The sequence below is a fragment of the Salmonella sp. SG203 genome (genome assembly GCF_013350575.1).
Taxonomy (GTDB): Bacteria; Pseudomonadota; Gammaproteobacteria; order Enterobacterales; family Enterobacteriaceae; genus Salmonella; species Salmonella enterica.
In genome coordinates this window covers 56,085-171,427 of sequence record NZ_SNMT01000001.1, presented here as the reverse complement: position 1 = coordinate 171,427, position 115,343 = coordinate 56,085, and the positions used below count along the sequence as shown (strand labels likewise).

The 115,343-nt window shown below is 50.8% G+C and carries 112 protein-coding genes, 1 other RNA gene, 1 pseudogene and 1 other annotated feature (2 of these 115 cut by a window edge); of the genes and pseudogenes, 47 read left to right on the top strand and 67 right to left on the bottom strand.

The features are described from left to right. From ssaI to spiC, 16 genes are all read right to left on the bottom strand, one after another. Positions 1-117: the beginning of a SctI family type III secretion system inner rod subunit SsaI gene (gene ssaI / locus HV477_RS00890; protein ID WP_001574409.1), read on the bottom strand. It extends 132 nt beyond the left edge of the window; the window shows 117 of its 249 coding nt (coding positions 1-117); the start codon lies at positions 115-117; the stop codon falls past the left edge of the window. An 11-nt stretch (positions 118-128) separates the two neighbouring features. Further along, a complete protein-coding gene (locus tag HV477_RS00885; RefSeq protein WP_000444713.1) occupies positions 129-419 on the bottom strand; it encodes an EscG/YscG/SsaH family type III secretion system needle protein co-chaperone in 291 nt (96 codons plus the stop codon). After that, positions 397-612: a type III secretion system needle filament protein SsaG gene (gene ssaG, locus HV477_RS00880; RefSeq protein ID WP_000350226.1), complete on the bottom strand. Its 216-nt coding sequence runs from the start codon at positions 610-612 to the stop codon at positions 397-399. The genes HV477_RS00885 and ssaG overlap by 23 nt, the downstream gene beginning before the upstream one ends. A 93-nt stretch (positions 613-705) precedes the next feature. Next, positions 706-1,395, bottom strand: coding sequence for a pathogenicity island 2 effector protein SseG (sseG, locus tag HV477_RS00875; protein ID WP_000805846.1), 690 nt, complete (start codon positions 1,393-1,395; stop codon positions 706-708). Further along, positions 1,392-2,174, bottom strand: coding sequence for a type III secretion systems effector SseF (gene sseF / locus HV477_RS00870; protein WP_079898973.1), 783 nt, complete (start codon positions 2,172-2,174; stop codon positions 1,392-1,394). Before sseF ends, sseG begins: the two co-directional genes overlap by 4 nt. A gap of 15 nt (positions 2,175-2,189) precedes the next feature. Beyond that, entirely contained in the window at positions 2,190-2,624 is a 435-nt protein-coding gene (gene sscB, locus HV477_RS00865; RefSeq protein ID WP_000979963.1) for a SycD/LcrH family type III secretion system chaperone SscB, read from the bottom strand. Positions 2,625-2,675: 51 nt separating this feature from the next. Continuing rightward, positions 2,676-3,092, bottom strand: a complete 417-nt coding sequence (gene sseE / locus HV477_RS00860) for an LcrR family type III secretion system chaperone SseE (RefSeq protein WP_023209473.1) — start codon at positions 3,090-3,092, stop codon at positions 2,676-2,678. Positions 3,093-3,094: 2 nt separating this feature from the next. Then, positions 3,095-3,682, bottom strand: coding sequence for an SPI-2 type III secretion system translocon protein SseD (gene sseD, locus HV477_RS00855; protein ID WP_000388317.1), 588 nt, complete (start codon positions 3,680-3,682; stop codon positions 3,095-3,097). A 15-nt stretch (positions 3,683-3,697) separates the two neighbouring features. Further along, entirely contained in the window at positions 3,698-5,152 is a 1,455-nt protein-coding gene (locus HV477_RS00850; protein ID WP_023209474.1) for a type III secretion system translocon protein, read from the bottom strand. Positions 5,153-5,154: 2 nt separating this feature from the next. Further along, positions 5,155-5,628, bottom strand: coding sequence for a SycD/LcrH family type III secretion system chaperone SscA (gene sscA / locus HV477_RS00845; RefSeq protein WP_000711024.1), 474 nt, complete (start codon positions 5,626-5,628; stop codon positions 5,155-5,157). Continuing rightward, positions 5,625-6,215, bottom strand: coding sequence for an SPI-2 type III secretion system translocon protein SseB (sseB, locus tag HV477_RS00840; RefSeq protein ID WP_000094427.1), 591 nt, complete (start codon positions 6,213-6,215; stop codon positions 5,625-5,627). The genes sscA and sseB overlap by 4 nt, the downstream gene beginning before the upstream one ends. A 6-nt stretch (positions 6,216-6,221) precedes the next feature. Beyond that, positions 6,222-6,548, bottom strand: coding sequence for an SPI-2 type III secretion system chaperone SseA (sseA, locus tag HV477_RS00835; protein ID WP_000972855.1), 327 nt, complete (start codon positions 6,546-6,548; stop codon positions 6,222-6,224). A gap of 263 nt (positions 6,549-6,811) precedes the next feature. Continuing rightward, positions 6,812-7,054 carry a YscE family type III secretion system co-chaperone SsaE gene (gene ssaE / locus HV477_RS00830; RefSeq protein WP_000210201.1) on the bottom strand — a complete coding sequence of 81 codons (243 nt, stop codon included), beginning with the start codon at positions 7,052-7,054 and terminating at the stop codon, positions 6,812-6,814. 7 nt (positions 7,055-7,061) lie between these two features. Then, a complete protein-coding gene (gene ssaD, locus HV477_RS00825) occupies positions 7,062-8,273 on the bottom strand; it encodes a SctD family type III secretion system inner membrane ring subunit SsaD (protein ID WP_000323791.1) in 1,212 nt (403 codons plus the stop codon). Further along, the gene (spiA, locus tag HV477_RS00820) at positions 8,254-9,747 is read right to left on the bottom strand and encodes an SPI-2 type III secretion system protein SpiA (protein ID WP_045900145.1); all 1,494 of its coding nucleotides are present in this window, start codon (positions 9,745-9,747) and stop codon (positions 8,254-8,256) included. Before spiA ends, ssaD begins: the two co-directional genes overlap by 20 nt. A 1-nt stretch (position 9,748) precedes the next feature. Then, complete coding sequence (spiC, locus tag HV477_RS00815; protein ID WP_079898971.1) at positions 9,749-10,150, bottom strand: SPI-2 type III secretion system protein SpiC; 402 nt, start codon at positions 10,148-10,150, stop codon at positions 9,749-9,751. A gap of 400 nt (positions 10,151-10,550) precedes the next feature. On the opposite strand from spiC, the gene HV477_RS00810 reads away from it, so the two are divergent. The 4 genes from HV477_RS00810 (at position 10,551) to mlrB (ending at position 16,020) form a co-directional block, all read left to right on the top strand. Beyond that, complete coding sequence (locus HV477_RS00810; RefSeq protein ID WP_079898970.1) at positions 10,551-13,313, top strand: two component system sensor kinase; 2,763 nt, start codon at positions 10,551-10,553, stop codon at positions 13,311-13,313. Positions 13,314-13,343: 30 nt separating this feature from the next. Then, positions 13,344-13,982: a two component system response regulator gene (locus HV477_RS00805; RefSeq protein ID WP_000666335.1), complete on the top strand. Its 639-nt coding sequence runs from the start codon at positions 13,344-13,346 to the stop codon at positions 13,980-13,982. A gap of 178 nt (positions 13,983-14,160) precedes the next feature. Beyond that, positions 14,161-14,889: a MerR family transcriptional regulator gene (locus tag HV477_RS00800; protein WP_000122321.1), complete on the top strand. Its 729-nt coding sequence runs from the start codon at positions 14,161-14,163 to the stop codon at positions 14,887-14,889. Between the two features lie 171 nt (positions 14,890-15,060). After that, the gene (gene mlrB, locus HV477_RS00795; RefSeq protein ID WP_175064916.1) at positions 15,061-16,020 is read left to right on the top strand and encodes a transcriptional regulator MlrB; all 960 of its coding nucleotides are present in this window, start codon (positions 15,061-15,063) and stop codon (positions 16,018-16,020) included. Between the two features lie 121 nt (positions 16,021-16,141). Here the strand turns inward: mlrB and fumD are convergent, their stop codons facing one another. The 3 genes from fumD to ttrS form a co-directional block, all read right to left on the bottom strand. Beyond that, positions 16,142-16,354 (bottom strand): fumarate hydratase FumD, encoded by a 213-nt coding sequence (gene fumD, locus HV477_RS00790; protein ID WP_000165779.1) that lies wholly within the window; start codon positions 16,352-16,354, stop codon positions 16,142-16,144. A gap of 97 nt (positions 16,355-16,451) precedes the next feature. Further along, entirely contained in the window at positions 16,452-17,072 is a 621-nt protein-coding gene (gene ttrR, locus HV477_RS00785) for a tetrathionate respiration response regulator TtrR (protein ID WP_000190927.1), read from the bottom strand. Continuing rightward, on the bottom strand, positions 17,047-18,825 hold the full coding sequence (gene ttrS, locus HV477_RS00780; protein ID WP_079898968.1) for a tetrathionate respiration histidine kinase TtrS: 1,779 nt from the start codon (positions 18,823-18,825) through the stop codon (positions 17,047-17,049). The genes ttrR and ttrS overlap by 26 nt, the downstream gene beginning before the upstream one ends. 181 nt (positions 18,826-19,006) lie before the next feature. Between ttrS and ttrB the strand changes: the two genes are divergently transcribed. The 10 genes from ttrB (at position 19,007) to HV477_RS00730 (ending at position 31,117) form a co-directional block, all read left to right on the top strand. Further along, complete coding sequence (ttrB, locus tag HV477_RS00775; RefSeq protein ID WP_001523928.1) at positions 19,007-19,741, top strand: tetrathionate reductase subunit TtrB; 735 nt, start codon at positions 19,007-19,009, stop codon at positions 19,739-19,741. After that, a complete protein-coding gene (gene ttrC / locus HV477_RS00770; RefSeq protein WP_023238411.1) occupies positions 19,742-20,764 on the top strand; it encodes a tetrathionate reductase subunit TtrC in 1,023 nt (340 codons plus the stop codon). It begins immediately after the preceding gene. Then, a complete protein-coding gene (gene ttrA / locus HV477_RS00765; protein ID WP_020839383.1) occupies positions 20,757-23,819 on the top strand; it encodes a tetrathionate reductase subunit TtrA in 3,063 nt (1,020 codons plus the stop codon). Before ttrC ends, ttrA begins: the two co-directional genes overlap by 8 nt. 322 nt (positions 23,820-24,141) lie before the next feature. Beyond that, on the top strand, positions 24,142-25,368 hold the full coding sequence (locus HV477_RS00760) for a PfkB family carbohydrate kinase (RefSeq protein ID WP_000471815.1): 1,227 nt from the start codon (positions 24,142-24,144) through the stop codon (positions 25,366-25,368). An 11-nt stretch (positions 25,369-25,379) separates the two neighbouring features. Then, a complete protein-coding gene (locus tag HV477_RS00755; RefSeq protein ID WP_000697187.1) occupies positions 25,380-26,117 on the top strand; it encodes a glutamine amidotransferase in 738 nt (245 codons plus the stop codon). Between the two features lie 58 nt (positions 26,118-26,175). Beyond that, a complete protein-coding gene (locus HV477_RS00750; RefSeq protein ID WP_079898967.1) occupies positions 26,176-27,069 on the top strand; it encodes a proline iminopeptidase-family hydrolase in 894 nt (297 codons plus the stop codon). A 21-nt stretch (positions 27,070-27,090) separates the two neighbouring features. After that, on the top strand, positions 27,091-28,434 hold the full coding sequence (locus HV477_RS00745; RefSeq protein ID WP_000756080.1) for an APC family permease: 1,344 nt from the start codon (positions 27,091-27,093) through the stop codon (positions 28,432-28,434). Between the two features lie 401 nt (positions 28,435-28,835). Next, entirely contained in the window at positions 28,836-30,248 is a 1,413-nt protein-coding gene (gene pykF, locus HV477_RS00740; protein WP_000751447.1) for a pyruvate kinase PykF, read from the top strand. 310 nt (positions 30,249-30,558) lie between these two features. Continuing rightward, complete coding sequence (lpp, locus tag HV477_RS00735; protein ID WP_001082307.1) at positions 30,559-30,795, top strand: murein lipoprotein Lpp; 237 nt, start codon at positions 30,559-30,561, stop codon at positions 30,793-30,795. An 82-nt stretch (positions 30,796-30,877) separates the two neighbouring features. After that, entirely contained in the window at positions 30,878-31,117 is a 240-nt protein-coding gene (locus tag HV477_RS00730) for a major outer membrane lipoprotein (RefSeq protein ID WP_001082332.1), read from the top strand. Between the two features lie 66 nt (positions 31,118-31,183). Here the strand turns inward: HV477_RS00730 and HV477_RS00725 are convergent, their stop codons facing one another. The 7 genes from HV477_RS00725 to sufA all read right to left on the bottom strand — a co-directional run bounded on the left by HV477_RS00725 (position 31,184) and on the right by sufA (position 37,859). Then, positions 31,184-32,185 (bottom strand): L,D-transpeptidase family protein, encoded by a 1,002-nt coding sequence (locus HV477_RS00725; protein ID WP_175064915.1) that lies wholly within the window; start codon positions 32,183-32,185, stop codon positions 31,184-31,186. A gap of 154 nt (positions 32,186-32,339) precedes the next feature. Then, positions 32,340-32,756, bottom strand: coding sequence for a cysteine desulfuration protein SufE (sufE, locus tag HV477_RS00720; RefSeq protein ID WP_079898966.1), 417 nt, complete (start codon positions 32,754-32,756; stop codon positions 32,340-32,342). A 12-nt stretch (positions 32,757-32,768) separates the two neighbouring features. After that, positions 32,769-33,989: a cysteine desulfurase SufS gene (gene sufS / locus HV477_RS00715; RefSeq protein WP_000143859.1), complete on the bottom strand. Its 1,221-nt coding sequence runs from the start codon at positions 33,987-33,989 to the stop codon at positions 32,769-32,771. Continuing rightward, positions 33,986-35,257: a Fe-S cluster assembly protein SufD gene (gene sufD, locus HV477_RS00710; RefSeq protein WP_000907922.1), complete on the bottom strand. Its 1,272-nt coding sequence runs from the start codon at positions 35,255-35,257 to the stop codon at positions 33,986-33,988. Before sufD ends, sufS begins: the two co-directional genes overlap by 4 nt. Continuing rightward, positions 35,232-35,978: a Fe-S cluster assembly ATPase SufC gene (gene sufC / locus HV477_RS00705; protein ID WP_079898965.1), complete on the bottom strand. Its 747-nt coding sequence runs from the start codon at positions 35,976-35,978 to the stop codon at positions 35,232-35,234. The genes sufD and sufC overlap by 26 nt, the downstream gene beginning before the upstream one ends. Before the next feature lie 16 nt (positions 35,979-35,994). After that, positions 35,995-37,482, bottom strand: coding sequence for a Fe-S cluster assembly protein SufB (gene sufB, locus HV477_RS00700; protein WP_000089383.1), 1,488 nt, complete (start codon positions 37,480-37,482; stop codon positions 35,995-35,997). 8 nt (positions 37,483-37,490) lie between these two features. Then, positions 37,491-37,859: a Fe-S cluster assembly scaffold SufA gene (sufA, locus tag HV477_RS00695; protein WP_079898964.1), complete on the bottom strand. Its 369-nt coding sequence runs from the start codon at positions 37,857-37,859 to the stop codon at positions 37,491-37,493. Positions 37,860-38,285: 426 nt separating this feature from the next. Between sufA and HV477_RS00690 the strand changes: the two genes are divergently transcribed. Further along, a complete protein-coding gene (locus HV477_RS00690) occupies positions 38,286-39,632 on the top strand; it encodes an L-cystine transporter (RefSeq protein WP_079898963.1) in 1,347 nt (448 codons plus the stop codon). Positions 39,633-39,919: 287 nt separating this feature from the next. On the opposite strand, the gene HV477_RS00685 is transcribed toward HV477_RS00690, so the two are convergent. The 3 genes from HV477_RS00685 to HV477_RS00675 form a co-directional block, all read right to left on the bottom strand. Then, positions 39,920-40,108, bottom strand: coding sequence for a YdiH family protein (locus HV477_RS00685; RefSeq protein WP_001537749.1), 189 nt, complete (start codon positions 40,106-40,108; stop codon positions 39,920-39,922). A 98-nt stretch (positions 40,109-40,206) separates the two neighbouring features. Further along, positions 40,207-40,617, bottom strand: coding sequence for a 1,4-dihydroxy-2-naphthoyl-CoA hydrolase (gene menI / locus HV477_RS00680; protein WP_000637930.1), 411 nt, complete (start codon positions 40,615-40,617; stop codon positions 40,207-40,209). Beyond that, complete coding sequence (locus tag HV477_RS00675; RefSeq protein WP_023226942.1) at positions 40,614-43,670, bottom strand: FAD-binding and (Fe-S)-binding domain-containing protein; 3,057 nt, start codon at positions 43,668-43,670, stop codon at positions 40,614-40,616. Before HV477_RS00675 ends, menI begins: the two co-directional genes overlap by 4 nt. A 264-nt stretch (positions 43,671-43,934) precedes the next feature. On the opposite strand from HV477_RS00675, the gene ydiK reads away from it, so the two are divergent. From ydiK to HV477_RS00630, 9 genes are all read left to right on the top strand, one after another. After that, positions 43,935-45,053: an AI-2E family transporter YdiK gene (gene ydiK, locus HV477_RS00670; RefSeq protein WP_000248615.1), complete on the top strand. Its 1,119-nt coding sequence runs from the start codon at positions 43,935-43,937 to the stop codon at positions 45,051-45,053. Positions 45,054-45,235: 182 nt separating this feature from the next. Further along, positions 45,236-45,343: antisense sRNA RprA (gene rprA / locus HV477_RS00665), an RNA gene on the top strand. Positions 45,344-45,509: 166 nt separating this feature from the next. Continuing rightward, on the top strand, positions 45,510-45,869 hold the full coding sequence (locus tag HV477_RS00660) for a YdiL family protein (RefSeq protein WP_023893958.1): 360 nt from the start codon (positions 45,510-45,512) through the stop codon (positions 45,867-45,869). A 140-nt stretch (positions 45,870-46,009) separates the two neighbouring features. Beyond that, positions 46,010-47,221 carry an MFS transporter gene (locus HV477_RS00655; protein WP_175064914.1) on the top strand — a complete coding sequence of 404 codons (1,212 nt, stop codon included), beginning with the start codon at positions 46,010-46,012 and terminating at the stop codon, positions 47,219-47,221. Between the two features lie 363 nt (positions 47,222-47,584). Next, on the top strand, positions 47,585-48,820 hold the full coding sequence (locus HV477_RS00650; RefSeq protein WP_000081211.1) for an MFS transporter: 1,236 nt from the start codon (positions 47,585-47,587) through the stop codon (positions 48,818-48,820). 66 nt (positions 48,821-48,886) lie between these two features. Continuing rightward, positions 48,887-49,753 carry a quinate/shikimate dehydrogenase gene (ydiB, locus tag HV477_RS00645; protein WP_000383488.1) on the top strand — a complete coding sequence of 289 codons (867 nt, stop codon included), beginning with the start codon at positions 48,887-48,889 and terminating at the stop codon, positions 49,751-49,753. A 44-nt stretch (positions 49,754-49,797) separates the two neighbouring features. Next, positions 49,798-50,556: a type I 3-dehydroquinate dehydratase gene (aroD, locus tag HV477_RS00640; RefSeq protein WP_000860224.1), complete on the top strand. Its 759-nt coding sequence runs from the start codon at positions 49,798-49,800 to the stop codon at positions 50,554-50,556. 154 nt (positions 50,557-50,710) lie between these two features. Then, positions 50,711-52,306 (top strand): acyl CoA:acetate/3-ketoacid CoA transferase, encoded by a 1,596-nt coding sequence (locus HV477_RS00635; protein ID WP_000700599.1) that lies wholly within the window; start codon positions 50,711-50,713, stop codon positions 52,304-52,306. Between the two features lie 13 nt (positions 52,307-52,319). Next, entirely contained in the window at positions 52,320-53,471 is a 1,152-nt protein-coding gene (locus tag HV477_RS00630) for an acyl-CoA dehydrogenase (RefSeq protein WP_079898962.1), read from the top strand. Between the two features lie 75 nt (positions 53,472-53,546). Here HV477_RS00630 and HV477_RS00625 read toward each other — a convergent pair whose 3' ends face one another. Beyond that, a complete protein-coding gene (locus tag HV477_RS00625) occupies positions 53,547-54,437 on the bottom strand; it encodes an AraC family transcriptional regulator (protein WP_000284832.1) in 891 nt (296 codons plus the stop codon). A gap of 462 nt (positions 54,438-54,899) precedes the next feature. Here HV477_RS00625 and HV477_RS00620 point away from each other — a divergent pair, with 462 nt between their 5' ends. The 5 genes from HV477_RS00620 (at position 54,900) to fadK (ending at position 59,984) form a co-directional block, all read left to right on the top strand. Continuing rightward, entirely contained in the window at positions 54,900-55,664 is a 765-nt protein-coding gene (locus HV477_RS00620) for an electron transfer flavoprotein (protein ID WP_000692096.1), read from the top strand. Positions 55,665-55,685: 21 nt separating this feature from the next. Beyond that, entirely contained in the window at positions 55,686-56,621 is a 936-nt protein-coding gene (locus tag HV477_RS00615; protein ID WP_001015885.1) for an electron transfer flavoprotein subunit alpha, read from the top strand. 56 nt (positions 56,622-56,677) lie between these two features. Beyond that, complete coding sequence (locus HV477_RS00610) at positions 56,678-57,964, top strand: FAD-dependent oxidoreductase (protein WP_001278555.1); 1,287 nt, start codon at positions 56,678-56,680, stop codon at positions 57,962-57,964. After that, entirely contained in the window at positions 57,961-58,254 is a 294-nt protein-coding gene (locus tag HV477_RS00605; RefSeq protein WP_000093362.1) for a ferredoxin family protein, read from the top strand. The genes HV477_RS00610 and HV477_RS00605 overlap by 4 nt, the downstream gene beginning before the upstream one ends. An 89-nt stretch (positions 58,255-58,343) precedes the next feature. Next, positions 58,344-59,984 (top strand): medium-chain fatty-acid--CoA ligase, encoded by a 1,641-nt coding sequence (gene fadK, locus HV477_RS00600; protein ID WP_001579592.1) that lies wholly within the window; start codon positions 58,344-58,346, stop codon positions 59,982-59,984. A 41-nt stretch (positions 59,985-60,025) separates the two neighbouring features. Here fadK and ppsA read toward each other — a convergent pair whose 3' ends face one another. Next, the gene (gene ppsA, locus HV477_RS00595) at positions 60,026-62,404 is read right to left on the bottom strand and encodes a phosphoenolpyruvate synthase (protein WP_023137758.1); all 2,379 of its coding nucleotides are present in this window, start codon (positions 62,402-62,404) and stop codon (positions 60,026-60,028) included. A gap of 336 nt (positions 62,405-62,740) precedes the next feature. Here ppsA and ppsR point away from each other — a divergent pair, with 336 nt between their 5' ends. From ppsR to hemP, 3 genes are all read left to right on the top strand, one after another. After that, on the top strand, positions 62,741-63,574 hold the full coding sequence (gene ppsR / locus HV477_RS00590; RefSeq protein WP_000370992.1) for a posphoenolpyruvate synthetase regulatory kinase/phosphorylase PpsR: 834 nt from the start codon (positions 62,741-62,743) through the stop codon (positions 63,572-63,574). Positions 63,575-63,729: 155 nt separating this feature from the next. Next, positions 63,730-64,776, top strand: coding sequence for a 3-deoxy-7-phosphoheptulonate synthase AroH (aroH, locus tag HV477_RS00585; protein ID WP_001082196.1), 1,047 nt, complete (start codon positions 63,730-63,732; stop codon positions 64,774-64,776). 156 nt (positions 64,777-64,932) lie between these two features. Next, positions 64,933-65,124, top strand: a complete 192-nt coding sequence (hemP, locus tag HV477_RS00580; RefSeq protein ID WP_000089115.1) for a hemin uptake protein HemP — start codon at positions 64,933-64,935, stop codon at positions 65,122-65,124. A 35-nt stretch (positions 65,125-65,159) separates the two neighbouring features. Here the strand turns inward: hemP and selO are convergent, their stop codons facing one another. The 16 genes and pseudogenes from selO to HV477_RS00500 form a co-directional block, all read right to left on the bottom strand. Next, the gene (gene selO / locus HV477_RS00575; RefSeq protein ID WP_079898961.1) at positions 65,160-66,602 is read right to left on the bottom strand and encodes a protein adenylyltransferase SelO; all 1,443 of its coding nucleotides are present in this window, start codon (positions 66,600-66,602) and stop codon (positions 65,160-65,162) included. Between the two features lie 61 nt (positions 66,603-66,663). Further along, entirely contained in the window at positions 66,664-67,377 is a 714-nt protein-coding gene (gene ydiV / locus HV477_RS00570; RefSeq protein WP_000562005.1) for an anti-FlhDC factor YdiV, read from the bottom strand. 313 nt (positions 67,378-67,690) lie between these two features. Further along, positions 67,691-68,155, bottom strand: a complete 465-nt coding sequence (locus HV477_RS00565; protein ID WP_001213256.1) for a C40 family peptidase — start codon at positions 68,153-68,155, stop codon at positions 67,691-67,693. Between the two features lie 76 nt (positions 68,156-68,231). Next, positions 68,232-68,981: a vitamin B12 ABC transporter ATP-binding protein BtuD gene (gene btuD, locus HV477_RS00560; protein ID WP_000080607.1), complete on the bottom strand. Its 750-nt coding sequence runs from the start codon at positions 68,979-68,981 to the stop codon at positions 68,232-68,234. Next, positions 68,981-69,532: a glutathione peroxidase gene (locus HV477_RS00555; protein ID WP_001181565.1), complete on the bottom strand. Its 552-nt coding sequence runs from the start codon at positions 69,530-69,532 to the stop codon at positions 68,981-68,983. The genes btuD and HV477_RS00555 overlap by 1 nt, the downstream gene beginning before the upstream one ends. 91 nt (positions 69,533-69,623) lie before the next feature. Beyond that, positions 69,624-70,604, bottom strand: a complete 981-nt coding sequence (gene btuC, locus HV477_RS00550; protein WP_000954984.1) for a vitamin B12 ABC transporter permease BtuC — start codon at positions 70,602-70,604, stop codon at positions 69,624-69,626. 202 nt (positions 70,605-70,806) lie between these two features. Continuing rightward, positions 70,807-71,106: an integration host factor subunit alpha gene (gene ihfA, locus HV477_RS00545; protein ID WP_001229266.1), complete on the bottom strand. Its 300-nt coding sequence runs from the start codon at positions 71,104-71,106 to the stop codon at positions 70,807-70,809. Positions 71,107-71,110: 4 nt separating this feature from the next. Next, entirely contained in the window at positions 71,111-73,498 is a 2,388-nt protein-coding gene (gene pheT / locus HV477_RS00540; protein WP_000672402.1) for a phenylalanine--tRNA ligase subunit beta, read from the bottom strand. Between the two features lie 15 nt (positions 73,499-73,513). Next, entirely contained in the window at positions 73,514-74,497 is a 984-nt protein-coding gene (pheS, locus tag HV477_RS00535) for a phenylalanine--tRNA ligase subunit alpha (protein WP_000018570.1), read from the bottom strand. Positions 74,498-74,559: 62 nt separating this feature from the next. Continuing rightward, positions 74,560-74,683: a sequence feature (Phe leader region), on the bottom strand. Then, the gene (pheM, locus tag HV477_RS00530; RefSeq protein ID WP_001386830.1) at positions 74,634-74,678 is read right to left on the bottom strand and encodes a pheST operon leader peptide PheM; all 45 of its coding nucleotides are present in this window, start codon (positions 74,676-74,678) and stop codon (positions 74,634-74,636) included. It overlaps the preceding feature by 45 nt. A gap of 115 nt (positions 74,684-74,798) precedes the next feature. Beyond that, positions 74,799-75,155, bottom strand: coding sequence for a 50S ribosomal protein L20 (gene rplT / locus HV477_RS00525; RefSeq protein ID WP_000124850.1), 357 nt, complete (start codon positions 75,153-75,155; stop codon positions 74,799-74,801). Between the two features lie 50 nt (positions 75,156-75,205). Continuing rightward, a complete protein-coding gene (gene rpmI, locus HV477_RS00520) occupies positions 75,206-75,403 on the bottom strand; it encodes a 50S ribosomal protein L35 (RefSeq protein WP_001124225.1) in 198 nt (65 codons plus the stop codon). Positions 75,404-75,498: 95 nt separating this feature from the next. Next, positions 75,499-76,041 carry a translation initiation factor IF-3 gene (gene infC, locus HV477_RS00515; protein WP_001574431.1) on the bottom strand — a complete coding sequence of 181 codons (543 nt, stop codon included), beginning with the start codon at positions 76,039-76,041 and terminating at the stop codon, positions 75,499-75,501. A 3-nt stretch (positions 76,042-76,044) separates the two neighbouring features. Then, positions 76,045-77,973: a threonine--tRNA ligase gene (thrS, locus tag HV477_RS00510; protein ID WP_001144215.1), complete on the bottom strand. Its 1,929-nt coding sequence runs from the start codon at positions 77,971-77,973 to the stop codon at positions 76,045-76,047. A 259-nt stretch (positions 77,974-78,232) separates the two neighbouring features. Beyond that, positions 78,233-79,087, bottom strand: coding sequence for a DNA/RNA non-specific endonuclease (locus HV477_RS00505; protein ID WP_001044085.1), 855 nt, complete (start codon positions 79,085-79,087; stop codon positions 78,233-78,235). 20 nt (positions 79,088-79,107) lie between these two features. Further along, positions 79,108-79,397: pseudogene (locus HV477_RS00500) on the bottom strand (hypothetical protein). A gap of 142 nt (positions 79,398-79,539) precedes the next feature. On the opposite strand from HV477_RS00500, the gene HV477_RS00495 reads away from it, so the two are divergent. Then, on the top strand, positions 79,540-80,499 hold the full coding sequence (locus HV477_RS00495; RefSeq protein ID WP_001046438.1) for a lipid A deacylase LpxR family protein: 960 nt from the start codon (positions 79,540-79,542) through the stop codon (positions 80,497-80,499). A gap of 48 nt (positions 80,500-80,547) precedes the next feature. Here the strand turns inward: HV477_RS00495 and HV477_RS00490 are convergent, their stop codons facing one another. Continuing rightward, positions 80,548-81,306, bottom strand: coding sequence for a YdiY family protein (locus tag HV477_RS00490; RefSeq protein ID WP_079808291.1), 759 nt, complete (start codon positions 81,304-81,306; stop codon positions 80,548-80,550). Positions 81,307-81,594: 288 nt separating this feature from the next. Between HV477_RS00490 and pfkB the strand changes: the two genes are divergently transcribed. The 3 genes from pfkB (at position 81,595) to HV477_RS00475 (ending at position 83,881) form a co-directional block, all read left to right on the top strand. After that, complete coding sequence (gene pfkB / locus HV477_RS00485; protein WP_000251707.1) at positions 81,595-82,527, top strand: 6-phosphofructokinase II; 933 nt, start codon at positions 81,595-81,597, stop codon at positions 82,525-82,527. A 96-nt stretch (positions 82,528-82,623) separates the two neighbouring features. After that, entirely contained in the window at positions 82,624-82,914 is a 291-nt protein-coding gene (gene ghoS / locus HV477_RS00480; RefSeq protein ID WP_000146133.1) for a type V toxin-antitoxin system endoribonuclease antitoxin GhoS, read from the top strand. Between the two features lie 106 nt (positions 82,915-83,020). Continuing rightward, the gene (locus HV477_RS00475) at positions 83,021-83,881 is read left to right on the top strand and encodes a fructosamine kinase family protein (protein WP_000267686.1); all 861 of its coding nucleotides are present in this window, start codon (positions 83,021-83,023) and stop codon (positions 83,879-83,881) included. A 42-nt stretch (positions 83,882-83,923) separates the two neighbouring features. Here the strand turns inward: HV477_RS00475 and HV477_RS00470 are convergent, their stop codons facing one another. After that, positions 83,924-84,460 (bottom strand): YniB family protein, encoded by a 537-nt coding sequence (locus HV477_RS00470; RefSeq protein ID WP_000222158.1) that lies wholly within the window; start codon positions 84,458-84,460, stop codon positions 83,924-83,926. Between the two features lie 148 nt (positions 84,461-84,608). Here HV477_RS00470 and hxpB point away from each other — a divergent pair, with 148 nt between their 5' ends. The 3 genes from hxpB (at position 84,609) to tcyP (ending at position 87,542) form a co-directional block, all read left to right on the top strand. Then, positions 84,609-85,277, top strand: a complete 669-nt coding sequence (gene hxpB / locus HV477_RS00465) for a hexitol phosphatase HxpB (protein WP_000106854.1) — start codon at positions 84,609-84,611, stop codon at positions 85,275-85,277. A gap of 137 nt (positions 85,278-85,414) precedes the next feature. After that, a complete protein-coding gene (locus HV477_RS00460; protein WP_023971210.1) occupies positions 85,415-86,014 on the top strand; it encodes a metal-dependent hydrolase in 600 nt (199 codons plus the stop codon). 136 nt (positions 86,015-86,150) lie between these two features. Next, on the top strand, positions 86,151-87,542 hold the full coding sequence (tcyP, locus tag HV477_RS00455; protein WP_001010662.1) for a cystine/sulfocysteine:cation symporter: 1,392 nt from the start codon (positions 86,151-86,153) through the stop codon (positions 87,540-87,542). A gap of 101 nt (positions 87,543-87,643) precedes the next feature. Here tcyP and cedA read toward each other — a convergent pair whose 3' ends face one another. After that, a complete protein-coding gene (gene cedA / locus HV477_RS00450; RefSeq protein ID WP_000977510.1) occupies positions 87,644-87,886 on the bottom strand; it encodes a cell division activator CedA in 243 nt (80 codons plus the stop codon). Between the two features lie 364 nt (positions 87,887-88,250). Here cedA and katE point away from each other — a divergent pair, with 364 nt between their 5' ends. After that, complete coding sequence (katE, locus tag HV477_RS00445) at positions 88,251-90,503, top strand: catalase HPII (protein WP_079898960.1); 2,253 nt, start codon at positions 88,251-88,253, stop codon at positions 90,501-90,503. Between the two features lie 43 nt (positions 90,504-90,546). On the opposite strand, the gene chbG is transcribed toward katE, so the two are convergent. From chbG to osmE, 7 genes are all read right to left on the bottom strand, one after another. Beyond that, positions 90,547-91,305: a chitin disaccharide deacetylase gene (gene chbG / locus HV477_RS00440; RefSeq protein ID WP_079898959.1), complete on the bottom strand. Its 759-nt coding sequence runs from the start codon at positions 91,303-91,305 to the stop codon at positions 90,547-90,549. A gap of 12 nt (positions 91,306-91,317) precedes the next feature. Continuing rightward, positions 91,318-92,673 carry a 6-phospho-beta-glucosidase gene (locus tag HV477_RS00435; RefSeq protein WP_000078778.1) on the bottom strand — a complete coding sequence of 452 codons (1,356 nt, stop codon included), beginning with the start codon at positions 92,671-92,673 and terminating at the stop codon, positions 91,318-91,320. 124 nt (positions 92,674-92,797) lie between these two features. Continuing rightward, complete coding sequence (gene chbR / locus HV477_RS00430) at positions 92,798-93,640, bottom strand: transcriptional regulator ChbR (RefSeq protein ID WP_000983393.1); 843 nt, start codon at positions 93,638-93,640, stop codon at positions 92,798-92,800. Between the two features lie 10 nt (positions 93,641-93,650). Next, positions 93,651-93,998: a PTS N,N'-diacetylchitobiose transporter subunit IIA gene (gene chbA / locus HV477_RS00425; protein ID WP_000459883.1), complete on the bottom strand. Its 348-nt coding sequence runs from the start codon at positions 93,996-93,998 to the stop codon at positions 93,651-93,653. A 50-nt stretch (positions 93,999-94,048) separates the two neighbouring features. Next, a complete protein-coding gene (gene chbC, locus HV477_RS00420; RefSeq protein ID WP_000073063.1) occupies positions 94,049-95,407 on the bottom strand; it encodes a PTS N,N'-diacetylchitobiose transporter subunit IIC in 1,359 nt (452 codons plus the stop codon). 82 nt (positions 95,408-95,489) lie between these two features. Then, entirely contained in the window at positions 95,490-95,810 is a 321-nt protein-coding gene (gene chbB / locus HV477_RS00415) for a PTS N,N'-diacetylchitobiose transporter subunit IIB (protein ID WP_000412161.1), read from the bottom strand. A 300-nt stretch (positions 95,811-96,110) separates the two neighbouring features. Continuing rightward, complete coding sequence (gene osmE, locus HV477_RS00410; RefSeq protein WP_001039301.1) at positions 96,111-96,452, bottom strand: osmotically-inducible lipoprotein OsmE; 342 nt, start codon at positions 96,450-96,452, stop codon at positions 96,111-96,113. A gap of 218 nt (positions 96,453-96,670) precedes the next feature. On the opposite strand from osmE, the gene nadE reads away from it, so the two are divergent. Together nadE and cho are read left to right on the top strand one after the other, a co-directional pair. Further along, positions 96,671-97,498, top strand: a complete 828-nt coding sequence (nadE, locus tag HV477_RS00405) for an ammonia-dependent NAD(+) synthetase (RefSeq protein WP_000174982.1) — start codon at positions 96,671-96,673, stop codon at positions 97,496-97,498. A gap of 120 nt (positions 97,499-97,618) precedes the next feature. Further along, the gene (gene cho / locus HV477_RS00400) at positions 97,619-98,500 is read left to right on the top strand and encodes an excinuclease Cho (protein WP_001518228.1); all 882 of its coding nucleotides are present in this window, start codon (positions 97,619-97,621) and stop codon (positions 98,498-98,500) included. 74 nt (positions 98,501-98,574) lie between these two features. On the opposite strand, the gene spy is transcribed toward cho, so the two are convergent. The 6 genes from spy to HV477_RS00370 form a co-directional block, all read right to left on the bottom strand. Continuing rightward, positions 98,575-99,060 (bottom strand): ATP-independent periplasmic protein-refolding chaperone Spy, encoded by a 486-nt coding sequence (gene spy / locus HV477_RS00395; protein WP_001228998.1) that lies wholly within the window; start codon positions 99,058-99,060, stop codon positions 98,575-98,577. Positions 99,061-99,395: 335 nt separating this feature from the next. Then, a complete protein-coding gene (astE, locus tag HV477_RS00390) occupies positions 99,396-100,364 on the bottom strand; it encodes a succinylglutamate desuccinylase (protein ID WP_079898958.1) in 969 nt (322 codons plus the stop codon). Next, positions 100,357-101,700 carry an N-succinylarginine dihydrolase gene (astB, locus tag HV477_RS00385; protein WP_079898957.1) on the bottom strand — a complete coding sequence of 448 codons (1,344 nt, stop codon included), beginning with the start codon at positions 101,698-101,700 and terminating at the stop codon, positions 100,357-100,359. Before astB ends, astE begins: the two co-directional genes overlap by 8 nt. After that, complete coding sequence (gene astD, locus HV477_RS00380; protein ID WP_079898956.1) at positions 101,697-103,175, bottom strand: succinylglutamate-semialdehyde dehydrogenase; 1,479 nt, start codon at positions 103,173-103,175, stop codon at positions 101,697-101,699. Before astD ends, astB begins: the two co-directional genes overlap by 4 nt. Continuing rightward, positions 103,172-104,206 (bottom strand): arginine N-succinyltransferase, encoded by a 1,035-nt coding sequence (gene astA, locus HV477_RS00375; protein WP_001263889.1) that lies wholly within the window; start codon positions 104,204-104,206, stop codon positions 103,172-103,174. The genes astD and astA overlap by 4 nt, the downstream gene beginning before the upstream one ends. Then, positions 104,197-105,423 carry an aspartate aminotransferase family protein gene (locus tag HV477_RS00370; RefSeq protein WP_079898955.1) on the bottom strand — a complete coding sequence of 409 codons (1,227 nt, stop codon included), beginning with the start codon at positions 105,421-105,423 and terminating at the stop codon, positions 104,197-104,199. The genes astA and HV477_RS00370 overlap by 10 nt, the downstream gene beginning before the upstream one ends. A 445-nt stretch (positions 105,424-105,868) precedes the next feature. On the opposite strand from HV477_RS00370, the gene xthA reads away from it, so the two are divergent. Together xthA and HV477_RS00360 are read left to right on the top strand one after the other, a co-directional pair. Beyond that, the gene (xthA, locus tag HV477_RS00365; protein WP_000673954.1) at positions 105,869-106,675 is read left to right on the top strand and encodes an exodeoxyribonuclease III; all 807 of its coding nucleotides are present in this window, start codon (positions 105,869-105,871) and stop codon (positions 106,673-106,675) included. A gap of 72 nt (positions 106,676-106,747) precedes the next feature. Then, positions 106,748-107,164 (top strand): pyrimidine (deoxy)nucleoside triphosphate diphosphatase, encoded by a 417-nt coding sequence (locus HV477_RS00360; protein ID WP_000592135.1) that lies wholly within the window; start codon positions 106,748-106,750, stop codon positions 107,162-107,164. Here the strand turns inward: HV477_RS00360 and HV477_RS00355 are convergent. Further along, positions 107,124-107,399, bottom strand: a complete 276-nt coding sequence (locus tag HV477_RS00355) for a YnjH family protein (protein ID WP_001254682.1) — start codon at positions 107,397-107,399, stop codon at positions 107,124-107,126. The genes HV477_RS00360 and HV477_RS00355 overlap by 41 nt on opposite strands. 238 nt (positions 107,400-107,637) lie before the next feature. Between HV477_RS00355 and gdhA the strand changes: the two genes are divergently transcribed. After that, complete coding sequence (gene gdhA, locus HV477_RS00350) at positions 107,638-108,981, top strand: NADP-specific glutamate dehydrogenase (protein ID WP_000372865.1); 1,344 nt, start codon at positions 107,638-107,640, stop codon at positions 108,979-108,981. Between the two features lie 29 nt (positions 108,982-109,010). Here the strand turns inward: gdhA and topB are convergent, their stop codons facing one another. The 3 genes from topB to HV477_RS00335 form a co-directional block, all read right to left on the bottom strand. Further along, entirely contained in the window at positions 109,011-110,960 is a 1,950-nt protein-coding gene (topB, locus tag HV477_RS00345) for a DNA topoisomerase III (protein WP_001235863.1), read from the bottom strand. 4 nt (positions 110,961-110,964) lie between these two features. Next, positions 110,965-112,008, bottom strand: coding sequence for a selenide, water dikinase SelD (gene selD / locus HV477_RS00340; protein ID WP_001294899.1), 1,044 nt, complete (start codon positions 112,006-112,008; stop codon positions 110,965-110,967). Positions 112,009-112,125: 117 nt separating this feature from the next. Next, positions 112,126-112,677: an NAD(P)H nitroreductase gene (locus HV477_RS00335; RefSeq protein ID WP_000339313.1), complete on the bottom strand. Its 552-nt coding sequence runs from the start codon at positions 112,675-112,677 to the stop codon at positions 112,126-112,128. Positions 112,678-112,850: 173 nt separating this feature from the next. Between HV477_RS00335 and sppA the strand changes: the two genes are divergently transcribed. Together sppA and ansA are read left to right on the top strand one after the other, a co-directional pair. Further along, positions 112,851-114,707: a signal peptide peptidase SppA gene (gene sppA / locus HV477_RS00330; RefSeq protein ID WP_001259884.1), complete on the top strand. Its 1,857-nt coding sequence runs from the start codon at positions 112,851-112,853 to the stop codon at positions 114,705-114,707. A 95-nt stretch (positions 114,708-114,802) separates the two neighbouring features. Further along, positions 114,803-115,343, top strand: partial view of an asparaginase gene (gene ansA / locus HV477_RS00325; RefSeq protein ID WP_001170134.1) — the 5' portion only. 476 nt of this gene lie beyond the right edge of the window; 541 of the gene's 1,017 nt are visible here — the first part of the coding sequence; the start codon lies at positions 114,803-114,805; its stop codon lies off the right edge, out of view.

Genomic DNA, 115,343 nt, shown 5'->3' with positions numbered 1-115,343 from the left:
GGCGTTACTGGTGGATGCTTCATCTTTCAGCAATTGTTCAAAAAAATTAATTTGCTCCTGGCTCGGTTCTGCAGAGGACTTTACATAAGATTGAGTGCTTACAGGCACTACGCTCATATCAGAAATATTCAATTTTCAAACCCCTCATTTGGTGCAGGAAATAACAGACGCAGCGCCATAGCCTCTGGCAAATCTATATCCGATAAAATTTTCGCGGCTTTTAGCGGCTCATTTAAACCCGCCAACAATAATGCCAGACATACCAACTGTAATTTTTTATCCGGAACAATAACCGTTAGCGCTGGTAACATCGCATGTACCTGGGAAATCAGGCTATGGTTAACGCCCGCAAACATGATTTCCAGCAGCAACCGTCGAACATCGTCGCTAATAACTTCAGATTTTAGCAATGATTCCACTAAGCATATCCTTGATCATTTTGATCAGTGAACTTTCGTAATTAATAAATGTAGAATACTGCTGTAAGGCAAATTGCGCTTTAATCATCGATTCTGGGTTGAGCAAATCATTACCATTCATTTTGTCATTAATGGCCTGGCCTGCCTGGTGCGCCATGTGGGAGAGCATATCCACTAATTGTGCAATATCCATAATGCTTTTCCTTAAAATAAATACATCGTAAGGATACTGGCAACATAGCAAAATTTAGAAAGCAATGAACATCCGGTATATACCTGAAAACGATTACTCCGGCGCACGTTGTTCTGGCGTTACCTGAGCCAGCAAACGATATAATGGGCTGCTGACCTGCATACCGGTCATTGCCATCCCATCCATACCGAAGCGAGTAAAACTCATTAGTCCATAGGTAATATCATTAAGACGCTCTAATAAATGAGGCTGTAGTCCCAAACTACCACTCCAGTATGAATGCGTCATTACCGTCGCGGTTAAGGCTAATCTACCGCCCAGGGAGACGGCTTTAGCAATCGCCATACTTTTGCGTTGATTGGCGAAACAATTAGCAATATAAAAAACGGCATTGCCTATACTGTCGTGAGCCATAGGCAAATGATGTTTATGATGGTAGATAAGACAGGCGACATCCGCGATGGCAATAGCAAGGCCAATCCCTGCCAGGGCTACGAGCGGCGCGCCTCCACCACTTAGCACAGTTAATGCTATTCCAGCGGAACAGCATAAAATCTGTCCGCCCAAAATGACCGTTTGCCAACTAAAAATTTCTTTTGGAAAACACTCTATCACTCGTTTCGCAAGTCCGGCCAATAACCGCTCTTTTCCTTGTTGAGGACCTATTCTACCACTCTCCATATTGGTTTCCGGATGTGGCAATGAGGGACATGGAGGTGATTCCTCAGGCGCGTTAACAGGACGTTGCCCTCCTACCTGAGCATTTGGGCTAACAGGTTTCATGGTTCTCCCCGAGATGTATGACCAGAACTGTCCATTAATGCAGGTGTAGTAGCAGATTGGCAGAGCGATGCCATTTGTTCCGCCAATAACGCACTGGGATCGGCATAAAGTTCATCAACAGAATTTTCCTGATCGTCGCCAGAGGGGCGGGCAAGGCAATAATCCAGTACCGCACCTATCGCCGTCAGGCTAACGGAGGTAATTACACTCCCCATGTCCAAAGAGGCCGCTATATTTTCAGCGGCGGGCAGTGGAAACTGTAGTTGTATAACCAACGAAGAAATAGCGATTCCTGAACGTATTAATAAAGAAAGACAATTAGCAAGGGTGTTAGCGCAGTTAAGACTTGCCCCACATTTTAAGGCCAGCGCACTGACCACAAGAGCAACGCTATCACTGGCGGTTTGTAATGGCTCCTTTTGCTGACATATCGATTGATAATTATGATACGCACAGCAAGCATCCCCAATAGCAATCACGAGCGCCGCCCCCGCAAGAATAGCAATGGGTAATCCTGCCCCGCCAGAAATTACCGCTGCAGCAACCGATAACCCAAACACGACTGTCGCACCCAGCGCACGAATAGTGTATTGCATAAAATGTATAGCATAATCCCTCTGCTGCCTTATTTGTTCAGGCGTAAGCAGCACAGGGGCTGCGGGGGTGCCAGGCGCTGGAATTTCAGGGGGAGGAAACGATACCTCCTTCGCTTGTATATCGGAAGGAGGACTATTACCATCGACTATATTACTTGCCGCTGACGGAATATGAATTTTCATATTTCGTTCTGTTATTTAAGCAATAAGAGTATCAACCATTATTTGCGCATTCTGGCGAATCTCACTCCATGAGGCATCCGCATAACTCATCTTGATTGCGGTTTGAAAAGCCTCTCTCGCCAACCCGGGTTCCCCCATCATTTTGAGACAGACACCCGTTTGGTAAACCGGCTCTGGATGGCTGGCATCCAGCATCAAGGCATGTCCATAGAAATTAATGGCCGTCGTGTATTCTTTAAGCATCATCCAGGTGCCAGCTAATGCAATATGGGCACGCCAACTCCATGGCTGGGCCATCACCAGCCAACTAAAATCGATTACGGCGCGCGAATAATCCCCCTCCTGCCATGAGGCGTAACCACTGGCATAAACGGTTTCCGGATCAACGGATAATAGCTGTTTCAGAATGTCTTCGGGTATTTTATTTTTCTGATCTTCTTTCATCATCATACCTATTGATTGTTATTTTCACGTGATAATGATTTACGTCAGGAAGGTCATTTAAAAACGTCGCTGGATAAGATGCTCGGCGGATAAAACTGTCCAGTTATCGCCATCAAGCTGTGTAAAGGTCGCTCCCATTACTGTCAGGATGCGCAATAATTTCCTGCGTAGCATGGCTTTTTTTTCATCCAGAACGTCGGTGATTATCAACATCTTTAAACATGTTAACTGCGGGTGATGCACAAATATCCCGCGTAAAAGTCCCAGTAAGCGAAACAATTGCTGTGGTCGAGGTTGCCCGGGCGTCAGGCGCCTGAACTCACAAATAATCATTTCTTTTGCCTCAATACGATAGATCACCAGGTAAGGCGATAATATAAACTGTTGCCCAAGTAATATGGCGGTCTCCCCTAAATATGCAGGCTCAGTAAACACCTGATGCCGACGCAACCATTGCTCTATTTCTTGCACCATATTTACCTCGTTAATGCCCGGAGTATTTCAGCAAGAACCGCGACCAGTGACGACCCCACCCCCATGATTTGCTGCATAATTTCAGTTGCTTTCTCCATAATTTCCGTCAGGGATTTATTATAAGATTGGGCCCCATTTTGTTGCAGGTCGGCAATCGCTTTATCCTGATCACTTTGACGTTGCGCTACACCGGCCCCCAGGCCCATGACGCCCCCAGCTGTGTGGCCTACGGCTTGACCCGCTATAAGACCGGTTTCCCCGCCTACAGCTCCTAATCCTATCGTCAGCACGCCCGACAATATTGCGCCACCCGCAGTAATCATTGATGCTCTAAACGCTTCATCAATTGTTTTCATTTGCGTCTGTAAAACATTGACTTGCAGTTCCCAGCCCAGCCGTTGTTTTACTACGTTATAGCTGCGCATGATATCGCGCAACTTTTTGGCAAGCTCCATTAGCTTCGTCCAGATATCATCAAATAACAGAAGCATTGATTCAGTACCCATTCCCTCCCCGGAGGGAGCTTGACTGGAAGAAGGCGTTAACAAGGAAGGCGCTGGTAATACCAGTGCTACGTTACTCGCTTCCATATTTTTATCCTCAGATTAAGCGCGACAGCCAGCTATTCTCGACTGAACGCTACTATAGTGATCAATGGTATCTAATACATCTCTAAGCGCGGCACCGCTACTCTTATAAAGCTCCTCTAAGCGTTTTTGTTCTATCTTTTTTTGGTCTTCCGTTTGTTGCATTATGAAATCCAGAAACCGTTGCTGAGTTATTAATTGCTCTATTTTCTTTTCGAGCTTCGCTTTATCTGCGTTAACCATGCCAGTATTCATCTGACTGGCGCCCTCGGTTGCACATCTGATAGCCTGTAAGCCTTTAAATGAACAATCACTCAGTAAGGCATACAGGATTTTTTTGAACATATTCCAGAGAACTTTATTACGAAAATTTTTTAACAGAAACTTTCCCCCTTCTTGCGCACATTTTTCCAGGGCTTCTTTTGCCGCTTCTTTTGCCATGGCTTTCACCCCCTCTTTCGTAAAACTTTTTCCCGCATTTTTTGTCATATTATTTTCTACCTTACGAGAAAACTCAGCAGACTCCTCTTCCATCTCGCCCGGCGAAACCATTTCACGTTCAATCGTCTCAAATTGTTTGGAAAAATTTTCGCTCACCTCTTCGCCAAACTTTTCAGCCAACTCCTCTATTTCTCCTTCCCCTGCACCAACCATACGCTCAACCATTTCTTCGCCTAAGCCGGAGTCAAGCACTTTTGCAGCTGCGCCAGATAAACCTCTCGTCGCCATAAAAGCCCGGCCAATCTGGAAAACATCCAGTGCCAGCGCGACGGCTTCACAACCAAATTGAATCTTACTTGTCACGTCAATAATTGCCTGACAGGTATCGTGGTCAGCACCGCACATCATTGCCGTTTCGGCTCCGGCTTTAACCATTCCTGCACAACCTGCGGCTATATAAGCTACGCCGCTAGCCATTTCTGCGGGATTACCGGACAGAAAACCCTCCACAACTTTTAAGGCGCCAATCACGGTTTCAAATATGCCGGTAATCCAGTCAAAAATAGCGCCAAAAATGCCCGCTTTACGCGCTTTATCCTCCTGCTCTATCGCTTTCTGGATCTGCTCCTGATACTCCTTTACCTGCTTATCACGTAATGCATTTTGCACCTCAGTTGCCCGCTCAAGCTGTTGGCATAACGATTGAGCGTTATTACCAAAGACGCTGAGTATTAATGTCGTCATCAACATTGATAAAACCGCGGGATTGGTCTGCAAAAAGTCAGGCAATGATGGACGCTTATGATTTCCGGGTACGGCATCAAGCAGTTGCTTCAACGCATTGCTTGCCTCCTGAAGACTAATTTTCCCTGATAACAGGCACGCGGCGTTGCCATCGCCAAAAGTAGAATTCACACGATGCTGGCGCTTTCCCAGCGAACCCGAGGAAACGCAACTGACATTGCTTAAGTGATGGTGTGTTAAGGCGGTTACTCCTGCGGCGCTGTCGCTATTACTGTGAATTCGATTCATTTTTAGCTCCTGTCAGAAAGTTGCTGTAATATCTTTTCTGCACGCTGTCGGAGAATTTGATGTTCACTGACCTCGCCGCAAATACGCACCACGGCCTTTAACGCTTTGATTGCATAACAGACGTTATCACACGCGAGATAGCATTCCGCTGCGGCCCATGGCGCCTGCGGCGCATCAATCTTAATTTGTGCCGCGCGTCCATAAGCGTATATCGCTTCCCCCCAATGTTTTTGAGCCTGGCAGCATTCCCCTAACCTAAACCAGTAGTCAAATGACCAGGCATCATATATCGTCAACAATTGAAAAAGTCGCGCTGCGCCGGCGAACTCTTTTACCTCCATAAGCTGCATGGCATAGCGATACAGAGTATTAAGCGGCTGTGTAACATCGTCATCCAACAACATACGCAGCGAGCCGCCACGCCGGAAAAACCGCATCGTGTCATGTGCCTGTTGTAGGGTCGGGTCTTTTTTCATGAGTACGTTTTCTGCGCTATCATACTGGAAATTTCCCCCCACTTACTGATAAGCCCTGTCAGTTGGGTAAGGACAGCGTTAAGCTCCTGAGACATTTTTTGAATTGTTATCTGCCCCTGACTCATAAGATCGGTATTCCGGTTGGCGTCATTATCCAAAGCCGCTTTGATCGCCTGTAGGCCACCTTTATCCAGCTTCCCATGATCGCCATATTTAGCCATATATTCATCAATGGTCAGACCATCGATGAGAATACCGTGATCGCGCATGTATTTAATTACGTCATCAGGCACCTCCTCTTTGGTTTTAGCATCTCCCTTGGCTGCTTTAGCAATCACCTCATCCATCTCATTTGACTTTTCCTGGGTATTTCTGGCACGTTCAGCGTTCTTCTGGACTTCAATAAATTTATCGTTTGCAATAGCCTGAATAACCATAAGGAGAATAAGCAAAACACCATACCCTTCGGCAAACGGATTTTGCTGGGATAAGTCATCCTGACCCCCGGTATCAGTGTTGCTAACGCCGAAGCTATTTTTAAACACAATAGGGTTTTGACTTCCCCATAAGATGTTTCCTGAAGACATTATGCTTTACCTTTTTGTTTTTCCTGACGGTATCTCCACCGGGGCTTGAGCATTAAGTTGTTTCAGTCGTACTTCAAGTTGTTTAAACAAACTTACTATTTTCTTTAAATCCTTCTCGGCCTCCTGGTTAACCCCGGCAACGCCTTGTGGAAATAGGTTATGAAGAATACTCTCTGTCTCTCTGCTCTTTTTGGGGCTCTCTGCCCTTTCAGCAAGCTGTTGACTCACCTTAGCCCGGATTTGGTGAAATTTTTTAAGACAGTGATTTAGCTGCATGTAACTTTGCTCTAAATCACGATATTCACTAAACGCAGCCTTTTTCTTTATCATCATTCCCCTCCATATACACGATAGATAATTAACGTGCTAACTAAGAGCCTATCCCATTAGGGCTATTTTACTTGCCATTTTGAACCTGGGCAGTGCTCGCCAAAACGCGTTAGCGTTTTGAACGCCGCTAGCGGCGGCCCGAAGGGCGAGCGTAGCGAGTCAAACCTCACGTACTACGTGTACGCTGCGGTTTTTGCGCGCTATCCGTGTCCAAACTGGCTGCGCCAATTAACGCCTGGTGGGATAGGCTCTAAGATATTTTTACTTTACTCTTGCTCACTCACTACAAGTGCGCTGTTATGGTAACGATAATAAATAATGTTGATGATATTTTCGGCCTGCTCGATCGCTTCAAGCAATAAGGTGTTTTGCTGATATTGCTGCGGATCCTTTAACTTACCGTTGTTCTCTTCTAACTGTTTCCGGGCAGCCCTTAATTGTAAAATTATGCCTTTGGCCTCTTCACGCGAATGAAGCAGCAAATCTTCTAACCGGGTCAAAGTTGTCATTTTCCACTCACTTAAAATCTAATGGATAGTTAATCAAAGTATCATAATGTTTAATCGTTACCACATCGGCACTCAGATGGACAATTTCTCCCCCATTGGGTAACAATGCCCCTACACGTAAACGCTCTTTATTCGTCAGTAATAAGTAATTACCATGGCGACTCTGTACAAAGCCAGCCACTGGCGCAGGCAGATACTTGCTTTCATCATGGGAAGGCGCAATATCCTGATAAATTAAAGAAAGAGCGGGATCCTTTTTCTTTAATGCTGCTAACGTTTCTTGCAAAATGCGTTGATGAGATTCATCCAGTACACCACTGATAACAAAAGAGCGCCGCATTGGCGTAACATTGACAAGCCCCACTAAACCGTTCTCTATTATCGCAGAAATAATATCATCCCCCTGAGACTGATGAGAGTGACTAATCTGCCAGTGCAATAACCCGGGAATATCTGCAAGTAATGGTTGAACCTTACGCCATTGCTGATCCATTTGTATATCATCATGAATTAACACGCTCCCCGGCCCTTCGCTGGATACTTCAGCATGCGGGTAACCCATTTTTATCAAAACATCCTGCACTTCTCGTACCAATAAGTCATCACAGATTACACCATCCCGATACATGACCCCCCATGATTCGAGAGTCGCTCTCACCTTTTGCATCTGTTCGCTTGACGAGCAATAACCGGACAACTGCAGGCTGCCATCTTCTTTCCATTGCGCCCGCACATAATGAATATTGCTTTTGTCTAATAAAAACTTAACCCGCAAAGGTAAGTCATTTACCGTTTCAGGCTGACCACTAATACTTAACAGGACCCCCATTCCACCGATAAAAATCAAGAATACGCCAGCCAACCACCAGTAGCCTGATCTGGAAACGGGTATTTGATAATCAGCAAGTTCACAATCCTGTTTACCAAACGCGATAGCCACTCCCGCAACCTGCAAAACCCCACTGGATGGTAGCGGCTTATTTGGATTAAATCTGCGGCCATTAACTCTAACTCTGGCTTTCCCGGCATCAACAAATAAATTATCTGCCTGTTCTCTCAGAATAATTTTTTCATTTATAGTAAGCGGAATACAAATATCGCATCCTTTCTCCCCCAGTGACAGGTTACCTTCATTCAGCCATACTTCCCGGCCTTGTAAAACGTGACCTAAAAAACGTATTTTCCAGGAGCTCTTTGGATTAACCATGAGATATGCCATTATTTACTACTGAGGCTTTAATCAAAAAAAGCCTGATTACACTATGTACTTGAGTCGTATCATTGCGAAACAAATGACCTACGACAGGGATATCTCCCAATAAAGGGATTTTGTTTTGCGAGTGGATTTGTTTACCTTGTTTAAACCCTCCCAGCAATAGACTTTGTCCGGCCAATAATGTGGCTTGCGAAGCAATTTCAGAATTTTGCACTTCGGGGAGCGGATCTGTTTCGCTTTGCGTATCACTTTGTTGTCCATCCTGAATATTAAGATTAAGCATTATTTTTTGCGTGCCATTGTCATTTAACAAGCGAGGTGTAACGCGCAACAAAGAACCCGTAGTGATGGATTCAAGTTTAGCCACTTTTTCTCCCTGCAGTTTGGTATAGAAAGTAATATTTTTATCCAGCACAGCCTGGATATTATTTAAAGTCACCACAGATGGCTGGGAAAGTACATAAGCCTGAGAGCTTTTTTCCAGGGCATTCAAACGCACCATAAAGTTTGAGGTATCGCTGATTACCGTTGAAAAACCGCTAGCACCACCGTCATTCAAACCTGTATTGAACGCAATTTTCTTGCCACCCAGCGACACTGCCGTTCCCCAGTCGATGCCTAACTGGTTAATATCTCCAGCATTAACATCGATAATTTTCACCGAAATCTCTATCATCTGCTGGCGTTGATCTAATTCTGTGATGAGTTTCCGATACCCGGCCATATTGGCCGCATAATCACGAACGATCACTGCATTCTGGCGTGGGTCGGCAGCAAACATGGGCAATGCCTGTGTAGCGGGTGAACCATTGGTCGTCGATGACGCCGGTACGCTGGTTTTACTCATCTCACGCAATACACTCACGACCCCTGGAACCACGACGGACTGATCGCGATATTGGTATTGGGTATCCATCGCAGTGGCATACTTAAGCGTGTATATACTTACACTCACCGCACTGTCTTTTCGTTTGATTAACGCATTATCCAGCACTGAAGCTAATTGACTAATACGAGTCAGACAGCTGGGAACACCACTCACCTCCACAGCTCTGGTACCGGTAATTTCTTTAACCTCGCATCCCGGTGATGAAAGGATATTCTGGCTGCGTAAGTAATGAATGAACCGTCCAGTAGATAAAATATTGAAAGTGATAACCTGATGTTTTAATAACGATGCAGGATATACATATAACATGCTGCCATCAAACCAGGTTAGCAAATCATATTGTGCTGCCAGGTTATTCAAAATATCGACCGGTGGTCCAGGCGGAATTTTTCCACTAAATGTAGCTGTTATCAATGGGCTAATAGTAATAGCCGTATCATAGTTCTCTGAGAGCAGATGTAAAACCTCTGCTAATGGCATTTGTCTGGCATAAAGGGTGAAGTCATTACCTTTCCATGATAACTCATCACTCTTTGCTGTATTGAGTATAAATAGTAAAATTAAGATTAAATGTTTATTTACTACCATTTTATACCCCACCCGAATAAAGTTTATGGTGACTGCGTATTACATTTTTTAAAATGCAAGTTAAAGCCAGGTGTTTTTCTATCTCAATAGCAATAAGCTCAGAGCTACTACTTGTGGTATAATAACCGTTTAACCATCCCCCATCCGCTGTGAGCTGTATAGCATAATCATGGACGTCCGGGTGTGCTGCAAGCAGTAGTGTCACATAGGCAAGACAAGGCTTAGGTAAGCTTTCCAGGTCATTTAAGAACAAAGAAATAGAAAATGCTTCTGAGAAAATTTCTCCTCTGGCAGGATGCCCATCAATAGTCATTATCCAGGATCGGCTATTACCTTCGGCCCTGATATCCTGAATTAATGGAATGCCTTTTAAAACTGCCAGCATGAATCCCTCCTCAGACATAAATGGGAGTTTCTATCAAATTCGCTCACAACCACATCCGTAAAAAGCCTGATTCACATTTATTTCGACTATACTCTTCTTGTACAATATCAGGATGCTGTCTACATATACCTTGTCACAGGCGATTCTATCATTCGGATTTTCCGATAAATTCACAATTACATTTTCAACATTGACATAAAAACTTACAATTTGAAAAATTATTTATTAAATAAACTGTTACGATGTTTTTACATCGCCATCTTATTAAAAAGTAATTGTAGTCATCGACTGGGTTATATATGAAGAAATTTATCTTCCTAATGATAACACCATCGATTAATCTTCTGATGAAACTATATGTACTGCGATAGTGATCAAGTGCCAAAGATTTTGCAACAGGCAACTGGAGGGAAGCATTATGAATTTGCTCAATCTCAAGAATACGCTGCAAACATCTTTAGTAATCAGGCTAACTTTTTTATTTTTATTAACAACAATAATTATTTGGCTGCTATCTGTGCTTACCGCAGCTTATATATCAATGGTTCAGAAACGGCAGCATATAATAGAGGATTTATCCGTTCTATCCGAGATGAATATTGTACTAAGCAATCAACGGTTTGAAGAGGCTGAACGTGACGCTAAGAATTTAATGTATCAATGCTCATTAGCGACTGAGATTCATCATAACGATATTTTCCATGAGGTGAGCCGGCATCTATCTGTCGGTCCTTCAAATTGCACGCCGACGCTAAACGGAGAGAAGCACCGTCTCTTTCTGCAGTCCTCTGATATCGATGAAAAAAGCTTTCGTCGCGATAGTTTTATTCTTAATCATAAAAATGAGATTTCGTTATTATCTACTGATAACCCTTCAGATTATTCAACTCTACAGCCTTTAACGCGAAAAAGCTTTCCTTTATACCCAACCCATGCCGGGTTTTACTGGAGTGAACCAGAATACATAAACGGCAAAGGATGGCACGCTTCCGTTGCGGTTGCCGATCAGCAAGGCGTATTTTTTGGGGTGACGGTTAAACTTCCCGATCTCATTACTAAGAGCCACCTGCCATTAGATGATAGTATTCGAGTATGGCTGGATCAAAACAACCACTTATTGCCGTTTTCATACATCCCGCAAAAAATACGTACACAGTTAGAAAATGTAACGCTGCATGATGGATGGCAGCAAATTCCCGGATTTCTGATATTACGCACAACCTTGCATGGCCCCGGATGGAGTCTGGTTACGCTGTACCCATACGGTAATCTACATAATCGCATCTTAAAAATTATCCTTCAACAAATCCCCTTTACATTAACAGCATTGGTGTTGATGACGTCGGCTTTTTGCTGGTTACTACATCGCTCACTGGCCAAACCGTTATGGCGTTTTGTCGATGTCATTAATAAAACCGCAACTGCACCGCTGAGCACACGTTTACCAGCACAACGACTGGATGAATTAGATAGTATTGCCGGTGCTTTTAACCAACTGCTTGATACTCTACAAGTCCAATACGACAATCTGGAAAACAAAGTCGCAGAGCGCACCCAGGCGCTAAATGAAGCAAAAAAACGCGCTGAGCGAGCTAACAAACGTAAAAGCATTCATCTTACGGTAATAAGTCATGAGTTACGTACTCCGATGAATGGCGTACTCGGTGCGATTGAATTATTACAAACCACCCCTTTAAACATAGAGCAGCAAGGATTAGCTGATACCGCCAGAAATTGTACACTGTCTTTGTTAGCTATTATTAATAATCTGCTGGATTTTTCACGCATCGAGTCTGGTCATTTCACATTACATATGGAAGAAACAGCGTTACTGCCGTTACTGGACCAGGCAATGCAAACCATCCAGGGGCCAGCGCAAAGCAAAAAACTGTCATTACGTACTTTTGTCGGTCAACATGTCCCTCTCTATTTTCATACCGACAGTATCCGTTTACGGCAAATTTTGGTTAATTTACTCGGGAATGCGGTAAAATTTACCGAAACCGGAGGGATACGTCTGACGGTCAAGCGTCATGAGGAACAATTAATATTTCTGGTTAGCGATAGCGGTAAAGGGATTGAAATACAGCAGCAGTCTCAAATCTTTACTGCTTTTTATCAAGCAGACACAAATTCGCAAGGTACAGGAATTGGACTGACTATTGCGTCAAGCCTGGCTAAAATGATGGGCGGTAATCTGACACTAAAAAGTGTCCCCGGGGTTGGAACCTGTGTCTCGCTAGTATTACCCTTACAAGAATACCAGCCGCCTCAACCAATTAAAGGGACACTATCAGCGCCGTTCTGCCTGCATCGGCAACTGGCTTGCTGGGGAATACGCGGCGAACCACCCCACCAGCAAAATGCGCTTCTCAACGCAGAGCTTTTGTATTTCCCCGGAAAACTCTACGACCTGGCGCAACAGTTAATATTGCGTACACCAAATATGCCAGTAATAAATAATTTGTTACCCCCCTGGCAGTTGCAGATTCTTTTGGTTGATGATGCCGATATTAATCGGGATATCATCGGCAAAATGCTTGTCAGCCTGGGCCAACACGTCACTATTGCCGCCAGTAGTAACGAGGCTCTGACTTTATCACAACAGCAGCGATTCGATTTAGTACTGATTGACATTAGAATGCCAGAAATAGATGGTATTGAATGTGTACAATTATGGCACGATGAGCCGAATAATTTAGATCCTGACTGCATGTTTGTGGCGCTATCCGCTAGCGTAGCGGCAGAAGATATTCATCGTTGTAAAAAAAATGGGATTCATCATTACATTACCAAACCAGTGACATTGGCTACCTTAGCTCGCTATATCAGTATTGCCGCAGAATACCAACTTTTACGAAATATAGAGCTACAGGAGCAGGATCCGAGTCGCTGCTCAGCGCTACTGGCGACAGATGATGTGGTCATTAATAGCAAGATTTTCCAATCACTGGACCTCTTGCTGGCTGATATTGAAAATGCCGTATCGGCTGGAAAAAAAATTGATCAGTTAATTCACACATTAAAAGGCTGTTTAGGTCAAATAGGGCAGACTGAATTGGTATGCTATGTCATAGACATTGAGAATCGCGTAAAAATGGGGAAAATCATCGCGCTGGAGGAACTAACCGACTTACGCCAGAAAATACGTATGATCTTCAAAAACTACACCATTACTTAATATTATCTTAATTTTCGCGAGGGCAGCAAAATGAAAGAATATAAGATCTTATTAGTAGACGATCATGAAATCATCATTAACGGCATTATGAATGCCTTATTACCCTGGCCTCATTTTAAAATTGTAGAGCATGTTAAAAATGGTCTTGAGGTTTATAATGCCTGTTGCGCATACGAGCCTGACATACTTATCCTTGATCTTAGCTTACCTGGCATCAATGGCCTGGATATCATTCCTCAATTACATCAGCGTTGGCCAGCAATGAATATTCTGGTTTACACAGCATACCAACAAGAGTATATGACCATTAAAACTTTAGCCGCAGGTGCTAATGGCTATGTTTTAAAAAGCAGTAGTCAGCAAGTTCTGTTAGCGGCATTGCAAACAGTAGCAGTAAACAAGCGTTACATTGACCCAACGTTGAATCGGGAAGCTATCCTGGCTGAATTAAACGCTGACACGACCAATCATCAACTGCTTACTTTGCGCGAGCGTCAGGTTCTTAAACTTATTGACGAGGGGTATACCAATCATGGGATCAGCGAAAAGCTACATATCAGTATAAAAACCGTCGAAACACACCGGATGAATATGATGAGAAAGCTACAGGTTCATAAAGTGACAGAGTTACTTAACTGTGCCCGAAGAATGAGGTTAATAGAGTATTAACCAGGGGCGTCCGATGATATTAAGCATTGGTCATATTTTGATGAGCCTTACGCCACGCAGTATTGCTCATCATCGACAAAATCCATACGGATGCCCTGGTATGCCGCACCATTTATCACTACCTTAGTCTTCATTTGATCATGATATAGTAGAATCCCCTTATTTAACGGGCTTTACCATGTCGTATTCTATAGGCGAATTTGCCAGACTATGCGGTATCAATGCCGCCACGCTAAGGGCATGGCAGCGACGCTATGGTTTATTGAAACCGCAGCGTACTGATGGCGGGCATCGCTTATACAGCGATGACGATATTCGACAAGCGCTTAGCATTCTCGACTGGGTGAGAAAAGGCGTACCGATAAGCCAGGTCAAACCCTTACTGTCGCGTCCGGTTATTCGCCTGGGCGATAACTGGATAACGATCCAGGAGACGATGCTTCAACATCTCCACGAAGGGCGAATTGACGCGCTGCGGCAGTTGATTTATGACTGTGGCCGGGAATATCCCCGCGCAGAACTGGTGACCCATTTATTGCGTCCGTTGCGCAGCAAAGTGTCCGCGCACCTTCCCGCCGTGATGACGCTGCGCGAAATACTGGATGGCATCATTATTGCCTACACCTCTTTTTGCCTTGAAGGCGACAGAAAAGCGCCTGGCAACAATGCCTTTATTAGCGGATGGCATCTCTCGGATCACTGTGAAATCTGGCTGGAAGCGTTGACTCGTACCGGACAAGAGCTGCGGCTCAATGTGCTTCCCTCTCCCCCAGTCGTGCTGGCGCCCGAGCTGTTCGCCCAGAGAAAATGGTTCCTGGTGACCACCGGAAAGCTCACTGCCGGGCAGAAAAAACAGCTTGCCCAGTGGCGCAACGTGGTCGCTTCGCTGGAGGTTATCACACTATAAGCGCTGAAATAGATTTCTTCCCCTAATTATATCTTATTGATATTTAAGTACATCAAAAAAATCTCCGCGAAAACTTAGACAAAAAAACAAAGTTGTGTAAGTTTTAAATCAGCGTGAGATAACATTTTGCGCCATTGGCGTCAGTCGTCGTACTTTCAATAAGGGGGAATCATGAATAACAAACCCGTAGTCGGCATTAGCGGATGTCTGACTGGCGCCGCGGTACGCTTTGATGGCGGACATAAGCGTATGGATTTTGTCATGAACTCTCTGGCACCGTGGGTGGCCTACAAACCGATCTGCCCGGAGGTGGCGATCGGCCTGCCCGTGCCCCGCCCTGCGCTGCGTCTTATCCAGACGACCTGTGGCGACATTCGGATGCGCTATAGCCATGCCCCGCACGATGACGTCACCGAGCAAATGAATGCCTTTGCCGATCGGTTTCTGCCAACAATAGGCGAGCTGGCGGGGTTTATTGTGTGTGCAAAATCGCCCAGTTGCGGAATGGAGCGCGTTCGCCTGTATGATGAAAAGGGTAACAGGGGCCGCAAAGCTGGCACGGGGCTGTTTACCGCCGCGATGATGGACAAATATCCCTGGCTGCCGATAGAGGAAGATGGTCGCCTGCACGATCCGGTACTACGCGAGAATTTCATCGCACGTATCTTCGCGCTACATGAATTAAATGCGCTACGCGCGCAGGGCTTGAGTCGTCACAGTTTGCTCGCGTTTCATAGCCGATACAAACTTCAGCTTCTCGCCCACCACCAGGCCGGCTACCGCGAAATTGGCCCTTTCGTCGCGCGTCTGCATGAGTGGGACGATCTGGATGCCTTCTTTGTCCGATACAGAGAAAAACTGATGGCTATCCTGCGCCACCCCGCTTCACGTAAAAATCACACCAATGTGCTGATGCATATCCAGGGCTATTTTCACCGCGCGTTGAACAGCAGGCAACGCGCGGAATTACGCGAGGTGATTCTCGGCTACCGGGCGGGCCGACTACCTATCCTGGCACCGTTAACGCTGCTGAAGCACTATCTGGCGGAACATCCGGATGACTATCTACGCAGCCAGAATTATTTTGAGCCGTACCCTGATACATTAGGGCTGCGCTTAGCCATCACCTGATAACCCTGCGCATCGCTAACGGCGGGCAACCAGCCCGCCATGGTGACAATCGCGACGATTCAAAGGCGATGCCCACTAGCATTTCGTCATTGCCAACAGGCCGTTTCCACCATGATACCGGCTATGACCGCGCCAGAGCGTTAATCACGGTTTCCATAGCCTGTTTTTCTAACGCGCTACGTTGGATGCGTTGATTCGCCAGCGCGGTTCTTAACACGCCCGCAATAACAATATATTTAGGCTCCTGCCCCAGATCGCGCATTTCCAGCACGACCTTGCCCACCACCCGGCACATCTCGCGGTACAGTTCGTCATCTTTTGTCGGTTTTGTCATACGTTTTACTCGTCGCCAGCTCAAACCAACAGAATATAACAGTCTTCTCAATTAAACAAAATTTGATGCAAATCAAAGAAATAACGCTGTTTATTATTCATGGCTCATACGTTGTTCGTATTCTGGTCTCTGGCGAGGCCATTTTTTCGAAACGCCTAATCAGTTCCGCCAGGCTACCGGCCTGCATTTTTTCCATGACTCTGGCGCGGTGCACCTCTACGGTACGCACCGCGATATTCATCGCTTCCGCAATTTCACGGTTCATAAATCCTTTTGCCACCAGGCTGGCCAGCTCACGCTCTTTCGGCGTCAACTGCTGGTAACACAGTATAATCTCACGACGCGCCACCGCTGCCGATGAAACCGTCAGCGCACGCTCCAGCGCCGCCTGTAGCGGTTTTACCGATACCGGTTTTTGCAGAAAATCGACGGCGCCGCGTTTCATCTGCTCCACAGCCATCGGTACATCGCCATGCCCGGTAAGAAAAACAACCGCCAGGGTACTTCCGCACTGGCGCAACGCATCATGAACGCCCTGCCCATCCAGTACCGGCATTCGCATATCCAGTAATACGACCCCGGCCTGATACAGACTGGCCTGCGCCAAAAAATCCGCCCCCTGCGTCCAGCATTTTACGTCATATCCCAGACTTTCCAGTAAAAACGCGCACGCGTTAGTGACCGCCGTATCATCATCCAGTAGATGAATTGTCGCCATCCCTGCCCCCATTTTCATGTAAGAAATGTATCGTGACCACCGTTCCCGACAGACCATCCGGCGCGGTCTGGTTCCTGATGCTGATATCGCCCCGCCCATACCGCACCAGCCGCTGGCAAATCGCCAGCCCTAAGCCCATCCCCTCTTTGCGGGTGGTCATAAACGGCTGAAACGCCTGACGTAATAGCGCCTCGTCGATTCCCCCGGCGTTATCCTGTAAAACGATACTGATGCCGTTTTCAGTACGTTCAGCAACGACCCATAAATGGGTGGCGCCCGCCTGAGCCGCATTAAGAATGATATTCGCCAGCACCTGTTCCAGCAGCACTGACGGCAGCGTTACGCGCAGCGCAGCGCTAACCTCGGTATGCAGAGTCACTGTCGGAAACTGTTGCGCCATACGCAACAATTGCCAGACATGATCAATCGCCTCGCGAATGGCTATGGCCTTCCACGCTTCGGTTAGCACCGGGTTGCCCTGCGCCTGGCTGACCCAGTGACGCAGGTTACGCAGAGTATCCGCACCGCGTTGCGCCTGCTGGTCAATCTGCTCCAGCGCCGGCAGCAAGGGATGCTGTTCATCTGCAGCGCGCAGTCGAATCAGGCACCCCTGGGCATAATGTCGAATCGCGGAAAGCGGCTGATTAAGCTCATGGGCAAACCCGGAGGTCATTTCACCCAACACGCTCATTTGCCGGGCGGTTTCCAGCGCCCGCTCATGCTGATGAAGGACTACATTATTACGTTCCAGTTGTTTTCCGCGTCGACGCACCAGCAGCATGACCCAAATATAATTGAGCGTGAGCAACAGGAACGCCAGAATCACGCCACCGACCATTAGCTGGTGCTGGATTAACCAACTTTTGACATCCAGCCACAGTCGACGCTGCTGAGGGTGCTGACGAACATCACGCAGCAACGCTTCCACCTGACTGGTGGACGCAGGCGCGCCCCAGTGAAATGGCGCGGCGGCGGGCGCGTTGAATAGCGCTCGCGTTACGCGATCCGCCAGCGCATCGCTTACCGCAGGTAGCGCCGCGAACGACCAGTCAGGATATAACGGCGTACTGGTTAAGCAAGGCAGGGGCGTCGGTCGGGAAAGCAGCGCGATAAAGTCCTTTTTATTAATCAATCCTTCCTGATCCATATTTTCTAACAGGCACACTGGCACAATTGCCGCCTGCACCGCTTTTTCGCGCAGCATATAGACTAAGGCATCGCCAGGAAATCCGGTAAAACGGAGATGAAAATCGCGCTCCGGGCGTAAGCCCGCGTCGCTGAGCGCTTTATAGCCTAATAAATAGCCGCCAAACGCCTGAGCATCAATCGCGCCGACGGTCTTACCGATGAGATCATGCGCCGTGGTGATGCCGCTATCGCGTCGGGTCAAAATCACGCTGCCAATAACATTACTCACTGCTTTCCCATCGCGCGTGGAGCGCAGGGAAGCTAACCAGCGCAGCGGCGCATGGCTGTTCAGTTGGACAAATTGCGCCGGGTTGGTTATCACAAACTGCACGGTTCCCTGGTTAACGGCCTCCTGCATTTGATGCAGATCCAGCGGCTGGATGTGAAAGGTTTCGCCTGGAAGCTGTTGGCTTAATGTCTTTGCCAACGGTTGCCAGTGGCTACGCGTAGACGCCTCGCCGCGCATGGCCAAAATACCGATATTCCACGTCCCTGCCCACGCGCCATGACAAAGTAGCCCTACTGCCGCCAACACCGCCAGGCGCCTTACGGTTTTACCTCTCACCCCAATATCCCTGTCAATTATGTTGTTTTAGATCAACAACAAGCCGGGTATGTGGTTAACCACAATAGAGCACACCCCGTCTCGATTTTTACACTGTAAATCATCAACATTTTTTATTCATTACACATGAACCAACATCGTGACAAATGTTTCATTGTTGGCAATGTGGACGGGAGTCAATATGGACAGCAGTAAACGGCAATTTCTCCAGCAGCTCGGCGTCCTGACCGCTGGCGCCTCGCTGGTTCCGCTGGCTGAAGCGAAATTTCCTTTTTCGCCGGAGCGGCATGAAGGCTCTCCCCGACACCGTTACGCCATGCTTATCGACCTGCGGCGTTGTATCGGCTGTCAGTCCTGTACCGTAAGTTGCACTATTGAAAACCAAACGCCGCAGGGCGCGTTTCGTACGACCGTGAACCAATACCAGGTCCAGCGTGAAGGTAGTCAGGAAGTCACGAATGTGCTATTGCCGCGTCTGTGCAACCATTGCGATAACCCCCCCTGTGTGCCGGTCTGCCCGGTACAAGCCACCTTTCAGCGGGAAGATGGCATTGTGGTGGTGGATAACAAACGCTGCGTCGGCTGCGCCTATTGTGTCCAGGCGTGTCCTTACGACGCCCGATTTATCAATCATGAAACGCAAACTGCCGATAAATGCACGTTTTGCGTCCATCGTCTGGAAGCCGGACTGTTACCCGCTTGCGTAGAGTCCTGCGTCGGCGGCGCGCGTATTATTGGCGATATCAAAGATCCCCATAGCCGCATCGCCACCATGCTTCATCAGCATCGCGACGCTATCAAGGTATTAAAGCCGGAAAACGGCACGTCGCCCCATGTTTTCTACCTGGGTCTGGACGACGCCTTTGTCACCCCATTAATGGGCCGTGCGCAGCCCGCGCTTTGGCAGGAGGTCTGAATGACGCATTCACTCATCATTGAAGAAGTGCTGGCTCACCCGCAGGACATTAGCTGGCTGCCGTGGGCGGTACAATATTTCTTTTTTATTGGTATTGCCGCCTGCGCCGCACTGTTTGCCTGTTATCTTCACTGGCGGAAAAAAGACGCCGCAACAGAAGAAAATCGGGCATTACTGATTGCCATTACCTGTGCGATTACCGCACCGCTGGCGTTGACGGCGGATCTGCACCAGACCGCCCGCGTCTGGCATTTCTATGCCTGGCCGACGCCCTGGTCGTGGATGCCCTGGGGAGCGTTATTCCTGCCGCTGTTTACCGGATTTCTCGCTCTGTGGTTCCTGGCGCAGCAGATTAAACGATTATTCAATAAAAGTTACAACGTCACTAAATGGTTGGCGTTAGCCAGCGCGCTTTGCGCGGTGGGCCTGTTGATTTATACCGGCCGCGAAGTCTCCGTTGTGCTGGCGCGCCCAATCTGGTTTAGCTACGCCTTCCCCGTGGCGATGTTTCTTAGCGCCTTACAGGCGTTCTTCGCGCTGATGATTGTCGCCGCCCGACGCGACTCGGTAAGGCTGCCAAAAATATTGTGGGGACAAATCTGGGCGCTGGCGGCGCTGGGGCTGGTTGTGGCCATGTGGGTTAGCGGCGATACGCTTTCCGGCACGGCAATCCGTCAGTGGATTACCGTCGCCCTGTCAGCCAAATATTACGCTGTCGGCTGGGTAGCGCTGTGGGTATGCACACTGCTGTTCTGTAGCCTGGCGCTACGCCATCCGTTATCACAGCTAAGACGCGTCCTGCTGGTTCTCAGCGCGCTGGCGCTATGTTGGCTGATGCGCTGGACATTGTTGATTCAGGTACAAACCGTCCCCAAGTTCAACGCGCAATTTAACCCTTACTCGTTACCAGGCGGAACGGATGGCTGGCTGGCTATTCTCGGCACCTTCGGCCTGTGGATAGCGCTACTGATTATTATTCGTGAAACGCTGAACGGACTCACCAGGAGATTACAACATGGCTAATTTAACCCGTCGTCAGTGGCTAAAAGTCGGTCTCGCCGTCGGTGGGATGGTCACTTTTGGTCTGAGCTACCGTGATGTGGCGAAACGCGCAATTGATGGCCTGTTAAACGGGACATCCGGCAAGGTAACGCGCGACCGCATCTTTGGCAATGCGTTAATTCCGGAGGCGCAGGCGCAAACGCACTGGCAGCAAAATCCACAACAAACCATCGCCATGACGCAATGCTTCGGCTGTTGGACACAGTGCGGTATCCGCGCCCGGGTTAATGCCGATGGCAAAGTGATACGCATCGCCGGCAATCCCTATCACCCCTTGTCGCAGGAACACCCGATTGACTCGTCCGTCCCTTTTAGCGAAGCCATGGAGCAACTGGCGGGAGAAAGCGGTCTTGATGCCCGCTCAACCGCCTGCGCGCGCGGCGCCACGCTGCTGGAAAGCCTGTACAGTCCGCTACGACTGCTTGAACCGATGAAACGCGTGGGTAAACGCGGCGAAGGGAAATGGCAGCGCATCAGCTTTGAGCAGCTTATTGAAGAAGTCGTGGAAGGCGGCGATCTGTTTGGCGAGGGTCATGTGGACGGACTGCGCGCGATTCATGCGCCGGATACGCCAATTGACGCAAAGCACCCCAGTTTCGGGCCCAAAACCAATCAGTTACTGGTCACAAATACCAGCGACGAAGGCCGCGATGCGTTTCTGCGTCGTTTTGCGCTAAATAGCTTCGGCAGCAAGAATTTCGGCGCGCATGGTGCCTACTGTGGACTGGCTTACCGGGCCGGCTCCGGGGCGCTGATGGGCGATCTGGATAAAAACCCGCATGTCAAACCCGACTGGGAAAACGTGGAGTTTGCGCTCTTTATGGGCACCTCCCCGGCACAGTCCGGTAATCCGTTTAAACGCCAGGCGCGTCAGTTGGCGAGCGCCCGGCTGCGTGAGAATTTTCAATACGTCGTGGTCGCCCCCGCCCTGCCCTTATCAACGGTGCTCGCCGATCCTCGCGGTCGCTGGCAACCGGTCATGCCCGGCAGCGATTCGGCGCTGGCAATGGGGATGATCCGCTGGATCATGGATAATCAACGTTATAATGCTGATTATCTGGCGATTCCCGGCGTACAGGCTATGCAGCAGGCCGGCGAGCAAAGTTGGACCAACGCCACGCACCTGGTCATTGCGGATGAACTGCCGACGCTTGCCGGACAACACCTGACGCTGCGCCATCTTACGCCCGATGGCGAAGAGACCCCTGTCGTACTGAATACCGACGGCGAGTTGGTCGATGCATCCACTTGCCGACAGGCACGGCTTTTCGTGACGCAGTACGTTACGCTCGCCGACGGCCAACGGGTCACGGTGAAGAGCGGGTTGCAACGCCTGAAAGAGGCGGCAGAAAAGCTCTCGTTGGCGCAATACAGCGAACAGTGCGGCGTGCCGGAAGCGCAAATTATCGCGCTGGCGGAAACCTTTACCGCTCACGGACGTAAAGCCGCAGTCATCAGTCACGGCGGCATGATGGCCGGCAATGGGTTTTATAACGCCTGGTCGGTCATGATGCTTAACGCGCTGATCGGCAACCTCAGCTTGTCCGGCGGCGTCTTTGTCGGCGGCGGCAAATTCAACGGCGTTAGCGACGGCCCCCGCTACAACATGAACAGTTTTGCCGGAAAAGTGAAACCGTCAGGGTTAAGTATTGCCCGTAGCAAAACCGCTTATGAAGCATCGGAAGAATACCGCGACAAAATTGCCGGCGGGCAATCCCCTTATCCAGCCAAAGCGCCGTGGTATCCCTTTGTGGCAGGCCAGCTTACCGAACTGTTGACCTCCGCGCTCGAAGGCTATCCTTATCCGCTTAAAGCCTGGATTTCCAATATGAGCAACCCGTTTTACGGTGTTCCCGGTCTACGCGCCGTGGCGGAAGAAAAACTAAAAGACCCTCGCCGACTGCCGCTCTTTATCGCGATTGACGCCTTTATGAATGAAACGACGGCGCTGGCGGATTACATTGTGCCGGATACGCACAATTTTGAGAGCTGGGGCTTTACGGCGCCCTGGGGCGGCGTAGCCAGTAAAGCCACTACCGCCCGCTGGCCGGTTGTCGCCCCCGCCACTCACCGCACGGCGGACGGGCAACCTGTCTCAATGGAAGCATTTTGTATTGCGGTAGCAAAACGGCTCCATCTGCCCGGCTTCGGCGACCGGGCGATAACCGATCCGCAGGGCAATACTTTTCCACTGAACCGGGCGGAAGACTTCTATCTGCGCGTAGCCGCTAATATCGCCTTTATGGGCAAGACGCCGGTCGCGCTGGCAAATCAGGAAGATATTTCGCTTACCGGCGTCAGCCGCATTCTGCCAGCAATTCAGCACACGCTTAAAGCTGATGAGGTCGGTCGCGTGGCGTTTATCTACTCGCGTGGCGGCCGGTTTGCGCCCGAGGATAGCGGCTATACGGAGCAACGGTTAGGTAACGCGTGGAAAAAACCCTTACAGATCTGGAATGCAGATGTCGCCGCCCACCGTCACGCCATCACCGGGGAGCGCTTCAGCGGTTGCCCGGTCTGGTATCCGGCGCGTTTGTCAGATGGTCGTGCGATTGACGACCAGTTTCCCATTGGGCAATGGCCGCTGAAACTGATTTCATTTAAATCAAATACCATGTCCAGCTCAACAGCCGTCATCCCGCGCTTACACCATGTGAAGCCAGCAAACCTGGTGGCGCTGAATCCGCAAGATGGCGAGCGTTATGGACTGCAACATGGCGATCGGGTACGGATCATTACGCCGGGCGGTCAGGTCGTGGCGCAAATCAGTTTGTTAAATGGCGTGATGCCAGGCGTCATCGCCATCGAACACGGATATGGCCACCGCGAGATGGGCGCAACGCAGCACTCTCTGGATGGCGTGCCTATGCCGTATGATCCACAAATCAGGGCAGGCATAAATCTTAACGATCTGGGCTTTGCCGATCCGACAAGAACCATTACCAACACCTGGCTCGACTGGGTTTCTGGCGCGGCAGTACGTCAGGGGCTGCCGGCAAAAATCGAGCGTATATAACCCCCGGGCCGGAGAGCGATATCGTCTTATTTCGTCGAGGGTAGCGACTGATAAGCGAACGCTGTCCGGCTGCATATACTCACTGAATCGTGCAAGCCCAACTATTTTACGTTCACCCCGTCATATTACATAGAAAATATATGACAACACTCACAAAACTATTTTCCCCTTCTGTAAGCAATTAATATTTAACACATTGGCTGCGCTTCTGATTATTGACATTCATTTGGGGTTACTTCCGGTTGACCGCATAATCTGTGATTGAATTCACCGCATGACAACATTGCCATAAATACAATTCAACTCACTACCCGGAGGCAATATGTTTAAAGAAGAAAGACGTCATGCCATCATTAATTTACTGATAAAGGATAATAGTGTTAGCGTCAGTAAACTTTCAGACCTTTATAAGGTTAGCCAGGAGACTATTCGTTCCGATCTACGCTATTTCCAGAAATCAGGTATGCTTCAGCGTTGCTATGGCGGAGGGATTTTAAACCGTGACGCGCTGAGTAAGCTTATCACTGAAAATAAGATTGATATCTCCAGCACTATCGCCACGCCAATCCATCAGGATGCAAAACTGCGCCGGGAAAACACAAAAAAAGCAGGCAAGGTGTGTGTTTTAGGCTCATTCAATATTGATGTTTCAGCAACCGTGCCGTGGTTTCCACAAAGCGGAGAATCCATTCTGGCCAGTCAATTTGGATTCTATCCTGGCGGTAAAGGAGCCAACCAGGCTTTAGCGGCGAACAATGCCGGCGCTGCGGCGCATTTTATTTTTAAAGTGGGCAAAGATCAGTTCAGCGCATTTGCTATGAATCATATTATTCAATCAGGCATCGCCTCATACAGCGCGTATCAAACAGATAAAGCGCCCACCGGTAGCGCATTGATCTATGTCTCCGCCGTGGATGGCGATAATATTATCGCCATCTACCCTGGCGCCAATATGATGCTCACCACGCAAGAGATTAATGAGCAACACCGTTATATCGCCGAGTCTGACGTTATGTTAATGCAGCTCGAAACGAACATTGAAGCGTTGACTGAATTTATTCGCCTGGGCAAACAAGAAAATAAAATGATCATGCTGAATCCTGCCCCCTATACGAAACAGGTGACGCATTTATTATCTGATATTGACATCATCACGCCGAATGAAACTGAAGCCTCTTTTTTATCCGGCGTAACCATTACTGATATTAATGATGCGAAAAAAGCCGGAAATATTATTCTGCAATCCGGGGTGAAAAAAGTCATCATTACCCTTGGCGCCCGTGGATCTCTGCTCTGTGAGCACGCCCGCACGTTGTATATTCCTGCGTGGAGCGCCGTGGTAAAAGATGCCGCTGGGGCCGGTGACGCTTTTAATGGCGCCTTAGCCGCCGCGCTGGCGCGACAAGCAGACATGGTCGCAGCCATTCAATATGCCTCCGCTTTCGCTTCTCTGGCGGTGGAACAAGTCGGTGCGTCGAGTATGCCTCAGCACTTGCAGGTTTTACATCGAATGCGTACCCAATCTAATAAAGTCATTCACATTAATTAACAGGTGACATAATGAAAATTTTATTTATTGGCGAATCCTGGCACATTCATATGATTCACTCTAAAGGTTTTGATAGCTTTACATCGAGCAAATATGAAGAAGGCGCAGACTATTTATTATCCTGCTTACGCCAGGGTAATATCGATGTGGACTACATGCCTGCCCATATTGTGCAAACTCGTTTTCCACAAACCGCCGAAGCATTAGCCTGCTATGATGCGATCGTCATCAGTGATATCGGTAGCAATACGTTCCTGCTACAAAACAGAACGTTTTATAATATGGACATTATTCCTGATGCATTACAACTTATCGCGGATTATGTTGCTGAGGGCGGCGGTCTGTTGATGATCGGCGGATATTTATCCTTTACGGGAATAGAAGCAAAAGCCAATTATAAAAATACGGTTCTGGCGGAGGTATTGCCGGTTGATATGCTGGATGTAGATGACCGCGTAGAACTACCGCAAGGATGTAAAGCAGTAAATACTGCGGTAGAGCATGTTATTACCCAGCCATTTAGCGAATGGCCGCCGCTATTGGGCTATAACAAGCTTATCGCCAAAGAAAATAGTCAGGTCCTTGCTGAAATTAATGGCGATCCACTGTTAGTTATGGGTACTTACCATAAAGGGAAAGTATGTTGCTTTGCCAGTGATTGTTCACCGCACTGGGGAAGCCCGCAGTTTCTGCAATGGGAACATTACGCCACCTTCTGGTGTAATGTTTTACACACAATAAAAAAATAATATTACCCAGGCGAATATAAATTTCGCCTGCCCTGCCACACACTGAGTCATTAAGAATATGAATGATACTTATCTCTATGGCGAAATGTTTTCTGAAAACATATTGACAAGCTATCGGATTTATGGAGACAGAAAATCATTACTCACGCCGCTCATTATCCTTCACGGCGGCCCTTCTGGCGGCTTTGATTATTTATTAAATTATCGCCGTCTGGCTGATGACGGGCGCATGGTAATATTTTACGATCAATATGGCTGCGGTCGTTCAACGCATTTTCCTCATGCCGACGCGTCTTTCTGGACTATTGCGCGTTATCTCCGTCAATTAACCCAATTAATTCATCACCTGGGTATTGGACACGGGTATTCGATACTGGGACATTCCTGGGGCGGAATGCTTGCCGCAGAGCACGCCTGCTTACAGCCTGCCGGGCTTCGCGGGACGATACTGGCCAGTTCGCCGGCCAGTATCGCCCTGTGGCAACAGGAAGCCATACGGCTCTTTAACGCTCTGACGCCAATGTCCGATGACGATATCAAAAACGTCATTATGCCCGCCGTCATTTATCAAAACCCACCGGAACAGCTGGTCGCTTATTATGCCAGACACGTTTATACCCTCGCGGAAGAAGCCATTCATGTTCAGCGCTCTAATGCGCAGTTCGCCGCCGACCCTACGGGTTATCACATTTTATGGGGAACCAATGAACTGGCGGCAAATGGCAAACTTGCCGACTGGGATATTACGCCCCATTTGTGCCAGATACGCTGTCCTGTTCTGGTACTACGCGGCGAAAACGATCAGGCAACCGAGCGCGTCGTCTCTCCGCTTCTCTCTCACATTTCAGACTGCCGCGCGGTCACTATTCCCGGCAGCAGCCATAACCCGCATGAAGAAAATATCGCGCCCTGCCTCGCAGCGGTAAGCGCGTTTTTACGCGATCTGGCATAAAAAGCCATTAAGGTATTTATCATGAAAAAAGTCAAAAAATTGTCTCTTACCGATTTAGTGCTTTATGGTCTGGTGTTTATGGTGCCTATCGCGCCAGTCTCTCTTTATGGCGTCGTTTATAATCTTTCGCACGGTATGGTTGCGCTGGTTTATATTATTGGCGCGATCGCGATGTTTTTTACCGCGTACAGCTACTCTACCTTATCGCAACATATCTCCTCGTCGGGTTCGGCCTATGCGTATGCTGGCGTATGCATTAATCCCGCCGTAGGGTTTCTGACCGGATGGATATTACTGCTGGATTATCTTTTGTTCCCTACGCTCGTGGCAGTGCTGGGCGGCGTCGCGGTCCACGCTATTTTACCGCAAATCCCGGTCTGGGTCTGGCCGTTGATTTATGTGGCTATTGGCACCGGAGTCAACTATCTCGGGATACAGCAAACGGCGAAATTCGATAAGTTACTGGTCTTTATTCAACTCGGTATTCTGGCGATTTTCGTGCTACTCATTATCCGTCTGATGATGCAGGACAGTAGTCAGATAACGCTTTCCTTCCGGCCTTTTTTCGATTCACAGTGGTTCACCCCAGGGCTCATCGCGACGGCGATTTCGGTGGCTGCGCTGAACTTTCTCGGCTTTGACGCTATCAGTACATTAAGTGAAGAAAGCGAAGGCGGGGGACGCGCCGTCAGTAAAGCAACGCTGTTGGCGTTAGTTTTGGCGACGGTACTGTTTATTATCGTTGTGGCGTTTGCGGCGTTCGCCACCGGTAATGTCGACCGCTTCGCGGAAGGCAATGCGACGAATGAAGCATTTTTCACCATTGCCGGCAACGTTGGCGGTATCTGGCTCAAAGTGGCGTTTTCCATCATTGTGGCGTTTGTGTGCGCCGTCGGCAACATTATTACCGCGCAAACGGCGGTGTCCAGAGTGTTATTTTCAATGGGGCGCGACCGAATGTTGCCCGCCTTCCTCGCTCACGTCCATACCACGCGTAAAACGCCGGATTATGCCATTCTGTTTACCGGCGGCGTCACCCTGCTGCTCAGCTACCTGTTTTCCGGCAAGATTGAATCTATCTCCACGCTGGTGAACTTTGGCGCGCTTTTCGCTTTTTTTGTCGTGAACCTGTGTGTGTTTATCCTGTTCAATTTCCGGATGAAAGCCCAGCGGCGCATTTTCGCCCATGTCATTTCGCCGATCATGGGGATGATCGTCATCGGCTACGTCTGTTTAAACATGAACATTCACGCTCTGATACTCGGAATTAGCTGGGCGGCGATCGGGATAGCGATACTGTGCTATCGAAAAGCACACAACCAAAACATCGCCATCGACCTGGAAGGCAAAAAGTTGCTCGATTGACATTATGCGCAACAACACCAGCTGTTGCGCAACGCCGTCCCTGTTCGGGCGGCGTCATCGCCAGCGACATCGTAAACAGCGTAATAACAAACCGTTGTGGATCTGCACAGATGTCTTTTGAAACAGGGTTTTCATTTTCCTTTTTTGTAAATTTCAGCGTATAATGCGCGCCAATTGTCTCTTGAATGGTTTCAGCGCATTGGACTGTAAAACTCAACGACTAAAATTATCCCCTTCCCGTTGGGCTGAAACGCGAGCACACATTCCTCTGCACGCTCTTTCGATGTCACCTATCCTTAGAGCGAGGCATCATCACTTTAGCAACACAGGCTTAGCTTCCGGGCCGTGCGCGCCCGAAGCCAGATTTCCATATCCTCCTCAACTTAAAGACTAAGACTGTCATGAAAAAGACGAAAATTGTTTGTACTATCGGTCCGAAAACCGAATCCGAAGAGATGTTAAGCAAAATGCTGGACGCGGGCATGAACGTGATGCGTCTGAACTTCTCTCATGGCGATTATGCAGAACACGGTCAGCGTATCCAGAACTTGCGCAACGTGATGAGCAAAACTGGTAAAAAAGCCGCTATTCTGCTTGATACTAAAGGACCAGAAATCCGCACCATTAAACTGGAAGGCGGTAACGACGTTTCGCTGAAAGCGGGCCAAACCTTTACTTTTACCACCGACAAATCCGTGGTCGGTAATAATGAAATCGTTGCCGTCACCTATGAAGGCTTCACCAGCGACCTGAGCGTTGGCAACACCGTCCTGGTTGACGATGGTCTGATCGGTATGGAAGTGACCGCCATCGAAGGCAATAAAGTCATTTGTAAGGTGCTGAACAACGGCGATCTGGGCGAGAACAAAGGCGTTAACCTGCCGGGCGTTTCTATTGCTCTGCCGGCGCTGGCTGAAAAAGACAAACAGGACCTGATCTTCGGTTGTGAACAGGGCGTTGACTTTGTTGCGGCGTCCTTTATCCGTAAACGTTCTGACGTTGTCGAAATTCGCGAGCATCTGAAAGCTCACGGCGGCGAAAATATCCAGATTATCTCTAAGATCGAAAACCAGGAAGGCCTGAACAACTTCGATGAAATTCTCGAAGCTTCCGACGGCATCATGGTTGCGCGTGGCGACCTGGGCGTAGAAATCCCGGTTGAAGAAGTGATTTTTGCGCAGAAAATGATGATCGAAAAATGTATCCGCGCACGTAAAGTCGTGATCACCGCGACTCAGATGCTGGATTCTATGATCAAAAACCCGCGTCCGACCCGCGCAGAAGCAGGCGACGTTGCGAACGCCATCCTCGACGGTACGGATGCGGTTATGCTGTCCGGCGAATCCGCAAAAGGGAAATACCCGCTGGAAGCCGTTTCTATCATGGCGACCATCTGCGAACGTACCGACCGTGTCATGAACAGCCGTCTGGACTACAACAACGACAGCCGTAAACTGCGCATTACGGAAGCGGTATGCCGCGGTGCGGTAGAAACCGCCGAAAAACTGGAAGCGCCGCTGATCGTGGTAGCGACCCAGGGCGGTAAATCCGCTCGCGCCGTGCGTAAATACTTCCCGGACGCCACCATCCTGGCATTGACCACCAATGAAGTGACCGCCCGTCAGTTAGTACTGAGCAAAGGCGTGGTATCGCAGCTGGTGAAAGAAATCAATTCTACTGATGATTTCTACCGTCTGGGCAAAGATGTCGCCCTGCAAAGCGGCCTCGCCCAGAAAGGCGACGTCGTAGTGATGGTCTCCGGCGCGCTGGTTCCAAGCGGCACCACTAACACCGCCTCTGTTCACGTACTGTAATAATTGTTGTGTGAATTAATTTGTTTAAAAAAGCGCCCTTCCGGCGCTTTTTTTATTTAATCGATAGCCACTATTAATAAAAAAATCAAATCGGATTTTACTATCTAATTGCGGATTATCTAAGAAGAATCCGATGGAAGCCCCCTGTTTTCTTTCGGTTTTTTAGGGACTTTCATGCATTTCGATGCTTCTTTGAGCGAACGATCAAAAATAAGTGCATTCCCATCAAAAAAATATTCTCAACATAAAAAAGTTTGTGTAATACTTGTAACGCTACATGGAGATTAACTCAATCTAGAGGGTATTAATAATGAATCGTACTAAACTGGTACTGGGCGCGGTAATCCTGGGTTCTACTCTGCTGGCTGGTTGCTCCAGCAACGCTAAAATCGATCAGCTGTCTTCTGACGTTCAGACTCTGAACGCTAAAGTTGACCAGCTGAGCAACGACGTGAACGCAATGCGTTCCGACGTTCAGGCTGCTAAAGACGACGCAGCTCGCGCTAACCAGCGTCTGGACAACCAGGCTACTAAATACCGTAAGTAATAGTACCTGCGTAATAAAAATGGCGCACATCGTGCGCCATTTTTTTTACCCACATAACCACACAAAGTATAATGTTATTGTTATGAACCGTACTAACCAGCTGATCTTAGGTGCAGTAGTTCTGGGTTCCACGTTACTGGCAGGTTGTTCAAGCAACGCTAAAATCGATCAGTTGTCTTCCGATGTACAGACGCTGAGCGCTAAAGTTGAGCAACTGAGTAATGACGTAAATGCAATGCGTTCTGACGTTCAGGCTGCTAAAGACGACGCAGCTCGCGCGAACCAACGTCTGGACAACAAAGTATTCCGCATCTGTAAATAATTTGACGCACGATATAAAATGGCGCACATCGTGCGCCATTTTTTTGTCCGTCGTTTGCTGCGAAGGCTACTGCGTGACGCGCGTTTGCCCCTCTTCTCCGACAAAACCGTTCTGAGCGGATTCGACTGCGGTCGTATTTACCGCTGGCGTCTGCCCGGCGCTCACGCTGACTGGATACCCGGCTCGCCGGTATAGCGCCTTATCGACCAGGCGACTATCCACCCCTTGTGCGTTTCTGAACGCGGTAAATTCCGCAGGCAACACATAGGGCATTGTCTGCACGTTTTGCTCTTCTTCCGGCGATAGCGGCCTGTGTACCTCTACATAACGAATGCCATTCGGCTCGACAGAGAATTTCACTGGCTGGTTAATCACTTTTACCGGCGTCCCCGTTCTGACCTGCGCAAATAACGCTTTGATGTCCGGCGCGTTCATGCGAATGCAACCGGAACTCACGCGCAGACCCACGCTATCCGGCGCGCTGGTACCATGAATGAGATATTCCCCATTACCGTGCGCCAGACGCAGCGCATAGCGTCCCAGCGGGTTATTTGGCCCGGCAGGGATCACCGGCGGCAGCGTGATCCCCCGCTCAAGCGAACGTTGGCGTATGCCCGCCGTCGGCGTCCACGTCGGGTTGGGGATCTTTTGCCCTATCCGGGTGTCCATGACGGGAGTTTCCAGCCCCTGCAAACCGATGCCGATGGGATACACCTGAACGCGGTTTTCTCCCGGCGGGTAATAATACAACCGTAGCTCCGCGAGGTTGACGATAACGCCTTCCCTGGGCGCATCCGGCAATAGCATCTGCGAGGGAATGGTAATTAGCGTACCGGGCTTAGGCACCGGCGCAATCGTATTGTTCGCTTCAAGAATGAGCATCGCCGCCGTATCAAAACGCCGGGCGATAGCCTGCAGGTTTTTATCACCTTCCTGTACGGTATAGGTTTGATTCTGACCAATAAGACGGCTGCCTACGGGCGGTAATGGATAATCAACCGCCCAGGCTGCCTGTAACGCGCTATACGCGCCGATAATAGTTAGCGTAATGAAAGACGCACGTTTCATACCAAACCTCCTGTATTCCTGGTGATGCCCTCTGCGACGACTGGTAGCGCTTCGCTTATCAGAACAACAAAATATACGCTCTGTCCACTCTGGATAAAGCGACGTCGCCGTCCGACAAAGGATTTGACATCAGGTAGAACGCTGTCTGTACAGTTTAGCTAAGAGTGGCGGCCTTAGCGCGAATTGCGCGAATCATTGCTTCCAGCCCCTGAGAACGAGAAGGCGTGAGGTGCTGCGTAAGCGCCATTTTTTCGAACCATGGCCGGACATCAAAATGCACAATATCCTGCGCCGTCATTTGGTGGTACAAAATAAATACCACCGCCATAAGGCCTTTAACGATCGCCGCGTCGCTGTCGCCCTGCAATTCGATAATGCCGTTGGCGTTTCGCCGCATCACGATCCACACCTGGCTCTGACAGCCATGAATCGTATTTTGCGGATTGCGATCCTGCGGATTTAACTCCGCCAGGCGCTGCCCCAACTCAATAATATATAAATATTTCTCTTCCCAATTAGCGCAACGCGTAAAGTTACGCAGAAATTTTTCTTTATCCGGTAACGCAGCCATAAAACCTCACTGTTATCCCAATAAGCGGTGGATACGCGTTAATCCTGCCACCAGTCGGTCCACTTCTTCATGGGTGTTATACATCGCCAGCGAAGCCCGGCACATTGCCGGCACGCCATACCAGGCCATGAGCGGCATCGCGCAGTGATGCCCCGTTCGTACCGCGATGCCGTAATTATCAAGAAAGCTGCCGACGTCGTAAGCGTGGTGTTTACCCAGATTAAACGCGATGACGCCCAACCGCTGCGCCGGGCCATATAGCGTGATATCAGGCACCTGCGCCAGTTGCTCCAGCGCATAGCGCATCAGCATCTGCTCATAATCGCCAATCTTATCCAGTCCCAGCGACGTCACATAGTCAATCGCCGCGCCCAGACCAATGATGCCGCCAGTATTCGGCGTTCCCGCCTCAAAACGCCAGGGCGCTTTCGCCCACGTCGTTCCCTGCGTCAGGCTGACGGTCGAGATCATCGACCCGCCCCCTTCCCACGGCGGCATTTCTTGCAGCAACGCCTCTTTAACATACAGAATGCCGATGCCGGTCGGCCCGTAAAGTTTATGGCCGGAGAAAACGTAAAAATCGCAGTCCAGCGCCTGGACGTCAACAGCATGGTGCATCACGGCCTGGGCGCCATCCACCAGCACTTTCGCCCCATGCTGGCGCGCCAGCGCAATCATGTCCGGCAGTGGGTTTTCCGTCCCCAGCACATTGGAAACATGGGTAATGGCCAGCAGTCGGGTCCGGTCATCGAACAGTGCTGCTAAGGTCTCCAGCCGCAGCGTACCGTCAGGATGCAACGGGATCACGCGCAGTTCGGCGCCTTTGCGCTCGCACAGCATCTGCCAGGGAACGATGTTGGCGTGATGCTCCATCTCGCTGATAATAATGTTATCCCCGGCGCGAATATTTTCCGTTCCCCAACTGTTGGCGACAAGGTTAATGCCCTCCGTCGTACCGCGCACGAAAACCAGTTCTTCTGCGGAGCGGGCGTTAATAAACCGCGACGCCTGCTTACGCACATTCTCCATGCTTTCGGTCGCCTGCGCGCTTAACGTATGGATACCTCGATGTACCGCAGCATAGCCGTGACGGTAGAAGGCAGATTCAGCATCAATCACCTGATTAGGTTTTTGAGCGCTGGCTGCGCTGTCCAGGTAAGCCAGCGGCAGGCCGTTAACTTCACGCTGCAGTATGGGAAAATCCGCCCGTACTTTTTCTACAGGAAATGTCATACCAGGCCTCCGGGCAGTCGCTGGCCGATTCGCGCCAGCACCTGCTGTTTAAGGGCGCTATCATGGATAGCTTCCGTTAACTCTGCGGCAAACGCGTAAAGAATCATGTGCCGCGCCTCCTGCTGCCTGATGCCGCGTGATTGCAGATAAAACATCTGCTCATCGTCAATACGCCCGATTGTCGCGCCGTGGCTGCACTTCACGTCATCGGCATAGATCTCTAATTGCGGTTTGGTATCGACTTCAGCCAGTTTCCCCAACAACAGGTTATTATTGGTCATCTGGCCGTCGGTTTTAATGGCGTGTTGCGCCACGTTAATCAGGCCATTAAAGACCGCGCGTCCTTTGTCGCTGACGATGGTCTTGTGCAACTGGCGGCTGTTACAGTAGCCTTTGTTATGTTCCAGCCATGTCCGCGTATCGCAGACTTCATTTTTCACCGGCATCGCCAGACTATTCAGTCGAAGCGTCGCGTTTTCACCATTCAGTTGTGAGCTGCTGTGGTGACGTAGTACTGCGGCGCCCAGCAGAAAACTGTGGCTAAACGCCGAGGCGTCTGTCGCCAGCAGAAGATCGTTATGCGCAAAGTGATAGCTGGACGCATTTTCAAACGCCAGTTTGATATGACGCAGTTGCGCATTGTCTGCAACGTTCATCGTCAGACGCGCGCCGGTAAAATGTTTTGCCGCTGTAAGGCTGACATAATGCTCAATAACCGTCGCTTCCGCGCCTTCCGCCAGCGCCAGATGGTGGCGATAATGCGCGGTATTCAGCTCGTCGCCATCCACGCCCTGCGTGATATGCATTAACAGTAGCGGCCTGGTCGGACGCTGATTTCGCCGTACCTGTATATACGTGACACATTGCGCCAGGCTTTCCGTCAGATGCAGAAAAACCTCGGGATGTACCGGCGCGGCAAGCGTCTGGCGCTCATCCCTGACGCTAACGTCAAATCCGCTGTTTTGCGTGCTATCACTGAGCTCTGGCATAAACCGACCATCGACAAACACCAGCCGCACGGCATCGATTTGCAGCGCCAGCGCATCACGCTGTGCGGCGCTGATAGTCGCACACTGCTGGATAAACTGGCTATGGGTTAAGCCCTCCAGCGGCGTGTATTTCCAGTCTTCATGTTTACGCGTCGGCAATCCCAGACGTAACATCTGTTGTAAATGTTTTCTTGCTTGCTCAGTTCGACTTTCTCCTTTTTCTTCAAAGAGATGCTGCCATTGCTGTAGCGCTTTACTGCTGTTCGGTAAGCCAGCCATAACCCTGCTCCTCCAGTTGTTTGACCAGAGTAAAATCGCCGGATCGGACAATTCGCCCCTGATAGAGGACATGGACGTAATCAGGCTTGATGTAGTCCAGTATGCGCTGATAGTGGGTCACGATAATAAAAGCGCGTTTATCGTCGCGTAACGCGTTGACGCCTTCCGCCACAATTTTCAACGCATCGATATCCAGTCCGGAGTCAGACTCATCAAGGATGCACAGTTCCGGCTCCAGCACCGCCATTTGCAAAATATCATTGCGCTTTTTCTCCCCGCCGGAAAAACCGACGTTTACCGAACGGGTCAGTAAATCTTCCGGCATTTTCAGCAATGCGATCTTTTCTTCCATCAGATCCTGAAAATCAAAGCGATCCAACGACGCCTGCCCGCGGTAGGCGCGCACGGCATTCAGCGCGGTTTGCAGGAAAAACTGGTTACTGACGCCGGGGATTTCTACCGGGTACTGGAAGGCCATAAAAATCCCTTCGCCCGCCCGGTCCTCCGGCGACAGTTCAAGCAGATCTTTACCTTTGAACGTAACCGAGCCGCCGGTGACCTCATAATCTTCACGTCCCGCCAGAGTGGCGGAGAGCGTGCTTTTCCCGGAACCGTTCGGCCCCATAATGGCATGAACTTCGCCGGGGCGAATCTCCAGATTCAGGCCACGCAAAATCGCTTTTTCTTCCACACTGACCTGTAAATCTTTAATGCTTAACATGGGTTTTCCTTCATCATTAACCGACGCTGTGCTCAAGGCTAATCGCCAGCAGTTTTTGCGCTTCAACGGCAAACTCCAGCGGCAGTTCCGAGAAAACGTCTTTACAGAAACCGTTGACGATCATCGAAATAGCGTCTTCTTCGCTGATACCGCGTTGCAAACAATAGAAAAGCTGATCTTCACCGATGCGTGATGTTGTCGCTTCGTGCTCCAGCTGCGCGCTGTTATTGCGGCATTCAACATACGGGAACGTATGCGCGCCGCAGTCCGCGCCAATCAACATGGAGTCGCATTGGGTGAAATTTCGGGCGTTGGTCGCCGTCGGCATAATTTTTACCAGCCCACGGTAGCTGTTCTGGCTGTGGCCGGCGGAAATGCCTTTTGAAATAATGGTTGAGCGCGTGTTTTTACCGATATGGATCATTTTGGTGCCGGTGTCAGCCTGCTGATGTCCACTGGTCAGCGCAACGGAATAGAACTCGCCGATAGAATTATCACCGCGCAGAATACAGCTCGGGTATTTCCAGGTAATCGCCGAACCGGTTTCCGACTGGGTCCACGACATCTTGCTGTTTTCCCCTTCGCACAACGCCCGCTTGGTCACAAAGTTCAGAATGCCGCCCGTGTTGTTGTCGCCCGGGAACCAGTTTTGTACAGTGGAATATTTTACTTCAGCATCTTTATGGATGATGACTTCCACTACCGCGGCGTGGAGCTGATAACTGTCGCGTACGGGCGCGGAGCAGCCTTCGATATAACTCACATAGCTGCCTTCATCCGCCACCAGAATCGTGCGCTCAAACTGACCGGTTTTCTCGGCGTTAATGCGAAAATAGGTGGATAACTCCATTGGGCAACGCACGCCTTTGGGAACATAGATAAATGTCCCATCGGAAGCGACTGCCGCATTCAGCGCGGCAAAAAAGTTATCGTTCCCCGGCACGACGGTGCCAAGATATTTCCTGACCAGGTCAGGGTGATCGTGTATCGCTTCGCCAAAAGAACAGAAAATAATGCCCTGTTCCGCCAGTTTTTCACGGTATGTGGTCGCTACGGAGACCGAGTCAAAAATCGCATCGACGGCGACCTCTTTCCCTTCGCGAACCGGAACGCCAAGTTGCTCGAAGGCGTCTTCAACCTCTTTACTCAAAAAGGTATTCGCGCCCGTTTGCTGTACGGCTCCCGGCTGGGAAACGCAGCTATCGTCGCAGTTTCCGCATGATGGCGCAGAGTAATAGCTGTAGTCCTGATAGTTCAGTTTATCGTAGTGCGCCTTCAGCCAGTGCGGTTCATCCATGTCCAGCCAGGCTCTATAGGCATTGAGACGAAATTCCAGCATCCACTCAGGTTCGTTACGCTTTGCGGAAATCGCGCGCACCACCTCTTCGCTGATGCCTTTTGCCAGTTCATCAGTGGGTAGTTGCGTGAAAAATCCTTCTTTGTAATTAAGGCGTCCGCCTGTCCAGATGCCGACCTCTTCCGTTGCTTCAGTATTACGAGACATAGTACCGCCTATAGCCCAAAACTTTCGCCGCAGCCGCATTCATTCTGGGCTTTGGGGTTATGAAATTTAAATAACTGGTTCAGCCCTTCCTGTACGTAATCCACTTCTGTTCCGTCAATAAAAGGCATCGCCTGTAACGGTGCGAAAAGCTTTGCGCCTTCGGCTTCAAAAACCAGATCGTCTTTATCCGGCTCCCGAACGGTATCCAGAACATAGCCGAATCCGGCACATCCCGTCTGTTTTACGCTTAACCGCACGCCCAACATGCCCGGCTGCTTTGCTGCCAGTTCCCGTATGTGCGCTGCCGCCGCTGGCGTTAACGTCAGCCCTTGCCAGGGGAAGTCCTCCGGGTTAAACGTGCCTGAATGCAATTCCATAGAGTTACCTCGCGTTCTAAATCACCAGGATATAACAGCATGTTAGTGATAATGATTATCACTTCAACCCCTTAACCGCAGGGGCTTTCCAACAAATGGTCATATTGAGCGCCTTTTATTAAGCATAGACCCTGTCCGCCAGGTCATACGACGGACAAAAAACCACTTAACTTTTTGATAAGTAATGATTTATAAGACATTAACCGTTCTGGCAGGTCAAAAACGAAAAGATGTATAGAAAATGACTATTTAATTAATAGGCTGTCGACATTGCCGGGCGGCGAGGTCAGAACCCCATTTTTTGTATGGATACCTGGCGTTGCGCTCTTTATAATCCGCTGCGGTTCTATAACTCAGTTTGAGCTATAGGTTTATGTAAACTCTTTCCGGCATTTCAGGTGCTGAATGAGGCAAGAGGCTTAAAATATGGTTGTTACGCTCGCGTATATCGCACTTTTTTTGGTTTTCTCGTGGGTCATCTTGAGAATTAATCAAAAAAGCGATTCCCTGTCGAAAAGCGTTTTTATCGCTATCTTTTTAGGGGCTGTTATTGGTTTATCCCTGCATTTTATTTCAGCAAATCACACTAAAACTATTATCGAATGGTATAGCATCGTCGGCAATGGTTACGTCCACCTGCTAAAACTGGTCGCTATACCGCTAATTTTTATTTCTATTCTTTCCGCCATCAATAAACTGGAAAATAGTGCCGGCATCGGAAAAATGTCGCTGACGATCGTCGGATGCATGTTATGCCTGGTGATGGCTGCTGGTTTTATCGGATTACTGACCGCCCATGTACTGGGGCTTGACGCCAGCGCTTTTGTGCACATGCCGTCAATGTTAACTACAGAAGAAGTCAATAAGACTGCCGCGGTGTCGATTCCCCAGTTAGTGACATCGCTGATTCCGACTAATATTTTTCTTGATCTTACGGGGGCCAGAAGTGTTTCCGTTATCGGCATCGTTATCTTCACGCTAATAGCGGGGATCGCCCTGTTAAAGGTCAAAAAAGAGGCGCCGGAAGAAGGTCAGAAATTAAGCGCAGGCATTAACGCTATCCAGATCTGGGTCATGAAGATGGTACGTATCGTTATTGCATTAACGCCCTATGGCGTCATGGCATTAATGACTACCGTATTTTCATCATACCACTTTGAACAATTCACCAGCTTACTTGGTTTTATCGGCGCCTGTTATATCGCGATTTTCATGATGTTTATCGTGCATGCCATCTTGCTGATCCTCAGCGGTAATAATCCAGCGCGTTATTTCAGAATGGTCTGGCCCGTCTTAACCTTTGCGTTTGTTTCCCGCAGCAGCGCAGCCTCTATCCCGCTGGCCATTTCCGCCCAGGAAAAATTTGGCGTACAAAGCACCATTGCCAATATTTCCGCCTCGTTTGGCTCCAGTATGGGGCAAAATGGCTGCGCCGGGATTTATCCGGCTATTATGGTAGCGATGATTTCGCCCACCATCGGCATTGATCCGCTCTCGCTGCATTTTCTGGCCGCGATGTTGCCTGCCATTGCGCTAGGGTCTATTGGCGTAGCCGGCGTCGGCGGCGGTGGTACGTTCGCGGCGCTGATTGTCCTGTCGACGTTGAATTTTCCCGTTGCGCTGGTCGGTATTTTTATTGCCATCGAACCTATCGTTGATATGGCCCGCACGGCACTGAACGTTAACGGATCGATGATGTCAGGGGTGCTGGCTAACCGTATTTTGAATAATCATACGGCTGACGACATGCCGGCGGTTATTGACAGACCTTAGTTTTTTACGCGCCCGGAAAAGAAAAACCCTTAAGTCTGTTCAATACAGGCTTAAGGGTTCCGGCCCCATCCGGCGCTTATCTCCGGCACTCTTAATGGCTTAGCTCTTGAAGGGGCATAAGAATAATCTCATAAAGAGAGCGCGCCTTTTTAGCACAAATGGCGATCTGTATTTTTTTTAAACAAAATCAAGGGGGTTATCTATTACCGGGGGACAGTGTCTGGTGAGATTGCCTGGTAACATAGCCGGATGGCGGCTAACGCCTTATCCGGCCTACACAGACTTTATTAATGCACGCCCAACCGCCAGGCGAAATAGATCTCTTCTTTCAGTTCGGTTGCAGAGAGGGTGAGGAGATCGGCAAACTCTAACTCCAGCTGTTTTAAACGCTTCAAATACTGCGCGGGAGAAAGTTCGGTTTTATCACGGCGTAAAAATTCAATCGCCAGTTGGGTTGGGTCCAAATCAGTAGACATATCATCCTCGCTTATGTGTAAACGTGCACAGTATATCACCTTTTTCTGCGCACATTTTGACCAAAAGCAATATGCATCACACTTTTATGGTGACAACGTCACACAATCGCTGTAGTAAGACGCGAAGAACAGCACAGACGTCCCTGTTCATCAAAGATCTCTATCTGCCAGACCTGATGGCGAGCCCCGGTATGCAACGCTTTACAGACGCCTCGTACGCGCCCCTGACGCGCCGACCGTACATGGTTGGCATTCACCTCCAGCCCCACCACCTTTTGCTCCCCCTGCGTACACAGATAGCCTGCGACCGAGCCGATACTTTCCGCCAGCACCACAGACGCTCCGCCATGCAGCAAGCCGAACGGCTGTTTGGTGCGATGATCGACGGGCATTGTCGCTTCCAGCGTATCGTCCCCAATACGCTCAAAGCGGATATCAAGCAGGCCAACCATATTCCCTTCCCCCATCGCATTAAGCGCATCGAGGGTCACTTCACGTTTCCAGATCAACCTATAATCTCCAGTAATGCCTGCAACGGGTGACGCACGCCCGTACCTTCAATGCGTTTAACCTGGCTTCGGCAGGAATAACCGGTTGCCAGGCAACGGTTTCGCGGTAAACGTTGCATCGCCTGATGCCAAGATAGCTCATAAATTCCCAGCGAATTTTTATGATTGGTTAGTTCATGTCCATAAGTGCCCGCCATACCGCAGCAGCCTACGCTGACATTTTCCAGCTTCGCGCCAAAATGGGCAAAGATGGCGGCCCACTGCGCAGGCGCGCCGGGTAAAGCCGTGACTTCCGTACAATGACCAAAAAAGTACCACGGTTCGCCGCTCACCTCGATGGACAGTCTTGCATTTATTTCCTGCGCCAGCCATTCATTCACCAGCAACACATGAAAATCGCCGCGCTGTTCGCCCAGCGCCAGTTTGTATTCGTCGCGATAACACAGAACCAGCGCCGGATCGACGCCCACCATCGGCATCCCCAACGCAGCGATCCGATTAAGGAACTCAGAGGTTTTTTTCGCCGTTTTCGCAAAGCGATTAAGAAAACCTTTAATATGCTGCGCCTTACCATTCGGCGAGAACGGTAACAATACCGGCCTCCTGCCCAGTTTTTCCGCCAGGCGGATAAAGTCCGCCACGACCCGGGCGTCGTAGTAGCTGGTAAACGGATCCTGAACTACCAGTACCGTTTTCGCTTTTTGCTCGGCGCTCATGCGCTCCAGTTGCTCAAGCGTCATATTAGCGGACGGATGGCCCACCAGTTGCTGTTGCAATGAAGGGGCAGAAAGCAGAGGTAAATCCACCATACCGATATGTTTTTTCGCCAGATTACGAACCACCGGTTGGTTAATAAAAAAGTTAAAGGTCTTTGGCGCACGCGCCATCAGCGGCGCGTAGGTCTCGACCGTCGCCACCAGATGATCGCGTACCGGGCGCAGATAACGCGTATGGTAAAGCTGTAAGAAACGTGAACGAAACTCCGGAACATCGATTTTAATCGGACACTGGGTCGTACAGGCTTTACACGCCAGACAGCCGGACATGGCCTCTTTAACTTCATGGGAAAAGTCATACTCGCCTTTGCGTTTGTGCCAACTATTCCGGGTGCGGGCAATCAGCGTGCGTAAGCTGGCGCGTTTTTCCGGCAGCTCCTTTTCCAGCTTCAACGGATCGACGCCGCGATCGGCCAATAGACGGAGCCATTCCCGCACCAGCGTCGCCCTCCCTTTCGGCGAGTGGATCCGGTTAAGGCTAATTTTCATCGACGGGCACATCGGGCTTTTCGCATCGAAATTAAAGCACAGGCCGTTACCATTACACTCCATAGCGCCGCGCCAGGTCTGCCGTACCGCCAGCGGGATTTGCCGATCCCAGGTGCCGCGTTTTACCGCATCCACCTTCATCATCGGCGCCTCTATCCCCTGCGGCGGACAAATTTTGCCCGGGTTAAGTCGATTATTCGGATCAAAAGCCGCTTTTATTTTGCGCAGCTCGCCATACAGGACTTCGCCGAAAAAGGCCGGGCTGTATTCCGCACGAAAACCTTTTCCATGCTCGCCCCACAACAGCCCGCCGTATCTGGCGGTCAGCGCGACGACCTCATCGGAGATCTGTTTCATCAACAGTTCCTGCTGCGGATCGCACATATCCAGCGCCGGACGCACATGCAGCACCCCGGCATCCACGTGGCCGAACATGCCGTAACTTAAGCCATGACCATCCAGCAGGGCGCGAAATTCGGCGATGTAATCGGCCAGATGTTCAGGCGGCACGCAGGTATCTTCCGCAAAAGGAATCGGTTTGGCAGCGCCTTTCGCATTACCCAGCAGCCCTACCGCTTTTTTACGCATCGCGTAAATACGCTCAATACCCGTCAAATCGGTACAAAGTTGCCAGCCGATCACGCCCGCTTCCGCTCGCGCCATCAGGCCATCCAGCCGGTGGCACAGCGCCTCGACCTGTCCGTCAATAAGCGCTTCATCATCACCCGCAAATTCCACGATATTCAGGCCAAGCATCTCTTTATCCGGCACATCGGTAATCAATTCGCTAACGGAGTGCCAGACAATATCTTCCCGCGCAAGGTTAAGGACTTTGGAATCGACCGTCTCGACGGATAAGGCGCGCGCGTCAACCATAAAAGGGGCGTTACGCAGCGCGGAATCAAAGGAGTCGTATTTTACATTCACCAGACGGCGGACTTTGGGTATCGGGGTAATATCCAGCCGGGCTTCAGTAATAAACGCCAGCGTCCCTTCCGACCCCGTTAAGATGCGAGTGAGATCGAAGCGGGTCATGTCATCGTTAAAGACGTGGCGTAAATCGTAGCCTGTCAGGAAGCGATTGAGCTTTGGAAAGCTATCGAGGATAAGTTGACGGTTTTCCAGGCAGGACTGATAGACGGTCTGATAGATGCGGCCTGGCGTCGTCGTGTTTTCACCCAACGTCCGGGCAAGCTCTACAGGCATCGATTGCGTGTCAAGGATATCGCCCCCTAACAATACGGCCCGTATGCCTAAGACGTGATCTGACGTTTTTCCATAGACCAGCGAACCCTGACCGGAGGCATCGGTATTAATCATACCGCCAAGCGTGGCGCGATTACTGGTGGAAAGTTCCGGCGCAAAAAAATAGCCATACGGCTTTAACGCCTGATTAAGCTGATCTTTTATCACTCCCGCCTCTACCCGCACCCATCCCTCTTCAGGATTAATTTCAATAATGCGGTTCATATAGCGGGACATATCAACAATAATGCCCTGGTTTAGCGCCTGGCCATTCGTGCCAGTACCGCCGCCTCGAGGGGTAAATATCAGCGACGTAAAGCGCGGCTCCGCCGCCAGACGGGCAAGAAGCGCGACATCTGCCGTAGAACGGGGAAACACAACAGCATCGGGAAGAAGCTGGTAGATACTGTTATCGGTCGACATTGTCAGACGGTCGGCATAGCTGGTTGCCGTATCGCCCGTAAACCCTTGCTGCTCCAGCGCCTGCAAAAAATTGAGCACCAGCTGAACGACGCCGGGTGCCTGAGAAATTTGTGGAATCATTATATTGACCTTTTCCTGCGGTCTATGTTGTGAACGGTGGCGCCCAACCCGGCGAGCGCGAGCGGTCTACGCACAGGAAGGGATGCTTAATCGTTTGCGTGTTGCGTTATTTGTTGTATCACATTTTTTTCCTGTGCGCCCAACAGAATTACATGCAGAATCGGCCTGTTAAAAACCGCTGAAATTGCTCATCATTATAGGGTGTGGTTTGCATGTTCACGTCGCGCCAACGTTCTGGCGCAAAGACAAAGGTGAAAAGTATTTATGGTAAATGTTCGTCAGCCCAGGGATATTGCGCAAGTGCTGCTATCGGTGCTGTTTTTAGCCATCATGATTGTGGCCTGTTTGTGGATAGTACAGCCTTTTATTTTGGGGTTTGCATGGGCAGGTACGATTGTTATCGCGACCTGGCCCGTTTTGCTGAAATTACAAAAAATATTGTGGGGCCGCCGCTCGCTTGCCGTACTGGTCATGACGCTGCTGTTAGTGCTGCTCTTCGTTATTCCCGTCGCCTTGCTGGTGAACAGCATTGTCGATGGTAGCGGCCCGCTCATCCATGCAGTGACCGGCGGCGATATGACGCTACCCGATCTGGCATGGTTAAATAATATTCCGTTGGTTGGCGCCAAACTGTATGCCGGATGGCATAGCCTGCTGGATATGGGCGGTAGCGCTATTATGGCGAAAGTGCGGCCTTATATCGGCACAACCACGACCTGGTTTGTCGGTCAGGCGGCGCATATCGGACGCTTTATGATGCACTGCGCCCTGATGCTGTTGTTTAGCGCCCTGCTTTACTGGCGCGGCGAACAAGTGGCGATGGGTATACGCCATTTTGCCTGTCGTCTCGCGGCTAAACGCGGCGATGCGGCGGTTCTGCTGGCTGCCCAGGCGATCCGCGCCGTGGCGCTTGGCGTGGTGGTCACCGCGCTGGTACAGGCGGTACTTGGCGGCGTCGGGCTGGCGATTTCCGGCGTGCCTTACGCTACTCTGTTGACGGTAGTGATGATCCTTTCGTGTCTGGTTCAGTTGGGGCCGTTGCCGGTATTGATTCCAGCCATTATCTGGCTTTACTGGACAGGCGACACCACCTGGGGCACCGTGCTGCTGGTTTGGAGCGCCGTCGTCGGCACTCTGGATAACGTGATTCGCCCGGTACTCATCCGCATGGGCGCCGATTTACCGCTGCTTCTGATCCTTTCCGGGGTAATCGGCGGCCTGATTGCATTCGGTATGATTGGTCTGTTTATTGGACCGGTGCTTCTGGCCGTGACCTGGCGTTTGTTCTCCGCATGGGTACATGAAGTTCCGGCGCCGACGAATGAACCAGAGGAGATCCTTGAAGAGCTGGATGACATCGAGGAAGCCAACAAGCAGTCATAATCCCGTCGGGCGGCATTGCCGCCCGATGCTTTAGCGACGTTTATCAATTCAACGCACACTCCATTTTGATTCGCCCGTCTGTTCCCCGCCGCATCTCATTTCTGTCGCAAATCCGTTACAGTTTTTAAACTATTGAGACGAATCTGATCGACGCAAAAAGTGCTCATGCCTACTATTAGCACACGGTTATAAATCAACACATTGATTTATAAGCATGGAAATCCCCTGAGTGAAACAACGAATTGCTGTGTGTAGTCTTTGCCCGTCTCCTACGATGGGCTTTTTTTTAACTTTTTTCGCCGCATTGTTACATAAGCCAGCTCCCGTTTCCCTTCAACACCGCGATATCTGCAACGAACAAATAATATTGCACAAAATAGTGTGATTCTGTTCAAGTCGAAACGGTGTCGGTGGTGCTATTTATAGCATCACTTTTTTCATATAAAAGCCTAAAAAATGATGAACGCGTTAGAACTACAAGCACTACGGCGTATTTTTGATATGACGATTGAAGAATGCACAATCTATATCACCCAGGATAATAATTCGGCAACCTGGCAACGATGGGAAGCTGGCGACATACCCGTCTCTCCAGAAATCATTGCCAGGCTAAAGGAAATGAAAGCCAGGAGACAGCGACGAATTAACGCCATTGTTGACAAAATAAATAACCGCATCGGCAATAATACAATGCGTTACTTCCCTGATTTATCTTCTTTTCAGTCCATTTATACAGAGGGGGATTTTATCGAGTGGAAAATTTATCAATCTGTTGCTGCCGAACTTTTCGCACATGATCTGGAGCGGCTGTGTTAGACGTAAACTTTATCGCCGCATCGTATTGATACCGGATAGAAAACCACACAATCACGACATTGACTTGTCACCCTATCCAATATGCTTCCTGCCTGTGTATACCACTGTAACGTTCAGGCGGCATCTCTGAGTCAGATAATATGAAAAATCGTTATTTCCCTACCGCTGTAGGGTTGTATTTTAATTACTTTGTACATGGCATGGGGGTTATCCTGATGAGCCTGAACATGTCATCGCTTGAACAGCAATGGCATACCAGTGCCGCAGGCGTATCTATTGTGATCTCTTCGCTTGGTATTGGCCGGCTAAGCGTTTTGTTAATCGCCGGTATGCTTTCCGATCGCTTTGGTCGCCGTCCTTTTATCATTCTGGGGACCGCCTGTTACCTGATTTTTTTCATTGGCACTCTTTATGCTCAGACGATTTTTGTCGCTTATGCCTGTGGTTTTTTAGCGGGTATGGCCAACAGTTTTTTAGATGCAGGTACCTATCCCAGTTTGATGGAAGCCTTCCCTCGCTCCCCCAGTACGGCAAATATTCTGATTAAAGCATTTGTCTCTGGCGGGCAATTCTTGTTGCCCATTATTATCAGTTTATTAGTCTGGGCTAATATGTGGTTTGGCTGGTCCTTCCTGCTTGCCGGGGCGATCATGCTTATTAATGCTCTGTTTTTATTACGCTGTCCTTTTCCACCCTATCCTGGTCGGATATTGAAGCCCAAAATCTCGCAAGCGCCTGTCACAGGCGTACATCATTGCTCCCTCATCGATCTTATCAGCTACACCCTTTATGGCTATATCTCGATGGCAACCTTTTATCTTATCAGCCAGTGGCTGGCGCAGTATGGACAGTTCGTCGCAGGAATGTCGTATACCCAATCCATCAAACTGTTAAGTATTTATACCTGCGGCTCGCTACTCTGCGTTTTTATAACCGCCCCGCTGGTCAGAAAAACAATTCGCTCTACCACATTATTGATGTTTTATACCTTTATCTCTTTTATTGCGCTTCTGACGGTCTGCCTGCATCCTCAGGCCTATGTTGTTATGATCTTCGCATTCGTCATTGGATTCTCTTCCGCCGGTGGCGTAGTACAAATCGGCCTGACGCTGATGGCGGCCCGTTTTCCACAGGAGAAAGGTAAAGCGACCGGCATTTATTACAGCGCCGGCAGTATCGCGACGTTCACTATTCCGTTGATCACAGCGCGGATTTCAGAAATGAGCATTGCACATATTATGTGGTTTGATACCGGTATCGCCGCAGCGGGATTTCTCCTCGCACTGTTCATCGGTTACCGAAGTCGGGCTGAATCACAACATCACGCTGAAGCAGCGTCAACTGCGCAATAAATGTTAGCGTGCCAGTTGCAATATTATTGCCTTGCTATGCAAAATAAAACGTTAGCCATTATCACCGGGAAACAAAAAATGTAATTTTCGTGTTAATTATTATTCATTATCTTCACACTTATCAGAAAAATTGCGATGAGCATCACGAGTTATATGTATTAAACAACAAATTCGCAGCAATTTTTATATTTCCTGGCTAACAAATGAAATGCTATCAATGCAATAAACCTGGCATTTTAAACGCCATGTTATGTACATATAACGACAGTACCGACTTATAGTGTTACTGAACAATCGCTGCATGTAGTAAAGCAGTAATAAGCAGGACATTGAATCAAACCATCAGCAAGGAGCTGTGAACAAATGTCTCAGAACAAGGCTCGCAACATGCCATATTTGCTGGCTGTTATCTGCATTTATTTTAGTTACTTTCTCCACGGCATGAGTGTTATTACACTAGCCCAGAACATGACCTCCCTTGCACAGAAATTCTCCACGGATAGTGCCGGTATCGCCTATTTAATCTCTGGCATTGGTCTTGGCCGTCTGGTCAGTATTTTATTCTTTGGCGTACTGTCCGATAAATTTGGCCGTCGGGCAATAATACTGCTTGGCGCCGTACTATATATGCTATTTTTCTTCGGTATTCCCGCCAGTCCTAACCTGATGATCGCTTTCATATTAGCGGTGTGTGTCGGCGTGGCGAACTCCGCGCTGGATACCGGCGGATACCCTGCATTAATGGAGTGTTTTCCCAAAGCATCGGGCTCGGCAGTTATTCTGGTTAAAGCGATGGTCTCTTTTGGGCAAATGATTTATCCCCTTATTGTCAGCGCCTTGTTAGTCAACCATATCTGGTACGGCTACGCGGTGGTAATCCCCGGTATCCTTTTCGTCCTCATCACGTTGATGCTGTTGAAAAGCCGTTTTCCCAGCCAACTTGTCGATGCCAGTATTGCGAAAGAATTACCCCAGATGAACAGTACTCCCCTCGTCTGGCTGGAAGGCGTAGCTTCCGTTTTATTTGGCGTCGCCGCGTTCTCAACCTTCTATGTGATTGTGGTCTGGATGCCTAAATATGCGATGGCCTTCGCCGGAATGGCGGAATCCGACGCGCTGAAAACCATCTCTTATTACAGTATGGGATCGTTGGTTTGCGTGTTTATTTTTGCCGCATTGCTGAAAAAAATGGTTCGCCCCATCTGGGCCAATGTTTTCAATGCCGGGCTGGCGACACTCACCGCTGCGGCAATTTACCTGTATCCCTCTCCACTGATCTGTAATGCTGGCGCCTTCGTGATTGGTTTTTCCGCTGCTGGAGGTATTTTACAATTAGGCGTATCGGTAATGTCGGAATTTTTCCCTAAGAGTAAAGCTAAAGTCACCAGTATATATATGATGATGGGGGGCGTAGCTAACTTTCTTATCCCACTGATTACCGGTTATCTCTCTACTATTGGCCTGCAATATATCATTTTGTTAGATTTTGCCTTTGCACTACTGACATTTATCACCGCCATTATTGTATTTATTCGCTATTATCGCGTATTTAAGATCCCGCAAAACGATGTCCGATTTGGCGAGCGTTATTTCCAGTAAAAATGTTAACGATGCGCAACAGGCATGCGCCCTGCTCTGCACTGTCCACTTATTAAGGAGTATAAAATGGATGTTACCGCAAAATATGAATTAATTGGTCTTATGGCGTATCCTATCCGTCATAGCTTATCGCCCGAAATGCAAAACAAAGCGTTAGAGAAAGCGGGGCTACCGTATACCTATATGGCTTTCGAAGTGGATAACACGACGTTTGCCAGCGCCATTGAAGGACTGAAAGCATTAAAAATGCGCGGTACGGGCGTCTCCATGCCAAACAAACAGCTCGCGTGTGAGTATGTCGATGAATTAACGCCAGCAGCAAAACTGGTTGGCGCTATCAACACCATTGTTAACGATGACGGCTATCTACGCGGCTACAACACGGATGGTACGGGCCATATTCGGGCAATTAAAGAAAGCGGTTTCGATATTCGGGGAAAAACCATGGTGCTGCTCGGCGCGGGAGGCGCGGCTACCGCCATTGGCGCCCAGGCAGCCATTGAAGGCATTAAGGAAATTAAACTGTTTAACCGTAAAGATGACTTTTTCGAAAAAGCGGTTGCCTTTGCGAAGCGGGTGAATGAAAACACCGATTGCGTCGTTACCGTCACCGATCTTGCCGATCAGCACGCTTTTACTGAAGCGCTTGCCAGCGCAGATATTCTGACGAACGGTACCAAAGTTGGCATGAAACCATTGGAGAACGAATCCCTGATCGGCGATGTTTCCCTGCTCCGGCCTGAATTGCTGGTCACCGAATGTGTTTATAATCCGCATATGACAAAGTTATTGCAGCAGGCGCAACAAGCTGGTTGCAAAACAATTGATGGTTACGGCATGTTGTTATGGCAAGGAGCCGAACAGTTTGAACTGTGGACAGGAAAAGCGTTTCCATTGGACTATGTGAAGCAGGTGATGGGTTTCACAGCCTGACCGGTAAAATTATAATTGCGACGAATGACAATGAAGGGTACCAAATGAAAACCGTAACTGTAAGAGATCTCGTGGTTGGCGAAGGCGCGCCAAAGATCATTGTGTCGCTAATGGGAAAAACCATTACCGATGTGAAATCGGAAGCACTCGCCTACCGTGAAGCAGATTTCGATATTCTGGAGTGGCGCGTTGACCATTTTGCCAACGTGACGACGGCAGAAAGCGTACTTGAGGCCGCCGGTGCCATCCGGGAGATTATTACCGATAAACCCTTGCTATTTACCTTCCGCAGCGCGAAAGAAGGCGGCGAACAGGCGCTAACCACCGGACAGTATATCGCTCTGAATCGTGCAGCGGTTGACAGCGGTCTGGTCGATATGATCGATCTTGAGCTTTTTACCGGCGACGATGAGGTGAAAGCCACCGTCGGCTATGCTCATCAACACAATGTTGCGGTGATCATGTCTAACCATGATTTTCATAAAACGCCCGCAGCGGAAGAGATTGTTCAGCGTCTGCGTAAAATGCAGGAACTGGGCGCCGATATTCCGAAGATCGCCGTCATGCCGCAGACTAAAGCCGATGTCCTGACCTTACTTACCGCCACTGTAGAAATGCAGGAGCGCTATGCGGATCGTCCGATTATTACCATGTCGATGTCGAAAACCGGGGTAATATCTCGTCTTGCCGGCGAAGTGTTCGGTTCTGCAGCAACGTTTGGCGCGGTGAAAAAAGCATCTGCGCCGGGACAAATATCGGTAGCCGATCTGCGTACCGTATTAACTATATTGCACCAGGCGTAATACTTTATCGTGTGGCAGAATATTCTCTTTCTGCCACAATAAAAATAAATAGTTATCTGACATGAATATGTTCCATATTCATTGAAAGCCGCTGTCTTTATTACCTTAACACGGTTATATCGATATTGCTTTCAGGGATAATAGTGGAGTAAATATGAAAATCAATAAGCCATCACGCATTAATGGCCGCGTTCCCGTGCTCTCTGCACAAGAAGCAGTAAATTATATTCCAGACGAGGCCACTTTATGTATTCTGGGCGCTGGCGGCGGTATTCTCGAAGCGACAACATTAATTACCGCACTGGCAGATAAATATCAAACAACCCAGTCACCACGAGATTTATCTATTATTAGCCCTACCGGATTAGGTGACCGCGCCGATCGCGGCATCAGCCCGCTGGCGCAGGAGGGATTGGTAAAATGGGCGCTATGCGGACATTGGGGGCAATCTCCCCGTATTTCTGAACTGGCTGAACAAAATAAAATCGCCGCCTATAACTACCCACAAGGCGTATTAACCCAGACGCTGCGCGCCAGCGCCGCACACCAGCCGGGTATTCTGAGCGATATCGGTATTGGTACCTTTGTCGACCCTCGCCAACAGGGCGGAAAATTAAACGACGTGACTAAAGAAGATCTCATTAAGCTGGTAGAGATCGATAATAAAGAATATCTCTATTATAAAGCGATAGCGCCTAATGTGGCTTTTATCCGCGCCACCACCTGCGACAGCGAAGGCTATGCATCATTTGAAGATGAGGTGATGTATCTTGATGCGCTGGTGATCGCCCAGGCCGTTCACAATAATGGCGGTATTGTAATGATGCAGGTGCAGAAAATGGTAAAAAAAGCCACGCTGCATCCAAAATCCGTGCGTATTCCCGGCTATCTGGTGGATATTGTGGTTGTCGACGCCGACCAGACGCAACTGTATGGCGGCGCGCCGGTGAACCGATTTATCTCCGGGGATTTTACTCTTGATGATAGTACCCAGCTTACCCTGCCCCTTAATCAGCGCAAGCTGGTAGCCCGACGCGCGCTGTTTGAAATGCGTAAAGGCGCGGTAGGCAATGTGGGCGTAGGCATTGCCGACGGTATTGGTCTGGTCGCTCGCGAGGAAGGCTGCGCCGATGACTTCGTGCTGACCGTGGAAACAGGCCCGGTGGGCGGTATTACCTCTCAGGGCGTGGCCTTCGGCGCCAATGTCAATACCCGCGCGATCCTTGATATGACCTCACAATTTGATTTTTATCACGGCGGTGGGCTCGATGTCTGCTATTTAAGTTTTGCCGAAGTGGATCAACACGGTAATGTCGGTGTACATAAATTCAACGGCAAAATTATGGGCACCGGCGGGTTTATCGATATTAGCGCAACGTCGCAAAAAATTATTTTCTGCGGAACTCTGACGGCCGGAAGTTTAAAAACTGAAATTACCGATGGCAAATTAAATATTCTGCAGGAAGGTCGCGTGAAAAAATTCGTCAGCGAACTGCCGGAAATTACGTTCAGTGGAAAAATTGCGCTTGAGCGCGGGTTAGATGTGCGTTACATCACTGAACGTGCGGTTTTCACTCTCAAACAAGATGGCCTGCATTTAATTGAAATTGCGCCTGGCGTCGATCTGCAACGGGATATTCTTGACAAGATGGATTTTTCACCGGTTATCTCACCAGATTTAAAACTGATGGACACAAGATTATTTACCGATAGCACTATGGGATTCACGCTTCCTGACGCAACACATTAAAAGGAGTACAAATATGGATTTTTCATTAACTGAAGAACAAGAACTATTACTGGCCAGTATTCGCGAGTTAATCACCAGCAATTTTCCGGAAAAGTATTTCCGTACCTGCGATCAAACGGGCACCTATCCCAAAGAATTTATGCAGGCGCTGGCGGAAAACGGTATTTCGATGCTGGGCGTCCCGGAAGAATTCGGCGGCATTCCGGCTGACTATGTAACGCAAATGCTGGCGCTGATGGAAATCTCAAAATGCGGCGCTCCGGCCTTTTTGATTACCAACGGCCAATGCATTCACAGCATGCGCCGTTTTGGTTCCGCAGAACAACTGCGTAAAACAGCAGAAAGCACTCTGGCCACCGGCGATCCAGCATATGCGCTAGCCTTAACAGAACCTGGCGCGGGCTCTGATAATAATAGCGCCACAACAACCTGGACGCGTAAAAACGGCAAGGTTTATCTTAACGGCCAAAAAACATTTATCACCGGTGCAAAAGAATATCCTTACATGCTGGTTCTGGCGCGCGATACGGAGCCAAAAGATCCTAAAAAAGCGTTCACGCTTTGGTGGGTGGACTCAAATAAACCGGGCATAAAGATTAATCCGCTGCACAAAATTGGCTGGCACATGTTGAGTACATGCGAAGTTTATCTCGATAATGTCGAGGTGGACGAAAGCGACCGGGTCGGTGAAGAAGGCATGGGTTTCCTCAATGTCATGTACAATTTTGAAATGGAGCGTTTGATTAATGCGGCGCGCAGTACAGGTTTCGCCGAATGCGCATTTGAAGATGCCGCCCGTTACGCCAACCAGCGTATCGCCTTTGGTAAACCCATCGGCCATAACCAGATGATCCAGGAAAAGCTGGCGTTAATGGCCATCAAAATCGAAAACATGCGCAATATGGTGTTGAAAGTCGCCTGGCAGGCCGATCGGGAAGAGTCACTGCGTACCAGCGCCGCGCTGGCTAAGCTGTACTGCGCACGCACAGCGATGGAAGTGATTGACGATGCGATTCAGATTATGGGTGGGCTTGGCTATACTGACGAAGCCCGTGTTTCCCGCTTCTGGCGCGATGTTCGCTGCGAACGTATCGGTGGCGGCACGGATGAAATTATGATCTATGTGGCAGGACGCCAGATTCTGAAAGACTATCAGAACAAGTAAGGATCGTACCGGAACGTCTTATTCGGCCTGACTGCTTTACGGCATCAGGCCGAATAAATCAGATAAATTTCGCCGTCAGGTATTTGGCAGCAAATACGCCTGCTCAACCAGACTATTTTTAAATTGCTTACGATAATCGTTGGGAGAACATCCTACATGCCGCATAAACAATTTGGCAAAATGGTCCACATTTTCATATCCTACCCGCCATGAAATTTCTGCCAGTGGCGACTCAGTGTTTGTCAGCGCAAACTTGGCCTCGGTCATACGTCGTTGAATAACATAGTTGATAGGGGATATATGATATTCTTTGGCAAATTCATGGCATATATAACTGACGCTGGCACGAAATTTTTTCGATAGCTGGTCAAGCGTGATTTTTTCACGATAATTATTATTGAGATAAACAAGCACATCCTTAATTAATACATCTTTTTTAATGTAGCCTTGTTCAGAACGATAGGCATTTTTAAAATTTTCATAGTAAAGTGCGGTCAGAGTATAAGCAAATGCATCGTATACAGAGGAAGCCAATACGTTTTTCCCCTGCGGAAGTAACACGCTTAATTCATTAAAGATACTTTTAATGACCTCTTTTCCCTGAACCACGGAAACCACCGGACAGGAATGACTCTGCAATAGTTGGTTTTCTTCCCAACCTGGAAAACAAAACCCATACAGCGCACAGGTATAGGTGGTAGCCGGCGAATTGCTGTCGGATGCTACAGCGTGTAGCCGCCCCCGCTCAACGACGACAATATCGTCCGCATGCGCGACGTAGAGTGAAGAGTCAATAATTAGCCTGGCTATCCCTTTTTTGACGTAAATAAGCTCTGTTTCATTATCATGCATATGATGGCCAGACTCCCAGTTTGGATCATCGCTAATGACAAAACGTGAAAATCGAGGGGTCTTGTCCTGTTCAAAAATCGTCTCCGCGGCGGAGTCAAAACAGCGCTGATACATAATAACCTCTGTCAGGTTTAAAAAGATAACCAGGATAAAATAAAGCGAGCGTCAGTGTTGTACAACCGTGGAGATTACCAGCAAAACAAGATTATTCGTTCCGAATGCAAGATATTATGTTCTTTTGCAGACAGCTCAGATTACCTGTCGATAGCGTATTATCAGACAAAAATACATAGCCGACATATCTTTGATGTTTTCTTTTAACCTCACAGAAACAACATCGCACGTTTCATGTTAAAAAATGATGATATGCTTCGCACTTATTATTCTCACTACCGTATTTATATTTTTATGACGCCCTTTTCAGATGGTTGCTAACGATTCTCTGTTCGCAGATTTTTCGTGCAAGATTGTTGGCAAGGAAAACAGATTGACCCATCGAAAACCTCTTCAGACTGCCGCAGACTATTTTCAGTCAGATTTACGTTACTTATCCGCACGCGACTCACTGGAGATGCAATGAAAATAATAACCTGCTTTAAGTTGGTGCCTGAAGAACAGGACATTACCGTGACCCCGGAGCATTCGCTCAATTTTGATCGTGCCGAGGCCAAAATCAGCCAGTTTGATTTAAATGCAATTGAGGCCGCCGCGCAGTTAGCTGGCGATGGCGACGAGATCGCCGCGCTCACCGTCGGCGGCTCTCTGTTACAAAATTCAAAAGTCCGCAAAGATGTGTTATCCCGCGGGCCAGATGCGCTTTTTATGGTTCAGGATGCGCAGCTGGAGCACGCCCTGCCCAAAGAAACCGCGCTGGCGCTAGCATCCGCGGCGGAGAAAATCGGCTTTGACCTGCTGCTCTTTGGAGAGGGCTCCGGCGATATTTATGCCCAACAGGTGGGCCTGCTGACTGGCGAACTCCTGAAACTCCCCGTCATCAACGCAGTAAGCCATATTCAACGCGACGGCGACAAAATCATCGTTGAACGCACACTGGAAGAAGACGTTGAAATTATCGAGCTCACGCTGCCCGCGGTGCTTTGCGTGACCTCAGATATTAACGTTCCACGCATCCCGTCAATGAAAGCCATTCTCGGCGCCGGGAAAAAAGCCGTTACGTCGTGGCTGGCGAGCGATATCCACTGGACCCCAACCACGCCAATGGCGGAACTGGTCGCCATCTCGGTACCGCCGCAGACAGAACGCAAGCATATCATTCTCGATAACGATTCGCCGGAAGCCATCACCGCACTGGCCGACCATTTGAAAAAATCCCTGAACTAAACCCAACGGAGAAAAATTATCATGAATCATTTAGCTAACGTATGGGTATTTAGCGATAACGTAGAGCGTTATGCCGAATTAATGACCGGCGCGCGGCAGTGGGGAGAAAAAGTTTACGCCATCGTGCAAGGAAACACGGAGATCGACTACGTGAAAGCGCTTGGCGCTGATGAGATAGTCGTTCTTGAATCGCATACGGATTTGCAGCGCGTGGAAAACTATGCCGAAACGCTGGCCTCATTATTAGGCGACCAAAATGGGCTGCTGCTCATGGCGGCGACCAAGCGCTGTAAAGCGCTGGGCGCCCGGCTGAGCATCCAGCTTGACGCCATGATGGTGAACGACGCGACGTCTATTGACCTCCTCGACGGGACGCTACACGCAGAGCATCGCATGTACGGCGGACTTGCTTTCGGCAAAGAGAAATTAAACAGTCCGCAGGCGATTATTACGCTGGCACCCGGCGTGCTGGAACCCGCCGCCCCTCTCCCCGGTCATACTTGCCCGCAGACCACGCTGGCATATATTGCCCCACGCCACGAGGTATTGTGCCAGCAGCGGCGAGCGAAATCGTTAAGCAGCGTCGATTTGAGCAAAGCCAAACGGGTCATCGGCGTAGGACGAGGTCTGGCGGCGCAAAGCGATCTGGATATGGTGCATAAACTGGCGACCGTCCTCGGCGCAGAAGTGGGCTGTTCCCGCCCCATTGCGGAAGGTGAAAACTGGATGGAACGCGAGCGTTATATTGGCGTATCCGGCGTTCTGTTGAAATCCGATCTCTATCTGACGCTGGGCATTTCCGGCCAAATTCAACATATGGTGGGTGGAAACGGCGCAAAAATTATTGTCGCAATAAACAAAGATAAAAACGCGCCCATTTTCAATTATGCCGATTATGGTCTGGTGGGCGATATCTATAAGGTTGTTCCTGCCCTCATCGACCAGTTAAGCCGCTAATTCCTTTTTCAACGCACATCTCCCGTCGTCGATACGGCGGGAAAGGAGCATAAAGCATGTCGGATGATAAATTTGACGCTATTGTGGTGGGCGCAGGCGTAGCAGGAACGGTCGCCGCGTATGTGATGGCAAAAGCGGGACTGGATGTACTGGTTATTGAACGCGGAAACAGCGCGGGCAGCAAAAATATGACCGGTGGCCGGCTCTACGCTCACAGTATCGAAAGTATTATGCCGGGATTCGCAACGTCCGCCCCCATCGAACGCGTCGTTACCCGTGAAAAAATCTCCTTTTTAACCGAAGAAAGCGCCGTCACACTTGATTTTCACCGCGCGCCCCCTACTCCGCCCCTTACGTCATATACCGTACTGCGCAACAAACTGGACCCGTGGCTAATGGCGCAGGCGGAACAGGCTGGCGCGCAGTTTATCCCAGGTGTGCGGGTCGACGCTCTGGTACGTGAAGGCAATCGCGTCACTGGCGTTCAGGCCGGGGATGATATTCTTGATGCGAATATTGTGATTCTCGCGGACGGCGTGAATTCCATGCTGGGCCGTTCACTGGACATGGTGCCTGCATCTTCTGCGCATCACTATGCCGTCGGCGTAAAAGAGTTGATTGGGCTCTCTCCGGCACTTATTGAAGAGCGTTTTAATCTGGCGTCCCATGAAGGCGCCGCCTGGTTATTCGCTGGCGCGCCCTCCAACGGGCTCATGGGCGGCGGGTTTCTTTATACCAACCGCGATTCGGTTTCTCTGGGGCTGGTATGTGGCCTGGGCGACATTGCTCACGCGACCAAAAGCGTACCGCAAATGCTGGAAGATTTTAAACAGCATCCGGCAATACGCCCTTTGATTCAGGGGGGAACGCTGCTTGAATACTCCGCTCATATGGTGCCCGAAGGCGGCATAGCAATGATGCCGGAGCTGGCAAATGACGGCGTGATGATTGTCGGCGACGCCGCCGGTCTTTGCCTGAATCTCGGCTATACCGTCCGCGGCATGGATTTAGCCATCGCGTCCGCGCAAGCGGCCGCTCAAACCGCCATTGACGCTAAAGCGCGGCAAGATTTTTCCGCCGCGAGTCTTGCCGGTTACAAACGCGCGCTGGAGAAAAACGGCGTGTTACGCGATATGCGGCATTTCCGCAAACTCCCCGGATTAATGGAAAACCCACGGCTTTTTACCGAGTACCCGCGAATGGCGGCAAACATTGTGGGCGATCTGTTCACCGTTGATGGCGGTCCAGTCCCACCGTTGCGTAAAACTATCCTGTCACATGCGAAAAAAATTGGACTGGTGAATCTATTAAAAGACGGCATAAAAGGGGCTACGGCATTATGAGTTCGGACAATAAGGTGAATGTTGACGTCAAATTGGGCGTAAATAAATTTTACGTAGATGAAGGACACCCACATATCATTTTGCGCTCCTCGCCTGACATGCAGGAGTTTAATAAATTAATAAAAGCCTGCCCTGCCGGACTCTATAAGCTGGACGATGCGGGAAATATTCATTTTGACTCCGCGGGCTGCCTGGAATGCGGGACCTGCAGGGTTCTCTGCGGCAATACTCTTCTCGAAAAATGGGAATACCCGGCGGGAACGTTCGGCGTTGAGTTTCGCTACGGCTGACGCTCTGAAACACCGGATAACGACGCTACGGCGTCTTATTCGGTTTGCCCCCGGAGATTACGTCATTTGTATTAATAGAGAACAAGTCAATGAGTGTTACATTAACGTTTGACGCCGCAAGGCGGAAAACCTATCGCGAGTCCGGCTACTGGGGCGATGCTTCACTGGGCGACTACTGGCGGCAAACCGCACGCGCCGTACCCGATAAAATCGCCGTGGTCGATAATCATGGCGCGTCCTGGACCTACGCCGCGCTCGACTACGCGGCAAGCCGCCTGGCAAACTGGTTACTGTCTCAGGGGATTCAACCGGGCGATCGCGTGGCCTTTCAGCTTCCGGGCTGGTGTGAGTTTACCCTCATTTATCTGGCCTGCCTGAAAACGGGCGCGGTATCTGTCCCGCTACTTCCCGCCTGGCGAGAAGCAGAGCTGGTTTGGGTGCTGAACAAATGTCAGGCTAAAATATTCTTCGCCCCCACCGTATTCAAACAGAATCGTCCGGTCGATCTTATCCTTCCGCTACAAAATCAACTGCGCCATCTGACGCATATTGTCGGCGTGGATAAACTGGCGCCTGCCACCACAGCGCTTGCGCTTAGTCAAATCATCGACCGCAGCGAACCGTTGCAGTCAGACATTAACATTCACGGTGATGAACTGGCGGCAGTGCTGTTTACCTCCGGCACAGAAGGAATGCCGAAAGGGGTGATGTTGACCCACAATAATATTCTTGCCAGTGAACGGGCGTATTGCGCGCGGTTGAATTTAACCTGGCAAGATGTGTTCCTGATGCCTGCGCCACTGGGCCACGCCACCGGATTTTTACACGGCGTCACCGCGCCCTTTTTAATCGGGGCGCGTAGCGTATTGCTGGACATCTTTACCCCAGAAGCCTGCCTTACCTTATTAGCGCAGCAACGCTGTACCTGTATGTCAGGCGCGACGCCGTTTATTTACGATCTGCTTTGTGCCGTTGAGCAACAGCCTGCCGACCTCTCCTCACTGCGATTCTTTTTATGCGGCGGCACGACTATTCCCAAAAAGGTTGCCCGCGACTGCCAGCAGCGCGGTATCAAATTATTGAGTATTTACGGTTCTACAGAAAGTTCTCCACACTCGATGGTTAATCTGGGTGATTCGGTTTCACGCATGATGAATACCGATGGTTATGCCGCCACCGGTGTAGAAATTAAAATCGTGGATGAAGATCGCAATACGCTTCCAGCAGGCCACGAAGGCGAAGAAGCCTCGCGCGGGCCAAACGTTTTTATGGGATACCTGGACGAGCCGGAACTTACCGCCCGCGCACTGGATAATGAAGGCTGGTATTACAGCGGCGACCTCTGCCGCATGGATGAAGACGGTTATATCAAAATTACCGGGCGCAAAAAGGATATTATTATACGTGGAGGTGAAAATATCAGCAGTCGCGAAGTCGAAGATATTTTGCTACAGCACCCTCGCATACACGATGCTTGCGTCGTTGCTATGCCTGATGAACGCTTAGGCGAACGTTCATGCGCGTATGTGGTCTTAAAACCGCCGCACCTTTCGCTGACGCTGGAAGAGGTGATCGCTTTTTTCAGTCGAAAACGGGTAGCGAAGTATAAATATCCGGAACGGATCGTCATCGTGGAAAAACTGCCCAGAACCGCCTCTGGCAAAGTACAGAAGTTTCTGTTGCGGCAGGATATTATTGAGCGGCTGCGCAAGGAGCACACCGCGGTATAAATTGCCGGATGGCGACGTTAACGCCGCCATCCGGTATCACACTACTTCTTCAGTTCCGCCAGACTCAGCCAGGTCTGAACCACGGTGTCCGGGTTCAGCGACAGGCTGTCGATCCCCTCTTCCATCAGCCAGGCGGCAAAGTCTTCATGGTCGGACGGGCCCTGGCCGCAAATTCCAACATATTTGCCCTGTTTTTTCGCCGCGCGGATCGCCATCGACAGCAGCGCTTTCACCGCGTCGTTACGCTCGTCAAACAGTTCAGACACTACGCCGGAATCGCGATCCAGCCCCAGCGCCAGCTGCGTCATGTCGTTAGAACCAATCGAGAAGCCATCAAAATACTCGAGGAACTGTTCAGCCAGCAAGGCATTGGACGGGATCTCGCACATCATGATGATCTTCAGCCCGTTCTCGCCGCGTTTAAGCCCCTGGCGCGCCAGCTCTTCGATGACCGCTTTCGCCTGGTCGACCGTCCGCACGAACGGGATCATGATTTCGACGTTGGTAAGGCCCATATCGTTGCGCACGCGTTTCACCGCTTCGCATTCCAGCGCAAAACAATCGCGGAAACTTTCTGCGACGTAACGGCCCGCGCCGCGGAAGCCCAGCATCGGGTTTTCTTCATGCGGCTCATAACGTTCGCCGCCGACCAGGTTGGCGTATTCGTTGGACTTAAAGTCAGACAGGCGAACGATAACGCGTTTCGGGTAGAAGGCGGCGCCTAACGTCGCGATCCCTTCCGTCAGTCGACCAACGTAAAATTCACGCGGCGAGTCAAACCCTTTCATCATCTCACGAATGTCGTTTTGCAGTGCGGCATCCTGGTCGTCAAACTCCAGCAGCGCGCGCGGGTGAACGCCAATCATACGGTTAATGATGAATTCCAGTCGCGCCAGACCTACGCCTTCATTCGGCAGGCAGGCAAAGTCAAATGCCCTGTCCGGGTTGCCGACGTTCATCATGACCTTCAGCGGTAGCTCTGGCATGGTATCTACGCTGGAGCTTTTTACGCTGAAATCCAGCATGTCGGCATACACATAACCGGTATCACCTTCTGCGCAGGAGACGGTTACTTTTTCGCCATCTTCCATGCGTTCGGTGGCGTCGCCGCAGCCGACTACCGCCGGAATGCCCAATTCGCGGGCGATAATCGCCGCGTGACAGGTGCGCCCGCCACGGTTAGTGACAATCGCCGCCGCTTTTTTCATGATCGGTTCCCAGTCCGGGTCGGTCATATCGGTGACAAGCACATCGCCAGGCTCAATACGGTTCATTTCGCCGATATCGTGAATAACTTTTACCGTACCTGCGCCGATACGATGCCCAATGGCACGACCTTCGGCAATGATTTTCCCCTGCGCATGTAGCGTATAACGCTCCATCACCTGGCCACGAGAGCGCACGGTTTCCGGACGTGCCTGCACAATAAAGAGCTTACCGGTATGACCGTCTTTCGCCCATTCGATATCCATCGGACGACCATAGTGCTGCTCAATCTGCACCGCTTGTTTCGCCAGTTCCTGCACTTCTTCGTTGGTGAGCGAGAAAATGTCGCGCTGTTCCTGCGGCACATCCTCAATCTTCACTTGCTTACCGTGCTCCTGGGTGGCGGCGTAAACCATGCGGATTTTTTTCGACCCCATGGTGCGGCGTACGATGGCCGGACGGCCTGCCGCCAGGGTTGGCTTATGGACATAAAATTCATCCGGGTTAACCGCGCCCTGCACCACCATTTCACCCAGTCCCCATGCCGAGGTGATAAAGACCACCTGGTCAAAGCCGGATTCGGTATCGATAGAGAACATCACCCCTGACGAGGCGAGATCGGAGCGAACCATCCGCTGCACGCCAGCGGAAAGCGCTACGCCGCGATGATCATATCCCTGGTGAACGCGATAAGAGATGGCGCGATCGTTAAACAGAGAAGCAAATACGTGTTTCACTGCCACCAGTACCGCATCGAAGCCCTGAACGTTAAGAAACGTTTCCTGTTGGCCCGCAAACGAAGCATCTGGCATATCTTCCGCCGTGGCGGAGGAACGCACGGCAAAAGAGGCATTTTCATCATCCGACGAAAGCTGTGCATAGGCATCGCGGATGGCGTTTTCCAGCTCCGGCTGGAAAGGAGTGTCGATAATCCACTGGCGGATCTGCGCGCCCGCTTTCGCCAGCTGGGAGACATCATCAATATCTGTCTTATCCAGCAGCTCATAAATGCGCTGGTTTACGCCGCTTTGATCCAAAAACTGGTTAAACGCATCGGCAGTGGTTGCAAAACCATTCGGAACGGATACGCCCATGCCGGAAAGGTTAGTAATCATTTCACCCAGGGAGGCATTTTTGCCCCCAACTCTGTCTACATCATTCATGCCGAGTTGGTTATACCAAAGCACCAGCGGTGACGAGCCATTGTTGGACATCGAACAATCCTTTTGTGATAAATGAACGAGTTTAAGAAACACATAGTTGCGTATTTATCCTGGCATACTTAAACCCGCGAAAAAAACGGTGAATCGTTCAAGCAAATTTATTTTTTCATTTTTTCAGATTGTTTACGTAGTTGCGCAAACCCGCGCATAGCACGGCATTCCCTTAATCACCCCCGGTATAAACTGCGTTTCCAGGAAATGAAACACACTTTTCATTAATTATAAAAAGTGCCTGTCATTTTATAAAATAAGCGACAAGTTATACGTTTCCCGTTACTTTTAATTTATGCTTTCAGATAATTATGTTTACTCTTCAGGATGAACAGAATGGATAATGTTGTTGATCGCCATGTTTTCTATATTTCTGATGGTACCGCCATCACCGCCGAGGTCCTGGGTCACGCGGTTATGTCGCAGTTTCCGGTGACGATCAGCAGCATCACGCTGCCATTCGTGGAAAACGAAAGTCGCGCCCGCGCCGTCAAAGACCAAATTGACGCCATTTATCAGCAAACCGGCGTTCGTCCGCTGGTGTTTTACTCGATTGTTTTACCTGAAATTCGCGCCATCATCTTACAGAGCGAAGGTTTCTGCCAGGATATCGTCCAGGCGCTGGTGGCGCCGCTTCAGCAGGAGATGAAACTGGATCCGACGCCGATCGCTCATCGTACTCATGGGCTTAATCCGGGTAACCTGAACAAGTATGACGCCCGTATTGCCGCTATCGATTATACCCTGGCGCATGATGATGGCATTTCATTGCGTAACCTCGATCAGGCCCAGGTCATTTTACTTGGCGTTTCGCGCTGTGGAAAAACGCCCACCAGCCTCTATCTGGCAATGCAATTCGGTATTCGTGCGGCTAACTACCCTTTCATCGCCGATGATATGGATAATTTGACGCTGCCCACATCGTTAAAACCGCTACAACATAAACTGTTCGGCCTGACAATTGACCCTGAACGCCTGGCGGCAATTCGCGAAGAACGCCGTGAAAACAGTCGCTATGCCTCGTTGCGTCAGTGCCGCATGGAAGTGGCGGAGGTCGAAGCGCTGTATCGTAAAAATCAGATCCCCTGCCTGAACAGCACCAATTATTCCGTTGAAGAGATAGCCACCAAAATTCTCGACATTATGGGGCTTAACCGCAGGATGTACTAGCAAACTAGTTTAATGGGTTGGTTTTTGTTATCATGCCGTTCTGCCTGCGAGGTGTGACACGCCTCGCACTTGAAATCAGCAGGGATTGGTTTATCGTGATGCCCATCACTTCCCGGTAGTCCTGCCGTTGAAGCAACAAATTTCTGAGACTTGTAATGAACAGAACCGACGAACTCCGTACTGCGCGTATCGACAGCCTGGTAACACCAACCGAACTCGCGCAGCGGTATCCTGTATCGTCCTCCGTCGCCAGTCACGTTACCGACTCCCGACGCCGGATAGAAAAGATTTTAAATGGTGAAGATCCACGGCTACTGGTCGTCATTGGCCCCTGTTCGATTCACGATCTGAATGCTGCCATGGAATACGCGACGCAGCTCCAGGCGCAACGCCAAAAGCATCAGGCGCGTCTGGAGATCGTCATGCGCACCTATTTTGAAAAACCGCGCACCGTTGTGGGATGGAAAGGCCTGATTTCCGATCCCGACTTGAATGGAAGTTACCGCGTCAATTATGGGCTTGAACTGGCGCGTCGCTTGCTATTGCAGGTGAACGAACTGGGAGTACCGACCGCCACAGAATTTCTTGATATGGTCACCGGCCAGTTTATTGCCGATCTGATCAGTTGGGGAGCGATTGGCGCGCGTACCACCGAAAGCCAAATCCATCGGGAAATGGCTTCTGCGCTCTCTTGTCCGGTCGGCTTTAAAAATGGTACGGATGGCAATACTCGCATTGCCGTTGACGCTATTCGCGCCTCCCGCGCCAGCCATATGTTTCTCTCGCCGGATAAAGACGGACAGATGACTATCTACCAGACGAGTGGCAACCCGTATGGGCACATCATCATGCGCGGCGGTAAAAAACCGAACTACCACGCTGAAGATATTGCCGCCGCCTGCGACACGTTGCATGAATTTGATCTGCCGGAACATCTGGTCGTCGACTTCAGCCACGGCAACTGTCAAAAACAGCATCGCCGCCAGTTAGAGGTATGTGATGATATTTGCCAGCAGATTCGTAATGGCTCCACGGCAATTGCCGGGATTATGGCAGAGAGTTTTTTACGGGAAGGCACGCAAAAAATTATCAGCGGTCAACCATTAATCTATGGTCAGTCCATTACCGATCCCTGCCTGAACTGGGAAGATACGGAAGTTCTGTTGGAAAAACTTGCCGCGGCGGTAGACAGCCGCTTTTAATAGCTCGCCCATCCTGCCGGGATGGGCGTTTCTTTGATGCGTTACCCACCCTTTTCTCTACGCGCGCGTATATCACTCCACAGAATTAGCACTTGCTGTTATCGCATTAATTATTGATAATAATAATCATTGTGAGTTTGATTATTAATAAATAACATGTCGCGTATGGATAACACCGAGCTGCCTCACCCTAAGGAAATAGACAATGAAACGCTTCTCCCTGCCGCTGAACGGCGCGTCAACAGTCAGGCGCTATTAGGTCCGGACGGCAAAGTCATTATCGATCACAACGGTCAGGAGTATCTGTTGCGCAAAACTCAGGCCGGTAAGCTACTGTTAACCAAATAGCGCTCCCGCCAGCAGACGATTCTGCTGGCATCTGGCTAACTTGAACAACTGACCTCCAGCCGCTTTCCCCACTCCGGCGGTCGGCTGGCATAGTCATCATCTCGATCGGTAAAAGGTTGACGTAAAACTTCATGCAACCGATGCAGTTCCGCCATGTCTCCTTGTTCAGCCGCATCTATCGCGCGTTGCGCCAGCCAGTTGCGCAACACAATCGCAGGATTCACGCGTTGCATCTGCTGTTGGCGCAGCGCGTCATCCACCGCCTCTGTGCGCAATCGCGCCCGGTAGCGGTCGAACCAGGCATCGAACGCCCCGCGATCGATAAACGTATCCCGCAACGGCGAGGAAGCGCTCTGTTGCTCCGTATGGCTTAACATCCGAAATGTACGGGTATAGTCACTCCCTTCGCGCGCCATCAGACTAAACAATTCATTCAGTAAAGCGTTATCGTCTTTTTGCTCGGTAAAGAAGCCCAGCTTCTGGCGCATTCGCTGCCCATAGTGCGTTAACAACGCGTCCTGGTAGCGATCCAGCGCTCTGTTTAACGCGTCGATCTCAATAAAAGGGGTTAACGTCTGCGCCAGACGTTGTAAATTCCACAGCGCCACCGACGGTTGATTATCGAAGCGGTAACGTCCCTGATGGTCGGAATGGTTACCAATGAAGCCGGGATCGTAGTCATCGAGAAAACCAAAGGGGCCATAGTCGATGGTCAGCCCCAGAATCGACATGTTATCCGTATTCATAACGCCGTGCGAAAAACCGACGGTTTGCCACTCGGCGATGAGTCTTCCGGTACGCGCCGCCACCTCTTCAAACCACAAAGCATATTTTTCCGGGACATCCTGCCATTGCGGCCAGTAATGACGAATAGCGAAATCAGCCAGTTGCTGAACTTTTTCCGGCTCACGGCGGTAGTAGAAATGTTCGAAATGACCAAAACGCATATGACTTTGCGCCAGACGCATTAACATCGCGCCCGTTTCCTGCGTCTCTCGCTGAACCGGCGTATCGCTGGCTACGATAGATAACGCGCGCGTAGTGGGAATACCCAGATAATGCATGGCTTCGCTGGCAAGACTTTCTCGTATGGTTGAACGCAGGACGGCGCGTCCATCCCCCATTCGCGAATAGGGTGTTAATCCGGCGCCTTTCAGATGCCAGTCGAGGGTCGAGCCATCCGCCAGGAGCTGTTCGCCCAGCAAAATACCGCGTCCGTCGCCGAGTTGTCCCGCCCAGATGCCGAACTGATGCCCGCTATATACCTGCGCGACAGGCGACATACCGGGTAATAAGGTTTCGCCGCCCCAAACGCCAGCGCCATTGGTAGCGTCAAATAACGAAGCGGGAATGGCTAACTGCTGCGCCAGTTCGTCGTTATACCAAATCAGTCGCGCATTTTTTAACGGTGTGGGTAAAAGCGCGGTATACGTTGCTGGCAATTCATCGCGCCAACGGGCAGTAAAAGACAGGGTCATAGGGCCTCCTGTCTTCAGTGTAGACGGTTAATCACCGGTTAAACACCGGCAAACAGAAAGGTTATCGCTGAACGAGTTTAATGAGCTGGCTTACCGGCACCGGAGGCCATAGTCCGCCCTGGAATGCGCTAAACCCCAATGGCGCTGCGCGCGCAAACATCGCCTCAGTATCAATACCGGCAATCATCAGCGACTCGCAGCTGGAGGAGATCTGGGCAACGATAGCGTGCATGAATGGTTCGAATGAGATCATTTCAGCTCGCTGCTGAATAAAATTTTTATCCAACATGACTCGTTTGAAAAGCCCATCGAAAATAGCTTTAGTCGACGCCTCGCCTGCCCCAAAATTTGCCAGCATTAATGGGAAATGCATTGCCAGATTAGCTAACGTTTCATTGTTTTTGCCCTGGTTTAACCCAGGATAATTCTCATTTATAGCTAATTCAAGAAACGGAAAGCGCGCTGCCCGGGAAAAAAGTTCGCTATCTAATAATAATAAGTCACTAATTGCAGGCGGTAAATTAAGCCATGCAATAAGTTTATGCTGAATAAAAAAGTGCTGACAGGTTTCTAACAACGCAAGTTTTTCAACAAACAGACAGTATTGTTCCTCCACCGAAAGGCGAGGCGCTACCAACTCAGTCGGCATTCGCACGGCGCCGTCTTCAGCGGCAAACGTTGCAATAATCTCTAAACCAACAAGCCGAGCATTTTCATCCATGACGGGAAGGAAAAAGAGTTCGGAATGGTAAAGCTCATCAAGTGAAGCAATCATTACGCCAGTCCCATGGTTAGGGCGCTATTCGCCATCCAGTCACTACGGACGGAAACAGACGTAACTTCAGATACTAATTGAAGCGTCATCATTTTTCTTGTTTACCGGTAAACCGGTTCCTTTTTTTAACTTACTCTGATTATAAACCAATATCCAATGTTGTACTTTTAACAGGGCGTGAACACGCCCGTTTTTAATAAAAGTACGTTTGTAAATGCTACGGTTATATCATTATATATGATGACAACAGATGTCATAAGTTCAACCGGCGATATGTTAAAAATAGACTATAAAATTTATATCGTCTGCGAGGTTAAATTCGCCGTGCCTGCCAGAAGTTTTTTCGCCAGTACACATTATCCAGCGATGAACGCATCACGCCACGACTGGTAGAGGCATGAATAAACTCATTATTTGTATCGTAAATACCAACATGTAAACCACTTTCGCCCGAACCGGTTTTAAAGAAAACCAAATCTCCGGGCAGCAATTCATCTTTATCGATTCTGGTGCCGATTTTTGATTGTTCACGCGTATCACGAGGCAACTGCAAATCAAACTTGTCGCGCATAGTGACTACCACAAAGCCGGAACAGTCCACGCCTCTGCGACTCATGCCGCCGTAACGGTATGGCGTACCGCGCCAGGACTGCAACTGATCGTTCAGACCCGCAATGACGGTAATGGAGTCTGATAATCTGGCATTTGGCGCCGGTGCCCGATGAGTACTGCATCCTGCCAGGAACAATGCTGTGATAACAAGAAGCCAAAAACGCATGCCGCAACAATCCTCTGTTTTTATTTTGGTATTAATTTAGCGTCGAAATTACCTGCTTTTCAAGAAACGATTTTACTTAAGTGGCCGAAATGAGCATTGGATGCCCCTCGACGTCGAGTCGTCGAAAGCGCAGACCGTAGGCTTGCGCCAGATAAGAGGGGGTGAGCACCTCTTCCCGGCGGCCGCAGGCAATGAGTTTACCGCGCTTTAGTAACCAGGCTTTATGCGCATGGCGCAGCGTGTGGTTCAGATCGTGGCTACTCATCACAATCGCGATCCCTGCCTGACACAAATGATGTAATACCCGATCCAGAGCGTTTTGTTGCGCAACATCGAGACTGTTCATCGGCTCATCAAGCAGCAATAATTGACCGACCGGATTAGCGTCGGGATGAATTTGTAGTACAACGGCAGCAAGGCGAACACGCTGCCACTCGCCACCGGAAAGCTGATTCACGCTTCGCCCCAGTTTGTCGCCCAGTCCAAGCATATCGGCCACCTCGTTAAGCTGCCCGGTTCGCGTTTTATCAGGTTGATGCAATGTCAGGTAATGCCAGACCGGCATGGCGAACGGCGGATTTTGCTGTTGCGCAAGATAAGCGCGGTGTTGGGCAAGCGTTGCCGTCGCCCATGCCTCCAGCGGCGCTCCGCCAAACCTGATGCTCCCCTCGCCGGAGGTTAACCCCGCCATACGCGCCAGCAGCGTGCTTTTTCCGGCGCCGTTCGGCCCGACAAGATGAAGGATCTCTCCTGCGCTTACTTCGCCGGAAAGCGGCCCCAGGCGGGTGCTCTCGGCGACGTCCTTTAATTGCATCAATTGAGACATTATTTTGCCAACGCGATTTTTATGCTTTCCATCACAATAGGATCTTCAGGCGTCATATCCGGCGAAAAACGCTGTACCACCTGACCATCCCGGCCTACCAAAAATTTTTCAAAATTCCACAGAATATCATCCGGATAGAGTGGCGTACGCCCTTTGCTTACCATCCGTTCGTAAAAGCCGCTCTTCTCCGGCGCGACTGCCGTTGGCGCAGCGGCTATCAGTTTTTGATACAGCGGATGGCGCGCGTCGCCATTCACATCAATTTTACTGAACATCGGGAACGTGACGCCCCAGGTGCTGGCGCAATAGGTTTTAATCTCCTCTTCGCTGCCTGGCTCCTGCCCCATAAACTGGTTGCAGGGAAAACCCAACACGACAAACCCCTGATCTGCCCACGCCTTCTGGATATTTTCCAACTGTTCATATTGCGGCGTCAGGCCACATCTGGAGGCGACGTTTACAATGAGCAGCACTTTTCCGGCGTATTTTTCAAGTGTAGTGACCTCTCCATCAATCGTCGTAACGTGAGTATTAAGAAGCGAGTTTTGCATGGTGTCTCCCTGATGTCGGTAGAATAGCGGGTTTCATCGTTAGCCTTTAATCATAGACTGCGAATGATGAAAGCAGTTGTTTACCGATGCGCTAACGCGCGGATTTGAGCAGCAGCCAGATAAACACTGGCGCCCCCAATGTGGCGGTGACCACCCCGATAGGCAGTTCAGCCGACGCCAGCGCCAGTCGGGCGACCACATCAGCCAATAGCAGGGCGATAGCCCCGGCCAGCGCGCAGCCGGGAAGTAAAACCCGGTGATCGGTTAAACCACATAAGCGCAGGATGTGCGGAATAACCAGACCGATAAAACCAATCGCCCCCGCCATCGCCACGCTGACGCCCACCATCCAGCCAGTGGCGACGACCAACAAATTGCGCCAGAACCACAGCGGCAGGCCAAGCTGCCGCGCCGAGGTTTCCCCTAGCGCCAGCATATTCAGCGGTTGCGACTGGCAACATATCCAGATCAGTACTGGGATGAGCGCAATCATTAGCCAGCTCTGCTGCCAGTCAACGCCGCCAAATCCTCCCATCATCCAGTACATTAATTGCCGCAGATCGAAAGAGGTGGAAAAATAGATAGCCCACGTCATCAGCGCGCTACAGATAATGCCCAGCGCGACGCCCGCCAACAACAAGCGGCTGGTAGAGAGATGGCGGCGCGCAAAACGCAGCAGGATTAACGTAATAATGAGCGCGCCGGCTATAGCGCACAGTCCCAGCGCCCATCCTGGCAGTTGCCCCTGCCCCAGTAAGACGGCGGCAATAAGCCCAACACCGGCCCCATTCGAAACGCCGAGCAGACCCGGTTCAGCAAGTGGGTTTTCAAACAGCGCCTGCATCACAGCACCCGATAGCGCCAGCGCAGCGCCAACCAGCAATACCGCAAGCGTGCGGGGAAGGCGAATTTGCCAGACAAACAGTTCCCCCCGGGCGCTTAACCAGTCACCGGGGGCAATCCACTGTTCGCCTGCGCATAAGCTCAGAAGTGTAGCCAGTAGCACCAGCAGTGACAGGCTCAGAAGCCAGCGAACGTTTCGTCGCTGTTGTTGGCGGGCAAAAGTCAGCATGTTATCCATTCAGCTGAAAAGAGGTAGCGTGATTTTACGGTGGGTATCCTTTACTTGAAAGAAAAAAGGCCGCAATGCGGCCTTTTTAGTTATACGGGTCATCTTTCAGGCTGACAGATACGCTGTCATCCCGCTGATCTACTTTCGGGATGGCAGCGTATCTGCCGCAATACACCCTGATGGATGTTATGCCTGGATCTGATTACTCTTCTTTGGGCGAAGCGTTTTCGACCCGGCTCTTTAACTTCTGCCCGGGTCTGAAGGTCACCACGCGCCGTGCTGTAATAGGAATATCTTCACCCGTTTTCGGGTTACGCCCCGGACGTTGATTTTTATCACGCAGATCGAAGTTACCAAAACCAGAGAGTTTCACCTGCTCACCGTTTTCCAGAGCACGACGGATCTCTTCGAAAAACAGTTCAACCAGTTCTTTGGCATCCCGCTTGCTAAGCCCAAGCTTATCAAACAGATATTCTGACATTTCAGCTTTTGTAAGCGCCATAGGTTCAATCCCTCAATGATGCCTGGAATCGCTCTTTTAATGCCTCTACACATTTGGCGACGGTAGCGGCAATCTCCTCTTCTTCGAGTGTACGGTTGGTATCCTGAAGGATCAGGCTGATAGCGAGGCTCTTATAACCCTCCGCAACACCCTTACCGCGGTACACGTCAAATAAGTTTACGCCAACTACCTGATTTACGCCAACTTTCTTACATTCGGATAAAATATCCGCTGCGGGAACGTTTTCTGCAACAACAACCGCAATATCGCGACGGTTAGCCGGGAAGCGTGAAATCTCCCGCGCCTGCGGCACGATACGGTCTGCGAGCTTATTCCATTCCAGTTCAAACACCAGCGTACGACCATTCAGATCCAGTTTACGTTCCAGTTCAGGGTGAACAACCCCAATAAAACCAATACGTTCATCTTTCAGATAAATCGCCGCAGACTGTCCCGGATGCAGAGCCGGATTCATCTCCGCCTTAAACTGGATATCACCCAGTTTGCCGGTTAAATCCAGTACTGCTTCCAGATCGCCTTTCAAATCATAGAAATCAACGGTCTCTTTTGCCAGGTTCCAGTGCTCATCATAGCGGTTACCGCAAATCACGCCAGCCAGCATCAGATCCTGTCGAATACCCAGATTGGCTTGTGTATCCGGAACGAAACGTAAACCGGTTTCAAAAATACGCACGCGATTCTGCTGACGGTTTTGGTTATAGACCACCGTCGCCAACAATCCGCTCCACAGAGACAGACGCATCGCCGACATCTCAACGGAGATAGGGTTTGGCAGCAGCAGCGCTTCTGCGCCTGGATGGATGAGCTGTTGTACTTTAGGATCGACAAAGCTATAGGTAATCACTTCCTGATAGCCTTTGTCGTTAAGCATGGTTTTAACCCGCTTCAACGACAGATCGGCTTCACGGTGCGTCCCCATGATTAAACCGGCCTGGATTGGCTCGTCCGGAATATTGTTATAGCCGTAAACGCGGGCCACCTCTTCCACCAGATCTTCTTCAATCTCCATATCGAAACGCCAGGTCGGCGCCACGGCTTTCCACTCGTCCTGCCCTTCGGTCACTTCACAGCCCAGACGACGCAGAATATCACTGACCTGCTCATCCGCAATATGATGCCCGATCAGGCGATCCAGTTTACTGCGACGCAGAGTAATGGTGGCGCGTTTCGGCAACGTTGCTTCGTTGCTCACATCAATTATCGGACCCGCATCACCGCCACAGATATCAAGAAGCAGACGAGTAGCGCGCTCTATCGCTTTATATTGCAGCGCCGGGTCCACCCCGCGCTCGTAGCGGTGAGACGCATCGGTATGCAGACCGTGGCGGCGAGCGCGACCGGTGATAGACAGCGGATTAAAGTACGCACATTCCAGCAGCACATTTTGCGTTTCGCCGTTCACGCCGGAATGTTCGCCGCCAAAAATACCGGCTATCCCCAGCGCCTTATGGTGATCGGCGATCACCAGCGTGTCCGCATTTAACGTTGCTTCGCTACCGTCCAGCAGGACGACGGTTTCACCCTCTTTTGCCATCCGCACGACAATACCGCCATCAATGCGATCTTTATCGAAAGCATGCATTGGCTGACCCAGTTCGAGCAGCACATAGTTCGTGACGTCAACCACCGCATCGATGGAGCGAATACCGCAGCGACGCAGTTTCTCTTTCATCCACAGCGGCGTCGGCGCGTTAACATTGATACCTTTTACCACCCGGCCAAGATAGCGTGGACACGCATCAGCGGCCTCTACTGTAATCGGCAGCGTATCGCTGATGGTTGCCGTAACCGGCGCCATTTCAGGCTCCTGGAGCGGCGCTTTGTTCAGTACCGCCACATCGCGCGCAACGCCGATGATACCTAAGCAATCCGCACGGTTCGGCGTGACGCTAATTTCGATGGTATTGTCGTCAAGCTTCAGGTATTCACGGATATCGGTACCCAGCGGCGCATCCGCCGGCAGTTCGATAATGCCGCTGTGATCGTCGGAAATCCCCAGTTCGGAGAAGGAGCACAGCATCCCTTCAGACGGTTCGCCGCGCAGTTTTGCCGCTTTAATTTTGAAATCGCCCGGCAGAATAGCGCCAATGGTGGCCACCGCTACTTTCAACCCCTGACGACAGTTTGGCGCGCCGCAGACGATATCCAACAGGCGTTCTCCGCCGACGTTGACTTTCGTTACACGCAATTTGTCAGCGTTCGGATGCTGGGCGCACTCAACCACTTCCCCAACCACAACGCCATTGAAGCTTCCCGCGACCGGCTCAACGCCGTCTACTTCCAGGCCAGCCATCGTAATCTGGTTAGCCAACGCATCGCTATCAATTGCCGGGTTAACCCACTCGCGTAACCACAGTTCGCTGAATTTCATTGTTTTATCCTGCCTTTATTTAAACTGTTTGAGGAAACGCAGATCGTTTTCGAAGAATGAACGCAGGTCGGTGACGCCATAACGCAACATGGTCAGACGTTCCATCCCCATACCAAAAGCGAAGCCAGAATAGATTTCCGGATCGATACCGACATTACGCAGCACATTCGGATGTACCATCCCGCAGCCCAGCACTTCCAGCCATTTGCCGTTTTTCCCCATCACATCCACTTCTGCAGAAGGTTCGGTAAACGGAAAATAAGAAGGACGGAAGCGAATCTGCAGATCCTCCTCAAAGAAATTACGCAGGAAGTCGTGCAGCGTACCTTTGAGGTTGGTGAAGCTGATGTTGGTATCAACAATCAGACCTTCCATCTGATGGAACATCGGAGTATGCGTCTGGTCGTAGTCATTACGGTATACACGGCCCGGCGCAATAATACGGATCGGCGGTTGCTGCGCTTTCATCGTCCGGATCTGGACGCCAGACGTCTGGGTCCGCAGCAAACGGGTCGCGTCAAACCAGAAGGTATCATGATCGGCGCGGGCCGGGTGATGACCCGGAATGTTTAACGCATCGAAGTTATGGTAGTCATCTTCGATTTCCGGGCCAGTCGCCACGGTAAAACCAAGCTCGCCGAAGAAACTTTCAATACGGTCAATGGTACGCGTGACCGGATGCAGACCGCCGTTCTCAATACGGCGCCCCGGCAGGGAGATATCGATGGTTTCAGCGGCCAGACGGGCGTTAAGCGCTGCGCTTTCCAGCTCGGCTTTACGCGCGTTAAGAGCCTGTTGTACCTGCTCTTTCGCGGCGTTAATGACTGCCCCGGCTGCCGGACGCTCTTCCGGCGGCAGATCGCGTAGGGTCGTCATCTGAAGGGTTAAATGCCCTTTCTTGCCCAAATATTCGACGCGTACATTGTCTAACGCGGCAACATCTGACGCCTGGTTAATGGCGGCCGCTGCATTGGCAACCAGCTCTGCGAGATGTGACATGGTTTTCCTCATTGTGTCGGTGAAGACACCGGTTCATTGGACGTAATCTCTCGATTTCAGATACAAAAAAAGCCTCCATCAGGAGGCTTTTTTGCGCTGTTTTTCGTTTCGTTTTTCACGCGCTAGCCTCCTGGAATCAGGTGCTAAAGTAAAAAAAGAAACGGAAAATAGCAGCGTTCATGCTTGCGTTACCTTATGTGGTAAAACCGAATATCCTTTATTGAAAAGGGTTACAGGTCAATTGTCAACTCACTGAACAGTAAATAAAAGAGAGGGAGCCAGGCTCCCTCTTTTCACTGGCTTATGCCAGAGCTGCTTTCGCTTTTTCAACCAGCGCGGTGAACGCGACTTTGTCGAATACGGCGATATCAGCCAGGATCTTACGGTCGATTTCAACAGAGGCTTTTTTCAGGCCGTTGATGAATTTGCTGTAAGAAATACCGTTCTGACGTGCTGCTGCGTTGATACGCGCAATCCACAGTTGACGGAACTGACGCTTACGTTGACGACGGTCACGGTAAGCATACTGACCAGCTTTGATAACTGCCTGGAAGGCAACGCGGTATACGCGAGAACGCGCACCGTAGTAGCCTTTGGCTTGTTTCAAAATTTTCTTGTGACGTGCGCGTGCAATTACACCACGTTTTACGCGAGCCATATGTGCTCTCCTGTATCTATTCTAATTAAAAAGTTAAAAACGTTAACGGCTTATGCGTACGGCAGGCACGCGATAACCAGGCCCAGATCGCCTTTAGAAACCATGGCTTTCGGACGCAGGTGACGTTTACGTTTAGTCGCTTTTTTGGTCAGAATGTGACGCAGGTTAGCGTGCTTGTGCTTAAAACCACCTTTACCGGTTTTTTTGAAGCGCTTAGCAGCACCGCGTACGGTCTTAATTTTTGGCATTTTAATAACTTCCACTTCGCATTGTTAATAAACGAAACATAGGCGAACAAAGCCTGTGAAGCCCGAAGGCTTCACAGAATTGTTACTTGAAGGCCTTACTGTTTCTTCTTAGGAGCAAGCACCATGATCATCTGACGGCCTTCGATCTTCGTTGGGAAGGATTCGACCACTGCCAGTTCTTGCAAATCGTCTTTCACGCGATTAAGCACTTCCATACCGATTTGCTGGTGGGCCATTTCACGGCCGCGGAAACGCAGCGTGATCTTGGCCTTATCGCCCTCTTCGAGAAAGCGAATCAGGCTGCGGAGTTTTACCTGATAGTCGCCTTCATCTGTCCCAGGACGGAATTTAATTTCCTTCACCTGGATAACTTTTTGCTTTTTCTTCTGTTCCTTAGAAGACTTACTCTTTTCATAGAGGAATTTGCCGTAATCCATTATACGACAAACCGGCGGCTCGGCGTTAGGGCTGATTTCGACTAAGTCTACTCCGGCTTCTTCAGCTTTTTCCAGAGCTTCTCTCAGACTCACAATACCAAGCTGCTCGCCTTCCAGACCTGTTAAGCGAACTTCTTGCGCGCGAATTTCGCTATTAATACGATTCGGACGCGCCGTTTGAACTCGTTTTCCGCCTTTAATACTTTATTCCTCCAGTTGTTGAAGACTGCGGCTGCGAATCTCTTGTTGCAGCTTCTCAATCACGTCATTTACGTCCAGACTGCCCAGGTCTTTACCGCGGCGGGTGCGAACGGCAACTTTGCCTGCTTCCACCTCTTTATCACCACAGACCAACATATAAGGGACACGACGTAAAGTGTGCTCGCGGATTTTAAAGCCAATCTTCTCATTTCTCAAGTCTGCTTTTACACGAATGCCCGCATTTTGTAGTTTCTGCGTCAATTCGTTAACGTATTCAGACTGCGAATCGGTAATATTCATCACGACTACCTGAACCGGCGCAAGCCAGGTTGGGAAGAAACCAGCGAACTCTTCGGTCAGGATACCGATGAAGCGCTCCATCGACCCAAGAATCGCACGGTGAATCATTACCGGCACCTTACGCTCGTTGTCTTCGCCTACATAGGAGGCGCTCAGACGAGACGGTAAGGAGAAGTCCAGCTGTACTGTACCGCACTGCCATGCACGATCGAGGCAGTCATATAAGGTAAATTCAATTTTCGGACCGTAGAATGCGCCTTCACCCAGTTGATACTCAAACGGGATATTATTTTCTTCCAGCGCAACCGCCAGATCCGCCTCAGCACGATCCCACATCTCATCGCTGCCGATACGCTTGTCAGGACGAGTGGAAAGCTTGACGACGATCTTCTCGAAGCCAAAGGTGCTGTACATATCGTAGACCATACGAATACAAGCGTTAACTTCATCGCGGATCTGCTCTTCGGTGCAGAAGATATGCGCATCATCCTGCGTAAAGCCGCGTACGCGCATCAGACCATGCAGCGCGCCTGATGGCTCGTTACGGTGGCAGCTACCGAATTCCGCCATACGCAGCGGCAAATCACGATAGGATTTCAGACCCTGGTTAAAGATCTGAACGTGGCCCGGGCAGTTCATCGGCTTGATGCAATATTCGCGGTTTTCTGAGGACGTGGTGAACATCGCATCTTTATAGTTGTCCCAGTGCCCGGTTTTTTCCCACAGCACACGGTCCATCATGAACGGGCCTTTAACTTCTTGATACTGGTACTCTTTGAGTTTAGAACGAACAAAGACCTCCAGCTCGCGGAAGATAGTCCAGCCGTCGTTATGCCAGAACACCATGCCCGGCGCTTCTTCCTGCATATGATACAGGTCGAGCTGCTTACCAATTTTACGGTGGTCGCGTTTTGCGGCCTCTTCCAGGCGCTGCAGATAAGCGTTCAGGGCTTTTTTATCTGCCCATGCCGTACCGTAAATACGCTGCAGCATCTTATTATTGCTGTCACCGCGCCAGTATGCGCCAGCAGTTTTCATCAGTTTAAAGTGATGGCAGAAACGCATATTCGGCACGTGCGGACCACGACACATGTCGACATATTCTTCATGATGGTACAAGCCTGGCTTATCATCATGGGCGATATTTTCATCAAGAATAGCGACTTTGTAAGTCTCGCCGCGCTTCACGAAGGTTTCGCGCGCGTCATGCCAGCTCACCTTTTTCTTGATAACGTCGTAATTTTTCTCGGCGAGCTCATGCATCCGCTTTTCGAGCGCTTCGACATCTTCCTGAGTTAGCGTGCGGTCAAGATCAACGTCATAGTAAAAACCGTTGTCGACAACCGGGCCGATCGCCATTTTCGTGTGCGGCCAAAGTTGCTTGATTGCGTGACCTAACAGATGCGCGCAAGAGTGACGAATGATCTCCAGACCCTCTTCATCTTTTGCGGTGATGATGGCAAGCGTCGCATCATTTTCAATCAGATCGCAAGCATCAACCAGCTCGCCATTCACACGGCCCGCAATGGTGGCTTTCGCCAGGCCAGGACCAATGTCCAGAGCAACATCCATCGGGCTTACAGGGTGGTCATAATGGCGTTGGCTGCCATCAGGAAGAGTAATAACAGGCATGTAATATCCTTATTTGCAGTGGTGACCCATACGCAAGATCACATACAAAGAGAAAATGAATTTATTGACAGTGAGTTGTGTATCCATCTAGCCAACCATTGCTAAATTGGCGCACAACCTTCGACACAAACGAAAATCGCTATTTTCGTCCGGCATGACGATGGTAACACTAAAAAAAGGGAGATTGCATCACTCTGTAGCAAATCAAGAGCCTTGACAGGATTTCTCCGTTATCTTTCTACGCGCCGTATAGCGCTTCTCATCGACAACCTAACTTCTGCGCCAGACTCCCCTTTGTCGTTTTCACCTCGCTGGCTACCGCTTCAGGCAAGGCAGACCACAGCGTCAGCACTGGCTTCGTTTTATGTTCGATAGCCTCCACGGTAACCTGATAGTCGCAAAAATTCGCCGAACGGGGTGTATTCTGATCCATAATAAACGCAGCGTAATTTCCTTCACTTTTTGACGGCGCCGTTCCGGTGAATAAAACCTTCCAGTACCCGCTGGGAATTTCTACCGTCGCATCTTCTGGCAATGTGGCGATATGCCGCTCAAAAAGGGGGCCGGTCACTACGTGCACTACAGATACATCAGCCTGTTTGGCAAGTTCGCGCACCCGGTTTTCCAGTGCAGCCCATGCTCCCTGATTCAGGGCGGATTTCTGCGGCGTAATATTCGATAAATAATTTAACGACGGCCAGTCCGATACGCCGCCCAATCCTGCCAACGGGGCCTGGTGTCCCCTGTCGACTTTTAATAGCGTATGGGCATTTTTATAGGCCGAAGGGGCCAACGTATCCGAGGGCGGTAAATCGGGGTCCTGCGCCCAGTTCCGCGGACGACCGCTTGCCTGGCTGGTTTTTGTCACACTATAGGCAACCCAGTTGGCAAATTTCGTGGCGCTATTATTATTGAGCGTATAGACATGGCGATAGATTGTTTGTTGACTTCCTCCTTGAGGACAGCCAACGCTACAGTTATCAGGTTGCTGAACGAGTACGTTACGATGGGGTAACTCGGGTGCCGATATTATATCCTGGGGAGGATACGATGTAGTACATGCGCTTAATAATACTACGGGCAGTAATTTTAGCAGATTAATGGTTTTATTCACTTTTTCTTCCTTAATAATAACTACCCTAATAATTCAGATGGCAATAATTTGTTATATTACCCTACCAGCCGTTAGATGCGCTCATCATTAAAGACAACACTATCACGGTAAAAATTAATAACAGATAAACATCGAAGCCATCATAGAAAATGAGCTCAAAAGAATACAACGTGATATTCATATTGATACCAAAAAACATCGTATTATATGCATAATCGTGAAGCCAATAATTTCTCGCACTCAGATAGCGAATGAAAAATGGATATTCAATAATATCTGGCGCGTGTTTTTTAACACCATTTTTCAACATTAAGGCAACGTATCCTCTCAATGACTCGCTGCTGGCAGGAGTTTAGTTATATTTAAATATTCAATAAGCACTGCGCATCATGCGGCTGTGCTTATTACTTTGTAAAAATAAGAGTATTCACTTTCATATTCAGGGGTAAAAAGTGAACAAATACAGCTATTGCGCAACGATGATTGCCGCCATACTCAGTACGACCACAATGGCCAATGCCAGTAGCCTTGCTATTTCAGTGGCGAATGATGATGCAGGTATATTTCAACCATCCTTAAATGCCCTTTATGGGCACCCGGCTGCAGACCGGGGTGATTATACTGCCGGGCTCTTTTTAGGCTACAGCCACGATCTCACTGACGCCAGTCAACTCTCTTTTCATATCGCGCAAGATATTTATTCTCCATCAGGCGCCAATAAGAGAAAGCCTGAAGCCGTCAAAGGCGACCGCGCGTTCAGCGCCTTTCTTCATACCGGACTGGAGTGGAATTCATTAGCCACCAATTGGTTACGTTATCGTTTAGGTACCGATATCGGCGTTATTGGTCCTGACGCAGGCGGTCAGGAGGTTCAGAATCGGGCGCATCGAATAATAGGCGCAGAAAAATACCCTGCCTGGCAGGATCAAATTGAAAACCGTTATGGTTACACGGCAAAAGGAATGGTCTCCCTTACGCCAGCTATTGATATTCTGGGTGTCAATGTGGGCTTCTATCCAGAAGTCTCTGCTGTCGGCGGCAATCTCTTCCAGTATTTGGGGTACGGCGCAACCGTTGCGCTGGGAAATGATAAGACCTTCAACTCTGATAATGGGTTTGGGTTATTGTCCCGCCGAGGGTTAATACACACTCAAAAAGAGGGATTGATCTATAAAGTATTTGCTGGCGTTGAGCGCAGGGAAGTTGATAAAAACTACACGTTACAGGGGAAAACGCTGCAAACAAAAATGGAAACGGTGGATATTAATAAAACCGTGGATGAATATCGCGTCGGTGCCACCATCGGCTATTCTCCCGTCGCATTCTCTCTTTCTTTAAACAAAGTCACGTCGGAATTTCGCACCGGAGACGACTATTCTTATATCAACGGCGACATCACCTTCTTCTTCTGAGGCGTCACCACGGAATAACCGGGTTACGTAACGTAACCCGGCGCAATATTACATCTTATAGCCCAGCGTTACCGTAGTGCGGCGATCGGTATGTTCAGGCGCTGATTCAGGCGGCTGCGAGTTCCACGTTAAATTATACCCCACCTTTAGACCAAAATGTTCGTTAATGGCGACATTGAGGGCTGTTTCCGAATTTAGTGTGGTGTCTTCTGCGCCAAATACTGACACCCCCTGTGTAAACTTAGCATTGTCAGTTAACTGCCAGGCATAGCTGCCGGAAGCATAACCCAACGGCTGCGTTTCAGTAGTATCGTCCGTATGTTCGTCATAGCGAACCCCAGGACCGAATTCAAAACGGAAGCTGTGCACTGGACCATTAAGGAACTGCCGCCCGTAACCGGCGGTCAGTACGTCGCGCTGACGATAACCGTTGAAACGGTCTGTCAGCCAACTGGCCTGGCCAAAGGCATAATCATAATCCGTCATATTAAAACGGTTACGCGCGCCTACCGCATATTTTTCTGAAGAGCGTTCATCATTAGAGGAGGTATTGCTGGCATTGCCCCATAATGACCAGGCGGTACGTTGTCCATACCAGGTCATCGCCGTGTCAGCCGTTAAGGAAGAACTTTTAGTATTGCCTGACTGAGCAAGGTAGCCCGCATTCAGATTACCTTCAAAAGGTTTTTTCGCGGTGGAGGGATCATCCATGACAGTAAAAACGGAATCATCGGCGGCGGCATACAGAGACGCGAACACGCCACCCGCCAGCATAACTACAGCGGGTACTGCCTTCAAAAGCTTCATTTATATAGAGTCCGTACAACTAAAAAAGAGACCACGACGGTCCCGGAAACTTTCATAGGGATCAATGACAAACGCCCCTGGAAAGGTAGCGAATTATAAGAAGCCCCGAATAACATAGCAATCAATTACTATTTCATTTTTTGAATAAGAACCCTCCCGAAGCATTCATTTATTTATATAACTTTACATCGCACTTCTTTAAATAAAGATCCGGAAAATCATATTGTTAATTCCTTCACTTTCCGGGGATTAAGTGCCAGACTGAAATCAGCCTAACAGGAGGTAACGATGGTACGTATCTATACGTTGACGCTTGCGCCCTCTCTCGATAGCGCAACAATCACGCCGCAAATTTATCCCGAAGGTAAACTGCGGTGCTCCGCGCCGGTATTCGAACCCGGCGGCGGGGGTATTAATGTCGCTCGCGCCATTGCGCATCTTGGCGGCACCGCGACCGCAATTTTCCCGGCTGGCGGCGCTACCGGCGAACATCTGGTCGCACTACTGGCTGACGAAAATGTCCCCGTGTCTACCGTCGATGCGAAAGACTGGACGCGTCAGAACCTGCACGTCCACGTCGAGTCCAGCGGCGAACAGTATCGTTTTGTTATGCCCGGCGCCACGCTGGACGATGACGAATTTCGCCAGCTTGAAGAACAGGTACTGGAAATTGAATCCGGGGCAATTCTGGTTATCAGCGGCAGCCTTCCGCCCGGCGTTAAGGTCGAGAAACTCACGCAACTGATTTCCGCCGCACAGAAGCAAGGCATTCGCTGCATTATTGATAGCTCTGGCGACGCGCTCACCGCCGCGCTGGCGCTTGGCGATATCGAACTGGTGAAACCTAACCTGAAAGAATTGAGCGCGTTGGTTAATCGCGATCTGACGCAGCCTGATGATGTGCGTAAAGCGGCCCAGGAATTAGTGCAAAGCGGCAAGGCTCGCCGGGTAGTGGTCTCTCTGGGGCCGCAAGGGGCGCTGGGCATAGACAGTGAGAATTGCATCCAGGTTGTTCCTCCCCCGGTGAAAAGTCAAAGTACTGTCGGCGCAGGCGACAGTATGGTAGGCGCGATGACGTTAAAACTGGCGCAAGACGCGTCGCTGGAAGAGATGGTGCGCTTCGGTGTGGCGGCAGGCAGCGCCGCTACGCTCAATCAAGGTACGCGTCTGTGTTCCCGTGACGATACCCAAAAAATATACGCCTACCTTTCCGCGCAATAATCGTATCCCCCCCGGTGAGGGGGATACCGGAAAATCGGTTAACGGGCGGCGCATCCGCCGCTGTTAAAAACACAGTTGCTCCCAACGAGGTGAACGATGGCCAGTGGCGATATTACCCGTTATGTTATTACCGTAACCTTCCATGAAGATTCCCTGACCGAGATTAACGAACTCAATAACCATCTGACGCGTAGCGGTTTTTTGCTGACATTAACGGACGATGAAGGGAATGTGCATGAGCTCGGCACCAATACGTTTGGCTTTGTTAGCGCTCAGAGCGCTGATGAAATCAAAGCGCTTGTCGCCGGACTTGCGAAAAGCGCGTTAGATAAGGATGTCGACATTACCGTGGCGACCTGGGAGGCGTGGAGTAAAAACGCACAATAAGTGCCATTCCCGCCGCGGCGCGTCCGCGATGTGCGTTAGTTCGTATTTTTTAACCGCATTTTTGCGCTAACCTTATGATCTGGCAGACAACGTGGGGAGAGACAATATGTGGCAAGCTATCAGTCGTCTTTTAAGCGAGCAAGTCGGTGAAGGCGAAATCGAACTGCGTAATGAACTGCCAGGCGGAGAAGTTCATGCCGCATGGCATTTACGTTATGCAGGCCATGATTTTTTCGTAAAGTGCGATGAACGAGAAATGCTTCGCGGTTTTACCGCAGAAGCCGATCAGCTGGAGCTGCTCTCCCGCAGTAAAACCGTTGTTGTGCCTAAGGTATGGGCGGTAGGTTCGGATCGGGATTACAGCTTTTTAGTCATGGACTATCTCTCGCCCCGCCCGCTGGATGCCCATAATGCGTTTATTCTTGGGCAACAGCTGGCGCGCCTGCACCAATGGAGCGATCAACCTCAATTCGGCCTCGATTTTGATAACGCACTCTCTACCACGCCGCAGCCGAATACCTGGCAACGCCGTTGGTCGACTTTTTTCGCCGAACAGCGCATTGGCTGGCAGCTTGAACTCGCCGCGGAAAAAGGCATTACTTTTGGTAATATTGACGCCATTGTTGAACATGTTCAGCAACGTCTGGCGTCGCATCAACCGCAGCCTTCTCTTTTACATGGCGATCTATGGTCGGCGAACTGCGCGCTTGGCCCTGACGGCCCCTATATCTTCGATCCAGCCTGCTATTGGGGCGACAGAGAATGCGATCTGGCGATGCTACCGCTGCATACCGATCAGCCACCGCAGATTTATGATGGCTATCAGTCCGTTTCGCCGCTACCGCTGGATTTTCTCGACAGGCAGCCGATTTACCAGCTCTACACCCTGCTTAATCGGGCAAGGCTGTTTGGCGGTCAGCACCTGGCTACTGCGCAAAAAGCGATGGATCGGCTGCTTGCAGTATAGGTACAGCCCATGCCGGATACGGGCTATCCGGCATTTTTCAGTTTACATGAAGCCTAACAAGGAAAAGAAAAAGTAGCCGAGCACGATAATAATGACCGGCAAAATATAGAGCGGGAAAAACTGTAAAAAGATGGTATGGTGCGGCACCACGATACGTGACTCTATCTGCTCACGCGTTAGCCCTTCCGCGCCTTTTGCTTTTTCCAGGATCAACTGATCTTCCACGCCTTCACGTAAAAAACGTGACTGGCGGCTCATTCTGGCGCCGGAATCCTGCATCGCCAGCCCGACAAAAATCAGAATAAAAATGAGCCAGAAACCGATATTCAGGCTTCCCTGAAAATTCGGCGTCGGCGAGTTGTACCAAAAAACATTCAGAAACGGCGTATTCACGCGCATCATGTCTATCATTACGTGGGTAAAATCCAGCATTACCGCATTTATCCCCTCCTGCTTTTCACTGTGCGCATACATAAATTTAAGGACTGAGATGAGCGTGGAAAGCAGTGCCGGAATAAAAATAACCCACCCTACAACTCTTTTTAGGATTGCAATGCGTCCAGCTTGTTGATACGTCATGAGTTCCCCTTGATAAAGACGCGTCGTTTTGGCCTAAGTCTACCTGTTGATTCCCGTTTTCGCCTGATCTTTAAGGGCGATATACTAAGAACATGGTCATAATGAACGCTTAATTCGTTATTTTTTAATCTCAACAGGAGAGGTTGTGATGTCAACCCCACGCCAAATTCTTGCTGCAATTTTCGATATGGATGGACTACTGATCGATTCCGAACCGCTCTGGGATCGCGCTGAACTGGACGTGATGGCAAGTTTAGGCGTAGATATTACTCGGCGCCATGAGTTACCAGACACGCTTGGGCTACGCATTGATATGGTTGTCGATCTCTGGTTTGCGCAGCAACCGTGGAGCGGCCCCGATCGCCAGGAAGTGACAAACCGTGTTATTGCCCGCGCGATTACGCTTATCGAAGAGACGCGCCCTCTTTTACCGGGTGTGCGCGAGGCCGTGGCGCTGTGTAAAGCGCAGGGGCTATTAGTGGGGCTTGCCTCGGCATCGCCGCTGCATATGCTGGAAAAAGTGCTCACCATGTTCGAACTGCGCGACAGTTTTGACGCGCTGGCTTCTGCAGAAAAATTGCCCTACAGCAAACCGCACCCGCAGGTCTATCTGGATTGTGCGGCCAAATTAGGCGTTGATCCATTAACCTGCGTGGCGCTGGAAGATTCGGTGAATGGTTTAATCGCGGCAAAGGCGGCGCGAATGCGCGCCATTGTGGTGCCAGCAGAAGAAAACCAGCATGATCCGCGCTTTGCGCTGGCGAATGTCAAACTTAACTCACTGACAGAGCTGACGGCGGCGCATCTACTCGGTTAAGATGTTTCCGAAACAAAGTCAACGGGCAATTAGCCGCTGAGCCAGACGGCAAGCGGCTTTGACAGAGACAAAGAGTTACAACGTCACCACTTCCGCCTACTGTATAAAAACCCTATACTGTATGAATTGACAGTTTAATGGGTTTTATCATGACGGCGGAAGGACATCTTCTTTTTTCTATAGCCAGCGCGGTTTTCGCCAAGAATGCCGAGTTAACGCCCGTCCTTGCGCACGGCGACTGGTGGCATATTATTCCTTCGGCTATTTTGACCTGTCTGCTGCCGGATATCGACCACCCCAAATCTTTTCTTGGTCAGCGCCTGAAATGGGTATCGAAACCGATCGCCCGCGCGTTCGGTCACCGGGGGTTTACCCATAGTCTGCTGGCGGTCTTTGCCCTACTGGCGACCTTTTATCTCAAGGTACCGGATACGTGGATTATCCCGGCGGATGCGCTGCAAGGCATGGTACTTGGCTATTTAAGCCATATCGTCGCGGATATGCTCACCCCCGCAGGCGTTCCCTTACTGTGGCCGTGCCGCTGGCGTTTCCGCCTGCCTATTCTGGCGCCGCGCAAAGGCAATCAGCTGGAGCGATTTTTATGTATGGCGTTGTTTGCCTGGGCGGTGTGGATGCCGCAGTCCATGCCGGAAAACAACGTCATACGCTGGTCTTCGCAAATGATCACTATCCTGCAAATACAGTTCAATCGTTTTATAAATCACCAGATTGATTAGTAAATCAACGCCAAAGTCATTTTTGGTATAAACCATTCCATTTGAATATAAGAGCCAGCTCACAGTTCTGCTAATCTTGCGCGAACAGAATCGCTAAAACACAGCGCTTCATAATAAAAAAATCAGGAGAACGGGGATGAATTTTCCATTAATTGCGAACATTGCGGTGTTCGTCATTCTGCTGTTTGTACTGGCGCAGGCCCGTCATAAACAGTGGAGTCTGGCTAAAAAAGTGCTTGTCGGCCTTGTGATGGGCGTGGTCTTTGGTCTGGCCCTGCACACCATTTATGGCGCTGACAGTCAGGTGTTAAAAGACTCCATTCAGTGGTTCAATATTGTCGGCAACGGTTATGTGCAATTGCTACAAATGATTGTGATGCCGCTGGTATTCGCCTCTATTTTAAGCGCCGTGGCACGACTGCATAACGCCTCTCAATTGGGGAAAATCAGTTTTCTGACTATCGGCACGCTGCTGTTTACTACCCTTATCGCAGCGCTGGTGGGCGTGCTGGTCACCAATCTGTTCGGACTGACGGCGGAAGGTCTGGTTCAGGGCGGCGCGGAAACCGCGCGTCTGAATGCCATTGAGACGAGCTATGTCGGCAAAGTGGCCGATCTCAGCGTGCCGCAACTGGTGCTGTCTTTTGTACCGAAAAATCCGTTTGCGGATCTGACTGGCGCAAATCCTACGTCTATTATCAGCGTGGTGATTTTCGCCGCATTCCTGGGCGTGGCCGCGCTTAAACTGCTGAAAGATGATGCGCCAAAAGGCGAGCGTGTGCTTGTTGCTATCGATACCCTGCAAAGCTGGGTGATGAAGCTGGTGCGTCTGGTGATGCAACTTACGCCTTACGGCGTACTGGCGCTGATGACGAAAGTGGTTGCCGGCTCTAATTTGCAGGACATCATTAAGCTTGGAAGCTTCGTGGTAGCGTCATATCTTGGTCTGGCGATAATGTTTGTGGTTCACGGCATACTATTGGGCGTGAACGGGATTAGCCCGCTGAAATATTTCCGCAAGGTGTGGCCGGTGCTGACATTTGCCTTTACCAGCCGCTCCAGCGCCGCCTCCATTCCACTTAATGTCGAAGCGCAAACCCGCCGCCTGGGCGTGCCGGAGTCCATCGCCAGCTTTGCTGCCTCTTTTGGCGCGACCATCGGCCAAAACGGTTGTGCCGGTCTTTATCCTGCAATGTTAGCGGTAATGGTTGCGCCGACGGTCGGCATCAACCCCTTAGACCCCGTATGGATAGCCACGCTGGTGGGTATCGTTACCGTAAGTTCGGCGGGTGTTGCCGGCGTTGGCGGCGGCGCGACCTTCGCCGCGCTGATTGTGCTGCCTGCCATGGGCTTACCGGTCACGCTGGTCGCGCTGCTAATCTCCGTCGAACCGTTGATTGATATGGGCCGTACCGCACTGAACGTGAGCGGCTCAATGACCGCTGGTACGCTGACCAGCCAGTGGCTGAAGCAGACCGATAAAACCATTCTCGATAGCGAAGAAGACGCCGAACTGGCGCATCGATAATACATTATCGGGCGTTCACATCGTCTGAGACACGACGATCAGCAACTCAAAATGTCTGTCACTAAAAACGCCGGTCTCCAGTACCGGCGTTTTGTTTTTTCTTAGTCAGCGATTTCGTTTTCCTGGCGAACCTGATTCGCCCAACGCTGCGCCGATTCTGGCACGCTAAAGGCAGGCGACCGTTGAAATGACTCCCCCGTCAGAACAAAGGCAACATATTTACCGCGCAGTATCCAGACGTCGCGAAACGTATCCATTTTTATCGCATGTTCCGGCGGCGCGGGTTCAACACGCGGAATATAGCTAATAATCTGGCGATTTTGCTGGCGAAGAGGTTTCATCATTAATGCTTCACTAAAAGAGGCTAAGAGCCTATCCCATTAGGGCTATTTTACTTGCCATTTTGGTCCTGGGCAGTGCTCAAAATCCTCACGTACTACGTGTACGCTCCGGTTTTTGCGCGCTGTCCGTGTCCAAACTGGCTGCGCCAATAACGCCTACTGGGATAGGCTCTAAGGCTAAAAATCAGAAAAACACTATTTTAGCCGATCTTCGCCCCCGACGTCCTGCTCCGCGCGTGCGATTTCCCTGTTATACCCTGTCTGCTGTTCCGCTCTCCCCCGGCATAATTGCTGAAATGTTCTATAGTTAGAGTGATTTTGACTACTACCACGCCCATTTCAGTGATGAAAGCAGGAGACGAGTTCAATGTCGCATAATGAGAAATCCCCCCATCAGTCCCCCGTGCATGATACCCGTGAATCACAGCCCGGCCTGGACTCCCTGGCGCCGTCAGACGGTTCACATCGCCCCACGCCAGAACCGACGCCGCCGGGCGCGCAACCGACGGCCCCCGGCAGCTTAAAAGCGCCCGAGACCGCGAATGATAAGCTCACTGCCCTCGACGCCTTTCGTAAAGGCAGCGAAAATTATGCGCTGACCACCAATCAGGGCGTGCGCATCGCCGACGATCAAAATTCTCTTCGCGCCGGCAGCCGTGGCCCTACGCTGTTGGAAGATTTTATCCTGCGCGAGAAAATTACCCACTTTGACCATGAGCGTATCCCGGAGAGGATCGTTCACGCCCGCGGATCTGCAGCGCACGGCTATTTTCAGCCATATAAAGACCTGAGCGACATCACGAAAGCCGCGTTTCTGTGCGATCCACAGAAAATTACCCCGGTCTTTGTTCGCTTTTCGACAGTACAGGGCGGCGCGGGGTCTGCTGATACCGTACGTGATATCCGCGGTTTTGCGACCAAATTTTATACCGAAGAGGGAATTTTCGATCTCGTCGGTAATAACACGCCGATCTTTTTTATCCAGGATGCGCATAAGTTTCCGGATTTTGTGCACGCCGTTAAGCCCGAACCACATTGGGCTATTCCGCAAGGACAGAGCGCGCACGACACCTTCTGGGACTATGTTTCCTTACAGCCTGAGACGCTGCACAACGTCATGTGGGCAATGTCGGATCGCGGTATTCCACGGAGTTATCGGACGATGGAAGGGTTCGGCATTCACACCTTCCGTCTGATCAATGCACAAGGGAAAGCGACCTTTGTCCGTTTCCACTGGAAACCGTTGGCGGGTAAAGCCTCGCTGGTATGGGATGAGTCACAAAAACTGACCGGTCGCGATCCGGATTTTCACCGCCGGGATCTGTGGGAGGCCATCGAAGCGGGCGATTTTCCGGAATACGAGCTGGGCCTACAACTCATTGCCGAAGAGGATGAATTTAAATTCGATTTTGATCTGCTCGATCCGACCAAACTGATTCCGGAAGAGCTGGTGCCAGTACAACGCGTCGGCAAAATGGTGTTAAACCGTAATCCGGATAACTTTTTCGCTGAAAACGAACAGGCGGCATTTCATCCAGGACATATTGTTCCCGGCATTGATTTTACCAACGATCCGCTGTTACAGGGGCGTCTGTTCTCTTATACCGACACGCAAATCAGCCGTCTGGGCGGGCCAAACTTCCACGAAATTCCGATTAACCGCCCTACCTGCCCCTACCATAACTTCCAGCGTGACGGTATGCACCGGATGGATATCGACACCAATCCGGCGAACTATGAACCGAACTCCATTAATGACAACTGGCCGCGCGAAACGCCGCCAGCGCCAAAACGCGGCGGCTTCGAATCATACCAGGAACGCGTGGATGGCAATAAAATCCGCGAACGCAGCCCCTCTTTCGGTGAATATTACTCGCATCCTCGCCTGTTCTGGCTCAGTCAGACGCCGATAGAACAGCAGCATATTATTGACGCGTTCAGCTTTGAACTGGGTAAAGTCGCCCGCGCGTATATTCGGGAGCGGGTGGTCGATCAGTTAGCGCATATTGATGTTACGCTGGCTGAGGGCGTCGCGCATAATCTCGGTTTTGCACTCACCCATGAGCAAACGCAAATTGCCCCGCCTCCTGATGTCAACGGTCTGAAAAAAGATCCGGCGCTCAGCCTGTATGCGGTGCCGGACGGCGATGTTAAAGGCCGCGTGGTCGCTATCCTGCTGAACGACAAGGTTAACGCCGCCGATCTGTTGACCATTTTGCAGGCTTTAAAAGCCAAAGGCGTCCACGCAAAACTGCTCTATTCACGGATGGGTGAAGTAACGGCTGATGACGGTTCAACATTAACTATTGCGGCAACCTTTGCCGGCGCGCCGTCGCTAACGGTCGATGCGGTAATAGTACCGTGCGGCAATATTGCCGATATCGAGAGTTGCGGCGATGCTCGTTACTACCTTCTGGAAGCCTACAAACATCTGAAGCCCATCGCACTGGCAGGCGACGCCCGACGGTTTAAGGCGCTTTTAAACATTGATAGCCAGGGGGAAGAAGGACTTGTTGAGACAGATAACGTTGACCACCACTTTATGGACACTCTGCTGACGCTGATGGCGGCACACCGTGTCTGGTCGCGTGCGGGGAAAATTAACGCGATTCCTGCATAAACGGCAAAAAATGCGGCGCATTCCTGCGCCGCAAACTCAGGAGCTAAATATCAAGAAAACTGCCAGGACGATATCCACGTTCCGCAATCGCTGCCTTGAGTGACGCAGACGTCAATACCTCCAGTTCAGTTAAGCGGGGGTAACAATAGGCGCTCTGGCGAATAATGTTGTCCACAAACGCCGGATGACACATCACCTCCAGAGAGGCTTCTCCTCGATGCGTCGAGGCATCCAGAATGCGTAAAAAGCACGCTTCGGTGATCTCCTCGCCGTAAAATTCACTACTAAATCCTTGAGTGCTGCGCAAATCCGACGGCAGATCGTCGGCGTTCAACACCGTCTGGCGGTCAATACGTAACGCAATCCCGCGCTGCGCCGCAAAGCGGGCGACGATGGGGAAAATTTGCGGGAACATATGCACATGATGGTGACTGTCGAGATGCGTTGGCTCGCTGCCAAATACGTCGATGAAACGCTGATACTGACACGCCAGTTCATGCGCAATTTCATCCAGCGGAAGCGTATCCTCCTCCGCCATTTGCCAGATCCATTTCCCCAACAGGCCGTCTCGCGTCAGGCCCGGCATCTCTGACACCGGTTTGCCTAACGTCAAAACAAAATGCATTCCCACCCCAAGCGCAGGCAGCTCGCGGCTAAGCTGCGCCGCATGGTCAATAGCCTCGCCATTGACCAGCGCCGTCGTGGAGGTCACAACGCCGTTGCGATATGCTTCAACAATGCCGTAATTTTGCCCTTTACTCAGGCCAAAATCATCGGCATTCACAATCAACACGCGTTCCATAGCCTACCTCTGTCAGTGGTGCTTACCTTTAAGCGCTTCGATGCAAGCGGCAAAATTAGGCAGCCATTTTTCATGCGCCAGAATGAGTTCACGCGCCAGGACTTCTGCGTCGCGGTCGGAATGCACCAGCGGACTCAGGTTAAGCGCCAGCAGAACATCATTAAAGTTTCCGCTCAGCGCCGCATTGCTGGCCGCGACCTCAAATCCTTTAATAGTGTGGATAAGCCCCAGCACTTTTTCGTCAAAACGGGTGATACGCGGGTGCGGCGTCGCGCCATTGCGTCCCAGAATGCAGGTCATTTCCACCGCCCAGTCCGCCGGGATATTCTCGACATGCCCATGATGTGGAATATTAACGTAATGCTCAGTCTGCTTGTCATTATAAATAGCGTTAATGACTTCACAAGCGGCATCGGAATAATAAGCGCCGCCGCGTTGCTCAAGCTCTTTCGGCTTCACGTTTAGCTCAGGATTTTTGTACAAGTCGAAGAGTTGTTTCTCCACTTTCTGTACGACCTGAGCGCGCGCGCCGCCTTTGTAATATTCGCCCATTTCAATCGCCAACATCTCTTTTTGCTTGAAGTAATACAACAAATAAGAGCACGGCAGCATGTTCAGCGAGCGAATCAATCCTTCACTAAACGGCAGATCAAAGATATTTTTTACGGTTGACGCTTTCAACTGACCGGACGCCACGCCATCCAGTAATTCTGCGAACCGTGAGGTGCCATTCACCAGCACATCTTTAATAAAGACCATATGGTTTAGACCAAACAGGTCAATGGAAAGATCGTCATTCTCATTCAGCGCCAGCACGTCATGAATAAACATTTTCATGCCGACAGGAATATTACATACGCCGATGAATTTTTTAAAGTTGGTATGACGATAAACCGCTTCCGTCACCATCCCCGCCGGGTTAGTAAAGTTAATGACCCACGCATTCGGACATAATTCTTCAACATCCTTAATGATGTCAAAAATAACCGGAATGGTACGCAACCCTTTAAATAAACCGCCAGCGCCGTTGGTTTCTTGCCCCAGATAGCCGTGGCTAAGCGGGATACGCTCGTCCAGCTCACGGGCTTTGAGTTGACCAACGCGTAGCTGGGTAGTGACAAAATTAGCGTCTTTCAGCGCTTCCCGGCGATCCAGCGTTTTATACAATTTTAGCGGAACGCCTGCTTTATCAATCATTCGCTGGCAGAGATCATAAATAATGCCCAGCTTCTCTTTCCCGTCTTCAACGTCAACCAGCCATAATTCGGTGACAGGTAATTCATGGTAGCGCTTAATAAAGCCTTCAAGTAATTCAGGGGTGTAGCTGCTCCCGCCACCAATAGTGACGACTTTTAATTTCTGGCTCATAATATCTCCCTTCAGTGTATGACACTGATATGTATTACGCTATGCCCGCTCGTAAGAAATAGCGTGACGTTCCCCGCGCTATTGGGGCAAGCGTGAAATGTAACTAATCGAGCAATGTAAACCGTTACTCATTAATTTCCGTCAATCGCTTCCGATAACTATTCGGCGTGAATGAGGTCATCTTCTTAAACGTTTTAATAAACAGACTTGGACTGCTATACCCGGCTTCATAAGCAATATCCGTAACCGAATAGTTGGTCATTTCCAACTGTTTCTTGGCAAAATTAATGCGAATCTCATTAATGATTTGCATCGGCGTTTTGCTGTAATAACGTCGGGTGGCGCGCGTCAGATACTCCTGGGATTTTGCCGACAGGCGCACCATATTTTCCAGCGCATGTTCGCCAAACTGCGTTTTATCATGCATTATCTCCACGGTTGCTTTCAGCCATTGTGGAATATCATCATAAACCTGCTCTTCGCGGTAATGACGTAAGCGGTTTATAATATAAAATGTCACCACTTCGATAAATTCGTCGAGCCCATTGCCGCGAAAATTCAACGACGCAATCACCGTTTCAATATAGGTAAGGAAGGTGCTATTCGCCCTGTATACCTGCGATGCCACAAAACAAAACGGCAGTAACGGAAGATAATGCTGTTCAAAAAAACGTTTACTAATTCCTACGTTCAGAATACGCGTTGCGCCAAACTCATAGAAACTTTGGTGATTCGACCCCACCGGGATAAAAACAAAATCTCCACGTTCCAGCAGCACACGCTTCCCGTTGATCTCCTGGTAATAACGTCCGGTTAATACCAGGGTAAATTCATAGTAGTCGTGCTGATGCAGCCCGGTGACGCTTTCCGTCTTGTTATAGATAAACACATGGAAATTTTTGCCATTGAAGAGCTGCTGCTCATAAACCGTTTTGATTTCCGTTGCGTTAACCTGTAGCTGCATCATCCGCCCCCTGTTATTTCAGTTTCTCATGGAGCTCAATCAACTCGGCGATCAGTTCACGAGCCAGCATTGAGGTCATCAAATGATCCTGAGCGTGAACCAGGACCAGACTGACTTTCATTTTGCCTTCGCCCTGATCACCTTCGATGAGTTTTGTCTGCACAAGATGCGCTTCATTGAGCGCTATGCGCGACTGGTCCATCATCGCTTTCGCCGCCTCAAAATCGCCTTCTTTCGCTTTTCTGAGCGCGCCATATGCCAGGCTGCGCGCCTGACCAGAATTGATGATAAGCCCCATAACGACTTCTTCGAGTTCCTCAGCCGCTGTCTGGTTATCTACAACATTTTCAAGATCAAACATAGTCTTTCCTCTGATTCAGCCCGGCATGGCATCCCATGCCGACGCGGAGTTTAGAATTTCAGTGCGTTAGCGATATCTTCTTCGCTTTCTTCCTGCTCGATGGCGTTCTGCGCTTTGTTAGCCACCACCACGAAGGGGAGATAAATCAGGGTAGCGACCGCCAGGTTAAATAGCGCAACCAGCAACGCGGCGACACTGCCGTTGGTGTTAAAGAACGCCCCCAGCCCGGTTGGCATGGTCCACGGCGCAATATTGGTAATCGGCGGAATAATACCCAAATAGTAAGCCACCAGCGTAATCGCCGCCAGAATCGGCTGAACCAGAATGAAGGGGATAAACATCACCGGGTTCATAATAATCGGCAGGCCAAACAGGATGGGTTCGTTAATCTGGAAGATACCTGACGGCAGCGCCAGTTTTGCCACCTGGCGATAGTCCGCGCGACGGGATGCCAGGAAGATAGCGATGATCAGACCCAGCGTTGCGCCGCTACCACCGAGGAAGATATAAGAATCCAGCATCGGTTTCGCCCAGATATGGAACGTTTTACCGGCTTCCAGCGCCGCATCGACGGAGCCATACTGCTGGTAAATAGAGATGTTTTCCAGCGCCCAGGGCGTCATGATGCCGCTGTCCAGCGCGGTCAGCGCCAGCGAACCATGAATACCAAAGAACCACAGCAGCGGTACAAAAATGACATATGCCCACCCTACCACGCTACCCAGCGATGCCAGCGGCGTAGAGATAGTGTCCATAATAATCTGATGGAAGTTAGAACCGTAATTAGACAGCGCCCAGGCAATAATCCCCATAATAGAGAGAATAATAAAGCCGGGAATTAATGCTGAGAATGAACGAGACACCGAAGCCGGTACGCTGTCCGGTAGTTTAATCACCCAGTTGCGCCGGACAATAAATGTAAACATCTCCGCGACCACCAGGCCAATAATAATACCGGAGATAATATTCGCGCCGCCCAGCCAGTTAGCGCCTACGGCATAGGCCTCGCCGACACTATACGGCGTTACGGTCATAAATGCCGCCACGGAGAGCAGTCCGGCGGCCAGCGCATCAACCTTGCGCTCTTCCGCTAGCGCCATGCCGATAAAAAATGGCGCCATGAGCGACATAATGCCCAATGTGCCGTTATAGACGTTCCCGCCGATGCCTTTCAATCCATTAAGTGTTTCAATGGTTGAGGCATCAAGCCGAATGCCCATGGAATAAAAAAACGACCCCTCCCCAAAGCTCAGGAAAACGTTATTAATTAATACAAACATCGCCCCCGCAAGGGTTAATGGCATTAAACGAATAAAGCCGTTCTTGATTGCATTAACGTGTGGCTGCTTTCCTATTTTTACAGCAAAAGGAAGGAGTACCTTTTCAAGTGAAGCAATAACGTTACTCATAGAAAAATACCCTTAAATACCGCAATAAAATATTGCGGTTAGTGTATGAAATAACTCTTTGACGGGAAAAATTAAAAAATAATTAATTCGCGGCGGCTTTTTTAATTGCCGCTACCGCAGCTTTAAGCACGCCTAAGCCATCTACCTTGCCGTACAACATTGAATCAATGACTTCTACCGGTTTACCGGGTAATAAACGCTGAATTTCGGGGAGCATATAAGCAATTTGCGGGCCTAATAACACGACGTCCGCTGCCGGGCCTTTTTCACCGGCCAGGGTTTCAGGGAATGCTTCAATAATCACCGGCACTTCATATTTTTCAGCCTGAGCGCGCATTTTTGATACCAGTAACGATGTTGACATGCCCGCAGAACAAAACAGATAAATGTGTTTCTTTTCCATAAAAACCTTCCTCATGTGCGATTATCTGTCAACCAGATACGCCGCAAGCCTCAACCTGCATCCATACTCTGGGCGACTTGCGTAACCGGATTTACTTTTTTAGGTGGCTGAAATGAGTATACGGGATCGGACCGCCGGATGGTATTTCCTTGACCCACTAAATTGTCTCTCATTGACCTGGCGTTATGACCCCCCTCACATTTCGGGCAAATAATTCGCGATAATAAATAAGGTTATGGCAGGCACAAAAAAACCGGCTCGCAGGCCGGTTTCCTTGAATGTTCAGGCAATGTACAGTTGTTACTGCTTCGGCGCCTGTGGGTCAGTGTCGTACTCCGCACAGGTCTGGTAGCCGGAGTTAATCACGTGCCCGGTATCATCCAGCGCAACAAAGTAGGTTTCCGCTTTACCATCACGTTGACCCAGGATGTAGGTCTGACAGGTACCACGCGCATGAATCATGCTCACTTCAGATGACGGTTTGCCCGCAATCTGCGCAACTTGCGCCCTGCTCATTCCTTTTTTAACATCTTTAACGACAGGCTCAACAAATTGGTCTTTTGTACGATCATACGCCGTACAGCCTGCCAGCATAGTCATTACCGCCGCTGCGCTTAAAATTCCTGCTACGTTCTTGTTCATTTTCCGTCCTCTTGTTTATCAGCGTGTTATGTAAGCCTGGAATACATCAGAATATTTTTCAAGCCGCGCCTCGCGACAAAAAGCCTTTCGGAAAATTCTCTAACGCAGCGACATGTTGTTTTAAACACCGCTTAGCCCGCCAAACCTTGTTGTTTCAGCGGCGAAGGGTTAGCTTTAACAGGGTAAAGATTCATTTTTTTAATGTCGAAGGGGGTTAAATGACTCTGCAGCAAGAGATAATCCAGGCGCTTGGCGCGAAACCGCATATCAACCCTGAAGAAGAAATTCGCCGCAGCGTGGATTTTCTTAAAGCGTACCTGAAAACCTATCCCTTTTTGAAATCGCTGGTGTTAGGCATCAGCGGCGGGCAGGATTCGACGCTGGCCGGGAAACTCAGCCAGATGGCTATCGCCGAATTGCGGGAAGAGACTGGTGATAATGCGCTGCAGTTTATCGCCGTTCGTCTGCCTTATGGCGTACAGGCCGATGAACAGGATTGCCAGGACGCCATCGCTTTTATTCAGCCGGACAGAGTACTCACCGTCAATATTAAAGGCGCCGTCCTCGCCAGCGAACAGGCGCTGCGCGAAGCGGGAATTGAGCTGAGCGATTTTGTTCGCGGCAATGAAAAAGCGCGTGAGCGAATGAAAGCGCAATATAGCATCGCCGGTATGACTCACGGCGTTGTGGTGGGCACCGACCATGCGGCGGAAGCGATAACCGGGTTCTTCACCAAATATGGCGATGGCGGTACCGATATTAACCCGCTTCATCGCCTTAACAAACGCCAGGGCAAACAGCTTCTCGCAGCGCTGGGCTGTCCTGAGCATCTGTATAAAAAAGTCCCCACCGCCGATTTGGAAGACGACCGCCCTTCACTGCCTGATGAAGCCGCGCTGGGCGTAACGTATGACAATATTGACGATTACCTGGAAGGCAAAACGCTGGACTCCGCCATCGCTAAAACTATCGAAGGCTGGTATGTAAAAACTGAACATAAGCGCCGTTTGCCGATTACGGTATTCGACGACTTTTGGAAAAAGTAAGCGTACTTCTACTGTTGTGCCGGATATCGCTCGTCTATCCGGCCTCCTCTCTTCCCAGCCTCTTTTTTAATCACCCATCCGCTGTTATACTGGATGAATAACCAGTTAACGGAGATCACTGTGGTACGGCGTCAATCAGCCCCCCGCCTTGAGTTTGAAGCGGCGGCCATTTACGAATATCCAGAACATTTACGTCCTTTCCTCAGCGAAGCGCCAGCCTTACCGGGCGTCTATATATTTCATAGCGAAAGCGATACGCTGCCGCTTTATATCGGTAAAAGCGTAAATATTCGCAGCCGGGTGCTCTCACATCTGCGAACGCCTGACGAGGCCGCTATGCTGCGACAGGCGCGGCGGATAAGCTGGATCTGCACCGCTGGGGAAATGGGCGCGTTGCTGCTGGAGGCGCGGCTGATCAAAGAACAACAGCCGCTGTTTAACAAGCGGTTACGGCGTAATCGCCAGCTTTGCTCTCTACAGTTGAGCGAACAAAAGATTGAGGTCGTTTCCGCCCGCAGCGTCGATTTTTCCCATGAGCCGAACCTGTTTGGCCTCTTCGCCAACCGTCGGGCGGCGCTGCAAAGCTTACAGAACCTCGCCGATGAACAAAAATTGTGTTATGGCCTGCTGGGGCTTGAACCGGTAAGCCGTGGGCGCGCCTGTTTTCGTTTCGCTCTGAAGCGCTGCGCTGGCGCGTGTTGTGGGCAAGAAACCCCGCAGGCGCATTTTCTTCGTCTGCAGGCCTCGCTGGAACGGTTACGTGTGGTTTGCTGGCCCTGGAAAGGCGCTATCGCGTTAAAAGAGAGCCGCCCACAAATGACCCAGTTCCACATTATCAACAATTGGTTATGGCTGGGGGCGGTACCCTCGCTGGATGAGGCCGCCACCCTGGTGCGCACCCCTGCGGGTTTTGATCAGGACGGCTATAAGATTCTCTGTAAACCGTTAATGTCAGGTCAATATGAGATCATTGAACTGCACACCGACTGTCGCCAGTCATAAAGAAAACCGCCGATCCTGTCCACCTCAACGATTGTGTTGTCGACAAGACCGGCGGTCTTAAATTATGCGGAAAGTTATTCTGCCGCAGCAGGCATTTTACCTTCTTGCGCCGGGCGTTCCGTCAGACGCTTCTCAAAATTAGCGTTATATTGCTTTTTCTGCTCCGGCGTCAGAACGTTATAAATTTTATTCTGGGTTTCCATATGCGCCAGCATATTGGCCTTGCGCTGCGCTTCCATTTTCGTAATTTGCGCTTCGGCTTTGGCTTTATCGAAGGTATCGCTGGCGATAATATCATGCATGGCGCGACGCTCTTCCAGCAGCGGACGTTTCATTTGCTCGCGCTGCGCTTTCATAATGTCGCGAATTTGTTGCTTCTGTGCGTCCGTCAGGTTCAGGTTTTTAAACATCATATCGTGATGTGGGCCAAATTTACCTTTATGCTGCATCATTGGCTTCGCATCCGCTGGCGCGGCGGTGGTAGTCTCAGCGGCATGAGCGAGATTCGCAGCACCCATCGCCAGGGTAGAGGCAACAAATAGAGCAGTCAGTTTACGCATATTTCCATCCTTCCTTTCAGTTATTTTTACGGCATATTTAAAACAGCGCCGTGTTGTCGTGATTAACTTTAACCGTCTTAGCGTCAATTAGTCATAACAACGGTAAAACAATGAAAGTATAAAAAACACTTTTTCGCCAATTGTGAAGAAAAAAAGAATAAATTGCGCAGAGTTGAAAGAGAAATATACAACAGCATGATATAGCAGAAATTATGCAGAACTATAACGCAGCAACGCTTATTAATAAAGCAATTCTCCAGGAATAATCCGTAATAGCATGAAACTGTGTCCCAAATCATCCCTGTAATCCTAACGTGAGCTTACAGGGACATTTATCAGGGCAGTCTTTCCAGCATTAATCCAGCCCGCAATCCGCAGGCGACAGAGGGATTAGGAAAGAGAACATATTCAACGTCATGCGTCACCGTCACGCGCTTATCCCCCTCCTCGGCCAGCAACGTTCCCTTCGCAAAGGCAGTAAAATTCAGCGTTTGCGCATCCATATAAAGCGCGAACTTGTCGCTGTGACGCGTGATTTGCGACACCACCCGATAGCGTAGCGGCGGCGAAGACGAGGTTGACGTTTCGACACCGCTCAGCAGCGCCGACAACGCCTGCGAGGTTACGCTGAACTGCGTCAGATCGTTTTGCCCAAACGGCAACGCCTTTCCCAACTCCAGCGTACAGGAAAGCGCGCCGAAATGTTCAGAGCTAAAGTGCGTAAACGTACCGCCGGGCGCTTGATGAAATACCAACGCCTCCAGTCCTGCCGCGCCCAGCCACGCCAGAAAATCTGTCTCCCACGGGCGGTCGCGCTGCGGCAATACGCCAAAACGCAAATGATGCGAGCCACGAATGGCGGTATGCAGATCCAGATGCCAGCGTACCCGCGCCTGGCCAGATGAAAAGAAGGTTTCCAGACTTAGCTCCAACTCACGCGCCCGCCGCGTTTCATCGCTTTCGGCAAAGGACTGCCAACGCCCGCCAAACATACGGTTCATATCGCTGTGACAATAGCGTATTCCCGCCGCCAGCGCCTGCGGATTGCCGAGTACCACCAGCACTCGCCACGTTAACGTCAAGCAGCCTGAATACAGCGCCGACAGCAGCTTATCCAGCATCTCGACCGGCGCGGTTTCATTGCCGTGTATCCCCGCAGAAAGAATTAACGCGCGGTCGACCGGCGCATCGGGCGTGAGTTCAAGCAGACCATGGCTTAACCAGCGCCAGCGAAAACCCGCGCCCTTCCCCTGCGTCACCCGTGGTGTCGTGCCGCTTAGCGTCAACGCCAGAAAGTTATCCATCAGCCGCCCCCGTTTGCTGGAAAGGATAAACCGACCCCAAATCCAGCAGACGCGTTAACACATCCAGCGCCTCCCGGCCTTCTCGCAATAATAACGGATCGGCCAGATCGGCGGCGGTCAGGCGATCGCGATAATAACGATCCGCCCACGCGTTAAGGGCCGTAAACAGAGCGTCATTCATCATTACCGCTGGACTCACCGCCCGTCGTTCTTCTTCTGTTAACACCACGCGTAATCGCAGACAGGCCGGGCCGCCGCCGTTGGCCATACTTTCTCGCAAATCAAACACCTGCATCGCGCTGATGGGGTTATCCTCCGCCACCAGCTTATTCAGATAGCGCCAGACGCCGGCATGGTCCTGACATTCCCGCGGCAACACTAACAGCATTGAGCCGTCGTCACGGCTTAGCAACTGACTATTAAACAGGTAGGTCGCCACAGCATCTGATACAGAAACCTCGCCGGCGGGCACCTCTATCGCCATAAAACCGTCAACGCGCGTACGCAACTGATTAATGAGCACTTTCTGACGGGCAAACGCCGCTTCGTGACAAAACAATACCTGTCGATTCGAAACGGCGATGACATCATTATGGAATACGCCTTGATCGATGACCTCCGGGTTTTGCTGAGCGAAGATAACCTGTTGCGGATTCACCTGATTAAGACGCGCCACGGCCTCGCTGGCTTCGCGGCTCTGGCGCGCCGGATAACGAGCGGGTCGTATTTCATTCTCCTCTTCGCGCCCATAGACAAAAAGCTGCACGCCTGCCGAACCATACTCGCCGCCAAGACGGTTATGATTCGCCGCGCCTTCATCTCCCAATAATGCGACCTGCGGTAACGCGCTATGCACTGAAAACTGACTTTCATCGCGAAATATGGCGCGTAGCAGCGCTTCGGTAACAGGCGCCTCAAGAGCGCGATGAAATTTATTATTTAAATTCGCCACCGTCAGGTGAACTTTCCCGTCCAGCGCGTCTGCCGATGGGCAAACCGTCGCCGCATTCGCAACCCACATTGGCGACGCGGAACTCACGCTGGAAAGCCAGCGTGGCGCCTGACGCGCAACCTTATCCAGAATCTGCTCATCGCTCCCTGTGAAGCCGAGCTGACGCAACGCCGGAATAAAAGGCCGCTCATGCGGCGGGATCACCGCCTGGGGAAAGCCGGCATCCGCCAAAGCCTTCATCTTTAGCAGCCCCTGCTTTACTGCCAGACGAGGATTCGACACCTGAAAACGGTGGCGGGTCGATGCCTCATTGCCGAAGGATAGCCCGGCATAATGGTGCGTAAGCCCCACCAGCCCGTCAAAATTAACTTCATGCGCCGTCATACCGCCTCCCTGCGAGAAAAGTCGAGGCCGGGGCTTAATGTCGCAGGCAACGTCAGTTCGGGAGATTCCAGACTGGCCATCGGCCAGGCGCAATAATCGGCGGCATACCAGGCGCTGGGCCGATGGTTGCCAGACGCGCCGATACCACCAAACGGCGCGGTACTCGCTGCCCCGGTGAGCGGTTTATTCCAGTTAACGATCCCTGCCCGCGCCTCCAGCAAGAGCTGTTCGAACTGCGCGCGATCCGTCGACACCAACCCACACGACAGACCAAAACGGGTATTATTCGCCAGACGAATCGCCTCATCGAAATGCGCATAACGCCAGACGCTCAGCAGCGGACCAAACACCTCTTCATCCGGCACATCCGCGACGCCCGTCAGCTCAATGATGCCAGGCGTCAGCAGAGAGGTTCCCTCTTTGACCTTCCGCGGCGCCAGTAACGTGCGCCCGCCTAATGCCTCTCGTTGACGCCAGGCCTCCATCACATGCTGTGCCGCCTGCGCTGAAATCAGTCCGCCGATAAACGGCTGCGGATCGTCGTCCCATCTGCCGGGCTGCAGACGTCCGGCGATGTCAACCAGCCGCGCCAGAAATGCATCTCCCTGCGCACCCTGTTTTACCAGAAGGCGTCGCGCGCAGGTACAGCGCTGTCCGGCGGTAATAAACGCCGATTGCAGCGTCAGATGTACCGCCGCATCTATATTTGCCACATCCTCAATAATGAGCGGGTTGTTTCCGCCCATTTCAAGAGCCAGGATTTTTTCCGGCTGGCCGGATAGCTGGCGATGAAGCTGATATCCGGTACTGGCGCTGCCGGTAAACAGCAGTCCGTCGAGATCGTCGAGCGAACTTAGCGCTTGTCCGGTCTCCCGGCCGCCCTGCACCAGATTAAGAACGCCTGCCGGTAGCCCCGCCCGTTCCCAGAGTTTTATTACCGTTTCCCCGGTCCATGGCGTTAGCTCGCTAGGTTTGAAGATCAGCGTATTGCCTGCCAGCAACGCGGGCACAATATGGCCATTCGGTAAATGGCCGGGAAAGTTATAAGGGCCGAATACCGCCAGCACACCGTGAGGACGATGGCGCAACGTCGCGGCGCCATCGACAAGTTCGCTTTTTTGTTCGCCTGTTCTGGCGTGGTAAGCCTTAATCGAGATGGCAATCTTATTGATCATCGCCGTCACTTCCGTCGCCGCCTCCCAGCGCGGTTTACCGGTTTCACGTGCGATGACCTCCGTGAGCTCGGCTTTATGCGCCTCCAGCAGGGCGGCAAATTTCTCTACGATAGCCTGTCGTGCCGTAAAAGGCTGTCTGGCCCAACGAGGAAACGCCGCACGCGCCGCCTGACAGGCCTCGGCGACCTGTGCCGCATTAGCGTCATTCCCCTGCCAAAGTATCTCCGCGCTCACCGGGTTCGTTTTGCGGCGGCGTTCGCCCTGACCGGCTATCCAGTCGCCGTTTATCCATAGCGTCATACGGTTTTCTCCTCAGCGCAAAGGCGTACCAGCCGAACGTGGTCGCCCGCGCGACATTTCAGCGCATCCAACTGCGCGGCGGTAAGTACAAGTCGTGAAGTCTGTGGATCGGCACGCACCAGCGCGGCCCGAAAGTGGTGATAGTTTTCATTGGCGACCAGACATGCCGGATAGTCGCCAGGCGCGGGTTGCCCTTCCGCGACTTCCACCAGTCGGCTTTTACGAATGGCCCGCACGCGGTCAATATCACACTCCAGCGTCGGCCCACCGTCGAAGATGTCGATATAGTGGCGATAGCGAAAACCTTCCTTTTCCAGCACCGCGCGGGCTGGCGCCGTTTGCGGGTGGACTTCGCCAATCACGGCCTGTGCCTCTTCAGATAAGAAGTGGGTATAAATAGGATGTTTGGGCATCAGCTCGGCGATAAACGCTTTTTGCCCGGTACCGCATAAAAAATCCGCCCGGCTGAAATCCATAGAAAAAAAGCGTTTGCCGAGACTTTGCCAGAAGGGAGAATAACCGTGCTCGTCAATGACGCCGCGCATTTCCGCCACCACTTTCTCATTGAATTTATCGCGAAACGCGGCCATAAACATAAAGCGCGATTTTGACAACAGGTAGCCGTTACCCTCTTTACGCCATTCGGGATCGAGAAACAGCGTGCAAAGCTCACTGCTGCCGGTATGATCATTACTCAGGAATAATGTTGGCAACGCGTTATATACATTCAGCTCTTTGGAGGCATGAACCAGCGTACCGACACGATAGTTATACCAGGGGTCGTTAAGGCCGACCGCGACCTCAATGGCGCAGATCCCGCCGACCTCACCCGTTTCACTATCCTCGAGAACGAATACATACCCTTGTTCGCCTTTTGGCAGCTCGCCGGACCAGGTTTTTAGCGCGCGTTCAATGCGGGCCGCCAGCGTCGCTTCATTTGCCGGTAGCGAGGTTAAGCCGCCGCCCGTTTTGCCTGCAAGCTGCATCAACGCGGCGATATCCGCATGTTCGACAGGACGAATCACCCGCATGATGCGCCTCCCGTCTGAAGGCGTTCGCACGCCAGGGCAAAACGATCAAGCCCGGTGGCTATCTCCTCGTCGCTCACATTTAACGCTGGCGCAAAACGCACCACGTCGCCGCCGGCGATGAGCACCATCACACCTGCTTTTGCCGCTTCCTGGGCGATGAGTTTGGCTTTTCCGGCAAACTCCGTCTGTAGCACACAGCCAAGCAGTAGCCCCAGACCGCGAATTTCACTGAACATGCCAAAACGTGCATTAATGGTATTTAGGCGCTCAATAAACGCATCGTGGCGCTGTCTGACGCCGTTTTGCATCTCCGGCGTATTGATGATATCCAGTACTTTTCCGGCAACTGCCGTCGCCAGCGGATTACCGCCGTAGGTGGTGCCATGCGTGCCTGGCGTCATGACGCTGGCATAGTTTTGCGTGGTCAGCATCGCGCCGATCGGGAAGCCGCCGCCCAGCGCTTTAGCGGTCGTCAGGATATCGGGCGTAACACCATAATGCATATATGCATACAGTTCGCCGGTACGTCCGACGCCCGTCTGCACCTCATCAAAAATCAGTAACGCCTGATGCCGGTCGCACAATTCACGCAGCCCCTGCAAAAAAGCTTTCGTGGCGGGGATCACGCCGCCCTCGCCCTGCACCGGTTCTACGATCACGGCGCAGGTATTGTCATCAATGAGCGCGCTGGCGGAGTTCAGATCGTTATAGGCTGCATGACGAATATCCGGCGGCAGCGGCGCAAAGTCCTGTGAATAGGTGGGTTGACCGCCAGCGCTGACGGTAAAGAGCGTGCGGCCATGGAACGCGTTTTTAAAGGCCACAATGCCGCTTTTATGGTTGCCGACACGATCGTGGGCATATTTGCGCGCCAGTTTTAATGCAGCTTCATTTGCTTCAGCGCCTGAATTACAAAAGAAAACGCGTTCGGCGAAGGTCGCGTCGATCAGTTTTTTCGCCAGTCGCAGCGCCGGTTCATTGGTGTAACCGTTCCCGGTATGCCAGAAGCGATTCGCCTGTTCATTTAACGCCTCGCGCAGCGCCGGATGCGCATGTCCCAAGGCGTTGACCGCGATCCCGCCAGCAAAATCAATATACTCTTTCCCCTGCTGATCCCACAGGCGTGAGCCTTTTCCGCGTACAGGAATAAAAGGCGCGGGAACGTATACCGGCACCATCCATTCATCAAAGTTTTCGCGCGTAACTGACAGAGACATAGCGACCTCTTTTGGTAAAAATAAAGTTATTTATATGTTAATTAATATGAGTATTTGCGCTGTAAATGTAGATTGCAGCATTCGTGCCAGCCAGCGTTAACATTGCATAAACAGAGGTGATAAACGGTAAATCAATGAGTTACAGCGTAGCGATATTCACTTTTACTGCATGAAAAGTGAATATTTCCGCATAATCGGTGGCTAAAAAGAGGAAAAAGCGAAATATTATTCAGTTGCCAAATATAATTCTGGAATTGTGATCTTATACGAAATTTACTGGAAATTACCGCCCCGCTCTGGCGCATCTGCACGCAAACCGTGCCATTTTCGCGCTATAGAAAACACCATACGCTTCCATTGGCCGAATCTGACGATGAGTGGCAGTCACCCGGTAAAATTTCTGTTACCATCCCAACACGATTCACCTTGCAAAGTGGCAGTGACTATGAAATTTGTCTCTTTTAATATCAACGGCCTGCGCGCCCGTCCCCATCAGCTTGAAGCGATTGTCGAAAAACACCAGCCCGATGTGATCGGTCTACAGGAGACAAAAGTCCACGACGAAATGTTCCCGCTCGAAGAGGTCGCGAAGCTGGGCTATAACGTTTTCTATCATGGACAAAAGGGCCATTACGGCGTCGCGCTGCTAACAAAAGCCACGCCCATTTCCGTCAGACGCGGTTTCCCGGATGATGGCGAAGAGGCGCAACGCCGCATTATCATGGCGGAAATCCCCTCGCCGCTGGGTAATATCACCGTCATTAACGGCTATTTCCCGCAGGGGGAAAGCCGGGATCATCCGTTGAAGTTCCCCGCGAAAGCGCAGTTTTATCAGAACTTGCAAAACTATCTTGAAACGGAACTCAAGTGCGATAATCCGGTATTAATTATGGGCGACATGAATATCAGCCCGACCGATCTGGATATTGGCATCGGCGAAGAAAACCGCAAACGCTGGCTGCGTACCGGTAAATGCTCCTTCCTGCCGGAGGAGCGTGAATGGATGTCACGGTTACTGAAGTGGGGATTAGTGGACACGTTCCGTCAGGCGAATCCGCAAACGATGGATAAATTTTCGTGGTTTGATTACCGCTCAAAAGGTTTCGTGGATAATCGCGGACTGCGCATTGACCTCTTGCTGGCAAGCGCTCCGCTGGCGGAACGTTGCGCAGAAACCGGTATAGACTACGACATTCGCAGTATGGAAAAACCCTCCGACCATGCGCCGGTCTGGGCGACGTTTCGTGTTTGATTCCGCTTTCTGATTAACCGTAAGGCCGGGATAGCGCGACGCTTCCCGGCAGGAATAACGACCTTAACGACAATGATAAAAAAACTCGATGTTGTTGCCGCCATCATTGAACGCGACGGCAAAATACTGCTGGCCCAGCGCCCAGCTCATGCGGATCAAGCTGGTTTTTGGGAGTTTGCCGGCGGTAAAGTCGAACCCGGCGAAACCCAGCCGCAGGCGCTTATCCGCGAGCTACGCGAAGAGTTAGGGATTGACGCCACGCCCGGCGTCTATATCGCCAGCCATCAACGCGACGTGTCTGGCCGACGAATTCATTTGCACGCCTGGCATGTGCCTGCGTTTAACGGTCTGATACGTGCGCTGGAACATCAGGCATTAGCCTGGTGTACGCCGGAAGAGGCGCTGGAGTACCCCCTCGCCCCGGCGGATATTCCGCTATTGCAGGCGTTTATGGCTTTACGCGACGCCAGACTAACGGATTCGTGCTGATGGTTTTTTCGTCACGCTGGCACTGGAGCAAGACGCCTTCCACTTTTATTACCGCGCCTTCGGAGTAATTCTGATCCTGGTAAACGCAGCACTGAATGCAGGGCTGGGACGACTGACCGCGCGTGCTGAAAACTTCCGGCGGGACATTCACCTGAATATCAGGACGACTGTTCTGGTTTGCCAGCCCGACCATTGGCATTATCGCCATCACGGCGACCACGAGGCTTCGGCGCATAGGATTTCCTTATTTTTCTAAGTATATTCTCAGTATAACGGTAAGCCGCCGTGAAAACTTTAATCCTCTTTTGTCATCGCTTTTAGTTATGACCCTCGCCCCGTTATGAATTTACTTAGCAGCGTCATTTTTTTCTTGCTTACCGTCACATTGCTGATGGTATAGTCGAAAACTGCAAATACATATTCTGATAAAACGCAAATACAACCACATTAATATATAAGAGGTTTTTATATCTATGGATCAGACATGTTCTCTGGAATCGTTCCTCAACCATGTACAAAAGCGCGACCCGCATCAAACCGAGTTCGCGCAAGCCGTCCGTGAAGTCATGACCACCCTGTGGCCGTTTCTTGAACAAAACCCTCGTTACCGCCACATGTCTTTACTGGAGCGTTTGGTTGAACCAGAGCGCGTAATTCAGTTTCGCGTAGTGTGGCTGGACGACAAAAACCAGGTGCAGGTAAATCGCGCCTGGCGCGTGCAGTTCAACTCTGCTATCGGCCCCTATAAAGGCGGTATGCGCTTCCATCCTTCGGTAAACCTTTCCATCCTTAAGTTCCTCGGCTTTGAGCAAACCTTTAAAAATGCCCTCACCACGTTGCCGATGGGCGGCGGTAAAGGCGGCAGCGATTTCGATCCGAAAGGGAAAAGCGAAGGCGAAGTGATGCGTTTCTGCCAGGCGCTGATGACTGAACTGTATCGCCATTTAGGGCCGGATACCGACGTGCCTGCCGGGGATATCGGCGTGGGCGGGCGCGAAGTGGGCTTTATGGCGGGAATGATGCGCAAGCTTTCCAATAACAGCGCCTGCGTCTTCACCGGCAAAGGGCTTTCCTTCGGCGGCAGCCTGATTCGCCCGGAAGCGACGGGCTATGGCCTGGTCTACTTCACCGAAGCGATGCTTAAACGTCATGGTCTCGGTTTCGAAGGGATGCGCGTCGCCGTGTCCGGCTCCGGCAACGTAGCGCAATACGCCATTGAGAAAGCGATGGCCTTTGGCGCGCGCGTGGTTACCGCGTCGGATTCGAGCGGAACGGTGGTCGATGAAAGTGGCTTCACGCCAGAGAAGCTGGCGCGTCTGTGTGAAATTAAAGCCAGCCGTGACGGTCGCGTCGCTGACTACGCCCGTGAGTTTGGCTTAACCTATCTGGAAGGCCAGCAGCCCTGGAGCGTACCGGTGGATATCGCCCTGCCATGCGCGACGCAGAACGAACTGGACGTTGACGCCGCGCGCGTACTGATTGCCAATGGCGTAAAAGCCGTGGCGGAAGGGGCAAATATGCCAACCACGATTGAAGCGACCGATCTCTTCCTGGAGGCGGGCGTACTGTTTGCGCCGGGTAAAGCCGCCAACGCGGGCGGCGTGGCGACATCAGGGCTGGAAATGGCGCAGAACGCCGCGCGGTTGAGCTGGAAAGCCGAGAAAGTGGACGCCCGTCTGCATCACATTATGCTGGATATCCACCACGCCTGTGTCGAGTACGGCGGCGACAATAAGCATACCAACTACGTTCAGGGCGCCAACATCGCCGGTTTCGTGAAAGTCGCCGACGCCATGCTGGCGCAGGGCGTCATTTAATCCCGTCGTCAGGCCAGATGGCTTTACGCTTATTCGGTCTGACGGCCTGTCTCCTCAGCAGGCGGGCTTTTTTTGCCCGCTCGCTTACGCGGCGCACTCTTTTTCTTTTCTCCACCGCCTGGCGCGACTATCCCTCTGAAACGCTTCACCGGCGTGCGCTTAGCCTGATCGATCAGCTGATATAACGTGCCGACCAGCGGTTGCATAAAATCCTGGTAACGGCACTGCTTTTCGCTGATTTGCGTCAAAACAGATTCCCAGTGCGCGGTCATATCTGGACGGGCCGCCATTTCCGGCAGCGAATGTATTAACGCTTTGCCAGCATCGGTAGAATGAATGTAGCGCCCTTTTTTGGTCAGAAAGCTACGTTTGAACAGCAGTTCGATAATCCCGGCGCGCGTGGCTTCCGTCCCCAGCCCATCGGTCGCGCGCAGGATCTTTTTCAGATCTTTATCCTGCACGAAGCGGGCAATTCCGGTCATCGCGGAAAGCAATGTCGCATCAGTGAAATGACGCGGCGGCTGGGTTTGGCGTTCGACCACTTCCCCCTTTTCACACAGCAACTCATCACCTTTGGCGACAACCGGCAGCGGCGTACCGTCGTTTTCCTCGTCGCGCTCTTTACTGCCCAGTAACGTCCGCCAACCGGCCTCCGCCAGAAAACGCGCTTTGGCGACAAATTTCCCTTTGGCGATTTCCAGTTCAATAACGCATTTACGAAACACCGCGTCCGGGCAGAACTGCATCAGATACTGACGCGCAATCAGGGTGTACACTTTCGCTTCGTTTTCCGTCAAATGGACAGAAGAACTGCGCGCCGTCGGGATAATCGCGTGGTGCGCATCCACTTTTTTATCATCCCAGCAGCGATTGCGCGTATCAGGATTAACCACAGGCTGCGGCAGTAAATCCGGGGCGTGGACGCTAATCGCGTTCATGACCGCCTGCCGTCCGGCAAAGTGTTCTTCCGGCAGATAACGGCAGTCGGAACGCGGATAGGTAATCAGTTTGTGGGTTTCATATAGCTTCTGACAAATATCAAGCACGTTTTGCGCGCTCAGGCCAAAGCGTTTGGCGGCTTCAATCTGTAGCGTCGAGAGCGAAAACGGCAGCGGCGCGGATTCTGATTCCCGTTTATCATTATAACTGGTTACCAGCGCGGGCTGACCGTTGATTCGGTTCACTACATGCTCCGCCAGCGGACGATGAAGCAAGCGCCCCTCTTCATCCTGATAAGGTTCGCACGCCTCGCTCGGCTGCCAGATAGCGGTAAAACGCTCGTCGGCAGGCGTAACGATGTGCGCCTTCACTTCAAAGAAGTCTTTGGCGACGAAGTTCTCAATCTCTTCGTCTCGCCGCACCACCAGCCCCAGTACCGGCGTCTGCACGCGTCCCACGGATAACACGCCCTGATAGCCGGCATTCCGGCCCAGGATCGTGTAAGCGCGGGTCATATTAATGCCATACAGCCAGTCCGCTCGCGCTCGCGCCAGCGCGGAGACGCACAGCGGCACGAAGTCGCTGTTCGCCCGCAGCCTGTCAATAGCACGCTCGACCGCCTGCGGGTTAAGGTCGTTTATCAGACAACGCCGCACCTGCTGGCGCTTTTCGGCAGGAAGCTGGAGATAATCCAGCACTTCATCAACCAGAAGCTGCCCTTCGCGATCCGGGTCGCCGGCGTGAATAATTTCACCGGCTTGATGCAAAAAGCGCTTAATCACATTGAGCTGTTTGGTGACGGAAGGACGAGGCTGAAGCTGCCATTTTTCCGGCACGATAGGCAGGTCAGCCAGATTCCAGCGCGCATAACGGCTGTCATACGCATCCGGCTGCGCCTGTTCCAGCAAATGACCAATACACCAGGTGACGACCTGCCCGTTTCCGCACTCAATAAAACCATCGCCTTTACGGTGCGGTTTTGGCAGCACATCCGCAATGGCGCGCCCCAGACTCGGTTTTTCGGCAATAAACAACCGCATCAGGTTAACGAATCTCAACCATAGCGCGACCGCCGCGGGCGTCGACCAGTTCGCCAATCGCGGTCAGATCGATACCAAATTCCGCCGCGGTGGCTTTAACATCGTCTTCGGCGTCCGGCGTTACCGCCAACAACAGACCGCCTGACGTTTGCGGATCGCACAGCAGGCTACGAACCTCACGCGACATGTCGCCCATCAGATGACCATAGCTGGCGAAGTTGCGCTCTGTGCCGCCCGGTACGGCGCCCAGAGCAATATACTCTTCCACGCCCGGCAGTTTAGGGATGTCCTGATAGCAAAGCAGCGCCTGCACGCCTGCGCCCTGGCACATCTCGCTCAGGTGCCCCAGCAGGCCAAAACCGGTAACGTCAGTCATAGCTTTTACGCCGTCGATATTGGCAAACGCTGCGCCAGCAACGTTCATCCGACACATGACTTCCGTCGCCAGCCCCTGATGTTCAGGCTTAAGCAGCGATTTTTTCTCGGCGGTGGTCAACACGCCAATCCCCAACGGTTTGGTCAGGAAGAGTTTGCATCCCGCCTGCGCGGTACTGTTTTTCTTCACCCGTTCGGTCGGCACTACGCCTGTGACCGCGAGACCAAAGATCGGCTCCGGGGCGTCAATAGAGTGTCCGCCCGCCAGCGCGATACCGGCCTGACGGCAGGCAAAACGCCCCCCCTCGGTCACTTCACGCGCAATATCGGGCGACAGGGTATTAATCGGCCAGCCAAGGATCGCGATCGCCATAATCGGTTTGCCGCCCATCGCAAAAATATCGCTGATGGCGTTTGTTGCCGCAATGCGGCCAAAATCAAACGGGTTGTCGACTATCGGCATAAAGAAGTCGGTGGTGCTGATAATACTGGTGCCATTACCCAGATCGTAAACCGCCGCATCATCGCGGGTTTCATTACCCACCAGCAGGTTCGGGTCGACGAACTTCGCCTGCTCGCTATGCAGGATAGTCTCCAGCACTTTAGGGGAAATTTTACAACCGCAACCAGCGCCGTGGCTGTATTGCGTTAAACGAATGGCTTGCTCGCTCATGGACATCTCCTGTCATTGCATTCGCGCTATGGTAGCGCTCATTCCCTGATGTGGTAAGTATCACTGTCTGAATTACCGCGCCTTTGCTCAGAATCCAGACAGTTTTATCCCTCAGCGTCAGAAATAACGCACAAACGGCGTGGGGTCGGGGGTACTGATCGTCGTTGACGCTTTGAGCTGCGGCGTGCCGAGATAGAGAAAACCAACAATTTTATCCTGAGGACGGCACTCAAAGGCTTCCCGCACGATAGCGCTCTCCGTTAATGCGCCGCTACGCCAGATACCATTAAACCCTTGCGCAATCGCCGCCATTTGCATCGCCATCACCGCGCATCCGGCAGACATCTCCTGTTCCCACACCGGAACCTTATGGTTTTCTTCGCATTTCGCCACCACGGTAATGATCAGCGGTGCGCGAAACGGCGCATTACGCGCTTTTTCGATCGCTTTCTCATCGCCCCCGGCAGCGACAGCGCCTTGTTCAAGCACGGCGCTGAAGCGGTCGCGCCCCTCTCCTTCAATCACAAAAAAACGCCACGGCTGTAGAGATTTATGATCGGGAACACGCATTCCCGCCCGCAGAATGTTCTGTAATTGCTCTCCGACAGGCGCCGGTTCTGCGAGACGAGAGGCGCTACGACGGTTGACCAGCAGTTCTAGTGCATCCATTTGATTAACTCCAGCAATGATATTTATTCACAAAATTAACACGGGAGCGGATTTTGTTACAGCGCAGGCAGTGATTCCTGCTGACAACTGCCTGATGGGTCATTACGATAGCCACATCTTAATGCTTTATCCTCACCAAGGTATAAGCGTTGTTACTCAGATAGGGAGAATACATGCGAACCCTGTGGCGATTTATTGCCGGATTTTTTAAATGGACGTGGCGAGTGTTGAACCTCGTCCGTGAAATGGTACTCAACCTGTTCTTTATTTTTTTGGTTCTGGTGGGCGTTGGGATCTGGATGCAGATCGGTAACGGCAGCAACAGTGAGCAAACGGCGCGCGGCGCTCTGCTGCTGGATATTTCCGGCGTCATTGTGGATAAACCCTCCACCAATCACCGTCTGGGCGCGCTGGGACGCCAGTTATTTGGCGCCAGCTCCGACCGTCTGCAGGAAAACTCCCTGTTTGACATCGTCAACGCTATTCGTCAGGCGAAAGATGACCGTAACATCACTGGTATCGTTCTGGATCTGAAAAACTTCACCGGCGCCGATCAGCCATCAATGCGCTATATCGGTAAAGCGCTGCGCGAATTCCGCGACAGCGGCAAACCGGTTTTTGCCGTGGGTGAAAACTACAGCCAGGGTCAGTATTACCTCGCCAGTTTCGCCAATAAAATTTGGCTTTCCCCACAGGGTCAGGTAGATCTTCACGGCTTCGCTACGAATGGCCTGTACTACAAAACGCTGCTGGATAAACTGAAAGTCTCTACCCACGTTTTCCGGGTCGGCACCTATAAATCTGCCGTCGAGCCGTTTATCCGCGACGATATGTCGCCCGCCGCCCGCGAGGCCGACAGCCGCTGGATAGGCGAACTGTGGCAGAACTACCTGCATACCGTTTCCGCCAATCGCCAGATTTCGCCGCAACAACTCTTCCCCGGCGCGCAGGCTATTATCGACGGGTTAACCAGCGTGGGCGGCGACACCGCCAAATATGCGCTCGACCATAAACTGGTGGACGCCCTCGCCTCCAGCGCAGATGTTGAAAAAGCGCTGACGAAGCAGTTTGGCTGGAGCAAAACCGAAAATAACTATCGCGCGATCAGCTATTACGATTATTCGCTGAAAACGCCTGCGGATACCGGCGGTACTATTGCGGTTATTTTCGCCAATGGCGCGATTATGGATGGCGAAGAAACGCCAGGGAATGTCGGCGGCGACACTACGGCATCGCAGATCCGCGACGCACGCCTTGATCCTAAAGTGAAAGCGATTGTGCTGCGCGTCAATAGCCCAGGCGGTAGCGTCAACGCCTCCGAAGTTATCCGCGCCGAACTGGCGGCGGCAAGAGCGGCTGGCAAACCGGTGGTGGTCTCAATGGGCGGCATGGCGGCCTCCGGCGGTTACTGGATCTCTACGCCGGCAAACTATATCGTGGCCAGCCCCAGCACGCTGACGGGTTCAATTGGCATCTTCGGCGTAATTAATACGGTAGAAAACAGCCTGTCGTCGATTGGCGTACACAGCGACGGCGTTTCCACCTCGCCGCTGGCGGATATTTCGATGACCAAAGCGCTGTCACCGGAAGTGCAGCAGATGATGCAACTCAGTATTGAGTACGGCTACAAACGCTTTATCACACTGGTGGCAGACGCGCGTAAGCGTACGCCGGAGCAGATTGATAAAATCGCACAAGGCCATGTCTGGACCGGAGAAGACGCGAAAGCCAATGGTCTGGTGGACAGTCTCGGCGACTTTGACGACGCCGTCGCCAAAGCGGCGGAGCTGGCGAAACTGAAACAATGGCATCTTGATTACTATCAGGACGAACCGACGGTCCTTGATATGGTCATGGACAGTATGACCGGATCAGTACGCGCCATGCTGCCGGAGGCCATTCAGGCGATGCTCCCGGCGCCGCTCGTTTCCGCCGCCAACACGGTGAAGGCCGAGGGGGATAAACTGGCGGCATTTAACGATCCGCAAAACCGTTATGCGTTCTGTTTGACTTGCGCGAACGTTCGCTAATGCTTCATCAATAGCCATACCGGATGGCGGCGTCTGCTCATAGCCGCCATCCGATAATCATTAATACGTCCTTCGCGACACGACTGAACATTATCATGCAAAAGAAATCAATTTACGTTGCCTATACCGGCGGTACTATCGGTATGCAGCGCTCAGATAAAGGGTATATCCCGGTGTCCGGGCACCTTCAGCGCCAGCTGGCGCTGATGCCGGAATTCCACCGCCCGGAGATGCCGGATTTTACCATCCATGAATATGCCCCGCTGATGGATTCATCAGATATGACGCCGGAAGACTGGCAGCATATCGCTGCAGATATCAAAGCGCACTACGATGAGTATGACGGTTTTGTTATTCTGCACGGCACCGACACGATGGCGTTTACCGCATCGGCGCTCTCTTTCATGCTGGAAAATCTGGGTAAACCGGTTATTGTGACAGGGTCACAAATTCCGCTGGCTGAGCTGCGCTCCGACGGGCAAATTAATTTGCTGAATGCGCTTTATGTCGCCGCCAACTATCCTATTAATGAAGTAACGCTGTTTTTTAATAATCGTCTGTTCCGCGGCAATCGTACGACCAAAGCCCATGCGGATGGTTTTGACGCTTTTGCCTCTCCTAATCTGCCGCCCTTGC

What these genes read in the sequence shown, in the direction of transcription:
- ssaG (WP_000350226.1), bottom strand. Translation starts at nt 612, where the DNA reads ATGGATATTGCACAATTAGTGGATATGCTCTCCCACATGGCGCACCAG.
- sseG (WP_000805846.1), bottom strand. Translation starts at nt 1,395, where the DNA reads ATGAAACCTGTTAGCCCAAATGCTCAGGTAGGAGGGCAACGTCCTGTT.
- sseF (WP_079898973.1), bottom strand. Translation starts at nt 2,174, where the DNA reads ATGAAAATTCATATTCCGTCAGCGGCAAGTAATATAGTCGATGGTAAT.
- sscB (WP_000979963.1), bottom strand. Translation starts at nt 2,624, where the DNA reads ATGATGATGAAAGAAGATCAGAAAAATAAAATACCCGAAGACATTCTG.
- sseE (WP_023209473.1), bottom strand. Translation starts at nt 3,092, where the DNA reads ATGGTGCAAGAAATAGAGCAATGGTTGCGTCGGCATCAGGTGTTTACT.
- sseD (WP_000388317.1), bottom strand. Translation starts at nt 3,682, where the DNA reads ATGGAAGCGAGTAACGTAGCACTGGTATTACCAGCGCCTTCCTTGTTA.
- HV477_RS00850 (WP_023209474.1), bottom strand. Translation starts at nt 5,152, where the DNA reads ATGAATCGAATTCACAGTAATAGCGACAGCGCCGCAGGAGTAACCGCC.
- sscA (WP_000711024.1), bottom strand. Translation starts at nt 5,628, where the DNA reads ATGAAAAAAGACCCGACCCTACAACAGGCACATGACACGATGCGGTTT.
- sseB (WP_000094427.1), bottom strand. Translation starts at nt 6,215, where the DNA reads ATGTCTTCAGGAAACATCTTATGGGGAAGTCAAAACCCTATTGTGTTT.
- sseA (WP_000972855.1), bottom strand. Translation starts at nt 6,548, where the DNA reads ATGATGATAAAGAAAAAGGCTGCGTTTAGTGAATATCGTGATTTAGAG.
- ssaE (WP_000210201.1), bottom strand. Translation starts at nt 7,054, where the DNA reads ATGACAACTTTGACCCGGTTAGAAGATTTGCTGCTTCATTCGCGTGAA.
- ssaD (WP_000323791.1), bottom strand. Translation starts at nt 8,273, where the DNA reads ATGGCATATCTCATGGTTAATCCAAAGAGCTCCTGGAAAATACGTTTT.
- spiA (WP_045900145.1), bottom strand. Translation starts at nt 9,747, where the DNA reads ATGGTAGTAAATAAACATTTAATCTTAATTTTACTATTTATACTCAAT.
- spiC (WP_079898971.1), bottom strand. Translation starts at nt 10,150, where the DNA reads ATGTCTGAGGAGGGATTCATGCTGGCAGTTTTAAAAGGCATTCCATTA.
- HV477_RS00810 (WP_079898970.1), top strand. Translation starts at nt 10,551, where the DNA reads ATGAATTTGCTCAATCTCAAGAATACGCTGCAAACATCTTTAGTAATC.
- HV477_RS00805 (WP_000666335.1), top strand. Translation starts at nt 13,344, where the DNA reads ATGAAAGAATATAAGATCTTATTAGTAGACGATCATGAAATCATCATT.
- HV477_RS00800 (WP_000122321.1), top strand. Translation starts at nt 14,161, where the DNA reads ATGTCGTATTCTATAGGCGAATTTGCCAGACTATGCGGTATCAATGCC.
- mlrB (WP_175064916.1), top strand. Translation starts at nt 15,061, where the DNA reads ATGAATAACAAACCCGTAGTCGGCATTAGCGGATGTCTGACTGGCGCC.
- fumD (WP_000165779.1), bottom strand. Translation starts at nt 16,354, where the DNA reads ATGACAAAACCGACAAAAGATGACGAACTGTACCGCGAGATGTGCCGG.
- ttrR (WP_000190927.1), bottom strand. Translation starts at nt 17,072, where the DNA reads ATGGCGACAATTCATCTACTGGATGATGATACGGCGGTCACTAACGCG.
- ttrB (WP_001523928.1), top strand. Translation starts at nt 19,007, where the DNA reads ATGGACAGCAGTAAACGGCAATTTCTCCAGCAGCTCGGCGTCCTGACC.
- ttrC (WP_023238411.1), top strand. Translation starts at nt 19,742, where the DNA reads ATGACGCATTCACTCATCATTGAAGAAGTGCTGGCTCACCCGCAGGAC.
- ttrA (WP_020839383.1), top strand. Translation starts at nt 20,757, where the DNA reads ATGGCTAATTTAACCCGTCGTCAGTGGCTAAAAGTCGGTCTCGCCGTC.
- HV477_RS00760 (WP_000471815.1), top strand. Translation starts at nt 24,142, where the DNA reads ATGTTTAAAGAAGAAAGACGTCATGCCATCATTAATTTACTGATAAAG.
- HV477_RS00755 (WP_000697187.1), top strand. Translation starts at nt 25,380, where the DNA reads ATGAAAATTTTATTTATTGGCGAATCCTGGCACATTCATATGATTCAC.
- HV477_RS00750 (WP_079898967.1), top strand. Translation starts at nt 26,176, where the DNA reads ATGAATGATACTTATCTCTATGGCGAAATGTTTTCTGAAAACATATTG.
- HV477_RS00745 (WP_000756080.1), top strand. Translation starts at nt 27,091, where the DNA reads ATGAAAAAAGTCAAAAAATTGTCTCTTACCGATTTAGTGCTTTATGGT.
- pykF (WP_000751447.1), top strand. Translation starts at nt 28,836, where the DNA reads ATGAAAAAGACGAAAATTGTTTGTACTATCGGTCCGAAAACCGAATCC.
- lpp (WP_001082307.1), top strand. Translation starts at nt 30,559, where the DNA reads ATGAATCGTACTAAACTGGTACTGGGCGCGGTAATCCTGGGTTCTACT.
- HV477_RS00730 (WP_001082332.1), top strand. Translation starts at nt 30,878, where the DNA reads ATGAACCGTACTAACCAGCTGATCTTAGGTGCAGTAGTTCTGGGTTCC.
- HV477_RS00725 (WP_175064915.1), bottom strand. Translation starts at nt 32,185, where the DNA reads ATGAAACGTGCGTCTTTCATTACGCTAACTATTATCGGCGCGTATAGC.
- sufE (WP_079898966.1), bottom strand. Translation starts at nt 32,756, where the DNA reads ATGGCTGCGTTACCGGATAAAGAAAAATTTCTGCGTAACTTTACGCGT.
- sufS (WP_000143859.1), bottom strand. Translation starts at nt 33,989, where the DNA reads ATGACATTTCCTGTAGAAAAAGTACGGGCGGATTTTCCCATACTGCAG.
- sufD (WP_000907922.1), bottom strand. Translation starts at nt 35,257, where the DNA reads ATGGCTGGCTTACCGAACAGCAGTAAAGCGCTACAGCAATGGCAGCAT.
- sufC (WP_079898965.1), bottom strand. Translation starts at nt 35,978, where the DNA reads ATGTTAAGCATTAAAGATTTACAGGTCAGTGTGGAAGAAAAAGCGATT.
- sufB (WP_000089383.1), bottom strand. Translation starts at nt 37,482, where the DNA reads ATGTCTCGTAATACTGAAGCAACGGAAGAGGTCGGCATCTGGACAGGC.
- sufA (WP_079898964.1), bottom strand. Translation starts at nt 37,859, where the DNA reads ATGGAATTGCATTCAGGCACGTTTAACCCGGAGGACTTCCCCTGGCAA.
- HV477_RS00690 (WP_079898963.1), top strand. Translation starts at nt 38,286, where the DNA reads ATGGTTGTTACGCTCGCGTATATCGCACTTTTTTTGGTTTTCTCGTGG.
- HV477_RS00685 (WP_001537749.1), bottom strand. Translation starts at nt 40,108, where the DNA reads ATGTCTACTGATTTGGACCCAACCCAACTGGCGATTGAATTTTTACGC.
- HV477_RS00675 (WP_023226942.1), bottom strand. Translation starts at nt 43,670, where the DNA reads ATGATTCCACAAATTTCTCAGGCACCCGGCGTCGTTCAGCTGGTGCTC.
- ydiK (WP_000248615.1), top strand. Translation starts at nt 43,935, where the DNA reads ATGGTAAATGTTCGTCAGCCCAGGGATATTGCGCAAGTGCTGCTATCG.
- HV477_RS00660 (WP_023893958.1), top strand. Translation starts at nt 45,510, where the DNA reads ATGATGAACGCGTTAGAACTACAAGCACTACGGCGTATTTTTGATATG.
- HV477_RS00655 (WP_175064914.1), top strand. Translation starts at nt 46,010, where the DNA reads ATGAAAAATCGTTATTTCCCTACCGCTGTAGGGTTGTATTTTAATTAC.
- HV477_RS00650 (WP_000081211.1), top strand. Translation starts at nt 47,585, where the DNA reads ATGTCTCAGAACAAGGCTCGCAACATGCCATATTTGCTGGCTGTTATC.
- ydiB (WP_000383488.1), top strand. Translation starts at nt 48,887, where the DNA reads ATGGATGTTACCGCAAAATATGAATTAATTGGTCTTATGGCGTATCCT.
- aroD (WP_000860224.1), top strand. Translation starts at nt 49,798, where the DNA reads ATGAAAACCGTAACTGTAAGAGATCTCGTGGTTGGCGAAGGCGCGCCA.
- HV477_RS00635 (WP_000700599.1), top strand. Translation starts at nt 50,711, where the DNA reads ATGAAAATCAATAAGCCATCACGCATTAATGGCCGCGTTCCCGTGCTC.
- HV477_RS00630 (WP_079898962.1), top strand. Translation starts at nt 52,320, where the DNA reads ATGGATTTTTCATTAACTGAAGAACAAGAACTATTACTGGCCAGTATT.
- HV477_RS00625 (WP_000284832.1), bottom strand. Translation starts at nt 54,437, where the DNA reads ATGTATCAGCGCTGTTTTGACTCCGCCGCGGAGACGATTTTTGAACAG.
- HV477_RS00620 (WP_000692096.1), top strand. Translation starts at nt 54,900, where the DNA reads ATGAAAATAATAACCTGCTTTAAGTTGGTGCCTGAAGAACAGGACATT.
- HV477_RS00615 (WP_001015885.1), top strand. Translation starts at nt 55,686, where the DNA reads ATGAATCATTTAGCTAACGTATGGGTATTTAGCGATAACGTAGAGCGT.
- HV477_RS00610 (WP_001278555.1), top strand. Translation starts at nt 56,678, where the DNA reads ATGTCGGATGATAAATTTGACGCTATTGTGGTGGGCGCAGGCGTAGCA.
- HV477_RS00605 (WP_000093362.1), top strand. Translation starts at nt 57,961, where the DNA reads ATGAGTTCGGACAATAAGGTGAATGTTGACGTCAAATTGGGCGTAAAT.
- fadK (WP_001579592.1), top strand. Translation starts at nt 58,344, where the DNA reads ATGAGTGTTACATTAACGTTTGACGCCGCAAGGCGGAAAACCTATCGC.
- ppsA (WP_023137758.1), bottom strand. Translation starts at nt 62,404, where the DNA reads ATGTCCAACAATGGCTCGTCACCGCTGGTGCTTTGGTATAACCAACTC.
- ppsR (WP_000370992.1), top strand. Translation starts at nt 62,741, where the DNA reads ATGGATAATGTTGTTGATCGCCATGTTTTCTATATTTCTGATGGTACC.
- aroH (WP_001082196.1), top strand. Translation starts at nt 63,730, where the DNA reads ATGAACAGAACCGACGAACTCCGTACTGCGCGTATCGACAGCCTGGTA.
- hemP (WP_000089115.1), top strand. Translation starts at nt 64,933, where the DNA reads ATGTCGCGTATGGATAACACCGAGCTGCCTCACCCTAAGGAAATAGAC.
- selO (WP_079898961.1), bottom strand. Translation starts at nt 66,602, where the DNA reads ATGACCCTGTCTTTTACTGCCCGTTGGCGCGATGAATTGCCAGCAACG.
- ydiV (WP_000562005.1), bottom strand. Translation starts at nt 67,377, where the DNA reads ATGATTGCTTCACTTGATGAGCTTTACCATTCCGAACTCTTTTTCCTT.
- HV477_RS00565 (WP_001213256.1), bottom strand. Translation starts at nt 68,155, where the DNA reads ATGCGTTTTTGGCTTCTTGTTATCACAGCATTGTTCCTGGCAGGATGC.
- btuD (WP_000080607.1), bottom strand. Translation starts at nt 68,981, where the DNA reads ATGTCTCAATTGATGCAATTAAAGGACGTCGCCGAGAGCACCCGCCTG.
- HV477_RS00555 (WP_001181565.1), bottom strand. Translation starts at nt 69,532, where the DNA reads ATGCAAAACTCGCTTCTTAATACTCACGTTACGACGATTGATGGAGAG.
- btuC (WP_000954984.1), bottom strand. Translation starts at nt 70,604, where the DNA reads ATGCTGACTTTTGCCCGCCAACAACAGCGACGAAACGTTCGCTGGCTT.
- ihfA (WP_001229266.1), bottom strand. Translation starts at nt 71,106, where the DNA reads ATGGCGCTTACAAAAGCTGAAATGTCAGAATATCTGTTTGATAAGCTT.
- pheT (WP_000672402.1), bottom strand. Translation starts at nt 73,498, where the DNA reads ATGAAATTCAGCGAACTGTGGTTACGCGAGTGGGTTAACCCGGCAATT.
- pheS (WP_000018570.1), bottom strand. Translation starts at nt 74,497, where the DNA reads ATGTCACATCTCGCAGAGCTGGTTGCCAATGCAGCGGCCGCCATTAAC.
- rplT (WP_000124850.1), bottom strand. Translation starts at nt 75,155, where the DNA reads ATGGCTCGCGTAAAACGTGGTGTAATTGCACGCGCACGTCACAAGAAA.
- rpmI (WP_001124225.1), bottom strand. Translation starts at nt 75,403, where the DNA reads ATGCCAAAAATTAAGACCGTACGCGGTGCTGCTAAGCGCTTCAAAAAA.
- thrS (WP_001144215.1), bottom strand. Translation starts at nt 77,973, where the DNA reads ATGCCTGTTATTACTCTTCCTGATGGCAGCCAACGCCATTATGACCAC.
- HV477_RS00490 (WP_079808291.1), bottom strand. Translation starts at nt 81,306, where the DNA reads ATGAAGCTTTTGAAGGCAGTACCCGCTGTAGTTATGCTGGCGGGTGGC.
- pfkB (WP_000251707.1), top strand. Translation starts at nt 81,595, where the DNA reads ATGGTACGTATCTATACGTTGACGCTTGCGCCCTCTCTCGATAGCGCA.
- ghoS (WP_000146133.1), top strand. Translation starts at nt 82,624, where the DNA reads ATGGCCAGTGGCGATATTACCCGTTATGTTATTACCGTAACCTTCCAT.
- HV477_RS00475 (WP_000267686.1), top strand. Translation starts at nt 83,021, where the DNA reads ATGTGGCAAGCTATCAGTCGTCTTTTAAGCGAGCAAGTCGGTGAAGGC.
- HV477_RS00470 (WP_000222158.1), bottom strand. Translation starts at nt 84,460, where the DNA reads ATGACGTATCAACAAGCTGGACGCATTGCAATCCTAAAAAGAGTTGTA.
- hxpB (WP_000106854.1), top strand. Translation starts at nt 84,609, where the DNA reads ATGTCAACCCCACGCCAAATTCTTGCTGCAATTTTCGATATGGATGGA.
- HV477_RS00460 (WP_023971210.1), top strand. Translation starts at nt 85,415, where the DNA reads ATGGGTTTTATCATGACGGCGGAAGGACATCTTCTTTTTTCTATAGCC.
- tcyP (WP_001010662.1), top strand. Translation starts at nt 86,151, where the DNA reads ATGAATTTTCCATTAATTGCGAACATTGCGGTGTTCGTCATTCTGCTG.
- cedA (WP_000977510.1), bottom strand. Translation starts at nt 87,886, where the DNA reads ATGATGAAACCTCTTCGCCAGCAAAATCGCCAGATTATTAGCTATATT.
- katE (WP_079898960.1), top strand. Translation starts at nt 88,251, where the DNA reads ATGTCGCATAATGAGAAATCCCCCCATCAGTCCCCCGTGCATGATACC.
- chbG (WP_079898959.1), bottom strand. Translation starts at nt 91,305, where the DNA reads ATGGAACGCGTGTTGATTGTGAATGCCGATGATTTTGGCCTGAGTAAA.
- HV477_RS00435 (WP_000078778.1), bottom strand. Translation starts at nt 92,673, where the DNA reads ATGAGCCAGAAATTAAAAGTCGTCACTATTGGTGGCGGGAGCAGCTAC.
- chbR (WP_000983393.1), bottom strand. Translation starts at nt 93,640, where the DNA reads ATGATGCAGCTACAGGTTAACGCAACGGAAATCAAAACGGTTTATGAG.
- chbA (WP_000459883.1), bottom strand. Translation starts at nt 93,998, where the DNA reads ATGTTTGATCTTGAAAATGTTGTAGATAACCAGACAGCGGCTGAGGAA.
- chbC (WP_000073063.1), bottom strand. Translation starts at nt 95,407, where the DNA reads ATGAGTAACGTTATTGCTTCACTTGAAAAGGTACTCCTTCCTTTTGCT.
- chbB (WP_000412161.1), bottom strand. Translation starts at nt 95,810, where the DNA reads ATGGAAAAGAAACACATTTATCTGTTTTGTTCTGCGGGCATGTCAACA.
- osmE (WP_001039301.1), bottom strand. Translation starts at nt 96,452, where the DNA reads ATGAACAAGAACGTAGCAGGAATTTTAAGCGCAGCGGCGGTAATGACT.
- nadE (WP_000174982.1), top strand. Translation starts at nt 96,671, where the DNA reads ATGACTCTGCAGCAAGAGATAATCCAGGCGCTTGGCGCGAAACCGCAT.
- spy (WP_001228998.1), bottom strand. Translation starts at nt 99,060, where the DNA reads ATGCGTAAACTGACTGCTCTATTTGTTGCCTCTACCCTGGCGATGGGT.
- astE (WP_079898958.1), bottom strand. Translation starts at nt 100,364, where the DNA reads ATGGATAACTTTCTGGCGTTGACGCTAAGCGGCACGACACCACGGGTG.
- astB (WP_079898957.1), bottom strand. Translation starts at nt 101,700, where the DNA reads ATGACGGCGCATGAAGTTAATTTTGACGGGCTGGTGGGGCTTACGCAC.
- astD (WP_079898956.1), bottom strand. Translation starts at nt 103,175, where the DNA reads ATGACGCTATGGATAAACGGCGACTGGATAGCCGGTCAGGGCGAACGC.
- astA (WP_001263889.1), bottom strand. Translation starts at nt 104,206, where the DNA reads ATGCGGGTGATTCGTCCTGTCGAACATGCGGATATCGCCGCGTTGATG.
- HV477_RS00370 (WP_079898955.1), bottom strand. Translation starts at nt 105,423, where the DNA reads ATGTCTCTGTCAGTTACGCGCGAAAACTTTGATGAATGGATGGTGCCG.
- xthA (WP_000673954.1), top strand. Translation starts at nt 105,869, where the DNA reads ATGAAATTTGTCTCTTTTAATATCAACGGCCTGCGCGCCCGTCCCCAT.
- HV477_RS00360 (WP_000592135.1), top strand. Translation starts at nt 106,748, where the DNA reads ATGATAAAAAAACTCGATGTTGTTGCCGCCATCATTGAACGCGACGGC.
- HV477_RS00355 (WP_001254682.1), bottom strand. Translation starts at nt 107,399, where the DNA reads ATGCGCCGAAGCCTCGTGGTCGCCGTGATGGCGATAATGCCAATGGTC.
- gdhA (WP_000372865.1), top strand. Translation starts at nt 107,638, where the DNA reads ATGGATCAGACATGTTCTCTGGAATCGTTCCTCAACCATGTACAAAAG.
- topB (WP_001235863.1), bottom strand. Translation starts at nt 110,960, where the DNA reads ATGCGGTTGTTTATTGCCGAAAAACCGAGTCTGGGGCGCGCCATTGCG.
- selD (WP_001294899.1), bottom strand. Translation starts at nt 112,008, where the DNA reads ATGAGCGAGCAAGCCATTCGTTTAACGCAATACAGCCACGGCGCTGGT.
- HV477_RS00335 (WP_000339313.1), bottom strand. Translation starts at nt 112,677, where the DNA reads ATGGATGCACTAGAACTGCTGGTCAACCGTCGTAGCGCCTCTCGTCTC.
- sppA (WP_001259884.1), top strand. Translation starts at nt 112,851, where the DNA reads ATGCGAACCCTGTGGCGATTTATTGCCGGATTTTTTAAATGGACGTGG.